84 protein-coding genes and 1 pseudogene (1 of these 85 only partly in view) are annotated in these 94651 nt (G+C 45.8%); 54 read left to right on the top strand and 31 right to left on the bottom strand.

The window, feature by feature from the left end:
• From D7V92_RS05295 to D7V92_RS05290, 3 genes are all read left to right on the top strand, one after another.
• The coding region (locus D7V92_RS05295) for a sugar transferase (protein ID WP_147441515.1) at nucleotides 1–535 on the top strand (535 nt) is incomplete at its 5' end.
• Between the two features lie 84 nt (nucleotides 536–619).
• The gene (locus tag D7V92_RS22190; RefSeq protein ID WP_005862749.1) at nucleotides 620–769 is read left to right on the top strand and encodes a hypothetical protein; all 150 of its coding nucleotides are present in this window, start codon (nucleotides 620–622) and stop codon (nucleotides 767–769) included.
• A complete protein-coding gene (locus D7V92_RS05290; RefSeq protein WP_048928433.1) occupies nucleotides 741–1226 on the top strand; it encodes a DUF6169 family protein in 486 nt (161 codons plus the stop codon). Before D7V92_RS22190 ends, D7V92_RS05290 begins: the two co-directional genes overlap by 29 nt.
• Before the next feature lie 32 nt (nucleotides 1227–1258).
• Here the strand turns inward: D7V92_RS05290 and D7V92_RS05285 are convergent, their stop codons facing one another.
• Both D7V92_RS05285 and D7V92_RS22035 read right to left on the bottom strand, forming a co-directional pair.
• Complete coding sequence (locus D7V92_RS05285; protein ID WP_008772314.1) at nucleotides 1259–1705, bottom strand: N-acetylmuramoyl-L-alanine amidase; 447 nt, start codon at nucleotides 1703–1705, stop codon at nucleotides 1259–1261.
• Nucleotides 1706–1717: 12 nt separating this feature from the next.
• Complete coding sequence (locus D7V92_RS22035; protein ID WP_005855736.1) at nucleotides 1718–1813, bottom strand: smalltalk protein; 96 nt, start codon at nucleotides 1811–1813, stop codon at nucleotides 1718–1720.
• 72 nt (nucleotides 1814–1885) lie between these two features.
• On the opposite strand from D7V92_RS22035, the gene D7V92_RS22600 reads away from it, so the two are divergent.
• Complete coding sequence (locus D7V92_RS22600) at nucleotides 1886–2020, top strand: hypothetical protein (protein WP_255420292.1); 135 nt, start codon at nucleotides 1886–1888, stop codon at nucleotides 2018–2020.
• 38 nt (nucleotides 2021–2058) lie between these two features.
• Here D7V92_RS22600 and D7V92_RS05275 read toward each other — a convergent pair whose 3' ends face one another.
• The 4 genes from D7V92_RS05275 to D7V92_RS05260 form a co-directional block, all read right to left on the bottom strand.
• Nucleotides 2059–2526, bottom strand: a complete 468-nt coding sequence (locus tag D7V92_RS05275; protein ID WP_005857915.1) for an HU family DNA-binding protein — start codon at nucleotides 2524–2526, stop codon at nucleotides 2059–2061.
• Nucleotides 2527–2840: 314 nt separating this feature from the next.
• Nucleotides 2841–3047, bottom strand: coding sequence for a DUF4248 domain-containing protein (locus D7V92_RS05270; protein WP_005857347.1), 207 nt, complete (start codon nucleotides 3045–3047; stop codon nucleotides 2841–2843).
• Between the two features lie 96 nt (nucleotides 3048–3143).
• Nucleotides 3144–4982, bottom strand: coding sequence for a DUF3987 domain-containing protein (locus D7V92_RS05265; RefSeq protein ID WP_008772312.1), 1839 nt, complete (start codon nucleotides 4980–4982; stop codon nucleotides 3144–3146).
• A gap of 29 nt (nucleotides 4983–5011) precedes the next feature.
• Entirely contained in the window at nucleotides 5012–5581 is a 570-nt protein-coding gene (locus tag D7V92_RS05260; protein ID WP_036614931.1) for a BT4734/BF3469 family protein, read from the bottom strand.
• 194 nt (nucleotides 5582–5775) lie between these two features.
• Between D7V92_RS05260 and D7V92_RS05255 the strand changes: the two genes are divergently transcribed.
• The 13 genes from D7V92_RS05255 to D7V92_RS05195 all read left to right on the top strand — a co-directional run bounded on the left by D7V92_RS05255 (nucleotide 5776) and on the right by D7V92_RS05195 (nucleotide 19395).
• Nucleotides 5776–6129 (top strand): hypothetical protein, encoded by a 354-nt coding sequence (locus D7V92_RS05255; RefSeq protein WP_083790427.1) that lies wholly within the window; start codon nucleotides 5776–5778, stop codon nucleotides 6127–6129.
• A 263-nt stretch (nucleotides 6130–6392) separates the two neighbouring features.
• Complete coding sequence (locus D7V92_RS05250) at nucleotides 6393–7907, top strand: oligosaccharide flippase family protein (protein ID WP_008772309.1); 1515 nt, start codon at nucleotides 6393–6395, stop codon at nucleotides 7905–7907.
• Between the two features lie 51 nt (nucleotides 7908–7958).
• Nucleotides 7959–9080, top strand: coding sequence for a hypothetical protein (locus D7V92_RS05245; RefSeq protein ID WP_147441514.1), 1122 nt, complete (start codon nucleotides 7959–7961; stop codon nucleotides 9078–9080).
• A 99-nt stretch (nucleotides 9081–9179) separates the two neighbouring features.
• On the top strand, nucleotides 9180–10037 hold the full coding sequence (locus tag D7V92_RS05240) for a glycosyltransferase family A protein (RefSeq protein ID WP_147441513.1): 858 nt from the start codon (nucleotides 9180–9182) through the stop codon (nucleotides 10035–10037).
• 180 nt (nucleotides 10038–10217) lie between these two features.
• Nucleotides 10218–11333, top strand: a complete 1116-nt coding sequence (locus D7V92_RS05235; protein WP_008772305.1) for a glycosyltransferase — start codon at nucleotides 10218–10220, stop codon at nucleotides 11331–11333.
• 37 nt (nucleotides 11334–11370) lie between these two features.
• Nucleotides 11371–12459, top strand: coding sequence for a glycosyltransferase (locus tag D7V92_RS05230; RefSeq protein WP_008772304.1), 1089 nt, complete (start codon nucleotides 11371–11373; stop codon nucleotides 12457–12459).
• 155 nt (nucleotides 12460–12614) lie between these two features.
• Complete coding sequence (locus tag D7V92_RS05225) at nucleotides 12615–13646, top strand: CapA family protein (protein WP_008772303.1); 1032 nt, start codon at nucleotides 12615–12617, stop codon at nucleotides 13644–13646.
• Complete coding sequence (locus D7V92_RS05220; RefSeq protein WP_121772431.1) at nucleotides 13643–15022, top strand: phenylacetate--CoA ligase family protein; 1380 nt, start codon at nucleotides 13643–13645, stop codon at nucleotides 15020–15022. The genes D7V92_RS05225 and D7V92_RS05220 overlap by 4 nt, the downstream gene beginning before the upstream one ends.
• A gap of 12 nt (nucleotides 15023–15034) precedes the next feature.
• Entirely contained in the window at nucleotides 15035–16312 is a 1278-nt protein-coding gene (locus D7V92_RS05215) for a hypothetical protein (RefSeq protein ID WP_008772301.1), read from the top strand.
• Between the two features lie 141 nt (nucleotides 16313–16453).
• A complete protein-coding gene (locus D7V92_RS05210) occupies nucleotides 16454–16768 on the top strand; it encodes a nucleotidyltransferase domain-containing protein (protein ID WP_008778387.1) in 315 nt (104 codons plus the stop codon).
• On the top strand, nucleotides 16765–17169 hold the full coding sequence (locus D7V92_RS05205) for a HEPN domain-containing protein (RefSeq protein ID WP_005857332.1): 405 nt from the start codon (nucleotides 16765–16767) through the stop codon (nucleotides 17167–17169). The genes D7V92_RS05210 and D7V92_RS05205 overlap by 4 nt, the downstream gene beginning before the upstream one ends.
• A gap of 136 nt (nucleotides 17170–17305) precedes the next feature.
• Nucleotides 17306–18616, top strand: a complete 1311-nt coding sequence (locus D7V92_RS05200; RefSeq protein ID WP_008772299.1) for a UDP-glucose/GDP-mannose dehydrogenase family protein — start codon at nucleotides 17306–17308, stop codon at nucleotides 18614–18616.
• Nucleotides 18617–18618: 2 nt separating this feature from the next.
• Entirely contained in the window at nucleotides 18619–19395 is a 777-nt protein-coding gene (locus D7V92_RS05195) for a glycosyltransferase (RefSeq protein ID WP_005862719.1), read from the top strand.
• A gap of 70 nt (nucleotides 19396–19465) precedes the next feature.
• Here D7V92_RS05195 and crcB read toward each other — a convergent pair whose 3' ends face one another.
• Complete coding sequence (gene crcB / locus D7V92_RS05190) at nucleotides 19466–19852, bottom strand: fluoride efflux transporter CrcB (RefSeq protein WP_008772297.1); 387 nt, start codon at nucleotides 19850–19852, stop codon at nucleotides 19466–19468.
• A 71-nt stretch (nucleotides 19853–19923) separates the two neighbouring features.
• A complete protein-coding gene (pheS, locus tag D7V92_RS05185; RefSeq protein WP_005857329.1) occupies nucleotides 19924–20943 on the bottom strand; it encodes a phenylalanine--tRNA ligase subunit alpha in 1020 nt (339 codons plus the stop codon).
• Between the two features lie 168 nt (nucleotides 20944–21111).
• Here pheS and D7V92_RS05180 point away from each other — a divergent pair, with 168 nt between their 5' ends.
• Nucleotides 21112–22386 (top strand): hemolysin family protein, encoded by a 1275-nt coding sequence (locus D7V92_RS05180; RefSeq protein WP_005857328.1) that lies wholly within the window; start codon nucleotides 21112–21114, stop codon nucleotides 22384–22386.
• Nucleotides 22387–22395: 9 nt separating this feature from the next.
• Here the strand turns inward: D7V92_RS05180 and D7V92_RS05175 are convergent, their stop codons facing one another.
• The 6 genes from D7V92_RS05175 to D7V92_RS05150 all read right to left on the bottom strand — a co-directional run bounded on the left by D7V92_RS05175 (nucleotide 22396) and on the right by D7V92_RS05150 (nucleotide 28176).
• Nucleotides 22396–23118, bottom strand: a complete 723-nt coding sequence (locus D7V92_RS05175; protein WP_005857327.1) for a porin family protein — start codon at nucleotides 23116–23118, stop codon at nucleotides 22396–22398.
• Nucleotides 23119–23122: 4 nt separating this feature from the next.
• Nucleotides 23123–23689, bottom strand: a complete 567-nt coding sequence (locus D7V92_RS05170; protein WP_005862715.1) for a flavin reductase family protein — start codon at nucleotides 23687–23689, stop codon at nucleotides 23123–23125.
• Nucleotides 23690–23781: 92 nt separating this feature from the next.
• The gene (gene pyrI / locus D7V92_RS05165; protein WP_005862713.1) at nucleotides 23782–24246 is read right to left on the bottom strand and encodes an aspartate carbamoyltransferase regulatory subunit; all 465 of its coding nucleotides are present in this window, start codon (nucleotides 24244–24246) and stop codon (nucleotides 23782–23784) included.
• A 12-nt stretch (nucleotides 24247–24258) separates the two neighbouring features.
• Nucleotides 24259–25179, bottom strand: coding sequence for an aspartate carbamoyltransferase (gene pyrB / locus D7V92_RS05160; protein WP_121772430.1), 921 nt, complete (start codon nucleotides 25177–25179; stop codon nucleotides 24259–24261).
• A gap of 74 nt (nucleotides 25180–25253) precedes the next feature.
• Nucleotides 25254–26954 carry an alkaline phosphatase gene (locus tag D7V92_RS05155; protein WP_121772429.1) on the bottom strand — a complete coding sequence of 567 codons (1701 nt, stop codon included), beginning with the start codon at nucleotides 26952–26954 and terminating at the stop codon, nucleotides 25254–25256.
• Nucleotides 26955–26997: 43 nt separating this feature from the next.
• Nucleotides 26998–28176 (bottom strand): Xaa-Pro peptidase family protein, encoded by a 1179-nt coding sequence (locus D7V92_RS05150; RefSeq protein ID WP_121772428.1) that lies wholly within the window; start codon nucleotides 28174–28176, stop codon nucleotides 26998–27000.
• Nucleotides 28177–28311: 135 nt separating this feature from the next.
• On the opposite strand from D7V92_RS05150, the gene D7V92_RS22185 reads away from it, so the two are divergent.
• Complete coding sequence (locus D7V92_RS22185) at nucleotides 28312–28452, top strand: hypothetical protein (RefSeq protein ID WP_005857316.1); 141 nt, start codon at nucleotides 28312–28314, stop codon at nucleotides 28450–28452.
• 53 nt (nucleotides 28453–28505) lie between these two features.
• Here the strand turns inward: D7V92_RS22185 and D7V92_RS05145 are convergent, their stop codons facing one another.
• Nucleotides 28506–28955, bottom strand: a complete 450-nt coding sequence (locus D7V92_RS05145; protein ID WP_005857314.1) for a YhcH/YjgK/YiaL family protein — start codon at nucleotides 28953–28955, stop codon at nucleotides 28506–28508.
• A 215-nt stretch (nucleotides 28956–29170) separates the two neighbouring features.
• Between D7V92_RS05145 and D7V92_RS05140 the strand changes: the two genes are divergently transcribed.
• The 3 genes from D7V92_RS05140 to D7V92_RS05130 are packed head-to-tail and all read left to right on the top strand — an operon-like array spanning nucleotide 29171 to nucleotide 32274.
• Nucleotides 29171–31384, top strand: a complete 2214-nt coding sequence (locus tag D7V92_RS05140) for a cation-translocating P-type ATPase (RefSeq protein ID WP_121772427.1) — start codon at nucleotides 29171–29173, stop codon at nucleotides 31382–31384.
• A gap of 15 nt (nucleotides 31385–31399) precedes the next feature.
• Nucleotides 31400–31606 carry a heavy-metal-associated domain-containing protein gene (locus D7V92_RS05135; protein WP_005857310.1) on the top strand — a complete coding sequence of 69 codons (207 nt, stop codon included), beginning with the start codon at nucleotides 31400–31402 and terminating at the stop codon, nucleotides 31604–31606.
• A 17-nt stretch (nucleotides 31607–31623) separates the two neighbouring features.
• Nucleotides 31624–32274, top strand: coding sequence for a hemolysin III family protein (locus D7V92_RS05130; protein WP_121772426.1), 651 nt, complete (start codon nucleotides 31624–31626; stop codon nucleotides 32272–32274).
• Nucleotides 32275–32354: 80 nt separating this feature from the next.
• Here the strand turns inward: D7V92_RS05130 and D7V92_RS05125 are convergent, their stop codons facing one another.
• From D7V92_RS05125 to gadC, 7 genes are all read right to left on the bottom strand, one after another.
• Nucleotides 32355–33674, bottom strand: a complete 1320-nt coding sequence (locus D7V92_RS05125; protein ID WP_121772425.1) for a TldD/PmbA family protein — start codon at nucleotides 33672–33674, stop codon at nucleotides 32355–32357.
• Between the two features lies 1 nt (nucleotide 33675).
• Nucleotides 33676–35208, bottom strand: coding sequence for a TldD/PmbA family protein (locus D7V92_RS05120; RefSeq protein WP_121772424.1), 1533 nt, complete (start codon nucleotides 35206–35208; stop codon nucleotides 33676–33678).
• A complete protein-coding gene (locus tag D7V92_RS05115; protein ID WP_005862697.1) occupies nucleotides 35198–36439 on the bottom strand; it encodes an anaerobic sulfatase-maturation protein in 1242 nt (413 codons plus the stop codon). Before D7V92_RS05115 ends, D7V92_RS05120 begins: the two co-directional genes overlap by 11 nt.
• A gap of 24 nt (nucleotides 36440–36463) precedes the next feature.
• Complete coding sequence (locus tag D7V92_RS05110) at nucleotides 36464–38230, bottom strand: glycosyltransferase family 39 protein (RefSeq protein ID WP_121772423.1); 1767 nt, start codon at nucleotides 38228–38230, stop codon at nucleotides 36464–36466.
• A 98-nt stretch (nucleotides 38231–38328) separates the two neighbouring features.
• Nucleotides 38329–39885, bottom strand: a complete 1557-nt coding sequence (locus tag D7V92_RS05105; protein WP_022192595.1) for a DUF4435 domain-containing protein — start codon at nucleotides 39883–39885, stop codon at nucleotides 38329–38331.
• Between the two features lie 138 nt (nucleotides 39886–40023).
• Complete coding sequence (locus D7V92_RS05100) at nucleotides 40024–40236, bottom strand: hypothetical protein (protein WP_005857296.1); 213 nt, start codon at nucleotides 40234–40236, stop codon at nucleotides 40024–40026.
• A 160-nt stretch (nucleotides 40237–40396) separates the two neighbouring features.
• A complete protein-coding gene (gene gadC, locus D7V92_RS05095) occupies nucleotides 40397–41884 on the bottom strand; it encodes a putative glutamine/gamma-aminobutyrate antiporter GadC (protein ID WP_005857294.1) in 1488 nt (495 codons plus the stop codon).
• A gap of 197 nt (nucleotides 41885–42081) precedes the next feature.
• On the opposite strand from gadC, the gene D7V92_RS05090 reads away from it, so the two are divergent.
• From D7V92_RS05090 to nhaA, 6 genes are all read left to right on the top strand, one after another.
• A complete protein-coding gene (locus tag D7V92_RS05090; protein WP_121772422.1) occupies nucleotides 42082–42828 on the top strand; it encodes a potassium channel family protein in 747 nt (248 codons plus the stop codon).
• A 157-nt stretch (nucleotides 42829–42985) separates the two neighbouring features.
• Nucleotides 42986–45841, top strand: a complete 2856-nt coding sequence (uvrA, locus tag D7V92_RS05085) for an excinuclease ABC subunit UvrA (RefSeq protein ID WP_121772421.1) — start codon at nucleotides 42986–42988, stop codon at nucleotides 45839–45841.
• On the top strand, nucleotides 45838–46059 hold the full coding sequence (locus D7V92_RS05080; protein WP_005857287.1) for a hypothetical protein: 222 nt from the start codon (nucleotides 45838–45840) through the stop codon (nucleotides 46057–46059). Before uvrA ends, D7V92_RS05080 begins: the two co-directional genes overlap by 4 nt.
• 3 nt (nucleotides 46060–46062) lie before the next feature.
• Nucleotides 46063–46662 carry a YigZ family protein gene (locus D7V92_RS05075; protein ID WP_005857285.1) on the top strand — a complete coding sequence of 200 codons (600 nt, stop codon included), beginning with the start codon at nucleotides 46063–46065 and terminating at the stop codon, nucleotides 46660–46662.
• Nucleotides 46663–46769: 107 nt separating this feature from the next.
• Nucleotides 46770–47978 (top strand): cation:proton antiporter, encoded by a 1209-nt coding sequence (locus D7V92_RS05070; protein ID WP_005857283.1) that lies wholly within the window; start codon nucleotides 46770–46772, stop codon nucleotides 47976–47978.
• 113 nt (nucleotides 47979–48091) lie between these two features.
• Nucleotides 48092–49453: a Na+/H+ antiporter NhaA gene (nhaA, locus tag D7V92_RS05065; RefSeq protein ID WP_005857282.1), complete on the top strand. Its 1362-nt coding sequence runs from the start codon at nucleotides 48092–48094 to the stop codon at nucleotides 49451–49453.
• A gap of 112 nt (nucleotides 49454–49565) precedes the next feature.
• Here nhaA and D7V92_RS05060 read toward each other — a convergent pair whose 3' ends face one another.
• Together D7V92_RS05060 and D7V92_RS05055 are read right to left on the bottom strand one after the other, a co-directional pair.
• Entirely contained in the window at nucleotides 49566–49817 is a 252-nt protein-coding gene (locus D7V92_RS05060; protein WP_005857281.1) for a GlsB/YeaQ/YmgE family stress response membrane protein, read from the bottom strand.
• 97 nt (nucleotides 49818–49914) lie between these two features.
• Nucleotides 49915–51681 (bottom strand): alpha-glucosidase, encoded by a 1767-nt coding sequence (locus tag D7V92_RS05055; protein WP_121772420.1) that lies wholly within the window; start codon nucleotides 51679–51681, stop codon nucleotides 49915–49917.
• A gap of 105 nt (nucleotides 51682–51786) precedes the next feature.
• Here D7V92_RS05055 and D7V92_RS05050 point away from each other — a divergent pair, with 105 nt between their 5' ends.
• Nucleotides 51787–53229 (top strand): alpha-amylase, encoded by a 1443-nt coding sequence (locus D7V92_RS05050; protein WP_121772419.1) that lies wholly within the window; start codon nucleotides 51787–51789, stop codon nucleotides 53227–53229.
• Between the two features lie 8 nt (nucleotides 53230–53237).
• On the opposite strand, the gene pbpC is transcribed toward D7V92_RS05050, so the two are convergent.
• Nucleotides 53238–55784 (bottom strand): penicillin-binding protein 1C, encoded by a 2547-nt coding sequence (gene pbpC / locus D7V92_RS05045; protein ID WP_121772418.1) that lies wholly within the window; start codon nucleotides 55782–55784, stop codon nucleotides 53238–53240.
• Entirely contained in the window at nucleotides 55756–56193 is a 438-nt protein-coding gene (locus D7V92_RS05040; protein WP_008772284.1) for a DUF6078 family protein, read from the bottom strand. Before D7V92_RS05040 ends, pbpC begins: the two co-directional genes overlap by 29 nt.
• A 154-nt stretch (nucleotides 56194–56347) precedes the next feature.
• On the opposite strand from D7V92_RS05040, the gene D7V92_RS05035 reads away from it, so the two are divergent.
• On the top strand, nucleotides 56348–61882 hold the full coding sequence (locus tag D7V92_RS05035) for an alpha-2-macroglobulin (protein ID WP_121772417.1): 5535 nt from the start codon (nucleotides 56348–56350) through the stop codon (nucleotides 61880–61882).
• A 212-nt stretch (nucleotides 61883–62094) separates the two neighbouring features.
• Nucleotides 62095–62466: an RNA-binding protein gene (locus tag D7V92_RS05030; protein ID WP_005862667.1), complete on the top strand. Its 372-nt coding sequence runs from the start codon at nucleotides 62095–62097 to the stop codon at nucleotides 62464–62466.
• Nucleotides 62467–62688: 222 nt separating this feature from the next.
• On the opposite strand, the gene D7V92_RS05025 is transcribed toward D7V92_RS05030, so the two are convergent.
• Nucleotides 62689–64002: a hypothetical protein gene (locus D7V92_RS05025; protein ID WP_229099743.1), complete on the bottom strand. Its 1314-nt coding sequence runs from the start codon at nucleotides 64000–64002 to the stop codon at nucleotides 62689–62691.
• Nucleotides 64003–64036: 34 nt separating this feature from the next.
• Nucleotides 64037–64954 carry a helix-turn-helix domain-containing protein gene (locus D7V92_RS05020; RefSeq protein WP_121772415.1) on the bottom strand — a complete coding sequence of 306 codons (918 nt, stop codon included), beginning with the start codon at nucleotides 64952–64954 and terminating at the stop codon, nucleotides 64037–64039.
• Nucleotides 64955–65185: 231 nt separating this feature from the next.
• Between D7V92_RS05020 and D7V92_RS05015 the strand changes: the two genes are divergently transcribed.
• Nucleotides 65186–67399 (top strand): outer membrane beta-barrel family protein, encoded by a 2214-nt coding sequence (locus D7V92_RS05015; RefSeq protein ID WP_121772414.1) that lies wholly within the window; start codon nucleotides 65186–65188, stop codon nucleotides 67397–67399.
• Nucleotides 67400–67570: 171 nt separating this feature from the next.
• Here the strand turns inward: D7V92_RS05015 and D7V92_RS05010 are convergent, their stop codons facing one another.
• Nucleotides 67571–67804, bottom strand: a complete 234-nt coding sequence (locus D7V92_RS05010; protein ID WP_005862659.1) for a hypothetical protein — start codon at nucleotides 67802–67804, stop codon at nucleotides 67571–67573.
• A 121-nt stretch (nucleotides 67805–67925) separates the two neighbouring features.
• On the opposite strand from D7V92_RS05010, the gene D7V92_RS05005 reads away from it, so the two are divergent.
• The 21 genes and pseudogenes from D7V92_RS05005 to D7V92_RS04910 all read left to right on the top strand — a co-directional run bounded on the left by D7V92_RS05005 (nucleotide 67926) and on the right by D7V92_RS04910 (nucleotide 91486).
• On the top strand, nucleotides 67926–70268 hold the full coding sequence (locus D7V92_RS05005; RefSeq protein ID WP_121772413.1) for an ATP-dependent helicase: 2343 nt from the start codon (nucleotides 67926–67928) through the stop codon (nucleotides 70266–70268).
• Between the two features lie 411 nt (nucleotides 70269–70679).
• The gene (gene nspC / locus D7V92_RS05000; protein WP_121772412.1) at nucleotides 70680–71819 is read left to right on the top strand and encodes a carboxynorspermidine decarboxylase; all 1140 of its coding nucleotides are present in this window, start codon (nucleotides 70680–70682) and stop codon (nucleotides 71817–71819) included.
• A 19-nt stretch (nucleotides 71820–71838) separates the two neighbouring features.
• The gene (gene ftsY / locus D7V92_RS04995) at nucleotides 71839–72792 is read left to right on the top strand and encodes a signal recognition particle-docking protein FtsY (RefSeq protein WP_057326538.1); all 954 of its coding nucleotides are present in this window, start codon (nucleotides 71839–71841) and stop codon (nucleotides 72790–72792) included.
• The gene (rimO, locus tag D7V92_RS04990) at nucleotides 72789–74087 is read left to right on the top strand and encodes a 30S ribosomal protein S12 methylthiotransferase RimO (RefSeq protein ID WP_121772411.1); all 1299 of its coding nucleotides are present in this window, start codon (nucleotides 72789–72791) and stop codon (nucleotides 74085–74087) included. The genes ftsY and rimO overlap by 4 nt, the downstream gene beginning before the upstream one ends.
• A gap of 77 nt (nucleotides 74088–74164) precedes the next feature.
• Complete coding sequence (locus D7V92_RS04985; RefSeq protein WP_008778384.1) at nucleotides 74165–74455, top strand: HU family DNA-binding protein; 291 nt, start codon at nucleotides 74165–74167, stop codon at nucleotides 74453–74455.
• Nucleotides 74448–75539 carry an HU family DNA-binding protein gene (locus D7V92_RS04980; RefSeq protein WP_121772410.1) on the top strand — a complete coding sequence of 364 codons (1092 nt, stop codon included), beginning with the start codon at nucleotides 74448–74450 and terminating at the stop codon, nucleotides 75537–75539. The genes D7V92_RS04985 and D7V92_RS04980 overlap by 8 nt, the downstream gene beginning before the upstream one ends.
• Before the next feature lie 168 nt (nucleotides 75540–75707).
• On the top strand, nucleotides 75708–76703 hold the full coding sequence (locus D7V92_RS04975) for a MoxR family ATPase (protein ID WP_005857243.1): 996 nt from the start codon (nucleotides 75708–75710) through the stop codon (nucleotides 76701–76703).
• Nucleotides 76704–76826: 123 nt separating this feature from the next.
• Nucleotides 76827–77696, top strand: coding sequence for a DUF58 domain-containing protein (locus tag D7V92_RS04970; protein WP_005857241.1), 870 nt, complete (start codon nucleotides 76827–76829; stop codon nucleotides 77694–77696).
• Nucleotides 77697–77705: 9 nt separating this feature from the next.
• On the top strand, nucleotides 77706–78680 hold the full coding sequence (locus D7V92_RS04965) for a hypothetical protein (RefSeq protein ID WP_121772409.1): 975 nt from the start codon (nucleotides 77706–77708) through the stop codon (nucleotides 78678–78680).
• Nucleotides 78681–78683: 3 nt separating this feature from the next.
• Complete coding sequence (locus D7V92_RS04960) at nucleotides 78684–79670, top strand: VWA domain-containing protein (protein WP_005862644.1); 987 nt, start codon at nucleotides 78684–78686, stop codon at nucleotides 79668–79670.
• Nucleotides 79671–79683: 13 nt separating this feature from the next.
• A pseudogene (locus tag D7V92_RS22425) lies at nucleotides 79684–80700 on the top strand (VWA domain-containing protein); the annotation flags it as partial.
• Nucleotides 80674–81408 (top strand): tetratricopeptide repeat protein, encoded by a 735-nt coding sequence (locus tag D7V92_RS22420; protein ID WP_307820698.1) that lies wholly within the window; start codon nucleotides 80674–80676, stop codon nucleotides 81406–81408. The pseudogene D7V92_RS22425 and the gene D7V92_RS22420, both read left to right, overlap by 27 nt.
• Nucleotides 81409–81440: 32 nt before the next feature.
• Nucleotides 81441–83252, top strand: a complete 1812-nt coding sequence (locus D7V92_RS04950; protein WP_008779811.1) for a BatD family protein — start codon at nucleotides 81441–81443, stop codon at nucleotides 83250–83252.
• 4 nt (nucleotides 83253–83256) lie between these two features.
• A complete protein-coding gene (locus D7V92_RS04945) occupies nucleotides 83257–84024 on the top strand; it encodes a tetratricopeptide repeat protein (protein ID WP_008779812.1) in 768 nt (255 codons plus the stop codon).
• Nucleotides 84025–84027: 3 nt separating this feature from the next.
• Nucleotides 84028–84720 (top strand): phosphatase PAP2 family protein, encoded by a 693-nt coding sequence (locus tag D7V92_RS04940; protein WP_008772270.1) that lies wholly within the window; start codon nucleotides 84028–84030, stop codon nucleotides 84718–84720.
• A 139-nt stretch (nucleotides 84721–84859) separates the two neighbouring features.
• Nucleotides 84860–85132, top strand: coding sequence for a hypothetical protein (locus D7V92_RS04935; RefSeq protein WP_005857225.1), 273 nt, complete (start codon nucleotides 84860–84862; stop codon nucleotides 85130–85132).
• Between the two features lie 114 nt (nucleotides 85133–85246).
• Nucleotides 85247–86365, top strand: a complete 1119-nt coding sequence (locus tag D7V92_RS04930; protein ID WP_005862634.1) for a universal stress protein — start codon at nucleotides 85247–85249, stop codon at nucleotides 86363–86365.
• 135 nt (nucleotides 86366–86500) lie between these two features.
• Nucleotides 86501–87106, top strand: a complete 606-nt coding sequence (locus tag D7V92_RS04925) for a rhomboid family intramembrane serine protease (RefSeq protein ID WP_008772268.1) — start codon at nucleotides 86501–86503, stop codon at nucleotides 87104–87106.
• Between the two features lie 98 nt (nucleotides 87107–87204).
• Nucleotides 87205–88653, top strand: a complete 1449-nt coding sequence (locus D7V92_RS04920; RefSeq protein ID WP_005857217.1) for a hypothetical protein — start codon at nucleotides 87205–87207, stop codon at nucleotides 88651–88653.
• Nucleotides 88625–89956: a GDSL-type esterase/lipase family protein gene (locus tag D7V92_RS04915; RefSeq protein WP_087344459.1), complete on the top strand. Its 1332-nt coding sequence runs from the start codon at nucleotides 88625–88627 to the stop codon at nucleotides 89954–89956. Before D7V92_RS04920 ends, D7V92_RS04915 begins: the two co-directional genes overlap by 29 nt.
• Nucleotides 89957–89965: 9 nt before the next feature.
• Nucleotides 89966–91486, top strand: coding sequence for an MBOAT family protein (locus tag D7V92_RS04910; protein ID WP_036615813.1), 1521 nt, complete (start codon nucleotides 89966–89968; stop codon nucleotides 91484–91486).
• A gap of 277 nt (nucleotides 91487–91763) precedes the next feature.
• Here the strand turns inward: D7V92_RS04910 and D7V92_RS04905 are convergent, their stop codons facing one another.
• Nucleotides 91764–93053 carry a mechanosensitive ion channel family protein gene (locus tag D7V92_RS04905; protein WP_121772408.1) on the bottom strand — a complete coding sequence of 430 codons (1290 nt, stop codon included), beginning with the start codon at nucleotides 93051–93053 and terminating at the stop codon, nucleotides 91764–91766.
• A 69-nt stretch (nucleotides 93054–93122) separates the two neighbouring features.
• The gene (locus tag D7V92_RS04900) at nucleotides 93123–94292 is read right to left on the bottom strand and encodes a mechanosensitive ion channel family protein (protein ID WP_008772244.1); all 1170 of its coding nucleotides are present in this window, start codon (nucleotides 94290–94292) and stop codon (nucleotides 93123–93125) included.
• A 142-nt stretch (nucleotides 94293–94434) separates the two neighbouring features.
• On the opposite strand from D7V92_RS04900, the gene D7V92_RS04895 reads away from it, so the two are divergent.
• A protein-coding gene (locus D7V92_RS04895; RefSeq protein WP_121772407.1) for a pitrilysin family protein crosses the window boundary here: on the top strand, nucleotides 94435–94651 show its 5' end (the start). 2633 nt of this gene lie beyond the right edge of the window; the window shows 217 of its 2850 coding nt (coding positions 1–217); its start codon is at nucleotides 94435–94437; its stop codon lies beyond the right edge, outside the window.

The following is a 94651-nucleotide window of genomic DNA, read 5'->3' as shown; positions in this document are numbered from 1 at the left end:
CTTGATCGTATTCTCCCCGCTGTTTTTACTTTGTTATATCGCCGTAAAACGGGAGGATGGAGGCCCGGCGATCTTTAGGCAAGAGCGTATCGGTCGTTTCGGTCGCCCGTTCAACATCTATAAGTTCCGTAGTATGCGTCTGGACGCTGAGAAATTCGGTCCGGCCCTTTACAAGGGTGGGGCAGATCCCCGGATGACCCGTGTCGGAAAATTCCTTCGGGTACATCACTTGGACGAGTTGCCCCAGTTATGGAATGTTTTTGTGGGCGACATGTCCTTTATCGGTCCCCGTCCGGAGCGCCAGTTCTATATCGACCAGATCATGGAGCGTGATCCCCGTTACCGTTACCTCTACCAGATCCGTCCGGGGGTGACCTCTTACGCCACGCTCTACAATGGGTATACGGACACGGTCGATAAGATGCTCCGCCGCTTGCGTTACGACCTGTTCTATCTGGAGCATCGCTCTTGGCTGTTCGATTTCAAGATATTGGTGAAGACCTTCTTGAATATAGCGTTCGGTAAGAAATTCTGATATTTCTGTAATATCTTGTGGTAAAACTTTGTTTGTAAGATAATATAGCTATCTTTGCCTAATAACATAAAAAACGAAACCTCTATGGATAACAAAAAAAAAGAAATGAGACCAGTGTCTGTCTTTCAAAAGATATTGGAAGACAAACGAATTATTCGAGAATGTATTCAAAAGGGAGGTGATATAAAAGAAATAGCACGACAACGTGGAATCAAGTTTGCCACTCCCTTATGATATAGTAGAGGAAAGTGATTGGAATTATTCATTTAAGACTAAGCATGGCATTGTTTATCATGCTTATTTTATAGATTTTTCAATATACCATCCGACATTTGATAATGTCTATACTTTTAATATAGAGCCGGAGTCGGATAGACCTCATTCGATAGATAATCGTATAGCGATGACCATAGTCTCGTTATTACGGATATTCTTCTCAAGGAACGACCATGCGATGATAATGGTTTGTGATAATTTAGATGGCAAAGAAAAAAAGCGCAGATTGTTGTTCTCTAAATGGTATTCTGTTTATAATGATGGAAGCATCATAAAATACGATGCTTCCACCCAAATAGATGATTACCTGCTTTACGTTTCTATTTATTTAAATAAAAATAATTCGAAACGTAATGTTTTAGTTCAAGCCTTCTATGAATTAGTAAAGAATAATTTATATCCAATAGATGAATGACGACTATTTTTTGTGGAGGCATAGTATGGCTTTCATAAGGTTTCATACTCCTTCCTTGCGTCAAAGCAAGGGCAAGCCTTCTTTATATAGGGGCTAAGCTGGTAATGCCCTAGAATACGTGCCTCCGGGTAGTCCCTTCGTAATTGCCGTAGCAGATCCATCAAGGTACAGCGCTGGGCGTAGGTCCGGGTATCGGCCGGACGGCCCTGTTCGTCGAGTCCTCCCTCGTAACATATACCGATACTTTTGTCGTTCCATCCGGCTGCGTGCGCCCCGATCTGGTTGACCGGCCGGCAGCGGTGTAATTCCCCGTCCCGTGTGATATAGAAATGATAGCCGATATCGGCGAATCCCCGTGCCTTGTGCGATGAACGGAGCGCCTCCACAGGAAAATCCCTGTCATATCGTGTGGCCGAGCAATGAATTACAAGGAGTCTGACCTCCCTATAATTCTGGTAGAAACAATAAGCCTTACCCATGATAATTGAAAATTAGAGAATACAGGATTGGATGCCAAGTGCTCCCGCGATGGCGGTAGCTACGGCGATGATCACTTTGATAATGGTACTCCATACGGACTTTTTCATGAATTATGAATTTTAAATTATGAGTTATGAATTAGGAATCCCGGCTGATATAAGAGGAAAGCTTCGCTTTCCTTGGGACGGCCTCAGCGGACGGGCGTCAAGCGAAGAGACCGCAGCGAGCGTGAGGAGCATCCCTGTCTGAGCGAAGCGAGTTGGGATGCGACAGCGAGCGTAGGTCTCGAAGTAGCCCGTCAGCGTCAGCCTTGACCTTTTGGTTACTTTTGGGTCAAGCCAAAAGTGACACATCAGATCTCATCAGGCGACTCAGAATCGGAACCGCCCCCTTCCTCCACCGGCGTCCCGAGTATCGTCACCTTGAGCAACGAAGTCTTCTCGCCCAACAGCGAGTACCGTCGTGCCCCGTTCAGTATGGTATAGGAAGGCGAGAATCCCGGTACGATAGTCCGTATATGCGTAGCCTTGACCTCGGGGGCGGTCGCTACCCCCTTCTCCGTGACGAAGCGGTTATAGACGGTTCCGAACCCCAGCAGCTCCACCTTGTAGCCTTTCTGCAGGTTCTTGATGACATACCGCTGATAACGATCCAATACGTTCAATACGTCACCCTTCGTGAGCGACGACTCTTCGGCGATCTGATCGGCCGCGTCTTGCGTGGACAGGGTACCGAAATAATAGGGAACCGGCTTGTACACCTCCTGCTTGGGATCCGTCTTGGGGATAAAAAACTTTCGTGCTTGAAATGCTTGTGGCATGGTAATAGAAAATTAAAAGTTGATAATAGAAAATTAATTGTTTGTTGATCAACGTTACAAAGATAGGTTCCGCCGTAAGGGGCGGTGATGCCGGGTGATACCTTAGGGAATGAATAATGAATAATTAACAATGAATAATGGTAGCCAATGGCCGCCGGACTACGCTGCCCATCGTAAGCCCCTTTGGATAGGCATTGTAAGCCTCTTTGAATGGGCATTATAAGGAGCCTTGGATGGGCGTTCTAGTTGATAGTTGACAAGTGGCAGTTAATTCACCGCCGTGCGCAACTGTCACTTGTCACCTGTCAACTAATTTACGGTTCTCCGAGGTAGTGGATGATCAACCCCACCTGTCGTGGCGTGAATATACGTTGCTCGGGACGGTAGCCCGTCTCCCGCAGCTTGTCGTACAGCTCCGTGCATCGGATGATCCAGCGGCGTAGACGGTTACAGGCTTGATGGGAGGCCAGTTCCGGGAAATAGGATGCCGCCAATGCGGACTTTCTTAATGGTAAGGACATTTGATTTATTGTTTATGGATTATGAATCTGGGAAAATGAAACTTGCGAACTTGCAAACTTGCGGTCGGTTCCATACCTCACACACATACATGTACATTATAAAGGGGATTGGGGTGCTTGGCGTTGTTTGGCCGTGAATATATATTCACCCCGTGCGTTCTTTTGGATCACGCCCTTTTCCAGCATGCGCCGTAAGTGAGAATCTAGGGTATCGGTACCCATGCCGATCCTCTTTGCCTCCCGGAGCGCCTCTTGGCGGTTGAAGGCGAGGGGGAGGGCATCGAATAGCGCCTCTTGAGGAGTAGGTTCCCGTTGTTGCACGTCGGTAGCGGGCAGGATAGACAGGATATGGCAAGCGTGCCGGTAAAGAGGCTCGGTGAGGTTGAGCACGGCCTCGAAATCAGCCTCTGTCGCTGTCAGGTCCAGTTTCGGTACGATACCGTCTCGGACATTCTCTTCCGGTATGTCATCGGAAGGGGAGAGACCGGGGGAATTGAGAATGGAAAATTGAGAATTGAAAATTGTTTTGTGTGGCGGGAGGAGTTTTTCCGTGGCTCGTAGCAGGGCCACCACGCTTAGGATTCGGCAGATGTTGATGGCGATACGTGCCACGGTGCTTCTCATGGCTCCCCCGTGCGTGAAACCCGCATGGCCGAAAAGTTGCGCGAAACGTTCGTTGAAACGGATCTTTTGCTCTTCGGACAGCTTGAGCTGAATGAGATTCACGGAAGCGCCGAGCCACTCGATGAACGTCTTCCACTGTTTGCCCCATCCGGTGAACCGGGAATCATAATCCTCATCGGACAGGTCGAACTGGTTTACCCATTCGGTGATGGAGGGCATATAGTAAAACATCTGGCGTGAGAACAATCCGTTCTCGGCCGAGGGAATGAGCGGTTTCACCTGTGCCGGTGTCCCGCTTAACAAGACACTGAGAAAAGATTTCATACATTCCAGATACTCATGATTCATACGCCGGTTAAAGGCTAGTCGGTCATGATCGTAGCATTTGCGCAAGGTATCGCTCCAATGCCCGTAATCCGTGCCGATGGCGGTGCTGACGGTATCCGCCTCAGTCTCGCAGATCAGCCCCACGCCGTCCGCCTCGATGAGGTTCTCCAATACGCCCGTTCCGGAGTTATCGCCGGCGATCAGGAACATCTTAGGCCTTGGCTCTTCCGGCTCAGGGGTTTTCGCCCGCTCCTTGCCTAGGGAACCCCAGCGTGCCTTCTCCAGCCGGTATTCCTTGCGTAGGGATTTGAATTCCTCCATCATTGCCTCGTGGATCGGTTCGGCTAGGTGGCGTACCCAAGTGAGCGCCCCTTTTCCCGAGGCGGGAGGTGCCACGATGAAGGTTTGCAGGCAGGGATAATGGTATTTACGTCCGTAGAGTATGCGCAAGTGTTTGTTGAGGGTAGCGCCTAGTACGGTGACGGCACCTAGCAGCAGGATATCCCGTTGCGCCGGGGAGTCACCGCAGTCGATGAGCTGGTTCAAGAAAGGGGGCCAATCATAGTTTCCGAAGACGGGCATATTAATGTACGCCTCATGTGCGCAGGTGTGTGTGAGAGGATGAGAGGGCTGCAAGTTTGCAAGTTCGCAAGTTTCGGGCTGTTTCCCTGCGTAGCTCCGGGCGGTACCGGCCAGTTGCTTGTCGAGTTTCACGCCAGCGGTCTCTGCCCAGTGATAGACAGACCCGATTCCGTTTCGCCCGTTACCCCCTTTGAGGGCGTGGTCGAAGAGTCTGTCCGCCTCGTCGGACACATACTTTTCCGAGATACGGCAGATGCGATGGAACAACGACCGTCCCGCCTCGCCGCAATCGTTGGCGATAGCGAAGGCCAGCGGCATATACTCTTGATAGGTGGGAGCGACGTTCGCCCCCTGTTTCTCGATAGCGGCCACGAGCCGCTCTAAATCTTGAATAGTGTTCATGGTAATATATAATTTTCAATTCTCAATTTTCAATTGCCACGATTTCTCAGCCTGGCTGAAGAGTCGTGGCAGAGGAAGCAAGCCCTTGACAGGTCGGCGTTTGAGGTATCGGCTTTCAGTCCGTATCTCCACTCAAGGTATTCCCAAGCCGATCGTCGTGCCTCGTCGAAGGCCCACTCGATCGTGGCGGTAACGGACAAACGATAAGGCACGAAGAGCTTTACGCCTGTGTTACTGGGGCTGATGAAGGCGAGGTCGGGGCGTAGCCGCTCATCGGCGAACAGCGTGTCTCGCCACGTACAAGCCTCCTTGGGCGAGGCGAGATGATCGATATCGATAACCAGTTCACCCGAGGGAAAAAGCAACCGGTCCTCCTTTCGGTAGGAGAATACCCCGGCGGGCGTGACGTAAGGCAGGAGGCTTTGCTTCAACTGCTTGAAGCGTTTCTCGTCGTCCAGTGCGACACGTGTGCGGCTCGTCCGTTCCCGTAGCCATTCATTGGTGCTGATATAGGCATGCAATTGGATGATACTGACCACTCCGTTTGGCACTTGATTGGTAATCGGAGCGTTGTAAAAAGACATGATGGATTCTTCCATTGTGTTTGTTTTTTAATAAGGTTTAAACAATGATGATCCAAGGCTTTCGCTTCGGATCGCAGGTAAAGATATAGCCTTTGAATTTGTGGGTGGCGCACTCATGGGTGCGCCAATTTAAGAGTATTATAACCTATTTTAATGTTTCTTCAAGGTTTTAGCGTTTCACCATGGAGAGATTTCCCCCTTGAGACGTAATGATCGAACCGCAAAGCTCGGATCTGAACCCTTGGATTCGTGTGGCGTCCTTCGAGGTATACCTCATCTTGGATCGTTGGGGTCTGTCCTCCGTGCGAGACGCTTCCGTGTTCTTGGGTATCAGCCGCCACACACTGTCGAAGTTGAGTCCAAGCCATCCGGATGGCAGTCTGCGGCTGGAATCACTAGACCGTGTCTACGCCACCTTCCTCCACTTGGTGTCCTTCCATTTCCCGGAGAAGGAGCGTGAGCCCGAGCGAAATGAACTCCGATGTTCCCGCAGCCGGATACTGGAACAGAGTTATCCGCTATCGGGGAGGGTGCGGGAGAGGGTGGAGAGGGAGAATTTATGAATTATGATTTGTGCTTCTATCTCCAAACGCAAGAACTTCCTACGTTTTGGTAGCTGTTGATAAAGAAACCAAATGGTTGTCGTATACTATATAATCAGTACTGTGAAGCCGCAAGGTAGCTCTCTAGAGTTATTGGGTTCACAAGGTATGAACTAGACAGTAAGCCAATAGTCAAAAATTAATTGAACTAAATAGCAATTTTCTGCGGGGTATCTCGTGAGGTGCTTTGCAGAAAAGATATGTTCTAAACATTAACCCTTCTTATGGCAATAAATCAGCTTAAAGCGGGAGCCTTTTTGTCCTATATATCTATTGGATTGAATAATATAGTCGGCTTGCTTTACACTCCATATATGTTGCGGATGTTGGGACAAAACGAGTATGGCTTGTATTCTCTAGTGGCATCTGTAGTAGCTTATTTGACAGTATTGGATTTGGGTTTCGCCAATGCGATTGTTCGTTATACCGCTAAATTTAGGGCAGAAGGAAAGAGCAAGGAACAATATGAGATGTTTGGGATGTTTCTGATCCTTTATTCTTGTATTGGGATCGTCGCTTTTTTCTTGGGATTAGGAATTTATTTTAATGTAGATCGTTTGTTCGAGGTTTCCATGACAGCGGAGGATCTGGGTAAGATACGCACGATGATGTTGTTGATGTGTTTTAATTTGGCTTTTACTTTCCCGATGAGTATTTGGGGGGCTGTTATCACCGCTTATGAGAATTTCGTTTTTCAGAAATTGGTAAATATTGTCCGTATTGTGCTGAATCCACTTGTAATGGTACTCTTATTAAATATGGGCTATAAAGCGATCGCAATGGTGGTTGTGACCACATTGTTCAATGTAGCTACATTAAGTATTAACGCATGGTATTGTTTTTATAGGATCAAGATTAAGGTTTGTTTGAGGCAATTTCATTGGGGATTTCTACGAGAAATATCGATTTATTCGTTATGGATCTTTTTGGATTCCATTGTGTCTCACTTTTATAGTAGTGTAGGGCAAATTGTGCTGGGTATTTATAGGGGAGCTTCTAGTGTAGCTATTTATGCGTTGGCTATTCAACTAAAGTCACTGTTCACTTCTTTTTCTACAGCATTAAATAGCGTCTTATTACCCAAAGTAACGGTATTGGCTGCAAAAGAGGGGAGCCATAAGGATATCTCTGATTTGTTTGTCAGGGTCAGTCGTTTGCAATATTTTGTGATGTCATTTATACTTGTAGGTTTCATCATATTTGGCAAAGAGTTTATTATCATTTGGGGGGGGGAGGATTACGTGCAAACTTATTACGTATCTTTGATTATCTTGATCCCTTTCTCATTCGATTTGATTAGTAATGTAGGAGTTGTGATTTTGCAAGCGGAGAATAAATTGAAGTATCGTTCTATTCCTTTGATTGTTGGATCACTGATTGGTTTGGTATTGACTTTTCCTTTTACTCATTACTTTGGAGTCTACGGATGCGCATGGGCGATCTCTATATCGATCCTCATATCAAATGTATTAGCATCGAATATCGTTTTTTATAAAATAGCAGGAATAGATGTGATTCAGTATTGGAAAGAGGTGATGAGAATGTCATGGTTCCCGGTATTGATGATAGTGGCTTTCATGCTTGTGAAAGGTAATCTACCGATTCATTCTATACTATCTTTATTATGCTATATATTGATCTTCTCATTGTTCTATATTCCATTAAACGTGATGTTAAATATGAATGGATGGGAAAAGATGATGATTTATTCCTTGATGTTGAAAGTGAAAAATAAATGATGAATAATGTGCCCCGTTCAATGTAAATCCTTTTCTTTAGTCTCTTTTTTGATGGCCTTCACCGTATGCATGCAGAATCCGATATGGCCTTTATGGGGAATATGGGGAACTTGGCTAGGATACTCTTCTGTTTTTTTACTTTATATTATAATGCAAAAAAACAAACAGTTGAGTATTAGAGTAAGTGATTTGATGATTCTTATACTTATGTTTTTTGTATTTCTTATTATTCCATGTTTTTATGCTTTTAGAACTAGTTCATTATTTATAGTTCTCTCTTATTTTTTAGCTCTTAATATTGATCGGATAAATGGAAAGAAGACACTTGACTATATAAGCAGTTTTTTATACTGGGTTATTCTTGTTTCATTACCAGCTTGGCTTATTCATTTGAATTTGTTTGAATTTCAGAATTTTGGGCAATTAGATTTATCGGAGATGAAAGGGGCTCCTTACATATATAATAATTACATATTGTTTGTTATGGACGCTACTAGAGATTATTATCGATTTTATTCAGTTTTTGATGAACCCGGAGTTTTAGGTACTCTCTCAGCCTTTGTCTTATATGGTAATAAATACAATTTCAAAAGGAAAGAAAATATTGTAATATTGATAGGGTGCCTATTTACTTATTCAATGGCATTTTATATGATAACCTTATTAGGCTGGCTATATCAATCGGCTATATCATTCAAGAGGCTTATTATGTCAATTGTCGCAATAATATTGGTTGTCGGGATTCTTGTTTATTTTATGGCTGACGATCAAGCATTTCAACAATCGGTTATTGAGCGTTTCACAGACGTTGGTTTAGACAGGGTTGAAGGCCGGACAGGAAGTAATGTGAATGTTTTTTGGGATAAGTATATAGCATCTTCTGATGTGTTTTTAGGTATGGGGACTTCGTTTATAAATGATAATCTTTCGGGCTTTGGTAATTCATATAAACGTTTTGTTATTGAGTATGGTTTGATAGGAACAATCTTGTTAATAGTGATGTATTTTCATCTGGTCAAAAGATGGAATCGTCTGACTTTAGGATTTTTTGTCTTATTTTTTCTTTCGTTCTTACAAAGGCCGTTGGCGTTTTCTTCTTGGCAGATATTTGTTTTTATAGCGGTTATATCTAATTTATACATTCGGTTATCCTCAAAAAATAACGTAAATTAAATGTATATAATGTATTTGGTATTCTGTTATTATTGATTCTTATTTGTTATATAAACTGATAAATATATCTCCTTTTATGGGAGATAAATCGAATGAAATATGAATTACACTAAATTATTTGAGCGATATGGGCGTATTCCGCCTGTATCAAGAGAGCGGTATGTGCATGATCGGTTACTTTATTCTCCTCTAAGGTATGCTATAAGATGGCTTTGTACGAAATGGCTCTTCCCTCATTATTTTAGAAAATATCGAAACTTGACAGAACAGATGGCTGAGGAAACAATTGTTTCGTTGACTTCATTTCCAAAAAGATTCTCAACACTTTGGTTAGTAATTGAAAGCTTGAAACACCAAACAATTAAACCGGAAAAGATCGTTCTCTATCTTTCTAGCGAAGAGGTGAGTGGTCGTGAGGATATCCCAGCTTCTCTTCTTGCTGAGGAGGATGATCTTTTTGAGATTCGTTTTAGGGAGAGAAAGTTACGAGCTCACGGTAAATATCATTACGCCATGCAGGATTTCCCAAATAAGAATATTGTAACAGTGGATGATGATATTGTTTACGCACCTACTATGCTGGAGGCTTTGGTGGATGGACATAAGATCTTCCCTAACGAGGTAATTACTAATTGCACGTGTCAGATTCTGCTGAATAATGATAGGAGTGCCAAGCCGTACAAAGATTGGAGTAAAATTAAGGTTGTGGATTGTTGCAGGTATTGTTCGTTTGATAATTTAATACCTATGGGGGTTGGAGGTGTGCTTTATCCTGCAAATGTATTATATCGGGATGCGCTAAACTTTGATTTAGCTAAAGAACTTTCTTATTTGGCAGACGATCTTTGGCTCTATGCACAGGTTGTGCTGAATGGTAAAAGGGTGATAAAAACATCGTTTGATACGGCTCAAAATATTCCGGTTTATATCAAAAGTAATGTGACGCTACCAGCGTAAATGTGATAGAATGCCAAAATGACGTACAAATGCGTAAATTGAGAGAATATTATTTGCGGACTCTTGATTATGATATCATTGATTTCAAATGATATATTACTAATAAGTGTAGCACCTCTTATTTACTTGTTGCGAATTTTACTTGTTTTGTTATGATATATAAATGAATTAAAACAAATCATGAATAAACTTTGTCTTATTTTTAATATAGCACCTCATTATCGTAATAATATTTATCAATTAATTGATAAATATTATGATTGTCGATGGTTTTTTGGTGAAAATAAAACGAATGTAAAGGGGTTGGACCTAAGTTGCTTAAAAAATGTAACGATAGGAAAGAATATAAAGATCTTCAAAAAGAAAGCTATCTATTGGCAGGCCGGTGTCTTTCCTTTTCAGAAAAATCAAAATGCTAAAACTTATTTGATTTTGGGTGAACCCATATGCTTATCTACATGGTTTTTGCTAATAAAGTTGAAGACTTTTCACTCTGCGAAGTATATCTACATGTGGACACATGGTTGGTACGGAAGAGAAAATAGGTGTAAGGTCTTTTTGAAAAAAGTTTTTTTCAGTATGGCTGATGGTATATTCTTATACGGTAATTATGCCAAGGAACTAATGATACAACAAGGCTTTGATGCAAATAAATTATATGTAATTTATAACTCATTGGATTATGATAAGCAACTAAAAATAAGAAATAGTTTAAGATGTAGCAATATTTATACTGAACACTTTGGAAATTCTAATCATACTTTAATATTTATAGGGAGGTTAACGAAAAAGAAAAAACTAGATTTAATTATAGAGGCTCTTTATATGCTTAATAAACAGCTTCATCGTTTTAATTTAATTTTTGTAGGAGATGGAGAAATGATGGAGCAACTCAAAGCACTTGTTTTTGATAAAGGTCTTGAACAGTGCGTTTGGTTTTATGGAGAATGCTATGATGAAGCGGTTAATGCTAGACTTTTGTATAGCGCGGATCTATGTGTTTCGCCTGGATTTGTTGGTTTAACAGCTATGCATTCTCTAATGTTTGGAACACCTGTTGTAACTCACAATGACTTTAAAAATCAAGCACCTGAATTTGAGGCAGTAAAAGAAGGGGAGACAGGAGCATTTTTCGAGATGAATAGTTTAAAATCATTAGTCGAAACCATTTCTAAATGGTTCAATAATGAATGCTATAATCGTAATGATATTAGAGAAAAATGTTATGCGGAGATTGATCAGAAATGGACACCAAAATTTCAGATCAAGTTGCTTAATGAGAAATTGAAATTCTAAAAGTAATAATTATAGACTAATTAAAATTATTTGTTACATGAAAATACTCCATGTAATCCACCAATTGTGGCGAGGGAACGGGGCTGCGAGAGTTGTGAGGGACTTAGCTGCCTATCAAATCGCTCAAGGGAACTCGGTGAGCATAGTCTCCTTATCCCTGTTTGCTCCTACCTTTGACCAAGAGTTAGAGGCGTTGGGGTGTGAGGTTATTTATCTGGAGAACCGGAGATATTCCTGCTACCACCCTAAGTTTTTTTTCCGGTTGAGAAAGATCATCAAGGAATATGAGATCGTTCATGTTCATCTGTTTCCAGCTCTTTATTGGGTGGCGTTAGCGAAACTTTTCTCCTCAGCCTCTTGTAAGTTGGTGTTAACCGAGCATAGTTCGTTTAATAATCGGCAATCCATTAAGCTCTTGAATCCACTAGAACGGTTTATTTATACCCGTTATGATGCGGTCATAGGGGTTTCTGATGATGTATCTAGGATGCTAAGATCTAGGTTTGGTCTGAAGGAGCGTTTATATACCATCAATAATGGGGTTGGGATTGAGGAGGTACGCTCTGCTCCGGTAGTGCGCCGAGAAAGTCTAGGGATTCCCAAGGAGGCTGTATTGATCGTACAGGTTGCTAAATTTTATGAACAGAAAGATCAGAAGACGGTGATACGTATGCTCACTCAATTGCCAGATTCTTTTTATCTCTTCTTCGTGGGAGAAGGTTCTTTATTGGAAGAAGACAAAGCGTTGGCAAGGAGTTTGGGGATGTCTGACCGGGTTATTTTCGGAGGATTTAGGAACGATGCGGTATCTATATTAAAAGCGGCAGATATCGTGGTGATGTCTTCACGTTTTGAAGGGTTGTGCTTGTCTGTATTAGAGGCGATGGCCGCTGGGAAACCAGTGGTCGCCTCGAATGTAGAGGGGCTGTCGCAGGTGGTTGAAGGCGCAGGGCTTTTATTTGAACTCCATGATGAGAAAGGCCTAGCGGCCCACGTCAAACGACTGATGGAGGATCGATCCTTCTATGAGAGTGTTGCGGAGAGATGTAGGCAAAGAAGCTTGTGTTTTAGCTCAGACACCATGGCAGAATCTTACCAGCAGGTTTATAAAGAGTTACTTAAATAGGTATTAATTTATAAATACTATGTTATATCTCCTTTTTCAATAATACGATATAAAGACCATTGTATATATAATCTGTAAAGATATTACATCGGTATCTCATTTGATATAAGCAAGGCCAGTTCTAATTATTCAGTTACATATAAGAGTATAAGATAATGATACGAATAACGGGTGATATTTCTCTAACAGAGGGTTTCTTTGATTTAGGAGCAGGTGTCGGTACTTCGATAAAATCGGGAAAAGATCCCTTTTCTAAAATACAAAAGAGGAAAGGAGATATTTGGATTGGTAACTTTGAAGGTGTAACTTCTGATACTTCAGAATTGAAAGGATACAAGGCAGAGATGTTCAGGATTGCACCTAAGTTCTTAAAAAATATATTTCATTTTAATTATTATTGTGTGGCGAACAACCATATTATGCAACATGGAAGTTCTGCTTATCGTGAAACGCTAAAGAATATAAAATCGTTTGGTAGTGATTATTTTGGAGATATAGATAAGAAGAGCATTTTGTTTGAATATAAGTCGAGTAAGATTTCAATTACCTCTTTCTCTCTTCGTAAAGAAGAACATTTCAAACCACCATTATATTGGCATTCCCCGGAATATGTGGATATCGAAAAAGAGTATCAGAAAATCAAAGATGCTGATTTTAAGATCGTTTATTTACATTGGGGTAATGAATATATGAATTATCCCTATCCGGATCAAGAAAAATTCGCTCATTGGCTTATTGATTTAGGCTTTGATCTGATTATTGGATTGCATCCCCATGTTTTACAAGGGTATGAGGTGTATAAAGGAAAGTATATCTATTATTCTATAGGTAACTTTGTCTTTAATATGAAGAATTCGATTACTTGTTATGGAGCGATTGTCAATGTGGAAAGAGATGAGAAGGAGTTTCGAGTATCTCATTCTTATATAAAAATAGAAAATGACTATTTCCCTATCGAAGTATCCGCAGAAGAAATTCCTTATAAAGTGCAGTTTGATTACCTGAATACATTATATGGGAGAGATGTTTTGCATGAAACATATTATATGCAAGATATTAGTCGAATTCGCCATAATCGGTTGATAAGTAGATTTTATTTTATAAAGAATATCTTTAAACTTCGATTTGATGTATTACTCTTTTTATTGAAAGATTTTATTGTTAGACGTAAAATATTTAGAAAATGAATAAACTATCTCTATATTCTTCCCTTCCTTATTGGCTTCAAAACATCGCAGTCTCTCTTCACGGATACAAGCTAAAGAAACAGCGTTTTAACGATGACTTTTATAAGATCTTGGACTTCTTGAACTCAACCCATGGTTGGTCAAAAGAACAGATTCGTTCTTATAAAGAAGAACATACCTTTAAAATATTGGAACAAGCTTATAATCACTGTCCTTATTATCGAAAGAAATATACTGACGTAGGTTTATCCCCTTCTGATTTTAAGCAATTGGGAGACTTGCAAAAGTTCCCGATTCTGACGAAGGAAGAAATCCGTGAGAATTGGCTTGGCCTAGTGGCTGATAATATTCCCCGAAAGGAACTTATACGATTTAACACCAGTGGTTCAACGGGAAAAGCGTTGGACTTCTATTGGACTAAATATAGTGCAGCTTATTATTGGGCGGTAGACCAAAGGTATAAAAATAGGTTTGGTTTTACTTTGGGAAAGGCTTGCGTTAACTTTTCCGGTCGTCCTATCGTTCCTATTTCAACCTCAAAACCTCCTTACTGGAGATATGATCGTGTCTTGAACCGTTATTTCATCAATATGCATCAGCTGAATGAAGTGAAAATACGAGATATTGTAAATTGGATTAATTCAAAGAGTATAGAGATGTTTATAGGATATCCATCTATTATGGCAGCTTTCGCAAATGAGTTGACTAATGTGAAGATGGCTTTGGATTTTCCTCCTAAACACATATTCACGGGTGCCGAGAAGTTATACGAGAATCAGAAAAACATCTTACAGGCTGTTTTTAAAGGTGTCCAAATCCATGAGTTGTATAGTTTTTCTGAGCAAGCCGCTATCGCTACCCATTGTACCCACTCGGTTTATCACGAGGATTTCGAGATTGGTCATATGGAATTGGATCTGGCTGTTCCCGTAGAGAATGGGGTGCAGGGTGAGATTTTGGCTACCGGGTTCGCTAATCTTGGTATGCCTTTTATCCGTTATCAAAACGGGGATACGGCAGTGTTCTCCGACCGGGAATGTGGATGTGGATTACATAGCCAAATTATAGAAGATATTGTTGGTCGGAATGAAGACTATATAGTTACACCAGAGGGGCTTCATATTCAACGTTTGGACTATATATTCAAGGATACATCGGAGATAAAGGAGTGCCAAGTAGCTCAAAAAGTATCGGGGGAGATGATTTTACGTATTGTGAGAAGGAATTCCTATAGTATGGCTACGGAGAAGAAATTGTTGGTAAATATATCTCAATGGATAAGCCCCACCATGAAGGTGAAATTTGAGTATGTGGATGAGATTCCCCGTACAAAAGCAGGGAAGTTTAAGGCAGTTGTTTCTGAATTGAAAAAATAATCATATTGATTTATGAATAAACTAGAATCTACCATCTATAACCTCGTCCGTAAAAATCCAGCCTTAAAGCAGTTCGTGCGGAATATGTATCAAGGCATATTTGATTTGCTGCCAAGGAAGAAGGAGTATTTCGCCTCTCCCTATCAATACCGGGAAGGCTTCTTTTTTGGATTTCACGATGTCACGCCTTTTTCTTTTGATGAGACCAAGCTATTGGCGAATCAAAATAGGTTGGATTTGCGTATGCCTTTACCGTCTGATGGACTGGATGTCGGATATTTTGATTTGGAACAAGGCACTATAAAAGACTTTCATAGAGTGGATACTTCTTACGCATGGAATTATCATAAAGGATGCAGGCTGCAATGGTTGGATAAGAACCGGATGATTTATAATACGGCGATAGCGAATCGGCTTGTGTCTAAGATTCATGATTTATCGACAGGGGAATACCAAGTAATAGACTGCCCGATTGATGCGGTCTATCAAGATGAGCAAAGATCTTTGGCCTCTTCTTTTAGTTATGAGCGCTTGGAGCGTTGTATGCCCGGGTATGGTTATCCTTATCGGGATGGAGGGAAATTGGATGATCCGGCACCTAAAGATAGCGGTTTGTTCTTGGTGGATTTAAAGGAGAATACTTCAGAGTTGCTTATCTCTTTGTCTGAGTTGGCACAGATGGAAGATGAATCCTATAGGCAGGGGTATATGCATTTTGTAACCCATTCGGAGTTCTCGAAAGACGGTCGGTATCTTTCTTTCTTATACCGGAAAATACCAACCGATGGGGATTATATGAGGCGGCATACCAAGATCATGATTTATGATTTGCGTGATCGGCGACTTATTACCTTACCTACTCAAGAGTCCGGTTCTCATTATGTATGGAATAACAGGAATCAATTGATAGCGTCTTGCATTATAAATGGTAACAGTTGTCATGTATTGTATGACATGAAAGATGTAGATCATTATCAAATAATAGTAGGGGATGTGTTGAATTCGGATGGTCATCAGTCCTTTATCTCGGATACGTCTTTTGTGGCGGATACTTATCCGGATAAATATAGGATGGCAAAAATCTATAAGGCTGATATCAATACTCAAAGTGCGGATTTGTTGCTAAGTATCTACTCTCCCAAAGAGTTTCAAACGAAAGATTTTAAATGCCATATAGCTTGCGATTTACATCCCAGAGTATCCCCTTCTGGGAAGTACCTATGCTTTGATTCGCCTCGTACTGGAAAACGGGGGTTGTATATAATGCCATTGTCGGTACCGGCTATGTAGGCAAGGTGTCTTATACGATAAAAATCAAGAAGAATATTTGTGGCCTAGCTAAAAGTAAGTATATTTGTGGTGGTAACTATCGTGCGATGGCTGTAAATCAATATGATCGATCGTATGATAATATGTTTATTTTGTACAACAATGAGGAAGGACGATATATTATATTCTCTTAGGGCTTTGATAAAGCAAGTGATGCCAGCTGGAACAAAGGTTTTTTTGTTTGGTTCGCAAGCCCGTGGAGATGTCCATGATGAATCGGATTGGGATATTCTAATATTGTTGGACAAGGAAAAGATAACCTCTGCGGATTTTGATACCTATGCCTATCCTTTAATCGACCTAGGATGGCAATTTGGCGAATATTTTAGCACTAAGTTATATACCTTTACTGAATGGATGAAACGTAAAGGTACTCCTTTTTTCAAGAATGTGGAATTAGATGGTATAGAACTATGAATCTAACAGATGAAGAACGGGAAGCCCTTGTTATAGCAAGAAAGGCTAGAGCTTTTGATACTTGGGAGGAAACCAAAGGGATCGTAGAGTGTGGTTATTGGCATGCGGCCGCTAATAGAATGTATTATGCTTGTTATTATATGACCACGGCACTGTTAATTAAAAATGGCTTTCAGGCTTCTACGCATTCAGGAGTGATTCGTTTATTAGGTCTTCATTTTGTAAGTACAGGAATAATCAGTAAAGACTTGGGACGTTTTTATAGTAAACTATTTGAGTTGAGACAAAGTGGGGATTATGATGATTGGATTGTGATCGATGCCAATGAGATTCTTCCCTTGATGGATTCTGTTGATAATTATTTGAATACCTTGCTTTCGTTGATAGAGGGAAAAGCATGAGGCTATCCTTGTCTTCTTTGCCGTAAATAGTTTAAAAAATTGAATATCGCATATCATTTGGCTTGGTATGCGTAATATACGTATACCAAAACTTGACTTCTCTATAGATTTCCTGAAATATATAATCTTATAACTTATGAATATCGCAATTATCGGCACCGGCTACGTAGGCCTGGTGTCCGGGACTTGTTTTGCCGAGATGGGGGTTGATGTCACTTGCGTGGATGTCAACCGGGAGAAAATAAATGGCTTGTTGGAGGGGAATATCCCGATTTATGAGCCGGGGTTGGAAGAGATGGTATTGCGTAATTCCAAGGAAGGCAGACTTCATTTTACGACGGATCTGGCCTCTTGTCTGGATAACGTGGATATCGTTTTTAGCGCCGTGGGTACGCCACCGGACGAGGATGGTAGCGCCGACCTGCGTTATGTGCTGGAGGTCGCTCGTACGTTTGGCCAATATATTAAGAAATATACGGTATTGGTAACCAAGAGTACGGTTCCCGTGGGTACGGCACGGAAGGTAAAGGCTGCGATTCAAGAGGAGTTGAGTAAACGTGGGATGGATATCCCCTTTGATGTGGCCTCGAATCCGGAGTTCTTGAAGGAGGGTGCGGCCATCAAGGATTTCATGAGTCCGGACCGGGTAGTGGTCGGTGTGGAGTCGGAGAGGGCGAAGGAGATGATGAGCAAGCTCTATCGTCCGTTTCTCCTGAATAATTTCCGGGTGATCTTTACGGATATTCCCTCGGCGGAGATGATTAAGTACGCGGCTAATTCCATGTTGGCTACTCGTATCTCGTTCATGAATGATATAGCGAATCTTTGCGAGTTGGTTGGCGCTGACGTGAATATGGTCCGGAAGGGGATCGGTTCGGACAGTCGAATCGGTAATAAATTCTTGTATCCGGGATGTGGCTATGGAGGTAGTTGTTTCCCTAAAGACGTGAAGGCTCTTATCAAGACGGCGGAAAAGAATGGTTATCCGATGGGAGTGCTAAAGGCCGTGGAGGAGGTGAATGAACGTCAGAAGACGATCCTTTATACGAAGCTTAGAAAACATTTTGACTCTTTGGAGGGGAGAACGATCGCTCTCTGGGGCTTGTCTTTCAAGCCGGAGACGGATGATATGCGTGAGGCTACCTCTTTGGTGATGATTGATCTTTTACGGAAAGCGGGTGCCGTGGTCAAGGTGTTTGATCCTGTGGCGATAGGCGAGTGCAAACGTAGAGTTGCTGATCGGGTTGTTTATGCGAAGGATATGTATGAGGCGGTAATCGATGCGGACGCATTGTTGTTGTTGACCGAGTGGAAACAGTTTCGCTTGCCAAGTTGGGCCGTGATCAAGAAAGTAATGAGGCAACCTTTGCTGCTGGATGGTCGCAATATCTATGACGCGAAGGAATTGGGTGAGCTAGGCTTTACCTATGAATGCATCGGAAAATAGTTATGGATAATTTCGGTTTGGTCTCCATTATTACTCCTTCTTATAATTCTTCGTCTTTTATAGCGGAAACCATTGAGTCGATTCTTTCTCAGACTTATCTTAATTGGGAACTGTTGATTACCGACGATTGCTCTACGGATCGTTCTGTTGAGATCATAGAGCGGTATATTCAAAGGGATTCCCGTATTAAGTTGTTCCGGTTAGAAAAGAATTGTGGGGCGGGTGTTTGCCGGAATCGCTCTATCTCGGAGGCCAAAGGACGGTTTATCGCTTTTTGCGATAGTGATGATCGATGGCGTCCGGAGAAGCTGGAGAAACAGTTAGCTTTTATGCGAGAGAAGGATTGTGCCTTATCTTATACCTCGTATATGACTTGCGACGAGAGTGGCAAGATTTCCAGCATTGTTATCGGAAAAAGAAGGGAGACCTATTTCTCTATGCGGTGTGATGATGGGATTGGCTGCTTGACCGCTGTCTATGATACGGAGAAAGTGGGAAAGGTCTTTATGCCGGAATTACGTAAACGGCAAGATTGGGGGTTATGGCTTACCATACTTAGGCGTTGTGAGGTCGCTTACGGCTTGAAAGAGCCATTGGCGATTTACCGAATTCACTCAAGTTCTATCTCTCGGAATAAATGGTCTCTCATAAAGTATAATTTACGTGTTTATAGAACGGTTCTCGGATATTCCCCGATGGCTTCGTATCTGTATTTCTTTATTCTGTTTTTACCTTCTTATTTTTCTAAGAAAGTATTCTTGAGGTTAGTAAATAGATAATTTGGAAACAGCTTTATTCGATATAACACGGCCTTGTCATGACTGACTTGTGCCGTGTTTTTTTATTTATTTACTTGATCATTGCAATGATATTCTTCCCAAGTATGATCCCAAGGAAGACCGCTATCAAACCAAGGATATTACTGGCAAGTACATTGAGTAGTGCCATCTTGTATTCTCCGGTACGCATAAGTACCATCGTGTCGAGAGCGAAAGAAGAGAAAGTCGTGAAACCACCGAAAAGACCAGTGAATAGGAAAGCTCTTGTATTGATAGAAAAATTATAGGCTTCCGCTATACTCCAGCAGAAGCCGATTAAAAAGGAGCCGATCACATTGACCGACAAGATACCAAAAGGAAAGGAGTAAAGCATCGATCGTTGCACCCACGTGGAAACTCCGAACCGTAGCGCAGATCCGATAGCTCCTCCTATTATTAAAAGAAAAACCTTTATCATAATCAACCTAGTGTGTTTCCCCCGGGCTAGGTTAAGGCCCGGGGAGATGGTAAATGATTTAGGTTTTCAATTTAATTGGCCGACTCAAACTGTCTCAAGAAACGAACATCGTTTTCCGAGAACATGCGTAAGTCTTTTACTTGGTATTTCAAATTGGTAATACGCTCGATACCCATTCCCAACGCGTAGCCTGAATAAACCTTGCTATCGATACCGCAGTTCTCAAGCACGTTCGGGTCTACCATACCGCAACCGAGGATCTCTACCCAACCGGTTCCTTTACAGAAGGGGCAACCCTTACCTCCACAAATGTTGCAGGAGATGTCCATCTCGGCGGATGGCTCCGTGAACGGGAAGTAAGAAGGACGCAAGCGAATTTTTGTATCCGGACTGAACATTTCCTTGGCGAAGAACAACAAGGCTTGTTTCAAGTCGGCGAATGAGACGTTCTTATCCACATATAACGCTTCTACTTGATGGAAGAAACAGTGAGCACGATAGGAGATAGCCTCATTACGATATACACGTCCCGGACAGATGATACGGATAGGCGGTTCTTGCTTTTCCATTACTCGGGTCTGTACGGAAGAAGTATGTGTGCGAAGCAATACATCCGGGTTATGCTGGATAAAGAACGTATCTTGCATATCGCGGGCAGGATGGTCCTCGGCGAAATTCAAGGAAGAGAAGACATGCCAATCATCCTCGATTTCCGGTCCCTCAGCGATGCTGAATCCTAACCGTCCGAATATATCGCAAATTTCTTTCTTTACAAGTGATAGAGGATGACGAGTGCCTAGTTCGATCGGGTAAGCTGTACGAGTCAAATCGATATCATCGTTTGCGGTCTGTACATTCTCAAAGCTTTCTTTTAATTCGTTGATCTTGCTCTGGGTTGTTTCCTTTAGTTCGTTCAAGTATTTGCCAACCTCACGTTTTTGATCAGCCGCTACATTACGGAAATCATTCATCAACGCCGATATCTCGCCTTTTTTGCTGAGATACTTTATACGTAAAGCTTCTAGTTCCTCGGCATTTGCCGCTTTCATATTCTCTACTTCTTGAAGCAGAGCCTTAATTTTATCGAGCATTTCTAATCACACTTTGTATTTGTCATGCAAAAGTACGCCTTTCTTTTGAAACCGCAAGGGATTCGTAAGGTTTTTTAGTTAAATGTAAGCGCAGACACTTAGGTGTCTTGTTTTATATATTAAAGTATTTATATATCTTCGCAGCATAATCAAACTATAAATTAATTAATGGAAATAGTCATTATTATTGGCCTTATCTTACTGAATGGAATTCTTGCGATGTCGGAAATCGCCTTGGTCTCAGCCCGGAAGGCTAGGTTGGAAACCGAAGCGAAACGTGGTAATAAATCTGCGGGCACTGCTTTGAAGCTGGCAAATGAGCCGGATAAGTTTCTCTCAACCATCCAGATCGGAATTACCTTGATCGGTATCTTGACCGGTTTGTACTCTGGCGAGGCGTTAGCTCATAATTTCGCTGTTATAATAGCGCAAATACCGGCCCTAGAACCGTATGCGTTGGGGATCGCTAAAACGACGATCGTTATTATCGTGACGTATCTTACACTTATATTCGGAGAGTTGGTACCGAAGCGGATCGGCATGGGGTGTGCCGAGAAGGTCTCTATGTTAGTTGCTAAACCCATGAATTTTCTTTCCTTGATATCCTCTCCTTTTGTTTGGCTACTTTCAAAGAGTACGGCGTTGGCTGTGAAGATGACGGGCGTGGATACGAAAGAGGAAAATAGGGTAACAGAGGAAGAAATCAAGGCGATCGTGAAAGAGGGCTTCGACGGTGGCGAGGTGCAAGAGGTAGAGCAGGACATCGTAGAGCGGGTCTTTAATCTGGGAGACCGTAACGTGGGTTCTATCATGACGCATCGTAGCGAGCTGGTTTGGCTGGATGTGACGGATAGTACGGAGAAGATTCGGGAGAAAGTGGAGGAGAACTTATTTAATATATATCCCGTGGCCTCGGAGAAGTTCGATAATATAGTAGGGGTCGTTTATCTGAAAGATTTGTTCGGAAGGATCGATCAACCAGATTTCTCGATCAACCAAGTACTTCGCCCGGCACAGTTCGTTCCCGAGAACCAGAGCGTATATAACGCCTTGGAATCTTTCAAGCAGACACACGTGAAATATGGACTCGTTACGGATGAGTTCGGAGGTATCCAAGGTATCGTAACCTTGAAGGATATTATGGAAGGCTTAATCGGACAAGTACCGGAAGTCGGAGAGGAGTCCGAGATCATACAACGTGAGGATGGTACTTGGTTGGTGGACGGCCAATATTCTTTCTATGATTTCTTGGAATATTTCGACATGGAGGATTTGTATGCCGAGCATGATTATAATACCTTGAGCGGCTTGATCCTAGAGATATTGGAGCGTGTACCGAAGACGGGTGAGAAATTAAAGTGGCTGGACTTTGAGTTTGAGATCGTAGATATGGATGGCGCCCGGATCGATAAGGTTTTGGTCAAGTACTTGAAAAATGGGTAAAATGTCTTTTTAGAAGAGTACGCCGAGTGAGATACTCATCACGTTCGTTCGCTTGTCAATATTGATATCATAATTAATCTCGGGAACCGGGTTGTTGACTTTCTCGAAATCGGATTCCACTTGATTCAATCCGAACTCATAGACAAAGTCGAAGAATAGCCGTCCGATGCTAACCCCTACGCCCGTAGCGATATTGACTCCGAACGGGGTGTTGTCATTCACGTATTCTACGTGCGTGGTGGAAGACTCTACCGTATAGGCGATCTTATAGTTGTATTTTAATTTGGGGCCGACCATAAGGCTAAGTCCGTAAGGCCCTTTCTTCACTAGGTTATAGCCTACCATTATGGGAACCTCTAAGGAACTGGTTTTCATCATCAAGAGGTCGGTAGTTGCCGATGTATTGGACATCATATTATTTTCCGGCAAACTTTGAGGTATGGAAAAACGGATATTTCCCTCAGAACGATGCCATGAGAAACTAGGCTGGAGGAAGAACCGTTCGATATTGACCCGGCAAAAGACCGCGGCCAGATAACCTACCTTATATTCGATGTCTATATTCTCCGCTTCCTTCCCATTGATGGAAAGGGAGTTTATGACTGGGAAAGTGGCGTTGAATCCTACTTTGGCTCCAAAGTTGAATGCCTTGTCCTCGAAACGCATGAAGCTCTGGGCTTCTGCTAACAGACCGAAAGATAGCAACGCTCCTATAAGGTAGACTTTTTTCATACCGTTATTTTTTCTTTTTCACGGACCAGCCGAATTTACCGACAAATTCACCTAACCCGTAATACTTACCATGCGAGTAAGCCAAAAGATCCGCTTTCTGCATATCAAAAGCCCCTGTCTCTGGGTCTAGATATCGGTCGTCGGCCTGTACGTTTACGACATCAGCGATAAACATATCATGACTTCCGAGAGCGATTACCTCTTTTACCCGGCATTCGATACAAAGCGGAGACTCGTCTATCGTAGGGGCGTTAACGACGGTCGCTTTTCCGGGAGTGAGCTTCATCTCCTCGAATTTATGATGGTCTTTCCCTGAGTTTACCCCGCACCAATCCGTGGCGTAGGCCAGCTCACGATTCGTCAAGTTGATGACGAATTCCATATTCTTCTTCAAGATCGGATAAGAGAATCGTTCCGGACGTACGGATATATAGCACATCGCCGGATTCGTACAAATCGTACCGACCCATGCGACTGTTATTATATTGTACTCGGAAGGCTCATTCCCACAACTCACCATTACGGCTGGCAATGGATAGATCATGGTTCCCGGTTTCCAATCGTGCTTCATAATAAAAACTGCGTTTTTATAATTGAAAGTTGAGAATTGAGAATTAAAGATTCCGTAAAGCTAATTCTCAATTCTCAATTCTTAATTTTCAATTATCTAATGATTATGTCCTCTTTATTAATCTTACGTTCGCAATAATGACATTTAATGGTTCCCTTCTCCTTGTCGATCACGTGGAAGCGGGAAAGCATCGGCTCATTATTGGTGATACATTTCGGATTGTTACATTTGACCAAGCCAATCAGCTCGTCGGGTAAAGTAACCGTCTTCTTCTCTACAACCTCATAATCACGGATAATGTTCAATATAATATTCGGGGCGATCATGGCGATACGGTTGATCTCGTCCTCCTCGAAAAACTTGTCGGCGATCTTGATCATACCCTTGCATCCCATCTTGTTGCTATGGAAATTATTGCCGATCGTGATCGTATTGTTCATTTTCTCCAGTCCCAGTAAAGAGGCTACCTTGAATAATTGGCTGGGAGGAATATGGTCTATGGCGGTACCGTTCTCTAAAGCGGCTACCTGCAACTCTTTTTTCTTTTCTGCTGACATAAAACTTCGTTTTTATTCGTCGATAGATATACCTAAAACTTCGCAAATGATAGCTTGGCGTGCGAACAGCCCGTTGCGTGCCTGCTGGATGTAATAAGCCTTTGGATTGTCATCTACATCGTAAGCGATCTCGTTCACACGGGGTAGCGGATGTAAGATACGCAGGTTCTCACGGCTGTTTCTCAGCATGTCGTTACGCAGGATATACACGTTCTTTACCCGCTCGTACTCTTCCAAGTCTGTGAAACGCTCACGTTGTACACGGGTCATATAAAGGATATCCGTCTGGTTGATGATATCTTCCGTGAAATCGGTATGCTCCTCGTATTTGAGTCCGTGCTTGTCGCAGAAGTTCTTTTGCTCGTCCGGCATGCGCAGCTCGTTCGGCGCGACGAAGTGGAAGGTCGGATGGAAGTGAGACATTCCCACGATCAAGGAGTGAACCGTACGGCCATACTTCAAATCGCCGACCATCGTGATGGTGAGGTTATCCAGTTTGCCTTGTGTCTTGCGGATGGAATACAGGTCCAGCATGGTTTGCGAGGGATGTTGGTTTGCCCCGTCACCAGCGTTGATGATAGGGATATCCGTCACCTCGGAAGCATAGCGGGCGGCTCCTTCCAGATGATGTCTCATAATGATCAAGTCCACGTAATTGCTTACCATCAAGATCGTATCTTTCAAGGTCTCGCCCTTGGAGGAACTAGTCGTGGAAGCGTCCGAGAAACCGATCACCCGTCCACCTAAACGGTTTACGGCTGTCTCGAAACTCAGTCTCGTACGTGTAGAGGGCTCGAAGAACAGGGTGGCGGCGACTTTGCCTTCCAGTAATTTCCGGTTCGGATTCTCCTCAAACTTCCTTGCGTTATCCAGAATACGAAGAATGTCCTCTTTGGAACATTGATCGATAGAAACTAAACTTTTACTTTTCATAGGTTGTGTATATTCTGTCTTATGTACGCGAATGTATAAAAAAAGCGGAGACCGAAGGGCCTCCGCTTTATATTTTATTTTAAGAAATCAACTAGACTTGCCGGAAGATAGAACGTGTTATTTTTATCGACATAAACGACGACAGAGTTTAACCGTATCTCATCTTGGCCTTTCTTCCCGGACTTCACGATATTGGAGAACGGGGTGATCGTTAGCTGTTTTTTCTTATCTTTCTTGTTCTTAACGATCAAGGTTGGAGAACCTTTCTCGTCGGCGGCAGGGATGATCTCGCAAGTGTAATCCTCGAATACGTCCGTGTGGCGTGCGAAGTTCTTGCTTGTAAGATCTTCCAAGTTTCCGTGTGTCAATCCGAACAAATTGCATAAGTACTCATTCAGCTCGATGTTCGTATTCATACCTAGGGGTAAGGTTCCTTGCGGATGGTAAGCGGCTAGGAATACTTCCTCGCCCGTATGGCCGCCGGTAGTGAAACCGAAGCAAGTGCGGGAAGTGATGATATGCGCCATCAATCCGGTTAACGAGCCACTGTACATGGAGGAATTATCTTCCGGTTTGCGTTGGTCTTCCGGTATCGGGCTATTCTTATAATCCTTGCAATTGTTCAACGCATTCATCTCTTCCGGAGTCAGCTCGAAGCCGGCGTAGGTGCGGAATACGTTTTGCACTTCTGAGTTAGGAACGCTGTTTACCTTGTTGGCGAAACCCTCGGCTGTCAATTTATACAGGGAGAATTGGTGGAACAATTGGTCTTTCGTCAATTTATCGTAACCTTTACAATCTCTTCTACCTAAGCTGATACCGCTGTTTCCGTGGTCGGGTACGATGACAACGGCAGTCTCGCCATTATTGCGTGCGAACTCCAATGCGGCACCGCAGGCACGATCGAATGCCAAGAAATCGGTAGCCATACCTACCGGGTCATTTCCATGAGCGGCCCAGTCTACCTTACTGCCTTCTACCATTAAGAAGAAACCATTCGGGTTCTTGGATAATTTGTCGATCGCCTTACGAGTCATTTCCTCGATAGAAGGTTGCTCTTCCGGATTGCGGTCGATATCGTAAGCCATTTCCTTGTTGCCATATAAAGCCCACATCTTCTGATTATTATCGGCACGCATACCTTTCAGGTCGTTTCTATATACGCCGTATCCGTTTGCCAATAGATAATCTTCCATATCCTTCGTAAGGATAGACACTCCACCACCGATAACGACATTGATATCATTATGAACCATCTGCGGAGCGATCCAGTCGTATTTACCACGGTTGTAGCTATGAGCGGAGCAGTCCGCCGGGGTAGCGTGCGGGAATTCGCAAGTGAAAACCAATCCCGTGGCTTTGCCCTGCAACATCTTTCCAGCCTCCAATACGGTGGTAAGCGGTTGGAAAGCACGGGCCGGGTCGGTCGGGTAGATATCGTTATCACCGTCGTTCTCCGGGTAAGTGGATACATAACCCGTACGGCTCGGCTGTCCGGTCATGTAGCATGATGTAGTAGGAGCAGAGTCGCCGATAGGGGCGTTAGAAGAATGTGTACGCACCGTTCCGCACAAATACGGGTCGATGTTCAATTTCGGTTTGCTGGGATCTTGGTACCATTGCAACCAACGGGCGATAGAGATAGTCGCCAATGAGGTTCCGTCCGGGATTAAGAGAATCACGTTCTTGACAGGCTTCACGTTCTCCTTTTCCACGGCATTGGCCGGCATAATGATAATAGCCAGCAAAAGTAGAAAAGCTAATGTTTTTTTCATGTGCTTTAATTTAATAATGTATAACAAATTCTTCTATTAAATCTTAATTCCCAAGTGGGATGATCTCCTCGTTGAACCGTGTCAACTTCTCCACGCCCGTCTCCGTTACAAGGAAACTGTTCTCGATACCCACGGCACCGACACCCGGGATCACGAATTTGGGCTCCAAGGCGAACACCATATTCGGTAAAAGCTCCTCTTTCGAGCGAGGGGTAAGCACAGGTAGCTCATTGATCTGTATACCGATGCCATGTCCTACGAATTTAGCCTGTTGCTCGGTTCCCATAAAGTTAGCCGAAAGACCTTCTTTCTTAGCGATATTCGCCGCTATATTATATAAATCCGAACAAGCGGTTCCCGGGCGGGTAGCGTTTTCTACCTCCTGCTGTATCGTAAGGGCCACTTGATGCGCCCGATAAGCTTCCTCCGTCAGGCGGCCTACGGAGAAGACACGGGTCATGTCCGTCATATAAGCCGTATAATTGCCGGCCATATCCACCATGATAGCGGTACCTTCTTTTAATAAAGTACCGTTAGCGCCTAGCGGACAAGAAGCGTCTATGCCGCCTCCACCCAAAGCGAAATCAAAAGGGGATGGGGTCTCGGCGTTTTCCCCGGCGAGAATACTACCCATATAGATATCCATATTGGCTCCGAAAGCACGGAAAAGACCGATCGAGCCGTTCTTGCGCATACGTTTCTCGATCTCGTACTGGAACTCCAAGTCTGTCATACCGGGACGGAAACATTCCGGGATCTCGCTATAAGTAGCCTCGTGCTTGCGGGCGGCGATACGGAATTGCCCGATCTCCCAAGGGGTTTTTACCCGGCGAAGGTTTCGCATGAAAGCGGTGGCGTTACCGGCCTCCTCCGGTTGGAATACCTTATCTAAACGGATGTATTCATTATAAGTTAACTCATCTGCCTCTAACAAGAGCTTTTTGGGCATCTTAATCCCTTGTTCCGCAAATAAGGGTGGGATGTCTTCCGGCTTACGGATGTATTCCACTTGATGTCCTGAAAGCCCGTTCGGTCGCTTGATCAAGAACCACGGCTCACCGTCTACCGGCAAATAAAAATAACCACTATAGATTTGTCCTGTCGTATAATAAAGATTTACATCTACGGTAAGCAAACAGGCATCCATACCCATCTTTGCCATACCATCTCTCATCCGATCCCATTTTATCTTTAGGTCGTTCTTCAATTCTTCTGAAATCATCTTCCTTTGTATTACTTTTATTTTGTACCGGGCATCAAAGGTAACAAGAATTTACGAGATTTAAGTGGATTTGAGGTGAATAAAGTATTACAAACGCATATATGCGAATATACGGTTGAATAGGGAAATCTTCTTATGAATAAAGATAATCGTATCTGTATCTATTCCTTGATTCTCGTCGTGAATCCTATAAACCACGGCGTGGTCTTTACAGATCATGGCGTGGTTTACAAAGACCACGCCGTGGTTTGTAGAATAGAAGTAGATCCGATATAGAATATATAAGTATTCAGCTGATTATTCTTGCGGAACAGATAGGGTATTCGATACTATTGGACCGGGATCTTGATAACCACCTTCCGGATATTCCCTTGGCCGATACCCGGGGCGTGCCCGTCTTCCGGGAAATAAATGGCGAATTGTCCGGGATAGATTTTCGTATAGGCGGTAGGTTTGTCGATATAAAAGGCGATATCTTGCTCCTCGTTGTATGGAACGGACTCCTCTAGTAATTGATCTCCCGGTTTCCATCCGATTTTCTCTACGCCCAATAAGGGGAATTGGATATCGATGAACTTCTTATGGGTCTCGATGGCCGCTTCCGACTTCTCCTTTCCGAAGAGGCTGGCGATGCTAACCGTGAAACCAGCGTCCGCTATATCGTATTTACCATCTTCCATTTTTGAAAAATCAGTAGACTTAACATAGTCAAAAGCCTGCTTAAACAGCGGATGGATACATTCGATCCGCTTAGAGTTCTCAAGTGAGTCTAGAATCATATTGTTATTAAGTTTTAGTAATTGGTTTGAAAATCGTTACAAATGTCGGGTATTTCCCTGTTAAATAATAGTCATATTTCTCAAATAAATCTATTAAGTTCCTAGGTTTCTTAACGTACGTAAATACTGTTTCGTAAAGTTTGCAATCTGGTTGCAATCATATTTATCGTATCTTTGTTATTCATTTATATATAACTAAACAGGTGATACGATCTATGAAAGATTTGGAGACAATTATACTACCGGTTCTCGAGATGAGTTGTGCCGTATGTGCCAATAACGTAGAGAATACGGTGAAGGGACTTCCCGGCGTGGAGGAGGCATCGGTGAATTTCGCGGCGAATACGCTTTCCGTCAAATACCATCCATCCTTGATTACTCCTCAGAAAATGAGAGAGGCCGTGCAGGAGGCCGGATACGATTTGGTCGTGGAGGTAGAGGATCCGACGGCGGTACAGGAAGAGATGGCACGAGAGCATTACCGGAAGCTACGCCGGAATACGATCGGGGCGTGGGTACTTTCCATTCCGCTGGCCCTGCTGGGAATGGTGTTTATGCATACGCCCGGCGGTAACTGGATCATGATGGCGCTGGCCTTGGTGATTATGATCGTGTTCGGGCGGTCGTTCTACGTGAACGGCGTGCGCCATGCGTTGCACGGTAGCGCCAATATGGATACATTGGTGGCGTTGAGTACCTCGATCGCTTTCCTGTTCAGTTTCTTCAATACCGTATATCCGCGGTTCTGGTATGAGAAAGGATTGGAGCCGCATGTTTATTATGAGGCATCCGGCGTGATCATAGCGTTCGTCTTGTTGGGCAAACTTCTGGAGGAGCGGGCGAAGAACAGCACTTCTTCCGCTATCAAGAGCTTGATGGGATTACAGCCTAAAACCGCTCGTTGTGTGCGAGATGGTCAGGAGGAAGAGGTCTCTATCTCGTTCTTGCGGGTGGGAGATCTTGTCAGTGTACGTCCCGGTGAGAAGATCCCGGTGGACGGCACGGTGTCTCAAGGTTCCTCTTCCGTGGATGAGAGCATGTTGAGTGGCGAGCCGATCCCTGTCGTGAAATCACAAGGCGACCGGGTCTTGGCCGGGACGATCAACCAAAAGGGCGCTTTCTTGATGGAGGCGACCGGGGTGGGGAGCGCTACCGTATTATCGCAAATCGTACAGATGGTACAAGCCGCTCAAGGAAGTAAGGCGCCCGTGCAGCGTATCGTTGATAAAATAAGTGGTATATTTGTACCGATCGTTGTCGGATTGGCGATACTTACTTTTATCGTCTGGCTGGTAGTAGGAGGAAGCGGGTACTTCTCGTACGCTCTCTTATCGGCGGTATCGGTATTGGTGATCGCTTGCCCTTGTGCGTTGGGACTTGCTACGCCAACTGCCTTGATGGTCGGGATGGGTAAAGGCGCCGAGCATCATATATTGATCAAAGACGCTTTTGCCTTGGAAAACCTTTGTAAGGTGGATACCGTCGTGCTGGATAAGACCGGGACCTTGACCGAGGGCGTGCCCGAGGTGACAGACTCTTTCTGGATATCGGAGGCGAGCCGGGATATGCTGGATATCCTTTATACCGCCGAGATGAAGTCTGAGCATCCTTTGGCGTCCGCTATCCTCTCATGGTTGAAAGGAACGGAGGCCGCGGAGATCGACGCTGATAGTTTCGAGAGCGTAACGGGGCGTGGTATCCAAATGCAGGTACATGGCGTGACGTATTGGGTAGGAAGCAAAGGCTTTTTGGAAACCTTCAAGGCGATGGTTCCGCCCGAGGCTGGGCGGGAAATCATCCGGTGGGAAGAGGATGGCAAGAGTATCGTTTATTACGGTTGGGAATCGGAATTGCTTGCGGTCATGGCTATTTCGGATCGGTTGAAACCTACGTCGGGAGAGGCGGTAGAGGCCTTGAAAGAAATGGGTATCGAGGTTCATTTATTGACCGGCGATGGAAAACGGACCGCCGAGACCGTTGCGGCCATGCTGGATATCCGTCATTATAAGGCAGATGTCTTGCCGAGCGATAAGGAGGAGTATATCCGTTCCTTGCAAGCCGCCGGAAGGAAAGTGGCTATGGTTGGGGATGGTATCAACGACTCGCAAGCTTTAGCCCGTGCGGATGTGAGCATTGCGATGGGTAAGGGAACGGATATCGCCATGGATGTGGCGATGGTCACGTTGATTACTTCGGATTTGATGTTATTGCCGGATGCGATCCGCTTGTCGAAACGTACGGTTCGCTCGATCCACCAGAATTTATTCTGGGCATTTATCTATAACTTGATCGGAATCCCATTGGCGGCGGGTGTCTTATTCCCGGTGAACGGACTGTTACTGAACCCGATGTTGGCGAGCGCCGCGATGGCTTTCAGTTCCGTGTCGGTGGTATTAAATAGCTTACGGTTGAAATGGAGTAAACTTTAAATAATAAGTAGAGATATGGCAACATTAAAATTTAAGACAAACGCTAAATGTGGCGGATGCGTGGCGGCTATCGGCGCTAAATTGAATAAATTAGTAAAAGAGGACGCATGGTCGATCGACTTGAAATCCCCGGATAAAACATTGACTATAACAACCGATCTTCCGGCGGAGACCATTCTTTCAGCCGTATCGGAGGCCGGTTTCAAGGCTAGTGCCTTGTAGTCGTAGCGATCGGATGGATGAGAAAACAAAGACAGACTCATGGTGAGGAAGTAGCGAATGTGCTTACGCATGGCGCGGGCATGTTGTTCGGCTTAACGGCGATTGTCGTCTTGATGATCGCCGGGATTCGTACAGGTGATCCGTGGGTGATCGGTAGTTTCGCCGTTTATGCGTTGTGCATGACTTCCTCGTATGTGACATCTACCTTTTACCACGCCGCTTCCGATCCCAAGCGAAAATGCCAGTTGCGCCGTTGGGATCATAGCGCTATTTATTTGCATATCGCGGGTACTTATACGCCATTTACCTTGGTGGCTCTCCGCGACGAGGGTTTCTGGGGCTGGGGATTATTTATTACGGTTTGGCTGGCCGCGGTTATCGGCATATGGTTTAGTTTCCGTCGGATGAAGAAAAAGGATAATTTGAAAACGGTTTGTTATCTGCTGATGAGTTGGGTGGTGATTATCGCTTTCAAACCTTTGATCGATGTTTTCCAGCGTACGGATTCGATGTATGTCTTATATTGGTTGATAGGAGGAGGCTTGTTCTATTCCTTAGGAACGATTTTCTTCTTTCTGGATAAATATAAATATATGCATTCCGCATGGCATTTATTTGTTCTCGGGGGAACGGTTTGCCATTTTATAGCGATCTATAATTTGGTGTAAGGAAAAATAAAGAAGCCGGAACTGTGTTTAGCGGTTCCGGCTTCTTTTATTCTTGTTCTTCCGGATGTTGTTTCTTGTATTTATAATCCGCTAAAATCAACCCCATTGAAAAGCAAGGAAGGGATTCGCCAGCTGGAGGATAGGCGGGGGTCGTTTCCGACTTCCGCTAGGTTACTCCATAGGGAGAGCATATTACCCGTGGCGTTCATCTCGGAGATCGGTTGGGATAGCTTGCCTCTCTCGATCAAGAAACCTTCCACACCATACGAGAAATCGCCGGTCGTGCTATTGCAGTTTCCACCGTTGAAGCCGGTCACCAATATACCTTTGTCGATAGAGGCGATCAATCCGTCCAGATCCTTATCACCATTCCGCATGGTAAGAATCGAGGGAGAGCCGATCGTTTGTTCCATGCCCATCTTGTTGGCGGAATACGTATCGATATAATACGTTTTCAATATACCCTGCTCGAATACCGGAAGACGTTTCGTGGCAACACCCTCGCTATCGAAATAACGTGCGCCGGAAGCCTTTACCAAATGAGGCTCATCTATCAAGGTCATCTTGTCGCTCGCTACCTTTTGGTCGATCTTATCCAACAAGAAAGAGTTCTTTTGCTGGATGGAGGAACCGTAAATGGCTCCGATTACTGGAGAAAGCAGACGACTGGAGTTCATGTTATCCACGATCATGGTATATTTACCGGACGCCACTTTCCGCTGTCCCAGTTTTCGAAGCACCCGTTCCAGCGCTTTCGTACCGATACCGGTCTTCACCAGCTCGTCATAATATAAGGAAGAGTCGTACCAATAAGACTCGGGACGGGCGTCGCCCTCCCCACGGATGCTGACACTTCCCACCAAGCCATAAGAGGAACCGGAAGCCTCGCCTTCGAAACCGTTGCTGGCTACCATGTACTTAAAGTCCTTCTCGTCGCTGTAGGAAGCGTTGGCGGAGATGATCCGGTCGTCCTTGCCCATGATCTCTTCACAGACGCTCATGGCCAACGATACCTTGTCGTCCGGTTGTACGGAGTCGAAATTCGGGTCGACCAATCGCAAGTCCGCCGCCCCACCTTTATAATATAAGGAAGCGTCCGGCAGCGTGCGAGCCTTGTCCTCGGCGAGGAAACGAGTGGCGGCGATACCATCCTTGATGAACTTCTCCAGCTCTTTCTTATCCAAGCGATTGGTAGAGTAGGAGCCGTAACGGCCGTCCACGAACAAATGAACCACCATGCTGTTCTCGGACGCCTGTTGCAGACGGTCTATTTTCATATCCCGTATCTCAAACGAACTGCTGGAACCATTGTAAAGCGTGACACGTGAAGACTGGCAACCATTCTTCAAGGCATATTCCATGGCCCATTGAGCCAATTTCTTATTTTCGTTTGTTATCATATTAATTTTCTCCTCCTACTGTAAGTTTGCTGACTAAGGCCGACGGCATACCGCAGGTTACCGGGCAAGACTGTCCATCCTTACCGCAGGTCCATGTGCCGTTATCCATTTTATAATTATTACCCACCATCGTGATATCCGCCAACGCTTTCGGGCCGTTACCGATGATATTAATATCCTTGATAGGTTGGGTGAGCTTGCCGTTCTCGATCAAGTAACCATCCTTCACGAAGAAGGTAAAATCGCCCGCGCCGATCTGTACCTGCCCGTTCGTGAAGTTGGCGGCATAGATACCTTTCTTTACGGTAGAGATGATCTCCTCTTCCGTCACGTTGCCCGCTTCCATATAAGTGGCACGCATACGGGGGATAGGCATCTGACGGAAAGACTCCCGGCGGCCATTGCCCGTAGAGGGGATGCCGTAATGTTTCGCACTGATACGATCGTGCAGATAACTGGTCAAGACTCCCTCCCGTACGATATAGGTTTTTTGTCCGTCCACACCCTCGTCATCGATATTGACCGAGCCCCGGTTGAAAGGAATCGTACCGTCGTCCACCACGTTGATATGCTCGTTGCAAACTTTCTTGTTCAGTTGATCAGAGAAAATAGAGGTGTTCTTACGGTTGAAATCTGCCTCGAAAGCATGGCCGATCGCCTCGTGCAATAAGATGCCAGAGCCACCAGCACCCATGACAACGGGCATTTCCCCGCCTTTTGGCTTGATCGCCTGAAATAAGATAGAGGTCTTATCCACCGCCTCTTGGGCAAGCTCGTCGATCAGGTCATCCGTTAGGAATTCCGCTCCCATGCGAAAAGCCCGTGCGGCGTACGAGTTCTCGATCTTCCCGTTATCTTCCATAATACAGACGGCACTCAAAGCACTCATCGGGCGATAATCGTAATAAATCTGCCCTTCCGAGTTACAGAATAAGATATGAGAGGTCGTGTCTCCCAAAGAGGCCATCACCTTGGTGACCCGCTTGTCCTTGGCGAAGATCTGATCGTTCAGTTTCTGCAAGAAAGGCATCTTGTCATTAATGGCTATCTCGTCCCAAGGTGTTTGTACGCTATAGAAATTGTTCGTATGCTTTTCCTCCGTTAAGTTGATAGGAGCGGTATTCGCTGATCCGGTGGCGATACGTGCGGCCGTACGAGCCGCCTTTAGCATCTCGTCTAAGGTAACGTTCTCTACGTAGGCGTATCCCGTTTGGTCACCAGCCAAGACTCGTACGCCCATCCCAAAATCGATGTTGGATGAGGCACGGTTTACGGCACCATCCTGCAACCCCACGTTGTTCCTGTATGAATGCTCGAAAAACAAATCGGCATAATCCCCGCCTTTCTCCAAGGCTGCCGCCAATACTTTCCTCAAATCCCCCTCACTCACCTTGAAATAATTCATGGCGAATGAAATACCGGCTGCTTTATCACTCTCACTACCGGTGCAACTTCCTAGTAAGGAAGGAGCCGCTAATGTTCCAAGCATAACCATACTTCCTGTTTTAATGAAATCACGTCTGTTAATATTCATGTTGTTGTTGTTTAGCCCAATCCATCACGTTTGCGGGTGGACGTTGATTCAATAATTCTTTTTTCATAAAGTCCATGTAAGGAGCTACATGCTTGAAGAATTTCTTGTATCCCTTACATAGATAATTTAGTCCCGGCTCCCCATTCGGCGTATGGAGGAACCTGTTTTTCGGGCACTCCCCATGGCAAGCGAAAAGATATTCGCATTCCTTGCATTGCGTAGGGAGCTTATCTTCTTTATCCGTTCCAAACTTTTGTTGTACCGGACTGTACATCATCTCCGTCAATGTCTTTGTTTGGATATTCCCGAGTTTGTATTCCGGGAATACGAAATGGTCGCAAGCGTACACGTCGCCATTGAACTCCATTACCCCGGCGTGACCGCAATGGCGGGCCAAGGAGCAGACCCCGGGTTGCTCGCCTACCCAGTTGGCCAAGGTGGAATCGAATAATTGGATGTAGAACTTGCCGACATCCTCTTTCAGCCACTCGTCGAACAAGGCGCAAAGGAAATCCCCCCATTTCTCGCTATCTACCGAGAACGGAGCTAGCTCGATCGCTGCGTCTTGCTCCTCGGGAGAAGATAGCTTGGTACCTTCCTTGTGCCGGCCGATACGCTCCACGATCGGGGCGAATTGGATGAAACGGCAATCCAGTTCCTTGAAGAAATTATAGAATTCCAGCGGATAATCCACGTTATAATCATTCACGACGGCCATGGCGTTATATTCTACCCCATGTTTTTTCAGCAACTCGATTCCCTTCATCACCTTATAGAAAGAGGGGAGTCCCTGCCGGTTCCTACGGTATTCGTCGTGGAACTCTTGCGGGCCATCGATAGATACACCCACCAAGAAATTATTTTCCTTGAAAAATTGGCACCACTCATCATTCAATAGGGTACCATTGGTTTGGATACAGTTGTCTATTTGCCGTCCTCCCGCATATTTACGCTGCAACTCCAAGGCTTTTTTATAGAAGCTGATAGGTCGCATCAGCGTCTCGCCTCCATGCCACGTAAACAAAACTTCTTGCATGGTTTGGCATTCCATGTATTCCTTGATGAACTTCTCGAGTATCTGATCCGTCATGATGTGATTCTTCACGTCCGGATAGAACTTACTTTTCTCAAGGTAATAACAATACTCGCATGCCAAATTACAAACAGAACCAACCGGTTTCAACATGATGTAGACCGGCTTGGCGAAAGGGGAAATATAGGAACTATTCATGGTATACTATTAGATATTACATTTCTATTTCAACTCGAACTCGCTAAGCACGATTTTTTGTTTTAGCTCGCTGAACGTTTGATCGGACTTAGTCAGTGTACGGAAGGTATATTTATCCCCGTATGCGGAAAGTACCTTTTCCATCTCATTTTCTCCGATCAGGAAATAACCTTTGGCGGGTGTTTCTTTATCGAAGTCATGGAAGATATTTCCCATATAGAAGTTTAACCCGTATAGATTCCGATAAATCCGAAGGTTATTTACGACATATACATTCTTTTTATTCAATGGATATTCTTTCAGGATACGTTCAGCGAAAACACGGCAAGAATCCCCTTCACGAATACCTCTCATAATGACACCGTCAATTAATAAATTAACCGAGAATGTCAAGGCTATCGTAGCGTAGAGGATCTTGATATTTATTTTCTTGAACATCTGGTAATAGACCGTTCCTAATATCAATAGATTTATGAAGATAATACAGATCGTAAGCGTACTGGGGTGAACTAATACTTTTGATACCATTTGTACCATGTCCAAGGTCGATGCGTTTTGTGTATATTGACCGACGATACCAACAGGATCAATAATACCGAATACCGTAAGCAAGATCGCTATCATGACGACACTTACTAGGGAAGCTAAAAAGGCAGCGAATACCCGAGTTACTTTCGTACGGTATTCTGTAATATATAAGGCATACTGAGCCAAGAACAAGGCAATGAACGGATAAGCCGGCATTAAATATACGCTTCGTTTACTGGAAGGTATCGAATAGAAGAAAAGGATGCCGACTAAAGCAACCAAACTAAATAAACGAACTTTTTCCATGGAGCGGATACGTTTCCACGTATTCTTTAAGATCTCTTTAATAGATTGCTCAGGCTTGCTAAGTTTCAGCCCGAATAAAGAGAAGAAAAAGAAAATAGTCCAAGGTATAAAGCCTGCCGCCAACGTCATGAAATTGTACCAAACACCATTCTCATGCCCCAGATCATAGGAAATTTCAGGAGTGTTTAGGTGTAAGAAACGAGCGAAATTCTCCGCTAATACGACATTAAGGAACTCATTTCCACCCTGCTTCCATGCAGCGGTATACCACAACATCGGTAGGAATAAAGAGGAAATTCCCGCATATAATAAAGTCTTGAATATGGTGAGATAACTGTATTGACCTAACATTAATAGATAAATGCCGAATACGAATAGGGGCAATACTACGCCTACCGGTCCTTTGGTCAGAACGGCGCATCCTAATAATAAAGGTATGAATATGGGAAGTCCTTTCAGCTCTAATTTATCTTCCCATCGATATAGCTGGAAAAGCCCTATGACGATGAAAGTAGTGAGCAACATATCCACCCGAGTCGTCATGGCCGCCCGATGTATCTCTACGCAGGTGACCAATAGGAGGGTCGCTATGAATGCCTCCTGAAACTTTACGATTCGTTTACCGAAAAAGACCAATACGAACCCGATCAAGGTAATAAAGGCTAAAGCCGATGGCAAGCGGGAGGTGAACTCGGAAACATATCCCTGTGGATAGGAGAAAGCAGCCATTAACCAATGCGCCATCGGTGGCTTAAAAGCGAACTCGTTCGCGTAAGATTGTGGCAAGACCCAATTACCTGTCTCAAGCATGGAGATCGCTACGGCCGCTTCCCGAGGTTCCCCTTTGGTGGAAAAATCGCCGAGGCCGATCCAAGGTAACACAGATATAATACAGATTACTACCATCATGGTTACCGGCTTTTGCAAGTAAAGATATTGAAGTGTAGGTGTACGCATATGACAATTAATATATAGGGCTTTGGCCCATTAATGTTATAAAACAGTTTGCAAAAGAACAATTTTTTATGGACTTTCCCCGCATTTTTAGAAACTTTTTATGTGCCCAATGAATGTTTGATAGCCTTTCGTATCGCTTCCGCATCCTCCTTGTTTTCCTTTAATATGGAGAGAATCAGGTTTAAATAACTCTCTTTGTTACTGATACCGCAGATCGCGCATAGGCGGCTCTGTGGTAACATCCCTTTTTGATTATAAACACGGAGGATGCTTTTGTAGTTCTCCGTTTCTATATAAGACTCGAACTCTTCTTTTATGTTTTTGTATATTTCTTCCGCATGGATGTTCAGACGGATACTCTCTACATGTTCGGTTAATTGCTCCACCGTCGTTATCTTGCGATCAACGGTAGTCTCCAGTTTTTTACGGACTTGATGTTTGGCATGAAGGATTACTTGCGAGTCCAGTTCTTTTTGGAAAAGACGTACTACGTTTTCTTTCACTTGCTTGAAAACATCGTCCGGATCTTTCATCAACCGTTTGGCGACCGTCTTGATCACATCCTCTATCATCAATAGGTTCTCCACTTCTGCTACGTCCGGTACATAAATATGTTGTTCCCGTAGATAGTTTATTTCTCCTTGCGTACGCCTATCACGATCTACGATACCTTTGCTATCTAATGTATGGAAGTCTTTCAGTTGGCCGAACGCTTTGGTTGTCTCGATTACTTTTTGGCAACCACCCATCGGTTTCACCAAATAATCGGGGAATATGAAGGGGTAAAGCTTACTGTCGATACTGTTCGTGTCGGTCCCTTCGATAAACAAGATCGGTTTCCGGCTGCCAAGTATTTCCATATATACTTCTTCTGGAAAACTTTCATTACTCTCGATCAACTCGTAATCCCATACGGAATGATCTGCGTCGTAAGAACGAATCCAGATCCGTTTGCTGTCGGAGCGGGAGGTGGCGAAATCAATGTCATGTGTGAGATAAACAAACGTACAGTCCGGGCGTATCGCCTCAATCTCGTCCCAAAGCTGGTTCTTTATGGAGTTGTGGAGAAGGGTTTCCGGCTCTTCGATCACGAGCAAGGCGTTCGGGCATGCGCATAATGCGGCCCCAATCAAGTAGAACACCAGTTTCTCGCTATCGCTCATGCGTCCGGCGGTGTAGGAATTTGAATCACGCCCCGTGGATACAAGCTCGATAAATCCCGACTTTCGTATCAGGCGATTATGCGGAAACATCTTTTCCCAGATCGCTTGTATAATATCTATCTTGGTGATCGGAGGATCTACTTCGTTATTAGTTTTGCTGGCTTCCTTGAAATTGACTGCCGCCTCGAACTCCTCGCTCTGGAGTTGCAAAATCAGTTTCTCGTATTCAGAAATACGTGGCATGAACAGTCGTTCTTTGATCATAGACTGTAAACGTGCGAATTCATTGGAGGCCGATAATTTAGATTCGTCATCGCTGATGAATAAGGCATGTATACCGGATATTCTTTTCGCTTGACCCGCATATCTCTCCAATAAATCTCTGCCAAAAGAGCTTTTCCCCGCACCGTTCGCTCCGATCACGACTAATATCTTCGTGTCTAGCATGATGGGATGTGTCACATTAACTTTCGTTGGGAGTGTTAGTTCCATACATGTTATTGATTAGGTTTTCAAAGATAAGCTTTTTCTTTGAAAGTTCGCACGAGACCTGAAAAATAAAGTGCCTTTCCCGAAACATCCTTAAAGACGGGAAAGGCGCTTTTATTAAAACCTTAGCAGAGTTTTTTCTTATTTGCTCTTCTCCAAGATAACGCGAGCGAGGCGAGCTTGTATTTGCATTAATGTATTAACATCCTCGTTCTCGAAATTGATGTCAGCTACTTTTAAACTTCTTTTGGAGACTACCGGAGCCGATTTAGCAGCCATTAATTCTTGTACTAATTCATCTACTTGCTCTTTGATTTTCTCTGCCTTTTTTGAATAATCTACTGTACGTGCCATAGTTCTTTTGATATTTTATTTTATGAATACTATCGCAAAGATAATTACATTTTTATAATACACATAATAAAACGTAAATATTCTGTGCTATTTTTACGAAAAAGTCCGAGCTGCAATATTTTCGCAGCCCGGACTAGGTAATTATCGAGATGAATGTGTGTTATGCTTTTGTCGTATTCGTCTCGGATACGTCATTTTTTACTTCCCAATGGAACGGTTCGAATTCAGTGTTCGGATCTACCCAAGATGCTTTCTTAGACGCATAGATAATAAACGGTGCCGCAACGACAACAATTACACCGATGAAGAGAACGGCGAACCAAACCGTATTATTTCCTGTAGAAATCTGGCTAGGAGGAATGAAACTTAATACGAACGCTAATAAGGAACCACAGAATCCTAAACCTCCGATCAACCACATCAAGCCATTGCCACCTTTTCCGATACGGAAAGGACGACCTGCCTTTTTCATCTTATAACGTAATGCGATCGCTCCGGAGAACATCAACATATACATTATTAAATATAAGATCACCGTAAGCTGTGATAAGATCTGATAAAAGCTTTGTACGGATGGCATTACCACGAATAATAAGCTAAGAAGTGTAACAGCCGCTCCTTGGATATAAAGGATGTTTTTCTGTACGCCGATCTTATTGGTCTTCTGGAAGAACGGGGGCAGATAACCTGCTTTACCAACTGCGAATATACCTTTGGAAGGACCAGCGACCCATGTCAATACTCCTGCTAATACGCCAAATGCCAAAGCGATAGCGATAATTGGGGATAACCATGAGGCATGAATGTACTTGAAGTAATTGTCGAATCCCACTAATAAACTTTGCGTAAGATTGATGTCTTTCTCTGGGATAATAATACCCAACGCAAAAGTTCCTAGTACGAAGATTACAACGGTGATCAAGGCACCGATAAATACAGCTTTCGGATAGTTTTTAGAAGGATTGTCAACGTCTTTCACGTGAATACCGCCCATTTCCATACCTGCGTAAAAAAGGAAGATACTTGCGGCTAAGACTAAGTTGTCGAATTTACTGAAGTCGGGGAAGAAGTTACTGTGGAAATCCATATTGGAATGCCCGCCAGTCGCTAGATATACGATACCTAAAATGATGAGTAAGGCCGCCGGGATGATAGTACCTACCATACCTCCAATTTTCGCTACTTTTCCAACCCAACTCAATCCCTTTAGTGAGATAAATGTAGCCAGCCAATAAATAATTAACACGATCGCTAACGTGTAGTATTTGTTATTCGCCAGCAGCATATCTTCGGGATGATCCATACCGATGAAGGCGATGGATACGGCTCCAAAAGTTAATACTGTCGGATACCAGATCGTACTTTCAATCCATTGAACCCAGATAGCCAGAAAGCCTAGACGTTTTCCATAGGCCTCACCTACCCAACGGAATACACCACCTTGTTTGTCTTGGAACATTGCCGCTAATTCCGCTGCCACCAAAGAGGTCGGGATTAAGAATACGATTGCCGCGAATAAGTAATAGAAAGCCGAACTTAGTCCGTATACGGCTTCTGCTGGCAGTCCGCGTAAAGATACTACTGCCGTCACGTTCATGATTGCTAGGGTAAACACACCTAGCTTTACTGTCTTGTTGATATTTGCCATAGATTTATGTTTTAAAAATGAGAATTACTTCTCTCGTTTAAGTCTGAGTTTATAACAGCGAATCAAAGAAGTTGTTTTGTTTTTGCTACGTAAAACTTGGTTAATTAACACATTTCGCTGTTTAAACAAATGGTATATGAGGTTTGTTGTCATAAACCAAAATGAAAAGGATTATAATTAAATAAATAGTAACGCTTATGAAAATGGCCGTATTTGATTTCGCATTGAGAAAGAAGGGGGTATATGGTGTGTTACATATCATTATACTATTGTTGTCGCTGTTCTTGGTTATCAGTATCTCCATCGATACATTTAAGAATATTCCCTTTTACACGCAAACTTCTTATAAGAAGATTCAATTATGGATCTGTTTGTTTTTTCTTTTCGATTTTGTTTTGGAACTTTTCCTATCGAAAGATAAATTACGTTATTTGCGAACGCACTTTATTTTCTTGCTCGTAGCGATCCCTTACCAAAATATAATAGAATATTATCATATTATCACCTCACCCGAGCTTAGTTATTTCTTACGTTTCGTTCCTTTGGTACGGGGCGGGTATGCGTTGGCGATCGTGGTGGGATGGTTATCGTATAATAAGGCATCCGGCTTGTTTGTTTCTTACTTGACGATGTTGTTGGCCACGGTTTATTTCTCAAGTCTTATATTTTTTGTCTTGGAGCATAAGGTGAACCCGTTGGTGGCTAATTATGGGGACGCTCTATGGTGGGCGTTTATGGATGTGACGACGGTTGGCTCTAACATATCCGCTATTACGGTTACGGGACGAGTCCTCTCAGTCGTATTGGCTGCTTTGGGCATGATGATGTTTCCAATATTTACGGTATATGTGACAAGCCTTGTCCAAAAAAGTAACGAGGAGAAAAAGAGGTTTTATGAGAACATACAGGCTCCTTCTCCCCAGCCAAAGGTGAAGGATAAATAGAACCCCTGGTTCCTTACGGTGGATACTGCGAGGTCTTCCCGTAGGGAGTAAATAGGCGGAAGGAAGTGGCGGAGACTACACTATGATTTGTCGGAAAGTTTGATTGGCTTCTGTTTTTTTCGTATCTTTACGGCCCCTAAAACCAGATAGGTAAAAGATGATAAAAGATAAGCAGGCATTGGAAGGCGGGCGCATATCCATACTTGGCGCACGTGTTCATAATCTGAAGAATATAGATGTAGAGATTCCGAGGAATAAGTTGACGGTGATTACCGGCATGAGTGGTAGCGGCAAGTCATCATTGGCGTTCGATACGATTTTCGCCGAGGGACAAAGGCGGTATGTGGAGACATTCTCGGCTTACGCCCGGAATTTCTTAGGGAATATGGAGAGACCCGATGTGGATAAGATAACGGGCCTGAGTCCGGTTATCTCCATTGAGCAAAAGACAACCAATAAGAATCCTCGTTCCACTGTCGGTACGACTACCGAGATCTATGACTTTTTCCGTTTGCTTTACGCTAGGGCGGGAGAGGCCTATTCCTATTTGAGCGGGGAGAAGATGGTGAAATATACCGAGGATCAAGTCTTACGGCTGATCTTGGATGAGTACAACGGGAAAAAAACGTATCTCTTGGCTCCGTTGGTCCGTAATCGTAAGGGGCACTATAAGGAACTTTTCGAGCAGATACGTAAAAAAGGATATCTGAACGTCCGTGTCGATGGCGAGTTGAAAGAGATCTTCCATGGGATGAAGCTGGATCGTTATAAGATGCACAGCATCGAGGTAGTGATCGATAAGATGATTGTCTCCGAGGCAGACGAGCGTCGTTTGAAAGAGAGCTTGAAGATCGCCATGAAGCAAGGCGATGGCCTTGTGCTGATACTGGATGCCGAGACTAACGAGGTTCGCCATTATAGTCGTCGCTTGATGGACCCGGTGACTGGATTGTCTTACAGTGAGCCGGCTCCGCATAATTTCTCGTTCAACTCCCCTCAAGGAGCGTGTCCGAAATGTAAAGGCTTAGGACAGGTCAATTTGTTGGATATGGACAAGATCGTTCCCGATCCATCCTTAAGTATATATAGCGGTGGCATCGTCGCTTTGGGTAAATATAAGAATTCGTTGATATTCTGGCAGATCGAGGCGCTTTGCCAAAAGCATGGCGTGACGATCAAGACGCCTATACGGGATATTCCCGAGGAGGCGATGGACGAGATCATGAACGGTACGGACGAGCGGTTGCAGATCAAGAATGACTCGTTAGGATCGTCTAACTATTTCTTGTCGTATGAGGGAGTCGCCAAGTATATCTTGATGCAACAGGAGAGCGAGGCATCCGCCTCGGCGCAGAAATGGGCGGGACAATTCATCAAGATGGCCACTTGTCCGGAATGTAACGGCTGGCGGTTGAATAAGGAGGCGTTGAGCTACCGGATAGCGGGAAAGAATATCGCCGAGTTGTCGGCCATGGATATCTCGGAATTATACGAGTGGCTGGAGGGTATCGAGGAGAAGCTGGACCCGAAACAGCTTCGGATCGCTACGGAGATATTGAAGGAGATACGCTCCCGCCTGCGCTTCTTGCTGGATGTGGGATTGGATTATCTTTCCATGAACCGGGGTTCCGCTACCTTGTCCGGTGGCGAGAGCCAGCGTATCCGTCTGGCTACCCAGATCGGAAGCCAATTGGTGAATGTACTTTATATATTGGATGAGCCGAGTATCGGTTTGCACCAGCGGGACAACGTCCGTCTGATTAACTCCTTGAAGCAATTGCGTGATACGGGAAACTCCGTGATCGTCGTGGAGCATGATAAGGATATGATGTTGAGTGCCGATTACGTGGTGGATATGGGTCCCAAAGCGGGTCGTCTGGGGGGTGAGGTCGTCTTTGAGGGAACGCCCAAGGAGATGCTGCGTGTAGATACCTTGACCTCTTCCTATCTGAATGGAAACACGGAGATAGCCGTTCCTGCCGAGCGTCGGAAAGGCAACGGGCAGTTTATTACGATCAAGGGAGCCAGCGGCAATAACCTGAAGCATGTGGACGTGTCTTTCCCCTTGGGTACTCTTATTTGCGTCACGGGTGTGTCGGGTAGCGGAAAGTCTACCTTGATAAACCGCACGCTGCAACCGATCTTGAGCCAGCATTTCTATCGCTCGCTGGAAGACCCCTTGGCATACGACGCCATCGAGGGAATCGAGCATGTCGATAAGATCGTGAATGTGGATCAATCTCCGATCGGTCGTTCCCCCCGGAGCACCCCAGCTACCTATACGGGGGTATTCTCGGATATCCGGAATCTGTTCGTGGAACTTCCGGAATCGAAGGTGAGAGGGTATAAACCGGGACGTTTCTCTTTTAACGTATCGGGCGGACGGTGCGAGACCTGTAAGGGAAATGGCTATAAGACGATCGAGATGAATTTCCTTCCGGACGTGCTGGTGCCTTGCGAGGATTGTCACGGCAAGCGATATAACCGGGAAACCCTAGAGGTTCGTTTTCGTGGGAAATCAATTGCGGATATCTTGGATATGACGATTAATATGGCAGTGGAGTTCTTCGAGAATATCCCGACTATCTTATCCAAGATCAAGGTCCTGCAGGATGTAGGTCTGGGATATATCAAGTTGGGGCAACCCTCTACTACCTTATCCGGTGGCGAGAGCCAACGTGTCAAGCTGGCTACCGAGCTGGCGAAGCGGGATACGGGAAAGACGCTTTATGTATTGGATGAACCTACCACCGGTCTGCACTTCGAGGATATCCGGGTCTTGCTGGGGGTATTGAACAAGTTGGTGGATAAAGGCAACACGATCATCGTTATCGAACATAACCTCGATGTTATCAAAAGCGCCGATTACTTGATCGATATGGGTCCCGAGGGCGGTCGCCGTGGAGGCAATGTCCTTTTTACCGGAACTCCGGAAGCTTTAGCAAAGAGTGGCGTCGGGTTTACGGCTCCGTTCTTGAAAGAAGAGTTAGATATAGCAAATAAGAAAAAATGAAGAATCCTATACAAATGATCAAGCAGTGCGTGGAGAAGGAGGAACCTTACTTCGTGCTGAGAGGGCAGGACGTATGTGCGTTGGCTGCCATAGAGACCTATTATGAGGAGGTGAGGAATAAGGTGAAAGATCCTTATTTCATCGAGGAGATCGAAGAGATCATGAAAGATTTCCGGGCGTACCGGGAGGAAGTGTCTAACACTAAAATACCGGATTGATTTATGGCAGACGACAGTTACAAGACCATCAAGCAAGTAGCCGAGGGATATTATACCGAGAAGCGCAGCCGCTTTATCTCGTATGCTATCCCCGTGCGTACGGTAGAAGAGGTGAAGGAGCAACTGGAGAAATACCGTAAACAATATTATGATGCCCGCCATGTATGCTGGGCGTATATGTTAGGTCCAGAGCGGCAGACGTTCCGGGCCAACGATGACGGGGAGCCTTCTTCCACGGCCGGGAAACCGATCCTCGGACAGATCAACTCGAATGAGCTGACCGATTTATTGATTGTCGTAGTACGTTACTTTGGTGGAATCGAGTTAGGAACCAGCGGGCTGATCGTCGCTTATCGCACGGCCGCCGCCGAGGCTATCGCCGCCGCAGAGATCGAGGAACGTACGGTAGACGAGGACATCACGGTCGTTTTCGAATACCCATACCTGAACGGGATCATGCGTATCGTAAAAGAGGATAACCCCGCTATCATCTCACAGAAGTTCGAGATGGATTGCGAGATGACGCTTCGTATCCGTAAAGGGGAGGCCGAACGCCTCAAGAATCGCTTGTTAAAGGTTGAGACCGCTTATCTAAAAGAGTAGCAAGCGATCAACTAATTCAATTTTCAATTGTTTTTTGTAGAGACAAGGCTCATGAGGAACCCTGCCCCTGCATTTTATTGTGTAAATATTAATATAGTTTTATCTGAATGAAAAAAGTTCTTTTATTCTCTTTTTTTCTAGTGTTGGGTTTGGTCGTGTCGCAAATGCTTCCCGCTATGGTGGGGGAACAGTATTCGCTGGTAAAGACGATCTCTAATACATTTTTGTTTATTTGCCTTGCGTTTATCATGATTAATGTGGGGCGTGAGTTCGAGATTGATAAGACCCGGTGGAAGTCTTATACCGAAGATTATTTCATAGCGATGGCTACGGCTGCGTTTCCGTGGATATTCGTGGCTTTATATTATATGTTTGTCTTGCTTCCGGGCGATTTATGGGGAAGTTGGGACGCTTGGAAGGAGAACCTGTTGCTAAGCCGGTTCGCCGCGCCTACCTCGGCGGGTATCTTGTTTACGATGTTGGCCGCCGCCGGGCTAAAAGCCTCTTGGGTGTATAAGAAGGTACAGGTATTGGCGATCTTCGACGACTTGGATACGATCCTGTTGATGATCCCGTTGCAAATCATGATGATCGGCTTGCGCTGGCAATTGGGAGTCATTATTCTGGTTGTGGTATTGCTCTTGATTCTGGGTTGGAAGAAAATGGGATATTATAATGTACGTCAAGACTGGAAAGCCATCTTGTTCTATGCTGTCGTGACGTTTGGTATCACGCAAGTGATTTATCTGGTATCAAAACATATGTACGGGGAGGAGGCTAGCATCCATATCGAGGTACTTTTACCTGCGTTTGTCGTAGGTATGATCATGCGGCATAAGCATATCGATACCAAGATCGAGCATCAAGTGTCCGATTTTATCTCTTATCTCTTTATGTTCCTTGTCGGAGTGAGCATGCCGGTGTTTATGGGCGTGGATTTCGCTCAGCAAGCGGCGGAAGTAACTACGGTGACAGGTTCCCAGCCGATGATGTCATGGTCGATGATCGCTTTACACGTCGTAATCGTCTCATTCTTATCCAATATCGGTAAACTATTTCCTTTGTTTTTCTACCGTGACCGGATGAAACGGGAGCGTTTGGCGCTGTCTATCGGTATGTTTACCCGTGGAGAGGTAGGAGCCGGCGTTATTTTCATAGCCTTGGGATATGGATTAGGTGGCCCTATGTTGATAATTTCTGTGTTAACTATTGTGTTTAATTTAATTTTAACTGGTATCTTTGTCATCTGGGTAGAGAAACTCACACGCAGCGCTTATAACCTGGAGCAAGCAGGAAAAGCCAAAGCTGTCAATTAATAGAAAAAACACTTGAAGGTATTTCAAGATGATATTCCGTTTCCCTCTTGGGAGGGAAAGGGAATAGTCATAGTACGATCAATTGTTGAAGACCTTCATCTAACTTATTATTTATGGACCGTACGATTAATGTTATCCTTAAACCGTTGCGTCGCTTCGCTATACAGAAGCCGAACGCTAGTCTTTTATTGTTTGCCGCTACCATCGTTGCTATGGTCTTGGCCAATTCGCCTTGGGCAGATAGGTATCACCAGTTATTAGCTTTTCCAATCGATCTGCAAGCCGGGCAGTTTAACTTCTTTGCGCATCATGGCGAGACCATGTCTATGCTGGCTTTCGTGAACGACGCCCTTATGGCGGTTTTCTTTTTCGTGATCGGTCTGGAGATCAAGCAAGAGGTATTGATCGGTGAGTTGAGTTCCGTGCGGAAGGCGCTATTGCCTATTATCGCCGCCTGTGGTGGAATGATCGTGCCGGTCTTATTTTATATGTTAGTATGTAATACGCCTCCCGAGGTAAACGGGGCGGCTATTCCGATGGCTACGGATATCGCTTTCGCCTTGGCCGTATTGGGCTTGTTGGGGAAGCGGGTGCCGTTGAGCATGCGTATCTTCTTGACCGCCTTGGCTGTGGTGGATGATATTGGAGGTATCATAATTATCGCCCTGTTTTATAGCGGGCATATCGCTTTCGAGCCTTTGTTGATATCCCTGATAGTCCTCGCTTTGTTGTATGTGGGAGGAAAGTTCCGGGTACACAACCGATTGTTTTTCTATATTGGTGGCTTTATCGTTTGGCTGCTATTTCTGGAGTCAGGAATCCATCCGACAATCGCCGGCGTGTTGATCGCCTTTACGGTTCCTGCCCGTCCGGTTGTTAAGCTAGATGATTTCACGTGTGATATGACCGGGTATTTGAATATGCTGGACTATACCGAGGTTCGTCAGTCCCGTAAAGCGGAAGTGCTTACGCCTACACAAATTCAGGTATTGAATAACATCCATACGTTGGCGGATAAAACGATCAGTCCGTTGCAGACCATCGCTGATAAGTTGCATCCTTTGGTAAACTATGTGATACTTCCTTTATTCGCTTTCGTGAATGCCGGTGTGACATTCGGGGATATCCAACCCCAGACATTAGTTAATGTACCGTTGGCGGTGTTCGTGGGCCTATTTGTAGGAAAGACATTAGGTATATTCTCTTTCTCTTACTTGTTCGCGTGTACGCCATTTGCCTCCATGCCTACAGGCATGAGCAAGCGTAATTTATTTGGAGTATCCATGTTGGGAGGAATCGGTTTCACGGTCGCTTTGTTTATAGCGAATCTTTCCTTTGACGGCAGTACGGCGGCGGGTGCCGATCTCTTGAATCAGGCGAAGCTGGGTGTATTCACGGGATCGTTTATATCCGGTCTTTGCGGTTATCTGGTATTGAAATGGGTTTTACCTAAAGAAAAAGTGGAAACGATCTAAATAAAAAGGCAGTCCGGCAAGGACTGCCTTTTACATTATATTATGCCGTAACTAAAGTTTCGTGAGATCTTGTTGCCATGTAATATATGATTTGATAATTGAGCACGCCTTCTTAAACCTCTTTGGATTTGTTGAATAGCGAGCCGATCCATAATAACAAAATAGCTCCGACCGTAGAGGTTATCAAGCTCCCTAAGATACCACCGGCCGATATGCCTAGTAAACTGAATACCCAGCCACCCAATACACCTCCAATAATACCTAGGATCAAATTAACAATGACCCCGAAACCTCCTCCACGCATAATCTTACCAGCCAGATAACCGGCTACGATACCGATGATAATAGACCAAATAAATCCCATAACGAATAGTTTTATATTTTATTAAAAAGTTCTGATGCTTTGTATTTAAACACATCCGAAAAGTCTTTGGTTGCGCTTTGTACCTCTTTTTAACGAATCATTCCAAAAGATCTAGCGAATCTATGAAGGATTCATAGACGGGATGGTTCAATTGAAAGACAATCGCTTCGAAAGGACGGAGCGTGATATCTTTTTGAGGCGCCATATGACTTCGGGCCCCGTAATTGTCCAATAGGACGTGTGCGTTACTCATATCTATCCCCGGAGTGGAGATTGCCGCCTTGGGGGAGAAATTGAGCATAATCAGATAAGTGTCGGCCCCAGTCTTGCGTAAGAAGGTATAGGATTGGGGATTCTCCGCATCCAGCAAATGATAACTGCCATAAATCAAACTCGGATTCTCCTTACGGAAGCTGACTACTTTCTTAAAATAATTAAGTATGGAGGTCGGATCTTTTTCTTCGTCCGTTACGTTTATCCAAGTATAATCTGGATTTACCTTTAACCAAGGGGTTCCTGCCGTAAATCCCGCTTCCGGCGAGCGATCCCATTGGAAAGGAGTGCGGGCGTTGTCTCGTCCGGTCTCTTTCTGTTCGTCCAATACCGCCTGCGGATCTTTACCCTCTGCTTTCGCTTTCTTATAGCGGTTGATCGTATCGATATCGTTATAATCCTCGATACGGTCGAACCGAATGTTACGCATACCTATCTCGTCCCCGGCGAACCAATAAGGCGTTCCTCTCATCGTAAGCAGAAAAGTAATAAGCATCTTAGCGGACAAGGCCCTGAACTCATCCTTATCGCTACCAAAGCGACTGACCATACGGGGCTGGTCATGATTACCCAAGTAGATCGAGGGCCAACCCTTATCTACCGCCTTATCCCATTCCGTAAACATCTTCTTTAGGGCGATCAAGCTATAGTCTATACCGGATTCCGGATTGTCCGGTAGGGTTGTATTCCGGATGCGGGCGGCGTCGAAATGATAAAGCATATTCAACTCTTCCCGGGCCGGATCGACAAATTTAGCGACATCATCTACCATCACGGCCGAACCTTCTCCAACACTCATACAATCGTATTTGCTTAATACCTGCCGATTCATCTCGTGAAGATAGAGGTGTAGGCGAGGCTCTTTGGCATAGAAAGAAAAGATATCCGGATATTTCTTGGAATCTATGAGAGGGAATGAGGGATCTTTGGCGATAAGAGAGATGGAATCCATGCGAAAACCGTCTATCCCTTTATCGAACCAAAAGCACATCATATCGAAAATCTCTTGGCGTACCTCCGGGTTCTCCCAATTTAAGTCGGGTTGTTTCCGGGAGAAATAATGCAGGTAATACGAGTCGGTTGGCTTGTTATACGTCCAAGCGTTGCCTTCCTCGTCGAAATAGCTGAGGCGCAAGGGAGGCTCACCTTTCTCGGCCGGCCACCAATGGTAATAATTATAATAGGGATTATGTCTGGATTTACGGGCTTCCTCGAACCAAGGATGCTCGTCGCTGGTATGGTTTACTACCAAGTCCAGTACCAGTCGCATCTCCCGTTTATGAATCTCTTTCAGGAGGCGGTCGAAATCTTCCATCGTACCGAATTCCCGCATGATTTCCCGATAGTCGCTGATGTCGTAGCCATTATCATCGTTGGGAGAGAGAAAGATCGGGTTTAACCAGATGATATCCACACCCAAGCTTTGTATATAATCCAAGCGGGAGGTGATACCGTTTAAGTCACCGATTCCGTCGTCATCGCTGTCCTGAAAGCTACGGGGATAGATTTGGTATATAATCGCTTCTTTCCACCAAGTCTTTTGAATGTCCTCTTGACCGGACGTACTCTCTGTAACATGCTTTGAATCCATCTTATTATTCTTTAGTTTTTTACTATAACAAAAGGATGTGGTGGTTAGTTTCAGCAACTTATGACGCTTGGGAAGTGTTGTTTTATCAACAAATAGAAGAAACATATGGAAAATGGAGTAATGATGCAGTATTTCGAATGGAATCTGCCGAACGATGGAATGCTGTGGAAACGGCTGGAGGATGACGCCTCGCATTTACATGAGATCGGGATCAGCGCCGTATGGATCCCACCTGCGTACAAAGGCCATGAGCAAGCGGACGAGGGGTATGGAACCTATGATCTATATGATTTGGGGGAGTTTGACCAAAAAGGGACCATACGTACTAAGTATGGAACTAAGCAGGAACTTCAAGAAATGATCGAGGAACTTCACCGGAACCAGATTGGCGTATATCTGGATGCCGTGATGAACCATAAGGCGGGAGCCGATTATACCGAGTGGTTTATGGCGCAAGAGGTAGATCCTGGGCAACGGGAAAACGCTACCAGCGAACCCTATGAGATAGAGGGATGGACTGGCTTCGACTTCCCGGGGCGTGGCAATATGTATTCTAATTTTAAATGGCATTGGTTTCATTTCTCCGGGACGGACTATGATGTGTCCCGCAAGAAGGAAGGTATATTCCAGATTCTGGGAGAGGGAAAACATTGGAGTGAGGGAGTCGATGATGAGAATGGAAATTATGACTATCTCATGTTCGCCGATCTGGATTTCGATAACCCCGAAGTCGTGCGTGAGATGCAGGACTGGGGGATCTGGGTATCGAACGAACTAAACTTGGACGGTATGCGCCTTGATGCGATCAAGCATATGAACGACCAGTTTATCAAGCATTTTCTGGAGGCGGTGAGAGCGGATCGGGGAGAGGGTTTCTACGCTGTCGGGGAATATTGGAAAAACGATACCGAATCGTTGGAGGCTTACCTGTCGCAAGTAGAATATAACGTGGATTTGTTTGACGTAGCCTTACATTATAACTTGAATGAGGCTTCCGAGAAAGGTCGTGACTATGATTTACGCGATCTATTAAAAGGGACCTTGGTCGAGATATGCCCGGATCAAGCCGTCACCTTCGTGGATAACCATGATTCCCAGAAAAACAGTTCTTTGGAGTCGCAGGTGAAGGATTGGTTCAAACCTTCCGCCTACGGTTTGATCCTGTTGATGAAGAAGGGGTATCCGTGTATCTTTTATGGGGATTATTATGGCGTAAAAGGGACGAAATCTCCCCATCGTAAGGTATTGGATATGCTATTGCGTGCCCGGAAAGAATATGCGTACGGGGAAGAGGTGGATTATTTTGATCATCCGAACACGATCGGCTTCGTACGCTTGGGAGATCCGGGACATGCTGATTCGGGCTTGGCGGTGGTTATCTCGAACGGGGAAGATGGAGAGAAAACAATGTCTGTGGGGGAGAACCGGAAAGGCGAGGTATGGCATGAGATCACAGGCTCGGTAAAAGATACCGTGGCGATTGATGAGGAAGGGAAGGGCCGTTTCCTTGTCAAGGGAGGCAAATTGGCTGTTTGGGTCAAGGCTTAACGGATGCTTTACTTGACCTCGAATTGTATTTTCTTCTGGTTCCCCTCGTTGTCGATGAGAGTAAGGAGATGTTTTCCTTGGCTCACGGAGCAACTGATCTGGTGATTATCGGTGGTCTCTCCCAGATAGCTTTCGTCCAGATGCCAGTAAATCGTAGCGTCACGGCGGGCGTGGGCGGCCTTGAAGATAAATTTCTCGGACTTCCCGGAGAAGCCTTTCGGAAGGTAGAGAATGGCGTTATGCTCGGGATAGATCAGTTCGATCTGGCGGTTCAGGTCTTGCCCGCAGCCGGGTTTTACCGGAGGGAGCGGGATATAATCGATGTGATAGTTGCGGTAGTAATACTCCTGTGCGGGAGGAAGCACGAACCACGGGCGGCTGATCATCCGGTCGACAGACTCGCAGGAACTATTGACCCTGTACCGTCCGTCCGCCGATAGATGCACGAGCTTATGGTAGGGGCAAATCCCCGTGTTATTGCCGGACAGCGGCATGTATAAGGTGTCCGTTTGCTCGCAGTAGGGCGAGGCTTTATGTCCGCTGTTCCGGCAGATCACCATGGGAAGCGTCTCATCGTAGGGCAGGTCGAACCATTCGCCACCGGGCAATAGGGAAAAGAGATCGAAAAGGACCGGAGCGGCGTTGCCGACACCCGTAAGTCCCGGACGGCCCTCGCCGGAAGCGTTACCGGCCCATACGCCGACGACGTAGCGGGGAGTCGTGCCGATCGCCCAAGCGTCTCGTCCCCCGTAACTCGTCCCGGTCTTCCATGCGATCCGTTTCATCGACTCGAATTGTTGCCAGTCGGCCTCTTCCTCGGGACGGTTCAGGGCGGACATCGCCTCGAACGTGTACCACAGGGCCGCGGAGGAAAGGAGAGCCTTATCGGTGAGCCGGCTATCGGTAAGGGAACGGATGGGTTCCTTCCTCTCCGCAGGAAAGGGAGTCAGCGGATGGATATCCGCCGGATTATAGCGTCCGTTGTAAGTACGGTAATGTTTAAGCACACGAGACATGGAGGCATACATACCGGAAAGATCCCATAAGGTTCCCTCGGCCCCTCCCAAGATCAAGGAGGCCCCGTAATGTTCCTCGGAGAAACGTAAGGTAGTCATTCCCCACGATTTCAGTAAAGACATAAAGCGTCCGGTATTATACTGGGAGAGCATACGTACCAAGGGCACGTTCAAGGAGCGCTCTATGGCTACATGGGCCGGTACCGCCCCGTAGAATGTCTTGTTGTAATTATGGGGGGAGAAGCCGTTTATATTCAAGGGCACGTCCGATACCAGCATGGAGGGGAGCAACAGCCCGTCGTGCAGCATACCGGCATACAGGAAGGGCTTGAGAATACTTCCCGTGCTGCGGGGCGAGGTGATGATGTCCACTTGGTTCCCCCGCCGCTCGTCGGCCGGATAGGTAGCGTTTCCGGCGTAGGCCAATACCTCCCCGGTCTCCACGTCCGCTACGATCGCCGCCAGATTATAGATATGGTTGGAACTGTATTCACGGGCATAACGGTTTACGAGGGCCTGTGTCTGCCGTTGCAGGGCTTGGCGGACGGAGGTTTGGATGCGTTGCCCCGGTTGTTCCGCGGCCAGTCTTTCTAACAGGTGAGGGGCATCATTAGGTAAAGGGAGAGGGGCTTCGGGAAGTGGCTCCATGCAGGCCAGCTCGTATTCGGTCTCCTCCAATATACCTTTCTTTTGAAGGGAAGCCAATAAGCGATCTCGCTTCTCCTTCAGTTGTTTCCGGTTTCTCCCGGGGTGGATCAAGGCGGGGGAGTTGGGAAGAACCGCGAGCGTGGCGCTCTCGGCCCACGATAGCTCGGAGGCGCTTCGCCCGAAATAACGCCATGCGGCGGTCTCCAGCCCGATTACGTTTCCCCCGAAGGGAGCGTGCGAGGCATAGAGGTTCAGTATCTCTTGTTTGCTATAGGTGGTTTCCAGAAAGAGCGCCCAGCACATCTCGATCGTTTTCTCGTAGAAGGTCCGGTCTTGGTTCCCTCTCGCTATGCGTGCCAATTGCATGGTCAAGGTACTTCCTCCGCTCACCACACGCCCCGCTTTCCCGTTCAAGCGGATCGCCCGGAAGATGGCGGCGGGGTCTATACCGGGATGGTAAAAGAACCGTTTATCCTCATACGTGAGCAAGCAATCCACGAATTTATCAGGCAAGCTATCCGCCGCCGGGAAACGCCATTGCCCGTCCGGTGCGATACGTGCGCCTAGAAGCTCGCCCTCGGCCGAATATAATAAGGTAGAGCAGGGGGCGGGAAATAATTGCCGGGGCACGATGCCATACAGGATACACCACGCCGCCACGCCGATCCCCAAGAGGGATGCGAGGAGGCGCCATGGCACTCGTCCCGGCCTTGGTAATAGCGACTTGGATAGATGGCTGAGGCATCTGCCAGTACTCCGTAGGAAGTACTGTAGTACTGTGTGCAAAGTACTGCGGTACTCCTTACGAAGTACTGCGGTACTGTCCGGCTGAGTATTGCGGTACTTTATAAAGAGTACTGCCTCAATCATACCAATTGACACTCTCCTCATAATGATCGAACCTTAGCTCTTCCGTCACTCCGACCCTTCGCAAGGCGTTTAGCACGATCCTTTGCTCTTTAGGTGAGAGTGGAAATTCGCCCCTTCGCCGCTCGAAGTAGGGGTTACGTCCGAAATGGGACATGAGTATCGACATGAATTGCTGGTATTGCGCCGGGAACATCCGGCTCTGCATCCCGGTGAAGCCCCGTGCGTAGGTGACGGGAGCGGAGTCTCGGAAGTAGGGGCAAGCCTCATCCCGGGTACAGAGGGTGGGGTTCAGCAGCCGTAATACGGTTGCCGGTTGTTCGATGAGCGGTTGGTAGGCGATCTGGTGCAGGCACTTTCCGGCCCGAGGGCAATCTTGTTGCTGGCAGACGGCGTAGTCGATGGGGATTTCCTTGTGTAGTTTCTTGGTCATGATCTTGTTTTACAATCTTAGATGTTTCATTGAACGCAAATATAGCGAATATATTCGAGAAGTGATTGTTCGAAAAGGAGATATACGGATAGATCATTGCATCTTGGTATAATTTATGTACATTTGTGGATTAACCATTTAAACATTCATGTGTATGATACGGTCTATCGGTTTATTCTGCGTACTTTGTCTCTTGTCTATCTTGACAAGTTGTCATACGACAAGCCCTGCGGATCAAGATTTCCCTCCTTATAATCCGAATGTAGAGGCGTTTACTACTGGGAAGATTTCCCGGTATTCTCCCGTTTACCTGATCTTTAATCAAGAGATCCCGGCGGATCGATTAAAGGCGGACCGGCTAGGAAAACTCGTGCGCCTCAAGCCCGATGTGCCGGGACGATGGGCTTTCGAGAATAACCGGACGTTGGTATTCAAGCCGGAGAAAGGCTTTGAGCGAAACACCTCTTATCAGGTGAACGCCGATTTGTCCGAATGGTTTGAGGCGGAAGGTAAGGATAAGTGGTTCGCTTTTGGTTTTACCACGCTCCCTTTAGCCCTTCGGGGGAATCTGGAATCGATGGATATCAACAAGAAAAACGAGAATGGGTACGATCTGACCGCCGTGCTTTTTACTCCGGATAAGGAATCTCCGGAGACCGTGGAGTCGTTGGTGGATTTCTCGGAGAAGGTAGACGCTACTTGGCAACACAGCCCGGATGGGAAGAAACATGAGGTGACCTTACTCAATGTCTCCGCCGGGATGGAGGGGGAACGGACACTCAAGCTTTCCGTATCTTCTAATAAACTAGGCGTGGAAAAGGCCGATGTCGTGACAGTGAGCGTTCCGGATCAGAATGATTTCTCGGTGTACGACGTGACGTATGTGTCCGAGCCGGAGCGTTACGTGGAGGTCGCTTTCACGAAGTTATTGGATGTGGGCCAAGATATGAGAGGTTTGGCCTTTATCGCCGAGAATACGTCGGAGACCGTAACCGTGGACGGAAACAAGCTACGCCTATATCCGGATGCCGATTTGTGGCAAAAGGGCGTGATGAATATCCACCTGAACCAAGGCATCCGCAGCAAGAGCGGCTTGAACCTGAAAGAGGCTGTCGTGCGTCAAATAATCCTAGATGAGCAGAAACCCGGCGTCCGTTTTATCGGGAAAGGAGTGATCATCCCGCAATCCACGCAATTATCCGTTCCTTTCCAAGCGATTTATTTGCGAGGGGTTACGGTGAGCGTTATCAAGATATTGGAGCAGAATATCGGTCAGTTCCTGCAATCGAACAACTTGGATGAGTCCGGGGAGTTAATGCGTGTCGGGCGCTTGATCGCCCGTAAGACGATCTTCTTGGATGAGGAGGGTCTTGACCTGTCCCGGTGGAATACGTTTGCGGTCGATTTAAAGCGGTTGATCGAGCCGGAACCGGGTGCTATCTACCGTCTGGAGCTTTCGTTTGACCGGCCTTTGTCGGCCTATCCTTGCGGGAATGATACGTTGAAGATCTCGAAGGAGCAGATCTTGGCCTCGGACGAGATCCGTTTCAAGGAAGAGTCCGCCCGTTTTGACGAGGGAGCGTATTATTACCGTCAATACGATTGGTCTAGTTATAATTGGAAAGAATGGAACGATCCTTGCTCGGATAGTTATTACTTTAATAAGGTAGAGGGAAAGAATATCTTGGCTACCAATTTGGGACTGGTCGCCCTGATGGGGCAGGATAATGATATGACCGTGTTGGTGCATAATATACAAAGTACGGAGCCGGAGCGAGGAGTTACGGTTACCGCCTATAATTACCAACACCAAGCGTTGGCCTCGGGCACGACCGATGACAAGGGACAGGTACGGCTGGATCTCTCCTCGGGACGTCCGTTCTACCTGATCGCCTCACAGGGAACCCAACGTTCCTATCTGCGGGTGGATAACGGATCGGCTCTCTCGCTCAGTTCGTTCGATGTATCGGGCGAGGTAGTCCAGAAAGGGATCAAGGGCTTTATCTATGGCGAGCGGGGCGTATGGCGTCCGGGTGATACGTTGCATCTGGGTTTTATGCTGAACGACCGGGCGAAGCAATTGCCGGCAGAGCATCCGGTGGTGATGGAGCTGTACAACCCGTTAGGGCAAATGTATGCCCGTAAGACGCAGACCCGTGGCGAGCTGGGGCTTTATGTCTTCGATTTCGTTACCGAGGCGGATGCTCCCACGGGTGCGTGGAATGTGAAGGCGCAAGTGGGTGGGGTCTCTTTCTCGAAGCGCTTACGCATCGAGTCCATCAAGCCAAACCGCCTGAAGATCGCCTTATCCATGCCGGAGAAGACCTTGTTGCGTGGTGAGCCTATGGATGCCCGCCTGCATGTGGAATGGCTGCAAGGAGCTATCGCCCGTAACTTGAAATATGATATACAAGGTACCTTTATCGCTACCCCGACTACCTTCGAGGGCTATAAGGGGTTCTATTTCGACGATCCTTCCCGTGTATTTAATACGGAAGAGAGCAAGCTGATCTCCGGCGTTACCAATGAGCGGGGCGATGCCACGGTACAAGCCCGCTTCGAGCTGGGTTCTACCGCTCCCGGAATGTTGCTGGCAAACCTAGTGACCCGGGTCTATGAGGAATCCGGAGATTTCAGTATCGACGCGGACCGGATGCTTTACTCGCCTTATCGCCGGTATGCCGGTATCAAATCTCCGCAGAAAGATAAGGAACAACTAAATACCGGAGCCAATTATACCTACGAGGTCGCTTCTGTTGATTATTTAGGGAAACCGCAAGCGAATACGGAATTAGACGTGAAAGTATATAAGGTCTATTGGTATTGGTGGTGGGACTCCAACAGTAGCGGTCTGGCCAATTACGTATCGGATTCCTACAATAAGCCGGTAAAGACATTTACCGTCCGTACGGATGGGGACGGCCGGGGTACGTTCCAGCTCTCTTTCCCGGATAAGGAGTGGGGAACGTATTTCATCTCCGTGAAAGATAAGGAGAGCAAGCACTCTACGGGAGTGATGAGTTATTTCGACTGGCCTTATAACGAGGGCCGACGTAACACCGATGGCAGCGAGTCCGCCACGATGCTTAGTTTCAAGACCGATAAGGATAGTTATACGCCCGGCGAGAAGATGGTAGTCACCTTCCCCTCTACGAAAGGAAGCCGTGCGATTATCAGTATAGAGAACGGCGTGCGTGTCCTTTCCTTGACGGAACATACGTGCGAGGATAAACAAACGACCGTGAGACTGGATGTGACGAAAGATATGCAGCCGAACGCTTACGTTTATATCACCCTTTTGCAGCCTCATGGCATCACGAAGAACGATTTGCCGATCCGCTTGTACGGCGTGGTCCCGTTCACGGTAACTTCTCCGGAGAGCCATCTGACCCCGGTCATCCAATCTCCCGCCGAGCTGAAACCGGATGCCTCTTATACCGTCTCCGTCTCCGAGAAGAATGGAAAGGAGATGGCTTATACGCTGGCGATCGTGGATGAGGGCTTGCTGGACCTGACCCGTTTCCGTACGCCGGAGCCTTGGAAGGCGTTTAACGCCCGGGAAGCGTTGAGCGTGAATACATGGGATTTGTATAACTACGTGGTTGGCGCTTATGGCGGCCGTATCGAGCAGTTGTTCAGTATCGGCGGCGACGATGCGCTGAACAAAGGCCCGAAAGCGATCGTGAACCGCTTCAAGCCCGTGGTGCGATTTGACGGCCCGTTCTTGCTGAAGAAGGGGAAGACCGCCCGGCATACCTATCAGATGCCGAATTATAACGGGCGTGTCAAGATCATGGTGGTAGCCGGAAACGGGGAGGCTTATGGACATGCCGATAAGAGCGTGATGGTACGTAAGCCCGTAATGCTGCTAGGAACCTTGCCCCGGGTGATCGGCGTGGGCGAGGAGATGGTAGTACCCGCTACGGTATTCGCTACCGAGGATGGCGTAGGGGCCGTGAATGTATCTATTGCTTGCAGCTCGAATATGGAAGTGGTCGGCGAGGCGACGAGGAGCTTGAGCTTCGAGCGGAAAGGGGATCAGCAAGCCTCGTTCCGTATCCGGGTGAAGAAGAACCCGGGTATCGGGAAGGTAACGATAACCGCTACGGGTAAAGGGGATAAATCCGTTTATGAGACGGAACTGGAGATCCGTACGGTACGCCGCCCGCAAGTGAAAGTTACCGCCGCTACCTTGGAGGCCGGCAAGTCTTGGAAAGAGACGGTTGCGATGCCGGGTGCCACGGGTACGAACCAGTTGACTTTGGAAGTGTCGGATATCGCCCCCGTGAACTTATCCTCACGTCTATCTTATTTGTTGGGTTATCCTCACGGATGTCTGGAACAGATCACCTCGAAAGGATTCCCGCAGCTTTATATCTCCTCGTTTACGGATTTGACCCCTCAACAGGCGAAATCCACGGAGGAGGCCGTGAAAGAGGTGATCCGCCGTCTACGCTCTTACCAGACCGTAGATGGGGCTTTCGCCTATTGGCCGGGTGGAACGAGCAGCAATGGCTGGGGTACGGTTTACGCTACTCATTTCTTGCTGGAAGCCTCGAAGAAAGGCTACTTGGTTCCCGAGGCCATGAAACAAAGCGTATTGAATAATCTACGCCGGGTAGCCCGTAATTGGAAGCCGGCTACCTCTTATTATATGGATTCGGAAGAGACTACCCAAGCCTATCGCCTGTATGTATTGGCTTTGGCCGGGTCGCCGGAGATGGGTGCCATGAACCGCTTGAAAGAGATGAAAGACTTGACCTCCATGAGTCGCTGGTCGCTAGCTTCCGCCTATGCCTTGGTCGGCCGTGAGGATGTCGCTCAAGACTTGATCAGTAAGACGACGGCTCTTCCTTCCGGTTATTCCGAGTATGACGAGACGTTCGGCAGTGATGTCCGGGATCAATCCATCCAGTTAATGACGCTTTGCTTGTTGGATAAAGGCAAGGAGGCCGCTACTTTGGTGGAAGAATTGTCCAAACAGCTTTCTTCGGATGATTGGTTGAGCACACAATCTACGGCATTCGCTTTAGTTGCCTTGTCGGACTACCTAGCTAAATATCGGGTAGACGGGGCCATGGATTTCACGTACGCTTGTGGCGGAAAGGATGGACAGGTGAAAACGGATAAGAATATATGGTCTGAGACCTTATTGGATAAGGCGGGGACCTCGGCGAGCGTCGAGTTGAAGAACACGGGTAAATCTACGCTCTTCGCCCGTATCATAACCGAGGGAATACCGGAGCAGGGAGAGGAAAAAGCGTATGCGAACGGTGTCTCATTGGCGGTTAGCTATGTGGACTTGAACGGAAGTCCGGTCAATGTCGCCCAATTGGAGCAAGGTACGAATTTCTCCGCCGTGGTTACGGTAAAGAACCCTTCGGCCCGGGGATATAATAATTTGGTATTATCGGAGATCTTCCCTGCCGGATGGGAAATACTGAATACCCGTTTCTTGAATGAGTCCGCTACGGACAGCTTGAGCGCCGGAGTGAATTATCAGGATATTCGTGACGACCGTGTTTATAGTTATATAGACCGTCTGCCGGCAGGCAGTCAAGTGACCGTGAAGATCAATCTTTGCGCAGTCTACCCGGGCCGTTTCTACCTGCCTCCGGTGTATTGCGAGGCGATGTACGATTATTTAATCCGTGCGAATACCGCGGGACAAGAAGTTACCGTATTCTAATTTCGTGGGGGGCGGGCAGACCCCGCCCTTATATTTTTTCGAAATTTATTGGATTTATAGTTGTATGCTCGAATAAAACCATTACATTCGCAGCATATTTGAGATTGATTTAAGTTAGTATTAGAAAGTATTTGCTCACAACTTGATTTGTTAGGTAAACTTTTTTAGTCGACATACTCAGCTCAATTAACCATTTAATTAAAGTTTACAAAATGAATCTTTACATTTCAAATCTAAGTTACAACATCTCTGATGAGGACTTAAGACAGTTATTTGCTGATTACGGTGAGATTACTTCAGCAAAAGTTATTATGGATAGAGAAACCGGCCGTTCAAGAGGCTTCGGTTTCGTTGAGCTGAGCGATGATGAGCTAGCTAAAAAGGCTATCGAGGAGTTAAACCAAGCAAGTTATGACGGCAAAGTCATCAATATAACAGAAGCCAGACCTAGAGAGGATAGAGGCGACAGAGGTGGTCGTTTCAATAACAACAGAGGTGGCGGCTACGGTTCCAACAGAGGCGGTGGCTATGGCTCTAACAGAGGTGGCGGTTATGGTTCTAACCGGGATGGTGGAAGATATTAATTCTATCTAGATAAAAAGGAAAGAGCGATCAGAGATGGTCGCTCTTTTTGTTAGAAATCAATCCTTACAACATGATCGATATTCGTAAGTACCCTCCTTAAGTTTTAATACGGCTCCTTGTTTATCTTGTGTGAACTTAACAGGAGATTTGTCCTTAAATAGGACATATAACTATATATAGAGGTGAGACAAGACATTTCTTCCAGTTTGCTAAGCGCATTATCAATGCACAATCAGACGTTCTATCCCTTCTTTCTTACGTTGAATTTCATCTCTCACAAATCTCTTAAAAACTTCGTTGTTTATAATACGTTCCAAATATGCACTTTCAAACCTGTCTAACAGTAATTTATACATTTCTGCAATATTCCCAGCCTCCTTTATACATCCATCCACCCCATACCCTTTTGTTCTTTTTATACCTACATCAAATGCCTCAAATAGATTAGTAAGTTCTATTCCTAAGCCGGAATATTCTGAATCATTATGACCTCCATCAATATCAATTAACATAGCAGAACCTTGCTCGGCATCTATCATTATATTTGATGGATTTAGATCTCCGTGGGTATAAAGTCCCTTACCACCCAAAATCTTACCTCCGCATCTGGTAGAAGAAGGCAATGTCTGTAAGTTAGGGTTATGGAAGCGAGACAAAACATTTCCTACATTATGCCAAGCGCTTATCAATGCATCATCAGAAGCTCTACCACATAACCAGTTACGATGCAGATCCAGCAAGGTGATGCCACGGACAGCCGGAAAGATACCAATAGCCCTGCCACCCACATCAAAATGATCTTTTAAGGAAGTAAAAGTATTTAACTGATCAGCAGTCATACGAGGTACTGACTTTTTGGGATCAGCAGCTTCCACTCCTTCCTGTCTCTTTATCAAATCTTTAAAATTATTTAATTCCCTGACCACTTTTACAAAGAAACATTCAGGCTTATCGGATGCTATAGCATCTTTATTGAGTGCTGTGACAATAAATGCTCCCTGATTGTTTTTTCCGTCATTCTGTTGTAGTTCTTTTACATCTAGAACAACATACCCTTGGCTATCCATTTTCTGCTTAATGAACAATGTACGTAGTTCTAACTCCGGTTTCCTAGCCTCTTTTTTATCGGGAAACACGAGGGAAGCATTTTCTCTTTGAGATAAAAACTGAATATAAACATGATTTATGGCATCCGCTGGATCCTTAAACTCTTTCCCTTCTTTCATGTATTGTTCGCCAAGTGTGTAAGCGAAACGAAATACATTAGAATACCATGGTTTATATGAATATTTTCCCGGAACCCCTTCTTGGACCCACCATCGAATAGCAACGCCATCTGATAGTGTTATCAAAGGGATTTCTGAACCAATCCTCATTCGTTGTAATACAACGTCTGATTCTTTCTCACGCTGCATAACTTGGGATTTGCTTTGCTGCAAAAATTGGATGATAGACGGTGTAGTATGAAGCGGCTTCTTTACTGCTATCTCGATGGTGCGTAGCATTTTGGGGGTTGTTATTCTTTGTGATTTCATAATTTTGCTAAATTCTAAAAATGGAGTACAAAATTTATTCCTCTTTTATTTCAAGCGCATAAGCTCGTCCTCTGTCTGTCGTGATCTTTAGGTTACTGTTTTCCTCCACTAAAGGCCGTAGCCTTCGGATCAAGGTGTTCAAGGTCTCGTCGGCGTTGATCTTTCCCGGCCATAAGCTCTCGCAGATATCCGAGCGGTTCAAGATATGAGTAGGCGATAGGAAAAACATCTCCATCAAGGCATATTGCTGAGGGGTGAGTTTTAGTTTCTCCTCATTCTCCTTATAGAAGGAGGCGGTCTCGCAAGAAAGGTTCAAATTACCGAAAGAGATGGTCTTTTCCGGATGGATAGGCTGAGGCATTATCAGTTCCTTTCTATAACGTTTAAGCAATAGGGGCAGGGTAGCGGATAAAAAGGCAAGCCCGAGGAATAGGCCGGGCAAAGATTTGTCCGATAGCCCGATAACCGCAAGGGTGGAGCAATTGGCGTACCCTTGGAATGAGATCCCGATATGATCCGTGGCAGTATTGGGGCTGTTCGCTATGGATGATGCCCAGATAATCGTATCGCTGGCGATATAATATTCGTTGAGTTTCTTGTTGGCATTAGCGGGAGCGTTTTCGGTTTGAGGATCTTTATTGAGTACGTGGATCACGATTCCCGTTTTCTTCTTGTCGGGCGTATAACTCAATGCGTCGGAAAAGTCCTTGTTATAACTTTCTATGGATACCGGATTGCCGAAAAGCTTGGATAGATTGGCATAGGTGCGTATGGAATCTTGGCTCATCCATAGGTGGGAGTTTTGCAGGATCGTTTGTTGCAACGCTTGATTCAAGTCTGTCACGATCGTTTTCTTGGCTTCCGTATAACTATGGAAACCGAAGCTGAACGAGAGGATCAGCATTAAGGAGGTACCCAAAACGGATAGATTGGCCGATAGTCGTGTATTCATTATTCGCTAGATTAGAATTAACATAAAAAGAACGCTCGAAGGTACTAAATATTATAGAAGGAAAGTATCCTTTTCGATAGGATTCGGGATGAAATAGACATAAATCCTGCTAAATGACCGGATGTCATGGAAATGTCATGGAAATGTCAGCTACTTATCCGGCGATTATTTACGTTGTTGTTGTCTGTTGCCTCTACTTTTGCCCGAAAACAAATCAAATAAGATACGGATATGAAAAGATTTCTGATGATGATGGCCTTGATAGGGCTTGTGGGAAACTGGAACTCGACGTTGACTGCCCAACTCGTCTCTCCCGATTCATTGTATTTGAACGAGGACTTGCCCGAGATAAACATTGTCGCCGTGAAACCCTTGATAAAGGCGGAGGCGGATAAGACTACTTACAGTATCGCCGAGGACCCGGATTCCCGAACCTATACTTTGCTGGAGATGTTGCGAAAAGTCCCTCTAGTGACCGTGGATGGCGAGGATAACGTGAAGGTAAACGGACAATCCAGTTTTAAGATTTATATGAACGGGCGTCCCTCGAATATGTTCTCTAATAATCCCAAGGAGGTCTTGCGTAGTATCCCCGCCAGCATGATCAAGAAAGTGGAGGTGATAACAGATCCCGGTGCCCGTTACGATGCGGAGGGTGTCAGCGGAATCTTGAATATCGTGACGAAAGGAGCGGAGTTCGAGGGATATAACGCGAGTATAAACACTACGGTGATGAACTTATTTAAGAGTGTCGGTGGTTTCGCTACGCTGAAATATGGCCGATTATCGCTTTCCGGAAATTATACGTTTAGCCAACAATCGTCCGAGAGCGAGTCGGATTATCTCCGTACTCAGTCGGGAGACGGTGCGAAGCTCCGGATGCTCTCGGACGTAGACGTGAAATATCCGGCCCATTATGGAAGTCTGGAAGGCAGTTTCGAGATCGATACATTGAATTTGATCTCCTTGTCCGGAAACTTGAATATCGGAAACAGCAACTCTATTTGGAATAGCCATTATAGCAGGTTTGATAAAGAGGGGGAAGAAATCTATGCTTATAACGAGGATATGAGTAAGAAGAACGAATGGGGTAGCGCCTCCTTAAAAGCGGATTATCAGCGTTTATTCAAACGAAATAAGGAAGAGATGCTAACGCTTTCCTATCAGTACGATTATATCCCGAACGATATTTATAGCGTGTTTCATGATAAGGACAAGATGGGCAATGTCTCGTTACCCCAACTGGAGGCCGATTATACCCGGCAAATCAGTCATGCCCGCACCCATGAGCATACGGCCCAGCTTGATTACGTGAATCCTTTTACAAGTACGCATTCCATCGAGGGCGGTTTGAAGCTGATTCGGCGTAACAGTACGAGCCACGCTACTTCGGAGGTAAAGGAGTTGGGTGAGGGTGTCTGGTTACCCGCTGATTTACAACCTTTGGTGGAATATCGGCATGTGCAGAATATAGGCTCCGCCTATGCGGGATATGGATTTAAGTATGGTAAATGGAGCTTGAACCCGGGCATTCGTATGGAACATACTTGGCAGGACGTGACTTATAAACAAGGCGAAGGCAAGGATTTTAATTATCGTGTAACGGATTGGGTTCCTTCTTGGACCTCCGCTTTCCGCTTGGACGACCGGAATTTGTTTCGCTTGGCTTACAACTTACGTTTACGTCGCCCGAATATCAGCTATTTGAATCCTACGGTGTTCGTGTCTGGGACCTCTATCTCGTATGGAAATCCGGGATTGGTATCGGAGAAACATCATCGTCTTTCGGCGTCATACAGTTATTACGGAACGAAATTGAATGTGCAGGCTTCCGTGCTCTGCACCTTGGGAAAAGGGGTGATTGATGAGTATCTGTTCATTGATTCGGCGAATGTGGTGAATAGTACGTATGATAATCTCGTGGACGTGAAAGCAGCGGGAGGAAACCTTTATCTAAGCTATAATCCTTCGCCCCGGACAAGCGTGTCGCTGAACAGCATGTTGCATTATCTGGATTTACGGGCGCAGGAGGGGAATGAGGTTTACGATACGGATGTGCGTAATTCCGGCTTTTGTGGCTCTGCTTTTGTCGATTTCTCGCAGAAGTTTAAGTACGGGTGGCGTTTTGTCCTGTCGGGTGGGTACGTGCGTTCCGAGCTGAATGTGGGGATGGACTCGTACGGCTTTTATTTTTACGGCTTGAGTGTGGTAAAGAGCTTCTTGAAGGATAAATTGACTTGTACGCTGCGGGCGCAAGATTTTCTGGGAGATCATAAGACGATACAGATTAACGAGCGATATCCGGACTTTCATATCCGGCAGACCGAGCGTATGTTTAGCCGTGGTTTCGGCATCGCCATTAGCTACCGGATCGGTGATTTAAAAGCGAGCGTGAAGAAGGCGGGGAGGAGCATAAGGAATGATGATCTGTTGGACGCTAAATAAAGAAGATGGTGTGCCATGATCCACAATATGGCACACCACCTACGGTATCATAACTCATCCAACCATTTCTTGCCGGGCTTTGTGTAAAGCCAAGCTAAGAAGATAGCGGCTAAAATGGTAACAACGAGCATCAACACTGTCAATCCATTTAAATCTTTTATCATGATCATATTATTTTAATATTCTATTTCCAACTCGGGCTAATAGGTAAGTACCTAAAATCCCTATATTTAACATACCCCAATTATTAATGTCGCCGATGTCTTTTGCTAATAGGAGCATTTCTCCTAATACCATCGTCGTAAACATTAATTTAGCCAAGTCAAAAAAGAACTTCCCTAAAGTCTCCCTTCGGACCTTGTCCCGTTCTTTCCTCATTGTCTGTTGTCTCTCCCAATTTCCCATAGTCTCTTGTTTTGGTTAATACTACTGATTATATGTAGGCAAATGTATATATTATCGGCGACCTGCCCAACTTTTTTATGTGGAATCGCTTATTTTCCCTAATTTTGTATTCCTAAAACGGATGAATGTGGAAGAGTATTTGAATCAACTGAATGAGAGCCAGCGGGAAGCGGTGGTTTACAATGAGGGGCCATCCTTGGTCGTGGCCGGGGCTGGCTCCGGTAAGACAAGGGTACTGACCTATAAGATCGCTTATTTATTGCAATTGGGATTGCCTCCCTATAGTATCTTGGCGCTGACCTTTACCAATAAGGCGGCCCGGGAGATGAAAGAGCGTATTGCGGCCATCACCGGTGACCAAACGGCCCGTCGGCTATGGATGGGAACGTTCCATTCCATCTTCTCCCGTATTTTACGGAACGAGGCGGAGCATATCGGTTATCCTTCCAATTTCACGATTTATGACGCCACTGATTCCAAGAGCTTACTGAAATCCATCATCAAGGAAATGCAATTGGACGATAAGGTGTACCGCCTAGGAATGGTGCAGAGCCGGATCTCCAATGCGAAGAACTCCTTGATAACTTATACGGCCTACGAGCAAAATAAAGAGATCGTGGAAAGCGATATGAACGCCAAGGTCCCCTTGCTCCGGGAAATCTACAAACGTTACCAGAGCCGTTGCCTGCAAGCGGGAGCCATGGATTTCGACGACTTGTTGCTGCAAACCAATATCCTGTTCCGGGATCATCCGGCCGTCTTGGAGAAATACCGGAACTTCTTCCGGTATGTATTGGTGGATGAGTATCAAGATACGAACTTTGCCCAACACTTGATCGTGCAACGGCTTTGCGAGAGACACGGCCATATCTGCGTGGTAGGGGATGACGCCCAGAGCATCTATTCCTTCCGAGGCGCGAATATAGATAATATCCTGCAATTCAAGAATCTTTATACCGGTTGCCGTATCTTCAAGCTGGAACGGAATTACCGTTCCACCCAGAATATCGTGAACGCCGCCAATAGCTTGATCGACAAGAATACACGTCAGATACCCAAAACGGTCTATTCCGAGAAGGAGGCGGGCAACAAGGTGAGTGTTTTCACCTCGTACTCCGATTATGAGGAGGGCTACACCGTAGCCGCCCGAATCAACGAGATGCACGGGATATTAGGGAAATTCTCGTATGCTGATTTCGCTATCTTGTATCGTACCAACGCCCAGTCCCGTATCTTGGAAGAGGCGTTGCGAAAGCGGGGCATCCCTTACAAGATTTATGGCGGTTTGTCTTTTTATCAGCGGAAAGAGATCAAGGACGTGATCTCTTATTTCCGCCTGATCGTGAACCCGCACGACGAGGAGGCCTTGAAGCGAATCATCAATTATCCCACCCGGGGAATCGGGGATACGACGGTAGGTAAGCTTGTTGGCGCCGCTACCGAATACGGGGTAAGCCTGTGGACCGTGCTTCAGGCCCCCTTGGAATATTCGCTACCGATAAATAATGGTACAGCTAAGAAACTGAGCGATTTCCGTAATTTGATTGAAGTTTTCATTGAAGAGAATAAAAAACTCTCTGCGGAGGAATTGGCTACCTTGGTGGTGAAGCGTAGCGGCATCGTTTCCGACCTGTTTCAAGACCGTTCCGTAGAGGGCGTGAGCAAGCAAGAGAACTTGCAGGAGTTGCTGAAAGGTATCGCTGAGTTTTGCGAGATCCGGCGTGAGGAGGGCATGGAGCAAGTCGCCATGTCCGACTTTTTGGCGGAGGTATCCTTGCTCACCGATCAAGATAACGATAAAGAGGAAAACTCCGATAAGGTCACGATGATGACCGTACATGCCGCCAAGGGATTGGAATTCACGAATGTTTTCGTGGTAGGCTTGGAGGAAGACCTATTCCCCTCGTCCCTATCGAAAGATAACCCGAGAGCGGTAGAGGAGGAGCGTCGTTTGTTCTACGTGGCGATTACCCGTGCGGAGCAAAATTGCGTATTGAGCTATGCGAAGAGCCGCTATCGTAATGGGAAGACAGATATGTGTACGCCCAGCCGTTTCTTGAAGGATATAGACGCTAAGTATCTGGATATGCCTTCGGATGCCGGCGCTTCAGATGCATTCGCCTCGGCCCGTGAACGTTACGGGCACCCGGCTTTTGCCTCTCCATTCCGGCAACCAAGGGCGGTTGAGGATGATTTCGTGTCTCCGGTGAAGCAAGCGGCACAGCGTCAAGGGCATCTTACGAAGCTAAAAAACACGATGGAATCGTCCTTTTCGGCGGCTCCAGCCACGGATCTATCGGGGTTACATGTGGGTTCCAAGGTTCGCCATGATCGTTTTGGGGAAGGTGAGATTGTCTCGATAGAAGGAGAGGGTGGTAACGCGAAGGCTACGGTGGCCTTCGATCATTTCGGGCAAAAGCAGTTACTTTTGAAGTTCGCTAAACTTACTGTGTTGAATAATTGACGGTTAGCTTATGGCATGTCTGGGCATGCTACGAGCCGTATCGTATTTCGCACCGCATTTCGCACTACGTTTCGAATGACCAAGGTGTTGGTTTTTAGTTGATTGAATGAAAAAGGTATCGCTTTTTCGCACTGCGTTTCGCACTACTATATATAAGTATATTAGGAAAGATAAGAAAAAAAGAAGAGGCGACGTCACGTCGCCGTTTTTTTCCTTTAAAACACACAATAGTGTTCACGGTTGAATACAATAATGTTCGCCGCCAAACACAATAGTGTTCGTGGCTAAACACAATAGTCTTTAAATGAAAAATATAGTTGTATTTTTATTGCTTTTTCGGAGCGGAAACCTTGCTTTCTCCGAATGTTTTCGCTATATTTGCATATTTATTATGAAATATTGAGATACAGCATGATAGACATCAACAAGATACCCTCGCCTTGCTATGTGATGGAGGAGAATTTACTAAGAAACAACCTATCCTTGATCAAGAGCGTAAAAGAACGTGCGGGAGTGAATATCATATTGGCTTTTAAGGCTTTCGCTTTATGGAAAGCGTTCCCGATCGTACGTGAGTACATTCCTTTTTCGACAGCAAGTTCTAAATTTGAGGCCCAGTTGGCCTTCGAGGAAATGGGAAGTCCGGCGCATACCTATTCCCCGGCTTATACGGAGGCTGATTTCCCGTTGATCTTGAGATACAGTAGTCACGTTACGTTCAACTCGCTCTCTCAGTTCCATCGTTTTTATCCGATGGTGCGGGCGGATGGTAACCGGGTGTCTTGTGGGTTGCGGATCAATCCGGAATACTCGGACGTGGAGACGGACTTGTATAATCCTTGTGCTCCGGGTTCCCGGATGGGGGTGACCGGCGACTTGCTGGGAGACACGTTGCCGGAGGGTATCGAGGGGCTGCATTTCCATACCTTGTGCGAGTCCACTTCCTATGATCTGGAGCGGACGCTGGCCGAGGTGGAGAGGCGTTTTGGCCGTTTCCTGCCTCACGTCAAGTGGCTGAATATGGGAGGTGGTCATTTGATGACCCGTAAGGATTACGACGTGGAGCATTTAATCGCTTTACTGAAAGGCTTTAAGGAGAGATATCCGAACTTGGAGTTGATCATGGAGCCGGGTAGTGCCTTCGCTTGGCAGACCGGGTTCTTGCTGACAACCGTGGTGGATATCGTGGAGAACCACGGTATCAAGACGGCGATTATCGACGCCTCGTTCACCTGCCATATGCCGGATTGCTTGGAGATGCCCTACAAACCGGCTATCCGTTTCGCTACGGATGCCGTGGAAGGGAAACCTACCTACCGGATCGGGGGAAATAGCTGTTTGAGCGGTGATTATATGGGAGATTGGTCGTTCGATAAGCCTTTGGCGATCGGCGACAAGCTGATTTTCGAGGATATGATCCACTACACGATCGTGAAGACGAATATGTTCAACGGCATACCGCACCCTTCCTTGGCCCTTTGGAACAAGGACAACCAGCTGGTGATGTACCGTACGTTCGACTATGAGGATTATAAGAACAGGATGGATTAAAAACAGAAACAAAATAAATATGGGTATTTTTAGCTTTTTCAGTAAAGACAAGAAGGAAACCTTGGATAAAGGTCTGTCGAAGACAAAAGAAAGTGTTTTCTCTAAGATTACCAAGGCGATCGCCGGTAAGAGTAAGGTGGACGACGCTGTGTTGGATAATTTGGAGGAAGTACTGATTACCTCGGATGTAGGTGTAGATACCACGTTGAAAATCATCGACCGTATCGAGAAGCGGGTGGCCCGTGACAAGTATGTCACCACCCAAGAATTGACCACCCTGCTGCGTGACGAGATCGCTAGCTTGCTGACAGAGAACAATACGGAGGATGCCGAGGGATTCGCGCTTCCGGAGGGCAAGAAACCCTACGTGATCATGGTTGTAGGCGTGAACGGGGTGGGTAAGACGACCACGATCGGTAAGCTGGCCTACCAGTTCAAGAAAGCCGGCAAGAAGGTCTATCTGGGCGCCGCCGATACGTTCCGTGCCGCCGCCGTGGAACAGTTGGTGATCTGGAGCGAGCGCGTAGGTGTGCCTATCGTGAAGCAGAACATGGGCTCGGACCCCGCTTCCGTGGCTTTCGATACGCTGAGCTCCGCCAAGGCGAACGACGCCGACGTGGTGATTATCGATACCGCCGGACGTCTGCATAACAAGATCAACTTGATGAACGAGCTTACCAAGATCAAGAACGTGATGAAGAAGGTGATCCCAGACGCCCCCCACGAGATCTTGTTGGTATTGGACGGCTCTACCGGGCAGAACGCTTTCGAGCAAGCGAAACAATTTACCGCCGCCACCGAGGTGAACGCCTTGGCCGTGACCAAGCTGGACGGTACAGCCAAGGGGGGTGTCGTGATCGGTATCTCCGACCATTTCCGTATCCCCGTGAAATATATCGGACTCGGCGAGGGGATGGAGGATTTGCAAGTATTCCGCAAACGTGAGTTTGTCAATTCGTTATTTGGAGAATGAGAAAAAACAAAGTAGATATTATTACGCTGGGGTGTTCGAAAAACCTAGTGGACTCGGAGCAACTTATGCGCCAATTCGTTGCCAATGGCTATACGGTAGAGCATGATCCCCATAAGATCAATGGCGAGATCGTGGTGGTGAATACCTGTGGTTTCATCGGCGACGCCCAAGAGGAATCTATCAATATGATCTTAGAACTGGGCGAACAAAAACAAAAAGGACGGATCGGGAAGCTCTTCGTGATGGGCTGCTTGTCGGAACGTTTCTTGAAAGATCTGGAGAAAGAACTTCCCGAGGTAGATCGTTTCTACGGGAAATTCAATTGGAAGGAGTTGATCTCCGATCTGGGCAAGTCGTACCATCAAGAGCTGGCTACGGATCGTGTGCTCACCACCCCGAGGCACTACGCTTACGTGAAGATCGGGGAGGGATGCAACCGTACTTGTTCTTACTGCTCGATCCCGATCATAACCGGGGCTTATCAATCCCGTCCGATGGACGAGATCGTAGACGAGGTTCGTGGCTTGGTGGCGCAAGGCGTAAAAGAATTCCAGATGATCGCCCAAGATCTTACGTTTTATGGCCTCGATCGCTATAAGCGAATGGCCTTGCCGGAACTGGTGGAGCGGGTATCCGACATCCCGGACGTGGAGTGGATTCGTTTGCATTACGGGTATCCGTCTCATTTCCCCTATGACCTGTTGCCGGTGATGCGTGAGCGTGATAACGTTTGCAAGTATATGGACATCGCCCTCCAGCATATCAGCGACCCGATGTTGAGGATGATGCGCCGCAATATCACGAAGGCCGAGACGTATGAGCTGCTGGAGCGTATGCGCCGGGAAGTGCCGGGCATCCATCTACGCACCACCTTGATGGTGGGTCATCCCGGCGAGACGGAGCAGGATTTCGAGGAGTTGATCCGCTTCGTGAAAGATATCCGTTTCGAGCGTATGGGCGCTTTCGCTTATAGCCATGAGGAGGGTACCTATGCTTATCAGCATTATAAAGACGAGATCCCGCAGGAGGTGAAGCAAGACCGACTGGATTACTTGATGCGTGTGCAAGAAGGCATCTCCGCCGACGTGAACGCCTCGAAAGTAGGGCAGACCTTCCGGGTGATCGTAGACCGGGAGGAGGAGGATTTCTACGTGGGACGTACGCAATACGACTCGCCCGAGGTAGATCCGGAAATATTGATTTCCAAGGATACTCCCTTGAGTCCGGGTAGCTTTTACCAAGTAAAGGTGATTGACGCACAAGCGTTTGATCTGTATGGTAAAGTGTTGAATTGATGTAAAAACTGTCAAGATATTTGTCGGTTAACGAAAAAATAACTAATATAGCAGCACGAACTGTTATGGAATTAGATATGAAAAACAAGGAACTTATAACGGAATTGGCGAATCGCATGGATTGGACTTCGAAGGAAGTTTCCGACATGCTTTCTGCGCTCAGTTCCGTCGTAAGTTCGAAATTAGTGGATAACGATACGATCTACTTGCAAGGTTTTGGCCAGTTCGAGGTGAAAAAGAAAGCGGAACGTATTTCCGTGAATCCCGCGAACGGGAAGCGATATCTGGTTCCCCCTAAATTAGTTCCCGTGTTCAAGCCCGGAACGACCGTGAAGAATCGTTTAAAAGAATTGGGAGATCATGAATAACCGGCTGAATATACAAGATTTAGCCGGTTTATTATCGGAGCGTACCGGTAAGGACAGAGGAGAGGTAGAGCGCTTCTTGAGAGATTTTATCTCGGTGGTATCCGAAGGGGTCTATACGGATAAGATCGTAAAAGTAAAGGGCTTGGGTACTTTCAAGATTATCTCCGTGGAGAAGCGGGAGAGTATCCACGTGAATACCGGCGAACGTTTCTTGATCCCCGAACATTATAAATTCTCTTTCCTGCCGGATAAAGACCTGCGGGAACAGGTAAACAAGCCTTTCTCTATCTTTGAGACGACAGAGATCAACGAGAACGTGGATTTCTCGGACATGGATGAGTCCGTGGAGGAGAAGGAAACGGAAGACGAGTCCGTGGAGGAGGTAATGCCGGATAAGGAAATCCCTTTGGCAAATACTCAGCCCAAAGAGAAGCCCGAACCGATACTAGAACCTGAACCTGAACCATTGCCTGAGCCAGAGCAAGCGTTTGATCCGGAGCCGTCATCGGTATCTGAACCGGAACGTGGATTGGAACCGGAACCGGCTGCGGAGCCATCTCCCATACCAGAGAGACCGGAAGAGCGAGCCCCTAAGAAACCGGAGGAGAAGGGGGTATTAATGATCGTCGCCTTTTTGATAATCGTAATCTCTGTATTCTTCTATCTGGGAAGGAATAATTGGAAACCGGCACCTGCCCAAGAGGAGGTGATAACGGAAGCCAAGGATACGGTCAAGGACACGGTTCAAGAATCAGCTTGGATGCTTCATCCGGACTCGGTAGCGGAGAAGACCCCGCATACGGAACCGGAGCCTTATGTGGAACCGGCACCCAAACCATTGGGGCAGGTGAAGATCAAGCATGGTGACCGCCTCACCGTGATCGCCTTGGAATATTATGGCAATAAATTATTCTGGGTGTATATTTACCAACATAATAAGGCTGTTATAAAAGACCCGAATAATGTCCCGATCGGTACCGTGATCGAGATACCCGCTCCGGAATCGTATGGCATCGATGCCAAGAGCCGTGAGTCGCGGGAGAAAGCCGCCGCCCTACAAACAGAGATACTTGCCGGGGAGTAAGAGAAATCCCCCTTTTTTAAGTAAAATAAAACAAAACAAGGAAGTGTTGGTTAGTATTATTTAACTGCAAAAGTGAAGGATACGAATTTAACATTTCTAATTTTGTGCATCCTAAAAAATCAACGTAAAATTGGGACAATATAATAACAATATAATAGAATAAATCTTATGAGTCAGACAGTAGACATTCGTGAGTTGAATGAGCGAATTGAAAGTAAAAGCTCGTTTGTGAACATGATTACGATGGGTATGGACAAAGTAATCGTCGGACAAAAGCATTTGGTTGAATCCTTGTTGATCGGTTTGCTTTCGGACGGACATATCCTGTTGGAAGGTGTGCCGGGTTTGGCTAAGACACTTGCCATTAAAACATTGTCGTCGTTGATCGACGCTAAATACAGCCGAATCCAGTTCACCCCGGACTTACTTCCGGCCGATGTGATCGGTACGATGATTTACAGTCAGAAAAGCGAAGAGTTCCAGGTAAAGCAAGGCCCGATCTTCGCTAATTTTGTGTTAGCGGACGAGATCAACCGTGCCCCGGCGAAAGTACAGAGTGCCTTGTTGGAGGCCATGCAAGAGCGTCAGGTCACGATCAGCGAGCATACCTACAAGTTGCCGAAGCCTTTCTTGGTAATGGCTACCCAGAACCCGATCGAGCAGGAGGGTACGTACCCGTTGCCTGAGGCGCAGGTAGACCGTTTCATGTTGAAGGTGATCATCAATTATCCGAAGAAGGAGGAAGAGAAATTAATCATACGCCAGAATATATCCGGAGAACGTCCGGAGATCAAGCCGATCTTGACGAAAGAGGAGATCCTCGACGCCCGTAACGTGGTTCGTGAGGTTTATTTGGACGAGAAGATCGAGCGTTACATCGTGGATATCGTCTTCGCTACCCGTTTCCCGGCTGAGGCTGGTTTGCCGAACTTGGCGAGCATGATCTCTTTCGGCGCTTCCCCTCGTGCGTCTATCAACTTGGCGTTGGCCGCCCGCGCGTACGCTTTCATCAAGCGTAGGGGCTATGTGATCCCGGAGGATATCCGTGCGGTATGCCACGACGTGATGCGCCATCGTATCGGCTTGAGTTATGAGGCCGAGGCGAACAACTTGACTTCAGAGGAGGTAATCAGCGAGATACTAAATAAAGTAGAAGTTCCTTGAGAATTGAAAATTAAGAATTGAAAATTGAAAATTAATCGAAAGAGACAAGCCAATTTTCAATTCTCAACCTTCAATTACCAACAATAAATTTTCAATTTTTCATTTTCAATTTTCAATTACCAAGTGGAGACAAGTGAATTATTAAAAAAGGTCCGCCGTATCGAGATAAAGACCCGTGGTCTTTCCCGTAACATCTTCGCCGGCCAGTACCATTCGGCTTTCAAGGGCCGTGGTATGGCGTTCAGCGAGGTAAGGGAATATCAATACGGCGATGATATCCGGGATATCGACTGGAACGTCACCGCCCGCTACGTCCGCCCCTACGTCAAGGTGTTCGAGGAGGAGCGTGAGCTGACGGTGATGCTGCTGATCGACGTGTCCGGTAGCCGTGACTTTGGCTCCGTCAACGTCATGAAGAAGGAGGTGATCACCGAGATCGCCGCTACCTTGGCTTTCTCGGCGATACAGAACAACGATAAGATCGGCGTGGTGTTCTTCTCGGACAAGATCGAGAAGTTTATCCCGCCCCAGAAAGGAAAGAAACATATCCTCTATATTATCCGGGAGCTGATCGATTTCCATCCCGAGGAGACAAGAACGGATATCAGCCAAGTGTTGAAATACTTGACCAACGCCATCAAGAAGCGTTGCACGGCTTTCCTCATCTCCGATTTTATTGACAAGGAGGGTTTCAAGGACGCCTTGACGGTGGCCAACCGCAAGCATGACATGGTAGCCATTCAGGTGTACGACCGTCGTGAGACCGAGCTTCCCGCCGTAGGCCTTATGAAGATCAAGGACGCCGAGACCGGGAAGGAGCAATGGATAGACAGTTCCTCCGCCCGTGTGCGTGCGGCCTATAAGGAATGGTGGGAGAAACGGCAGGCGAAGATGAGCGATACGTTCAAGAAATGCCGTGTAGACTCCGTCTCTGTCCGTACCGAGGATGATTATGTGAAAGCATTGATTGCTCTTTTTGACAAACGTAATTAAAGCAAGCAGATGAAATTGATAAAGAAAAGTATCCTGTTTCTGGTCGCTGCCGCTTCCCTCGCGGGGGGAAGGGCATATGCGCAAAGGCCGTTGATCGATGTCGCTATCGACTCGGCCGCCATATTGATCGGAGAGCAGACTACCTTGCACCTTACGGTAACGGCGGATAAGGATCGCCCTGTGCAGATCGTGATCCCGAACGATACCTTGATGACGGGTGTGGAGGTACTGAATCTCTCCAAGGCGGACTCTACGGAGATCGAGAACGACCGGCTCGTTATCAAGCAGGATGTATTGATTACCTCGTTTGATTCGTCACTCTATCTATTACCTCCGTTGAAGGTGATAGACGGGGTGGATACCGTATATTCCAACCAAGTCGCCTTGAAGGTCTCCACGATTCCCGTGAACGCGGACAAGCCGGAGGAGTTCAACGACATCAAGACCGTATGGAAGCCGCCTTTCGTATGGGCCGATTATTATCCGATCATTTACGGGATCTTGCTGGCCCTGTTCTTGATTTGCGTGATCGCCTATATCGTGAAACGGATCCGTGCGAAGAAGTCGTTGATACCATTCAAGAAAGAGGAGCCGAAGCTTCCGCCTCACGAGCAGGCCATCAAGGAACTGGACGAGATCAAGCAACAGAAACTCTGGCAGCAAGGACGAAGCAAGGAGTATTACACCTTGATCACGGATACGCTGCGTAAGTATATCGAGGAACGTTTCGGTATCAATGCCATGGAGATGACTTCCGGTGAGATCTTGGACCTGATCCGCAAGAACTCCGAGGCGCAGAGCGTGTACGATAACTTGAGGCAGATTCTGCAATTGGCCGACTTCGTGAAATTCGCCAAGATGAACCCGCTGCCGGATGAGAATGATTTGAGTATGATAAACGCGTATTTGTTCGTGAACCAGACGAAGGTGGAGGAGATGCAAGAGCCGGAATCTACGAACGATACAACTAATTTAAAGGATTAAGAGATGGTATTTGCGAATCCTAATTATTTATATTTATTGTTGTTGCTCATTCCGATGATCGGATGGTACGTCTACAAGCTGAGCAAGAGTCAGGCCAGCTTGCAGGTCTCCTCGTCGGAGGCGTTCGAGGCGCCGGGAGCGACATCATGGATCGTGTACTTGCGTCACGTGCCTTTCGTGTTGCGTATGGTAGCGGTAGCGTTGCTGATCGTGATCTTGGCCCGTCCGCAATCCACGAATAGTTGGTCTAATTCTTCCACGGAAGGTATCGATATCATGTTGGCGATGGATATCTCGGGTAGTATGCTGGCGCAAGACTTGAAACCGAACCGCTTGGAGGCGGCGAAGGATGTGGCCGCGTCGTTCATCAACGGCCGTCCGAACGATAACATCGGTCTCGTGGTCTTTTCTGCCGAGAGCTTTACGCAATGCCCGTTGACAACCGATCATACGGTCTTGCTGAATCTTTTCAAGGATATCCAAAGCGGTATGATCCAAGACGGAACGGCTATCGGGTTGGGCTTGGCGAATGCCGTGAGCCGTATTAAGGACAGCCACGCTAAGTCGAAGGTGATTATCCTTCTGACCGATGGTTCGAACAACGCCGGCGAGATCGCTCCGGTTACCGCCGCTGAGATCGCCAAGACGTTCGGCGTGCGTGTCTATACGATCGGAGTCGGAACGAAAGGCATGGCGCCGTATCCGTTCCAGACCGCTTTCGGCGTGCAGTACCAGAATATACCGGTAGAGATCGACGAGGCTACGTTGAAGCAGATCGCCTCTACCACGGGCGGGCAATATTTCCGTGCTACGGACAACGCCAGCCTGAAGGAGATCTATTCCGAGATCGACCAGATGGAGAAGACCAAGATCAGCGTACAGGAGTACAGCAAGAAGCAGGAGGAGTATAAGAACTGGGCCTTGCTGGTGTTCGCCTTGTTGCTGGTGGAGATCTTATTGAGAAATACATTGTTGAGAAATATACCATAAAGATAAAAGGCTTATGTTTCGATTTGCGCATCCGGACTTTTTATATTTGCTTTTTCTCCTTCCGGCGTTGGTGGCGTTCTACGTGTACGCCATGATCGTGAAGAAGAAAGCGATAAAGAAATACGGTAACCCTACGTTGTTGGCCGAGTTGATGCCCGAGGTATCGACCAAGCGCCAGCATCTGAAGTTTTGGCTGTTGTTCGGAGCCATTACCATGGTTATCTTTATTATAGCGGGGCCTCAATTCGGCTCGAAACTGGAGACGGTGAAGCGTCAGGGAGTAGAGATCATGGTGTGTCTGGACGTATCCAACTCCATGTTGGCCGAGGACGTGTCGCCCAACCGTTTGGATAAAGCCAAACAGATGCTATCCCGATTGACGGACGGCTTTACGAATGATAAGGTAGGTTTGATCGTGTTCGCCGGCGACGCTTTCACGCAGTTGCCGATCACCTCGGATTATATCTCCGCCAAGATGTTCTTGTCCTCTATCAACCCGTCGATGGTCTCTACGCAAGGTACGGCGATCGGTGCCGCCATCAACTTGGCCGCCCGTTCCTTTACCCCGGACGAGACGACCGATAAGGCGATCATCTTGATCACCGACGGCGAGAACCATGAGGACGACGCTATCGGTGCCGCCAAAGCCGCCGCCGAGAAGGGCATCCACGTGAACATCGTGGGAATGGGTGATCCGAAAGGTTCTCCGATCCCCATCCAAGGAAGCAATAATTATATGAAGGATAAGGATGGAAACGTGGTGATCACGAAGCTGAACGAGCAGATGGGTCAAGAGATCGCCGCCGCCGGAAACGGTATGTACGTACGTGCGGACAATACGAACTCCGCCTTGAAAGCCCTTCAGAAGGAAATCGAGAAAATGAATAAGACGGAGCTGGATAGCAAGGTTTATTCTGAGTATGACGAGCAGTTCCAGATTTTCGCTTGGATCGCCTTATTTCTCTTGATCGCCGATTTCATGACCTTGGATCGTAAGAACCGTATATTTAGGAAAGTAAAATTATTCTCCTTAATTCTTTTTCTCTGCGCCGGGACGGTCTCTGCCCAGAAAGCGGAACGGAAGAACGTGCGTGAGGGGAATAAACTTTACGAGAGCGAGAAATACACCGAGTCCGAGATCGCTTATCGCAAGAGCTTGGAGGTGAATCCCCGCTCTACGGAAGGAACCTATAATCTGGGAAACTCCCTATACAAGCAAGGCAAGTTCCCCGAGGCCGCCGAGCAATATCAATTGATCGCCGGGCAAGGGGAGAAGATGGTGGCTACGCCGGAAGGGAAGGCACGCTTGTCGGAGGTGTATCATAACATGGGAAATATCTTCATGCAGAACAAGGATTACGGCAAGGCCGTGGAGGTGTATAAGCAATCGCTTCGCTTGAACCCGAAAGATGACGAGACCCGTTATAACTTGGCCTTGGCCCAAAAACTGCTGTCGGATCAGCAGAATCAGGATCAGAGCCAAGATCAACAGAACGACGACAAGCAGGAGAACAAGGATCAGAAGGACGATCAGCAGCAACAGCAACAACAACAGCCGCAAGACGACCAGAAGCAGGATAAGACCCAAGAGCAACAGCAACAGGGCGAGCAAATGAGCAAGGACAATGCCCAGCAGATGTTGGACGCCTTCCTGCAAGACGAGAAAGACACTCAAGAGAAGGTGAAGAAGGCGCAGATGCAGCAGCAACAACGCCGGAAGACCGAGAAGGAGTGGTAAACTGGATAATTAACGAAAAAATGAGATACACAATGAGGAAATTAATTTTCTTATTCATCCTGATGTTAACGGTAGGGGGGGCGACAAAGGCCGCGGATGTGACCTTCAAGGCCTCGGCGCCCCAAGCGGTGGTAATGGGAGAGCAGTTTCGCTTAACTTTCACTGTCAATGCCGAAGGCAAGGATTTGAGAGTGCAGGAGATGCCAGACTTTGACGTATTAATGGGTCCCTCCCAATCCACCTCCTATAGCAGTAGCTGGGTGAACGGGAAGAGTACCAGCGAGACAACCGTTACGTATACGTATGTCTTGATGCCGAAGAAGGAAGGTACGTTTAATATAGCTCCGGCAACGATCAAGGTGAACGGCTCTAATTATACATCGAATGGCTTGGCCATCAAGGTGCTTCCGGCGGATAAGGCGGGTAAGCAAGAGGCGGAGACAACGACGGCGAGCGGGGCGATCTCTAACGATCGGCTGTTCGTGAAGATGGACGTATCCAAACGAAGCGTGTTCGAGCAAGAAGGTTTCTTGGTGACTTTCAAGGTCTATTCCTTGGAAAATTTCTCGATTACGGGATTGAAATATCCGGAGTTCGAGGGTTTCTTGGTACAAGAGGTTGAGTTGCCGCAAGAGAAACAACTGACCTTGGAAAACTACAACGGACGTAACTACCAGTCGGCCGTGATGCGTCAAGTGATCCTGTATCCCCAACGTTCCGGTAAGATCACGATCGAAGGTGGAAAGTATGATGCCGTGGTGCGTGTCCGTATGCAACAAGCGGGCGGCGGTAGCATCTTCGATAGCTTCTTCGACTCGTATCGGGATGTGAGCAAGGTGTTGACCACCTCTCCGGTTACTATCGACGTGAAGCCTTTGCCCTCCGGTAAGCCCGCTTCTTTCTCCGGTGCCGTAGGTACGTTCTCCATGACGGCTGATATCAGCTCGAACAACGTCAAGACAGACGAGGCTGTAACCATAAAGGTGAAAATCACGGGTAACGGAAACGTGAAGTTGGTGAAGAACCCGGAAGTGGTTTTCCCGAACGATTTCGATGTCTACGATCCGAAAGTAGAGATGGACATCAAGACCACGACCGCCGGTGTCAGTGGAAGCAAGACGATCGAATATATGGCGATACCCCGTTACGCAGGTGATTTCGAGATCCCGGCGATCGCTTTCTCCTATTTCGATATCAAGTCCGGTTCGTACAAGACCATCAAGTCCGAGCCTTATAAGTTGCATGTGGAGCAAGGTAAGGGCGGTAGCGGTTCTTCCCCGGTCGTATCGAACTTTAGTAATAAAGAGAGCGTGAAATACTTAGGCAAGGATATCCGTTACTTGAAGACGAAAGGTTTCTCCTTTATCGAGGGAGGTGATGGTATTTTCTTCGGTTCCTTTATGTATTATCTTTGCTATATCGTACCGGCTATCTTGTTTATCGTATTCTTCTTTATTTATCGTAAGCAGGTGAAGGAAAACGCCGACATCGCCTTGGTTCGTACCAAGAAGGCGAACAAGATGGCGGTTAGACGTCTGAAGAACGCCGGCAAGCTGATGAAAGAGAACAAGAAGGAAGAATTCTACGACGAGGTACTGCGTGCGTTGTGGGGCTATTTGAGCGATAAGCTGAGTATCCCGCAATCCGATCTGACCAAGGATAACGTAGAGACAGAATTGGCTAAATACGGTGTAGACGAATCCTTGACGAATGAGTTCATGGATATCTTGAATACTTGTGAGTTCGCTCGTTACGCTCCGTCCCAAGCGTCAGACGCTATGGATAAGCTGTATGAGCTGACGGTAGACGCTATTGGTAAAATGGAGAATACAATTAAAAAGTAAGAAGATGAAGATGACTATAAATTTAAGAAAGGTATTGTTTTTCTTATTGACTCTATGTCTGATAGGATCTGCTTATGCGCAAGATACCGCCTTGAAGGAGGCCGAGGTCGCTTACACGAAAGAAGATTACGCGAAGGCGATCGAGCTATATGAGGGAATCTTGAAGAGCAATGGCGAGTCTGCCGCCGTTTATTATAATTTGGGAAATGCCTATTATAAGGCGGGTAAGATCGCTCCGGCTATATTGAACTACGAACGTTGCCTTCTGCTGGATCCGGGTGATAGCGATGCTCGCTTCAATTTACAGATGGCCCGTCAGAAGACGATCGATAAGATTGAGCCGGTTGGTGATTTTTTCTTGGTCAAATGGTTTAAGAGCGTGGAGAACCTCGGTTCCGCAGACTCTTGGGCGAAGACTGGTATCGTGTGCTTCCTGTTGTTTATCGGTTGCTTGATCTTGTTCTTTTTCTCCCGTTGGGTACGCTTGAAGAAGATCGGTTTCTATTTGGGTGTCCTATTTATTATCATGGTTGTTTTTGCCAATATATTCGCCAGCGACCAGAAGGATGAGATGATAAACCGTAAACATGCCATCGTATTCGCCCCGACCGTTACGGTGAAAAGCTCGCCCGACGCTAGTGGTACGGATCTTTTCGTATTACACGAGGGAACGAACGTGACCGTGAAGAGTACGCTTGGCGAATGGAGCGAGATCGAGCTTGAGGACGGGAACGTAGGATGGATGCCTAGTAAAGACATAGAAAAAATCTGATACATGCTAGAACAATTATTGGTTTGGGAACGTGATGCGTTCTTTATGCTTAACGGTAGCGACTCCGCTTTTTTAGATCGCTTTATGTGGATCTATTCAGGCAAGGCGGTTTGGCTACCGTTAGCCTTTTTTATATTGGTGGTATTGTGCTATAAGAAGAACTGGAAGGAGTGGTTGTTGATCTTATTGGCCATAGTCTTGACGATCACGCTATGCGACCAGTTCGCTTCGCATGTTTGTAAGCCCATCTTCACCCGTTTCCGTCCGACTCATCACCCTGATTTTATGGATCAGGTAAAGGTGGTGTTCGGTTATCGGGGAGGTATGTATGGATTTATCTCCAGCCATGCGGCGAACGCTTTCGGTTTCGCTACCTTGATGGCGCTGATCTTCCGGAATAAGCTATTTGGATGGACTATTTTCTTTTGGGCGATTTTGACTTCCTATACTCGTATTTATTTAGGAGTGCATTTTATCACAGATATTATTCCGGGAGCTTTATCCGGTCTGCTATTCGGGTATCTTGTATATCTGTTATACCTCTATATAAGGCCTAAATTGATTCCGGCAGATTCTTGGGTACGTCCGGAGGCCATTTACTCGGATACCCGGAAACGTTTGATCACCTATGCGATTTGGTTGACCATCCTTTTAATAGCTCTATTTAATGAGCAATTGGTATCGTGCTTAATATAAGAGATTTTCGTTAAGTATGTCGTAAAGCATATTTGTTTTCAGCTGATTTTCTCAATAATAATTTGTTTCAATGCTATTAAATGACTAAGTTAGTGCCATAATATTAAACAAAAGTATTAACCTTCAAAATAAGAAAGCCATGACAAAGACGATTACATTTAACGAACTGAGAAGAATTAAAGACTCGTTACCTGACGGAAGTACACAACGCATCGCCGATGAGCTGGGATTAAAGGTAGAGACAGTTCGTAACTATTTCGGTGGACATAATTTTCAAGATGGACGGAGTTGTGGTTTCCATATCGAGCCCGGTCCAGACGGAGGGTTGGTTGTTTTAGATGATACGACTATTTTCGAGCGTGCTTTGCAGATACTGGCCGAGAGTCAGGATGCCGAAGCACAGAAAGCGTAAGAGAAATTCATTCGTATAAAAAATCCCATAGCTAAATGAAAGAACGCTTTGGGATTTTTTTATATTCAACAATTCATAAATCCCGATTGTTTCATCTATAAAAATGTATTGAGTATGGAAGATAAATTAGTGACATTGGCTATCCACACGTTCGAGAAAGCCCAGATTCTCAAGACAATCCTCGAAACAGAAGGCATAGAGGTCTATATACATAATGTAAACCAGATCCAGCCTGTCGTTTCGGCAGGAGTACGTGTGCGTATTAAGGAGAGTGATTTACCGCATGCTTTACGCATTATTGAAGACAATAAGTGGTTTGAGGAACCAAAGGAGGAAGAGGCGAAGGTTAATGCGGTCAAGAAAGTTCTGATCCCGATTGATTTCTCGGATTATTCCGCCAAGGCTTGTGAGTTGGGAATTAATTACGCTCATGCGGTAGGTGCGGAGGTGATGATTATGCATGCCTATTTCAGCCCCTATTTTCCATCTGCTATCCCGATGGGAGATACATTAGCTTACCAAGTAAACGAGGAGGAATCCGTACAGCATATCTTACAACGTGTCCGTATCGATATGGAGAATATTTGTACGCATATCAACCGGAAGATGTCCTCTGGCGAATTACCCAAGGTAAAATACGATTATGTATTACGTGAAGGCTTGCCGGAAGAGGAGATCATCGCCTATAGCAAGGAGTATCATCCGACATTGATCGTGATGGGAACGAGAGGTAAGAGCCAAAAAGATATGGATCTGATCGGTAGCGTGACCGGAGAGGTAATCGAGGTAAACCGGGTTCCTGTATTGGCGATACCGGAGAATGTTCCTTTCACGGATTTGAGAGACGCTAAGAATATCGCTTTCGCTACATCGTTTAACCAGAGAGATTTGGTTGCTTTCGACGAGTTCATGGAAATCATCAAAGGTTTTGATTTTAATATTCATCTATTCAATATCTCTACCAGCAAAGATGAATGGAATGAGATTCGTTTGACAGGCGTCCGTGAATATTTCAAGAAACAATATCCACATGCCCATATTTCCCATACGGTGCTTGCCGATGGTGACTTGCTGTTAGCCATCGAGAAATTTGTTCGTGATAAACAAATTGATGTTATAGCCCTAAGCACATATCGCCGTAATATCCTAGCCCGAATGTTCAATCCTTCGATCGCGAGAAAAATGTTATTCCACACCGATACTCCGTTATTGGTAATCGATAGCAAGAAGTAGCTTCTTATTCAAGTAACAAATAAAAAAGTGGATATGTGAAAAGCCTATATCCACTTTTTTATTATATATCCTGATATTTGTATAAACCGGAATTTATGCTTTGCTTTGTGGCTCATCAGAAAAATAATAGAATATATGATTACTTATTTAATTATTGGAATAACAGTGATTCTCTCTTTTATCTGTTTTAGTAATAGGGAGTTATTTATAAAATTAGCGTTTATCCCATATCGTACGATCCGGAATCATGAATATTATCGTATCGTGACACATGGATTTATCCATGCGGATATGACACATTTGCTAGTGAATATGTTCACGTTCTGGTCATTTGGTCTCTATATTGAACGAACGTTTCGATATATGGGATTCGGCAGTGGGGCTTATCTGGCTCTTTATTTCGGGGGAATGATCGTGGCTTCGTTTTATGATTTGATAAAACGACGTAATGATCCGTATTATGTCTCTATCGGTGCGTCTGGAGCGGTATCGGCGGTTCTATTTACCTCTATATTCCTTGATCCTTGGGGAAAGATCTTGTTTTTCGCCGTGCTGCCTGTCCCCGGAATCGTATTCGGCTTGCTATATCTGGCCTATTGCCAGTATATGGCGAAACAAACAGGAGATAACATAAATCATAATGCCCATTTCTACGGGGCTATTTATGGATTGATTTTCCCAATGCTGCTGGAGCCTTCGTTATTGCATCTCTTTTTGTCTCAACTTACGTTTAAGGGATGATCCACCCTGAACGGATAATTTAAGGTTATTTTTTGTCCGAAGATTATTTCCGGGTAGGTAAACTTGTCTATCTTTGTCCCCTTATAAGCAAAAGTTAGATGAACAAAGATAATAATTTGGGTAGAGTGTTAGCGTTACTGTCGCTGACGTTGTTGATGAGCTTTGGTTTATATAGCCTTCCGGATACATTGTTCGGGTATAAGATCAAAAAGGTAGATCTTTTATCGGATTTCAAGGTGAAAGAGGAAAAGCTCTCCTTGGATTCTTTGAAACAACAATTGGAACAAGCGGACACCCTTCAAGTAGATTCGGTAGCATTAAGGGATTCTATCATGCGTTCCGCCGGAATAGATTCTGCGGCTTTGGCCCTTCGTGATTCGTTATACAAAGCGGTCTATGCTGTTCAAGGGGCGGATTCGCTGGGGGCTCATATCGAGGACTATTCTCTTGGACATATCGGTTTGCAACGATTCTTCGCCGCCTTAAAAAACAGGCGGGAATTGAATCGTCCGGTACGTGTGGCCTTCCTTGGAGATTCTTTTATCGAAGGAGATATTATGGTGGCCGATTTCCGTTCCGGGATGCAGAAGGAATTTGGGGGGCGGGGTGTTGGTTTTGTACCGGTCACATCCGTAGCGGCACAGTTCCGTCCAACCGTGGAGCAACGTGCCTCCGGATGGACTACTTGGTCTATGCTGACGGATCATGAGCATGGATATACTTTATCTGGGATGATGTTCGAGGCAAACGAGGAGAACGCCTCAATCCATGTGAAGACGACTAAGCGTTATCCGGAGCTTCAGACGTTCTCTTCTTTGAAACTGATTTATGAGCAGAATAAGAATACGGAGATGCGCTTGGTTTGCAACGCTTCCGCCGATACCCTACAAGAGATGCTTCCCGCCACATCGATCGTAACCCAATACGAGTTGGAAGGGATGTTCACCGAAGCGGATTTCACTTTTAAGAATACTCCGGAGTTCCGGGCATTAGGGGTCGCTATGGAGGACCATTCAGGTGTCGTGGTCGATAATTTCTCTCTTCGGGGAAACTCGGGTATGATATTGGAGCGATTGGATGTCTCCCGTTGCCAAGCATTGAATAAGATCCGTCCGTATGACTTGATTGTCTTGCAGTATGGGTTAAATGTCGTGAGCGATAGCGTGATGAATTATGGATGGTATAGTAGCCGGATGGTAAAGGTCATTAACCATATACAACTTTGTTTTCCGGAAGCTGATATATTGATGTTGGGGGTGTCGGACAGAAGCCGTCAAGACGATGGGGAATTCGAGACGATGCCGGCCGTGTTAGCCTTGCTGCATGCGCAAAGGCAAGCCGCTAAAAAGGCAGGGGTTCCTTTCTGGAATGTATTCGGTGCTATGGGAGGAGAGAACAGTATGGTCCGTTTCGTAGAATTAAACTGGGCTAGTAAGGATTATACGCATTTAAGCTTTAGGGGTGGACGGGAGATTGCCGATGCCTTGCTGAAAGCGTTATTATCAGAAAAAGATTTTTATGATGAAGCGGAGAAAGTGGTTAATTAGTCTGGTTGTTTTAGGAGTGATCATGGGCTTCTCTGTTCCGAAACCTAAAGCCGGAATAAACGGGGATGTATCTCTTGATAGTTTGGCGGTTCGGGATACTGTAGCGTTGCCTCCTTTATCTTATTCTATGAAAGTGGGAAAAGATACGTTGATCTTACCGGATTCTAGTAAGGCGTGGAATAATTTTTTCAATGAACTGGATTCGTTGCGTGCAGGGAAAGATACGGCTATCACGATCGTCCAGTTGGGGGATTCGCATATCCAAGCCGGACATTTAAGCGGTCGTGTCATGCGCCTTTTCCAACAGGCGTTCGGGAATGCCGGACGAGGCTGGATCGCTCCTTTTAAGTTGAGCAGGACCAACGAGCCGGATGATTACTTTATCAAATCCGTCGCTAAGGATTGGATTGCCGGACGTTGTATTCAGCATGTCCGGAAAACCCCGATAGGGATCGGTGGGATCGGGATTAAGTCTGTTTCCCCCTCGATTAATTTTGATGTCGTGATAACTCCGAATAATGGTGCCGGATACGAGTTTAATGAGGCGATCTTATATAGAGGGGAGAAGTCGATGCCCATGCTTCCTGCCGGCGCTTTGAAAGACTCGGTCCAAACATTCCGTGCGGATACCGTATGTGTTCCTGGTGTATTAGCCGACACTTTCCGGATCTCCTGCTTGACCGATACTCTACAATTGCAGAGTACGAGACGGAAAGAGGGCACGAATACATTGCGACCGGCCTCATCCTTTACGAATTTATATTATGGCCTGACACTGAAGAATGGAGGCAGGGGTATCTTATACCATTCCATCGGAGTGAATGGGGCGATGTATGTGAATTATACGGACGAGGCTTATATACGTCAGTTGGCTTTATTAAAACCGTCCTTATTAATCATCTCTATGGGGACCAACGAGACATTCGGCAGACGTTTTAATACCGATGAGTTTTCCGGTCAGATAGAGGCTTTCTTGGCGATCGTCAAGAAGGAGCTGCCGAATACGGCGATCTTACTGACGACTCCTCCTGAATGTTATAGGAGAGTCCGGTCGGGAAAACAGCGAACGTATGTGCGTAATGATAATACCGAGCGGGCTGCCCGTGCTATCCGGAATGTAGCGAAGAAAGAAGAGGTCGCTTGCTGGGATTTATTCACTACGACAGGAGGGAAAAACTCGTGCCGCAAATGGCATAGTTCTCGTTTGATGGGACGGGATCGGATTCACTTTACGAAAGAAGGGTATCAAGAACAAGGAACGCTTCTGTTTAGGGCGTTCATGGAATCATATAATAACCGATAAGAATCTTATATGGAATATAATATACTTAGAGATTGGCTTAGTAATCATCAATTCACGTGGGAGAAACTGGGAGATATCCTAACGTATCATCATAATGCCCCGATCTTGTTTAGTAGCGGGTTGTTCTTCTTCTTGTTTATCGGTTTCCTGATGATTTATATGTCGCTAAGGAAACATACGTTGGCTCGCATTATTTACGTGACACTGTTTTCCCTTTATTTCTATTATAAAAGTAGTGGACTTTGGTTCGGGCTGCTGGTATTTACGGCTACTTCCGATTTCTTGATAGCGCAATGTATCTCGCATACGACATCGGTATTAAAACGTAAATTATTCGTTACGCTTAGTCTCTGCATAAACCTAGGTATGCTGGGGTATTTCAAGTATTTCAATTTCCTAGGCGAACTGTTTACTATGGCCGCCGGGGGAGAATGGCTGAAGATGAACATCTTCCTTCCGGTAGGAATCTCTTTCTTTACCTTCCAGAGTATAAGCTATGTGATAGATGTTTATCGGGGACGAATCCAACCTCTCGACCGTTGGATCGATTATGTTTTCTATGTATCGTTCTTTCCTCAACTGGTTGCCGGACCAATCGTTCGTGCCCGGGACTTTATCCCTCAAATGTATAAGAATCCTACGGTGACGCGATCTGAGTTTGGCGAGGGACTATTTCTTATCTTATGTGGTCTTTTCAAGAAAACGGTTATCTCGGATTATATCAGTATGAATTTCGTGGATCGTATTTTTGACGCTCCGTTACTTTATACGGGTGTGGAGAATTTATTGGGTGTCTATGGGTATGCGCTACAGATTTATTGTGACTTCTCGGGTTATTCGGATATGGCGATCGGTATCGCTCTGTTGTTGGGATTCCGCTTTAATATAAACTTCGACTCTCCCTATCAATCGGCTACGATTACCGAGTTTTGGCGTCGTTGGCATATCTCCCTTTCCTCTTGGTTAAAAGATTATCTGTATATATCCTTAGGGGGGAACCGGAAGGGGAAGATTCGTACCTATATGAATCTGATGATAACGATGCTGCTAGGCGGGTTATGGCATGGGGCTTCCATTAGTTTCATCTTATGGGGAGCCTTACATGGTATAGCTTTGGCTGCGCATAAGTTCATCATGGGGCATTTCAGTAGCTTTAAGGCCTTAGGATGCGAGATGAAGCCTTGGCGACGGGTATTAGGTGTCCTGATTACTTTCCATGTGGTTTGTTTCGGATGGATCTTGTTCCGGGCTACCTCGATGAAGGCCGTGGGAGAGATGCTTCGCCAGATCTTCACGAATTTTCATCCGGAGGTGTTCATGCAATTCGTCTTAGGATATAAAGGGGTGTTTGCGTTGATGGTGATCGGTTATGTGCTGCATTTTATGCCTAAACGCTCTGAGGATGCCTTGAGAGGAGTCGTGACCCGTTCCCCATTATTGATACAGGCCGCTATATTGGCGATAGCGATTTTCATTGTTGTTCAGTTTAAGAGTGCGGGAGTGCAGCCGTTTATTTATTTCCAATTCTAAGGGGACAAACACATATATCGGCATAGCCTCACGCCAGTATAGGCACAACCCTACACTACTAGTGCCGTAAGGCTACGCCGATACTGATTTCATAGGCAAAGTATCTTAGGTTCATTACTGAAGTATCTTAGGATCGTCAGCCGATGCACCTAAGATATTTTTTTGACATCTTAGTGTGTTCCTATCTAATACCGTTGTAGGGGGGAATCCCGCCAGATTTATCAAACGGTTGTGACATTTAAGTCTTGCGTGAGCCGTAAGACTTAAATGAATTCATTTACTCTGGGGGTTGTGAGCCGGCGGGAAGTTTGATGATGATATTCCTCAAATCCGCCCCGGATACATTTTGGAATACGCTTAGTCCGAACTCCGGTATTACCGCAAGTACATGGTCGAATATATCCGCTTGGATTCCTTCGTATTCGACCCATACCTTATTGGATGAGAAGCAATAAAGTTCGATGGGAATACCTGTATCAGTCGGTTGTAGATGCCTTACCATGCAGACTAATTCCTTACTTACCTCCGGGAGACTTCTTAGGTAACGTACGAGATAAGCACGGAAGACACCCAGATTTGTTTGTCTACGTCCGTTCACCCAAATGGAACTGTCGATATGATGCTCTTCATTGTATTCATCTAATTCCTGTTCTTTTCCGTCGATGTAATCCGTGATAAGAGAGATCTTACGAAATTTCTCTAGCATTTCCGGGGTACAAAAATGTACGCTGTTCATATCGATATTGATAGAGCGCTTGATACGACGACCCGGGGATTCGCTCATACCTCTCCAGTTTTGGAAAGCGTCGCTTACTAAGGCGTAAGGAGGGATGGTCGTAATGGTATTGTCAAAGTTTCTTACTTTCACGGCGTTCAATGTCACCTCGATAACCGTGCCGTCCGCACCATATTTACTCATCGTGATCCAGTCCCCGGCCCGGAGCATATCATTGGCGGATAATTGGATGCCGGCAACGAAACCTAAGATCGTATCCTTAAAGACCAACATCAAGATAGCGGCAGACGCACCCAATCCGGCCAGTAAAGAAACCGGGGATTTATTGATAAGAATACTGATAATCAATATCACTCCAATAAAGAAAACCGTAACCTGCAAGATCTGTATGAAGCCTTTTAACGGCTTGTTCTTAAAGGAATCTTTTTTATTATAGATCTCGTGGATCAGATTTAAGGAAGCGTTTATAAACCTTAAAGAAACCGCTATGATATAAATCTGACAAAGTTTTTGGAGCAATATTAAAATCTTCGGTGTCTCTTCGGCTGAGAAGGCGAATGGTAACAATATATAAATCAATATGGCCGGGATCATATGCATCATCTTATTGATGATCTTACGATCCACGATTAAATCGTCCAGTTGATTTTTCGTCTTCCTCGCTAATCGTTTGAACATACCTAGGAAAATATACCGGCAACTATAATCGATCCCAACGGTGACGGCTATAATAAGTAATAAGATCACTATATTGTCTAGGTAACTGGAATTTTCGCTTATCAACCCAATTTGAACTAATAAATTATATACCCATTCTTGTATCTTGCTCATAAATACGATTTTAAACTTTAAGTAGACAATCCGGAGACGAAGATAGGAAAAATAATTCGAACACGTACTTTAGTCTGAATATTGATATACTTTCAATTCAAATTTAGGAATCATAGCGAAGAAATGATCGAATATATCCGACTGGATCCGTTCATATTCTTTCCATACTTTATTTCGGGAGAAGAAATAAATCTGGATGGGAACACCATATTCCGTGGATTGAAGTTGACTGATAATTAAATCCAAATCTTGATTTACGACAGGAAGACTTGTCAGATAACGCTCTACATATACACGGAATACTTGGGAGTTTGTAGGTACTACATCCTTATCCGGTTGGTAATCCGCTAATAAAGGAATTTCCTTGCGGAAGGTATCTAGCATCTCCGGTGTACAGAACTTGATCGTATTCAAATCGAGATAAATGGACTTCATGACCCTACGTCCTCCAGACTCAACCATCCCGCGCCAGTTTTGGAAAGAACTATTCACTAGATTATAAGGTGGGATTGTCGAGATCGTATTATCGAAGTTCTGAACTTTCACGGTGTTTAGGGTTATTTCTTGAACAATACCGTTCGCGTTGGCAGAAGGCATCGTGATCCAGTCGCCGGGGCGCAACATATCATTCGCCGAAAGCTGTATACCCGCCACGAAACCTAATATGCTATCTTTAAATACCAACATAAGAATAGCTGCCGACGCACCTAATCCGGCGAAAAGGGTAGCCGGGGATTTATTGACGAGAATCGCTATAATGACAATGCCGCCAACGAAGAAAACAAGCACTTGTAATACTTGTATAAAACCTTTCATCGGCCTGTTTTTCATTTTCTCCTGTTGGTTAAACAAATCCAACATCATTAAGAGAAGACCGTTGAGCGCTAACAGCAGGGAAAATATGATATAGACCGCGCAAATCTTCTGGGAAATGAATAATAATTCCTTTCCTCGGATAAAAGCCATCGGGAGCAAAGCATATACTAAAATGCCGGGAATCGTATGTACGAGATAATGTACGACCTTACGTTTAATTAATAACGTATCCCATTTATAATGCGTATGCTTAACGATACTACGTACCCCTCCGACAAAAATGGCTTGGCATAAATAATCCAATCCGATAGCGACCGCCACTAGTAAGATGGCGATGATCGCCTCGTCAAATGTGTTCGCTATTTTCTCGTCTACACCCCATCCGGTGAGGACTTTGTTCATCCAACTACCTAAATTTATCATAATAATCGTTTTTTGATATAACACTACTCTTAAAAATAGGTTCAATCCTACGTTAAATTTGCCCTTTTGTTAAGATTGCTTGTAAATGTAAGCGTATTAATCCAATTGAAAAATGTATCTTTGTGAAATAATATAAACTTAAATGGATTCCATGAGATCTCTGTTGTCAACCTCAGATTTTCTACAGGTACGAGAGCATAAATTAAGTAATGATTTGACGGTATGGTTGAATGAGGACCATAGCCAACCTAAGATATTCGGAGCCGTAGTTGTAAAAGCCGGAGCTAAAGATTCCCCTAACACAGGTATCGCGCATTATTTCGAGCATATGATGTTTAAAGGAACGGATAAGATCGGGA

Source organism: Parabacteroides sp. CH2-D42-20 (assembly GCF_003670185.1).
GTDB lineage: Bacteria > Bacteroidota > Bacteroidia > Bacteroidales > Tannerellaceae > Parabacteroides > Parabacteroides distasonis.
The sequence above is the reverse complement of the archived record's forward strand: the minus strand, read 5'-3'. Positions and strand labels throughout refer to the sequence as shown.

Coding starts and splice junctions, on each gene's coding strand:
- D7V92_RS22190 (WP_005862749.1), top strand. CDS start 620: ATGGATAACAAAAAAAAAGAAATGAGACCAGTGTCTGTCTTTCAAAAG.
- D7V92_RS05285 (WP_008772314.1), bottom strand. CDS start 1,705: ATGGGTAAGGCTTATTGTTTCTACCAGAATTATAGGGAGGTCAGACTC.
- D7V92_RS22035 (WP_005855736.1), bottom strand. CDS start 1,813: ATGAAAAAGTCCGTATGGAGTACCATTATCAAAGTGATCATCGCCGTA.
- D7V92_RS05275 (WP_005857915.1), bottom strand. CDS start 2,526: ATGCCACAAGCATTTCAAGCACGAAAGTTTTTTATCCCCAAGACGGAT.
- D7V92_RS05270 (WP_005857347.1), bottom strand. CDS start 3,047: ATGTCCTTACCATTAAGAAAGTCCGCATTGGCGGCATCCTATTTCCCG.
- D7V92_RS05265 (WP_008772312.1), bottom strand. CDS start 4,982: ATGAACACTATTCAAGATTTAGAGCGGCTCGTGGCCGCTATCGAGAAA.
- D7V92_RS05260 (WP_036614931.1), bottom strand. CDS start 5,581: ATGGAAGAATCCATCATGTCTTTTTACAACGCTCCGATTACCAATCAA.
- D7V92_RS05255 (WP_083790427.1), top strand. CDS start 5,776: ATGATCGAACCGCAAAGCTCGGATCTGAACCCTTGGATTCGTGTGGCG.
- D7V92_RS05250 (WP_008772309.1), top strand. CDS start 6,393: ATGGCAATAAATCAGCTTAAAGCGGGAGCCTTTTTGTCCTATATATCT.
- D7V92_RS05245 (WP_147441514.1), top strand. CDS start 7,959: ATGGCCTTCACCGTATGCATGCAGAATCCGATATGGCCTTTATGGGGA.
- D7V92_RS05240 (WP_147441513.1), top strand. CDS start 9,180: ATGAATTACACTAAATTATTTGAGCGATATGGGCGTATTCCGCCTGTA.
- D7V92_RS05235 (WP_008772305.1), top strand. CDS start 10,218: ATGAATAAACTTTGTCTTATTTTTAATATAGCACCTCATTATCGTAAT.
- D7V92_RS05230 (WP_008772304.1), top strand. CDS start 11,371: ATGAAAATACTCCATGTAATCCACCAATTGTGGCGAGGGAACGGGGCT.
- D7V92_RS05225 (WP_008772303.1), top strand. CDS start 12,615: ATGATACGAATAACGGGTGATATTTCTCTAACAGAGGGTTTCTTTGAT.
- D7V92_RS05220 (WP_121772431.1), top strand. CDS start 13,643: ATGAATAAACTATCTCTATATTCTTCCCTTCCTTATTGGCTTCAAAAC.
- D7V92_RS05215 (WP_008772301.1), top strand. CDS start 15,035: ATGAATAAACTAGAATCTACCATCTATAACCTCGTCCGTAAAAATCCA.
- D7V92_RS05210 (WP_008778387.1), top strand. CDS start 16,454: ATGAGGAAGGACGATATATTATATTCTCTTAGGGCTTTGATAAAGCAA.
- D7V92_RS05205 (WP_005857332.1), top strand. CDS start 16,765: ATGAATCTAACAGATGAAGAACGGGAAGCCCTTGTTATAGCAAGAAAG.
- D7V92_RS05200 (WP_008772299.1), top strand. CDS start 17,306: ATGAATATCGCAATTATCGGCACCGGCTACGTAGGCCTGGTGTCCGGG.
- D7V92_RS05195 (WP_005862719.1), top strand. CDS start 18,619: ATGGATAATTTCGGTTTGGTCTCCATTATTACTCCTTCTTATAATTCT.
- crcB (WP_008772297.1), bottom strand. CDS start 19,852: ATGATAAAGGTTTTTCTTTTAATAATAGGAGGAGCTATCGGATCTGCG.
- pheS (WP_005857329.1), bottom strand. CDS start 20,943: ATGCTCGATAAAATTAAGGCTCTGCTTCAAGAAGTAGAGAATATGAAA.
- D7V92_RS05180 (WP_005857328.1), top strand. CDS start 21,112: ATGGAAATAGTCATTATTATTGGCCTTATCTTACTGAATGGAATTCTT.
- D7V92_RS05175 (WP_005857327.1), bottom strand. CDS start 23,118: ATGAAAAAAGTCTACCTTATAGGAGCGTTGCTATCTTTCGGTCTGTTA.
- D7V92_RS05170 (WP_005862715.1), bottom strand. CDS start 23,689: ATGAAGCACGATTGGAAACCGGGAACCATGATCTATCCATTGCCAGCC.
- pyrI (WP_005862713.1), bottom strand. CDS start 24,246: ATGTCAGCAGAAAAGAAAAAAGAGTTGCAGGTAGCCGCTTTAGAGAAC.
- pyrB (WP_121772430.1), bottom strand. CDS start 25,179: ATGAAAAGTAAAAGTTTAGTTTCTATCGATCAATGTTCCAAAGAGGAC.
- D7V92_RS05155 (WP_121772429.1), bottom strand. CDS start 26,954: ATGAAAAAAACATTAGCTTTTCTACTTTTGCTGGCTATTATCATTATG.
- D7V92_RS05150 (WP_121772428.1), bottom strand. CDS start 28,176: ATGATTTCAGAAGAATTGAAGAACGACCTAAAGATAAAATGGGATCGG.
- D7V92_RS22185 (WP_005857316.1), top strand. CDS start 28,312: ATGAATAAAGATAATCGTATCTGTATCTATTCCTTGATTCTCGTCGTG.
- D7V92_RS05145 (WP_005857314.1), bottom strand. CDS start 28,955: ATGATTCTAGACTCACTTGAGAACTCTAAGCGGATCGAATGTATCCAT.
- D7V92_RS05140 (WP_121772427.1), top strand. CDS start 29,171: ATGAAAGATTTGGAGACAATTATACTACCGGTTCTCGAGATGAGTTGT.
- D7V92_RS05135 (WP_005857310.1), top strand. CDS start 31,400: ATGGCAACATTAAAATTTAAGACAAACGCTAAATGTGGCGGATGCGTG.
- D7V92_RS05130 (WP_121772426.1), top strand. CDS start 31,624: ATGAGAAAACAAAGACAGACTCATGGTGAGGAAGTAGCGAATGTGCTT.
- D7V92_RS05125 (WP_121772425.1), bottom strand. CDS start 33,674: ATGATAACAAACGAAAATAAGAAATTGGCTCAATGGGCCATGGAATAT.
- D7V92_RS05120 (WP_121772424.1), bottom strand. CDS start 35,208: ATGAATATTAACAGACGTGATTTCATTAAAACAGGAAGTATGGTTATG.
- D7V92_RS05115 (WP_005862697.1), bottom strand. CDS start 36,439: ATGAATAGTTCCTATATTTCCCCTTTCGCCAAGCCGGTCTACATCATG.
- D7V92_RS05110 (WP_121772423.1), bottom strand. CDS start 38,230: ATGCGTACACCTACACTTCAATATCTTTACTTGCAAAAGCCGGTAACC.
- D7V92_RS05105 (WP_022192595.1), bottom strand. CDS start 39,885: ATGGAACTAACACTCCCAACGAAAGTTAATGTGACACATCCCATCATG.
- D7V92_RS05100 (WP_005857296.1), bottom strand. CDS start 40,236: ATGGCACGTACAGTAGATTATTCAAAAAAGGCAGAGAAAATCAAAGAG.
- gadC (WP_005857294.1), bottom strand. CDS start 41,884: ATGGCAAATATCAACAAGACAGTAAAGCTAGGTGTGTTTACCCTAGCA.
- D7V92_RS05090 (WP_121772422.1), top strand. CDS start 42,082: ATGAAAATGGCCGTATTTGATTTCGCATTGAGAAAGAAGGGGGTATAT.
- uvrA (WP_121772421.1), top strand. CDS start 42,986: ATGATAAAAGATAAGCAGGCATTGGAAGGCGGGCGCATATCCATACTT.
- D7V92_RS05080 (WP_005857287.1), top strand. CDS start 45,838: ATGAAGAATCCTATACAAATGATCAAGCAGTGCGTGGAGAAGGAGGAA.
- D7V92_RS05075 (WP_005857285.1), top strand. CDS start 46,063: ATGGCAGACGACAGTTACAAGACCATCAAGCAAGTAGCCGAGGGATAT.
- D7V92_RS05070 (WP_005857283.1), top strand. CDS start 46,770: ATGAAAAAAGTTCTTTTATTCTCTTTTTTTCTAGTGTTGGGTTTGGTC.
- nhaA (WP_005857282.1), top strand. CDS start 48,092: ATGGACCGTACGATTAATGTTATCCTTAAACCGTTGCGTCGCTTCGCT.
- D7V92_RS05060 (WP_005857281.1), bottom strand. CDS start 49,817: ATGGGATTTATTTGGTCTATTATCATCGGTATCGTAGCCGGTTATCTG.
- D7V92_RS05055 (WP_121772420.1), bottom strand. CDS start 51,681: ATGGATTCAAAGCATGTTACAGAGAGTACGTCCGGTCAAGAGGACATT.
- D7V92_RS05050 (WP_121772419.1), top strand. CDS start 51,787: ATGGAAAATGGAGTAATGATGCAGTATTTCGAATGGAATCTGCCGAAC.
- pbpC (WP_121772418.1), bottom strand. CDS start 55,784: ATGAGGAGAGTGTCAATTGGTATGATTGAGGCAGTACTCTTTATAAAG.
- D7V92_RS05040 (WP_008772284.1), bottom strand. CDS start 56,193: ATGACCAAGAAACTACACAAGGAAATCCCCATCGACTACGCCGTCTGC.
- D7V92_RS05035 (WP_121772417.1), top strand. CDS start 56,348: ATGATACGGTCTATCGGTTTATTCTGCGTACTTTGTCTCTTGTCTATC.
- D7V92_RS05030 (WP_005862667.1), top strand. CDS start 62,095: ATGAATCTTTACATTTCAAATCTAAGTTACAACATCTCTGATGAGGAC.
- D7V92_RS05025 (WP_229099743.1), bottom strand. CDS start 64,002: ATGAAATCACAAAGAATAACAACCCCCAAAATGCTACGCACCATCGAG.
- D7V92_RS05020 (WP_121772415.1), bottom strand. CDS start 64,954: ATGAATACACGACTATCGGCCAATCTATCCGTTTTGGGTACCTCCTTA.
- D7V92_RS05015 (WP_121772414.1), top strand. CDS start 65,186: ATGAAAAGATTTCTGATGATGATGGCCTTGATAGGGCTTGTGGGAAAC.
- D7V92_RS05010 (WP_005862659.1), bottom strand. CDS start 67,804: ATGGGAAATTGGGAGAGACAACAGACAATGAGGAAAGAACGGGACAAG.
- D7V92_RS05005 (WP_121772413.1), top strand. CDS start 67,926: ATGAATGTGGAAGAGTATTTGAATCAACTGAATGAGAGCCAGCGGGAA.
- nspC (WP_121772412.1), top strand. CDS start 70,680: ATGATAGACATCAACAAGATACCCTCGCCTTGCTATGTGATGGAGGAG.
- ftsY (WP_057326538.1), top strand. CDS start 71,839: ATGGGTATTTTTAGCTTTTTCAGTAAAGACAAGAAGGAAACCTTGGAT.
- rimO (WP_121772411.1), top strand. CDS start 72,789: ATGAGAAAAAACAAAGTAGATATTATTACGCTGGGGTGTTCGAAAAAC.
- D7V92_RS04985 (WP_008778384.1), top strand. CDS start 74,165: ATGAAAAACAAGGAACTTATAACGGAATTGGCGAATCGCATGGATTGG.
- D7V92_RS04980 (WP_121772410.1), top strand. CDS start 74,448: ATGAATAACCGGCTGAATATACAAGATTTAGCCGGTTTATTATCGGAG.
- D7V92_RS04975 (WP_005857243.1), top strand. CDS start 75,708: ATGAGTCAGACAGTAGACATTCGTGAGTTGAATGAGCGAATTGAAAGT.
- D7V92_RS04965 (WP_121772409.1), top strand. CDS start 77,706: ATGAAATTGATAAAGAAAAGTATCCTGTTTCTGGTCGCTGCCGCTTCC.
- D7V92_RS04960 (WP_005862644.1), top strand. CDS start 78,684: ATGGTATTTGCGAATCCTAATTATTTATATTTATTGTTGTTGCTCATT.
- D7V92_RS04950 (WP_008779811.1), top strand. CDS start 81,441: ATGAGGAAATTAATTTTCTTATTCATCCTGATGTTAACGGTAGGGGGG.
- D7V92_RS04945 (WP_008779812.1), top strand. CDS start 83,257: ATGAAGATGACTATAAATTTAAGAAAGGTATTGTTTTTCTTATTGACT.
- D7V92_RS04940 (WP_008772270.1), top strand. CDS start 84,028: ATGCTAGAACAATTATTGGTTTGGGAACGTGATGCGTTCTTTATGCTT.
- D7V92_RS04935 (WP_005857225.1), top strand. CDS start 84,860: ATGACAAAGACGATTACATTTAACGAACTGAGAAGAATTAAAGACTCG.
- D7V92_RS04930 (WP_005862634.1), top strand. CDS start 85,247: ATGGAAGATAAATTAGTGACATTGGCTATCCACACGTTCGAGAAAGCC.
- D7V92_RS04925 (WP_008772268.1), top strand. CDS start 86,501: ATGATTACTTATTTAATTATTGGAATAACAGTGATTCTCTCTTTTATC.
- D7V92_RS04920 (WP_005857217.1), top strand. CDS start 87,205: ATGAACAAAGATAATAATTTGGGTAGAGTGTTAGCGTTACTGTCGCTG.
- D7V92_RS04915 (WP_087344459.1), top strand. CDS start 88,625: ATGATGAAGCGGAGAAAGTGGTTAATTAGTCTGGTTGTTTTAGGAGTG.
- D7V92_RS04910 (WP_036615813.1), top strand. CDS start 89,966: ATGGAATATAATATACTTAGAGATTGGCTTAGTAATCATCAATTCACG.
- D7V92_RS04905 (WP_121772408.1), bottom strand. CDS start 93,053: ATGAGCAAGATACAAGAATGGGTATATAATTTATTAGTTCAAATTGGG.
- D7V92_RS04900 (WP_008772244.1), bottom strand. CDS start 94,292: ATGATAAATTTAGGTAGTTGGATGAACAAAGTCCTCACCGGATGGGGT.